We start from the raw sequence: 112554 nt of genomic DNA, 5'->3' as shown, positions 1-112554 counted from the left end.
TAAATGATTTGATAAAGACAAATTGATAAAAGAACACAAAACAATAGGGTTTTGATGAAAATATTTTTGGTGATGTTGTCTTTGTTACGATTCGATTTTGTAGCCAATGCCTTTCACCGTTTTAATATAAGTAATACCTAATTTTTTCCTTAAATTTTTAATATGTGTATCTATAACTCTTACATCACCATAATGTTCATAGCCCCATACCTTATTTAACAAATCACTTCTTGATAATACTTTTCCTCGATTTTGTAACAACGTATATATAATCTCAAATTCTTTAGTTGTTAGTTCAATTTGATTACCATGAACATAAGCTGCATATGCTGTAGAATTTAACATCAATTCATGGAATTGTAGTATAGTTGCAGTTTCGGCTTCCTTCGTTGTTGTCCTTCTTAATACAGCTTCTACACGTTTAATAAATACCGTATAATGGAACGGTTTCGTAATATAGTCATCAATACCCAACTCAAACCCTTTAATTTCACTCTCTTCATTATGTAAGCCTGTTAACATAATGATTGGTACATCAGACTGTCCTCGCATAATTTTACAAATACTATAACCATCTATATCTGGTAACATTACATCAAGGAGGACAAGGTCGTATGAATTTTTTTGGAAAAGAAGAATCCCCTCTGTTCCAGCGCCAACTACATCAACGGTAAAATTTTGGGCGGTTAAAAATTCACGAATAAGTTCTTGTATATCTGGGTTGTCTTCAATCACCAGTATATGCGTCATAGTAACACCTCCTAAATAACGCTTTTTACTGCAATATTCGAATTCATCATTTTTTTTGATGACTCAGGTTGTATATACATATAATAAGCCCCCGCTATAAAATAATCATAAAAATAGCAAGGGGAATTGTTTATTGGACTGAATATTTCAGGATTACAGTAGTTCTAGTATAGTATGCAATGTGAAATTTATAAAATATTATAACTGTATAATTTAAATATCTATGTTTATTAATGTTTTTATGCTATTTAGTGCAGTCTACTTTCATTATATATGCAAGTAGAGTTGTTTAGCTACTGTAAATGAATAAATAAAATAAGCCAAGATATAAAATTCTTGGCTACATGTAAATCTTGTTCATAGGTTATTTTACAGTGACAGTGGCACGTTCGTGAATACGTTCAAATAACCAATGTATATCATTGTTATACATGCGAATACAGCCAAGTGTTGTAGCTTTGCCAATCGCTTGATTATTGTTATTCCCATGAATAGCATACGTTGTGCCATATGTTCCTGCCATATTTAATCCGAGCCAACGATCACCAAGTGGATTACGTGGATCGCCACCTTTAATACGTCCTTTATAATAAGGACGGTTTTTAATTTTGTTTACCACTTGAAAAGTACCTGTAGGTGTAGGTGTTGCTGTTTTGCCAGTAGCGACAGTGAAGCTTTTTATAAGCTTTCCATTTTGATAGAAATCCATTTTATTTAATTTCGTGTCAACGATAAGTTGATCGTTAGTTGAAGCTGCCTCTGCAGACATATATGGAACAGTTAAAAAAACTAACGATAACATAATAGTTACTAGTAATTTTTTCATTGATATTCTCCTTTTACTATTTTAGTAGTATTACATACAATGAATTTGTAATACTCGTAATGCTTGGTGTACATTTTCATTTAGCGCTTCAAAAAAAGTGGTGATTTTTGTATTATGTTTGTTGTTTTTATCAATGAGCAATCTTTCATTTAGTAAAAGCTCGCCGTGTAGTCCGAAGCTCTGTACTTGAATACTCATTTCATCTTCTGTTTCAGAAATCATAGGTAAGAAATAGTGAAACGCTTTCGTTGGAATGATATAACTTTTTCCAATCATGCTTTCATGATTAGAGTTAGTCCATTTTTTCGTGACAATTTTAATATTTTTTTTAGAAACGACAAAAGATAGCGTTGTAGATTTTGTTAAACTTACGTCAAATTCATTTGTTTCACATATTTGTAAATTAAAAACGGTTTCATTTTGATGAGATTCAACATTCGTATTAATAAAATCGTGCATTTTATAAGCTTCCATTTCTTATTCACCCTTTTTTCAATTTCGAAAAGCGACTTATATTTATTCAGTTTAATGTTTAGTCATATATTAGCTAAATTTTTCAACAAATTCCGATATAATCTTACAATACGTATATGAAGCTAATATGAAGTTCATATGAGTTTGTGGTGGTTTTTTATAGAGAACAAAATAAGGTGGTTTTCGAGTGTTAAAAACTGGATGAAAAATGTATATTAATGGATTTCCTTCGCGTGATATATAGTTGTTAGCTTGTTTTTAAATGCTAATAGATATAAGTGAATAGAGAACAAAAAACTTTAGTGTGAGCCTTACAAAAATGTAATAAAAATGTAAGCTATTGTGATAGTTATTTCGACAATTTTTTTATACAATAATAGTAACAAGTTGTACGTGAATGAAAGGGGAGATGACATGGAATGGGTTCATGAATTATTTCAGCAATATGGGTATTATGTAGTACTTGTAGGCCTGCTGTTAGAATATATTGCACTTCCGTTTCCGGGAGAGCCAACATTAGCATATGCGGGGTTTTTAGCACAGAAGGGTGATCTAAGTTTACCTATTTTAATTATCCTATCCTTTATTGGGACAAGTGTAGGAATGACGATTCAATACTTTTTAGGGAATAAGCTTGGTATGCCTTTTGTTCAAAAATACGGGAAGTACGTATTTTTAACACAAAGAAAAATTGATTTAACGAGAATGTGGTTCGATAAATATGGATATTTCCTTATCTTTATTGGCTTCTTCATTCCTGGTGTACGTCATTTTACAGGATACTTTGCAGGTATCATTAACTTACCGTTTCGCCGCTTTGCAATTACAATTTATTCAGGTGCTTTATTCTGGGTATCGTTCTTCTTAATTGGCGGCTACTGGTTAGGTGGTAACTTACATGATATTTTCGGATTACTGGGAGATCATATCGGCAAAATCATTTTCGGAGCGATTGTCATTGTAGCAATTACGTTAAGCATTCGTTTCCGCAAACAACTAAAACGAGTATTTTTACAAAACGCAAGTTAATATGGAATCCATTCTATGTCAGATTTTAGGGAGGCAGTGCAAAAGCACTGCCTTTTTTATTGTATTTTCCAGTTTGCTTTTATTTTTCCATCGATACCGTCACCGGTGGCTGGTATATAATACGTTCCTATTTTTTTTCCGTATGTGATTATTAAAATCTATTATCTAAGTTATATATTTAGGAGAATATAGATTTATTTTTGACATGTATATAAGTCAAAATGACAATTATAATTGACAAATATAAGGATATTATTTACAATTTTAATTAAATAAATGAAAAAGAGGGAAGACATGAAGCTTCAAAATCGAGTGAGGGAATTTCGAGCAAAGCACCGTTTATCACAAGGGGATTTAGGGAAAGCGATTGGCTCATCACGGCAAACCATTAGTTTAATTGAGCGCGGAGATTATGCACCATCTATTGTGTTATCGCTAAAAATCGCACAAATTTTTGGAGCGCCAGTGGAGGAGATATTTATGTTGGTGGAGGGGGAAGAGGACGATGAAGATGAAGAGTAAACGAAAAAAACAATTTGATTTTGTGGGGAAAATAGCATTAAGTATGATGGGTGGCTTTTTAACATCTTATATAGCTTTAAATTTACTCTCGAATGAACCGAGAGAATTATCATCTAATACATTTATAGGTGTATGTACTATTTTTGGAATCTTAATGATGTACTACACTTGGAAGAATACACGTATGTTAGCGGAGGCACGCGATGAAGAAGAGAGCGTACAAGGCAGAAAATTAGGCATTATAAGTATATATTTACGTGTAGGTGATATAGTTACGCAGGCATGGTTTGTATATGCAGTTATTACATGTAGACGTGCACTGTTACAGGATACAAATGTGTCATTTGCAGTGTGGAATTTAGTAGCTTCTATTGTCTGTTTAACTATTGTAGTGGTTATCGGGCTCATAACAAAAAATCGTTATAATAAGCTATATCCTGAACAAGGTGTAACATATATGGAATCTATGAAAATGTGGACGAAAAACGCAGATGAAGGATTAAAGCACATTGTGCATGAGGCTGAATATAAAGCATATGAATTTACGAATACAATATTGGCATATGTATGGTGGGCTGCCGTTATATATACAGCGGCTAGTGATATCGATTTTGTATTAATTGGCTTAATCTCATTTATTTGGATATTGCATCTCGGAAAATTCATGTACGAAATGCAGAGAAAAATGATTTATTAAGGGGAGAAAAAGGTGGATATTTTAAGAAGGCCAGCTGGTTCCATGACGGCGGCGCTAGTTCTGTCCATTTTATACGGAGTAATTCGAACTGGGAAATTAGAAGTAATGTTGAATATATCGGCAGTATTTGGAATTGTATTATTAGTGTTAGCCATTCATGAGCTAGGGCACGTAGTATTTGGTTTGATAGGTGGTTTGAATTTTAAATTTATGACAGTAGGACCTATCACTGTTCAAAAAGAAAAGGGGAAATTACGCATTCGAGAAAATAAATTATGGGCGTACTTTGGTGGCGTGGTGATGTTAGCACCGTCTTCTATAGAGACACCGAACCTTTCAAAGAAATGGGCGTGGATGACTTTAGGCGGACCAATTATGAGTTTATTATTCGGTATTACTTCAGGTTACATATACATGGTGAGCTATTATCAATATCTTTTATATTTTTCCGTTTTCCACTTTGTGATTTTTGCAGTTACAATCGTGCCGATAAAAGGAACGCTTCTGAGTGATGGCATGCAATTTCTCATTTTAATTAAAGATGATAAAAAAGCTAAGCAACATTTATATACGATTCAAATATCGAGTGAGTTATTTAGTTATAAAAGACCGAAAGATTGGGATGAGAGATTAGTAGAACTTAGTGAGGAAAAATTAAAAGAGGATAAAAGTATAAGAGAGATAATGAGCGGACTTATGCTCGTCTTTTATGCCCGAGCTGATCAAAAGGGAATGGAAAGAGCGATACCGTATATAGAACAAATTGTTCAGCTATCTGTAACGAAGGAAAATAAATTTTTCGTTGGTAGTTTTCATAGTTGGTATCTTTTATATAAAGCTCTTTATCAGATGGATAGCCTTTCTCTGCAAGAAGCAAAGGAACATGCAAAGGCCATTACCAAAATGGATTTAAACGGATATTACCGTACACAAGGAATTATTAAATATTTGGAGGACGATATGGAAGCTTCCCGCATTTATATGAAGAAAGCTGATAAAGAATTGGAGAGTGCTGAGAAGAGTGGAATGGGATATTTACAAGTAGAGAGAGAATGGTTTGAGCAGCTACAGGCGAGGGTATCTTACGATGGGTGAGGTATCCTCTTTTTTATATGTCATCTTATTCGATTTCATAAAAAATGAAGTACAGGTAGAATAAAAGAGATTGGAGGAGATACATATGGAAATTTTATCGATTATTTTGATAGTCTTGCTCATTTATGCTGTTTTTAAAGTGGCGTATGTAGCATTAAAGATACTCGCGATCCTATTAATTATCTTTTTAATCGTTGAGTTCGGCAGTAAGTTACTTGGGGGATAGGCATGTTGTGCGTTTTGAGTGTCGAACCGTCGATATAATGAAAAAATCGCTGATATAAGTGGAGAAACGATCGATATATTTTAAAAATCGTTGATATATTTAATTGAATACTAAGTGGGGTATATGGGAAAGAAGTTACCGTGGAGGTAACTTCTTTTTATTTTGGTGATGGGGTATGAACAGGAAAGAACAGTAAACAAAAAAGCTGGAAGAATATCTTCCAGCTTACGAGTTACTTTCAATTTGACGACCATTTTCTTCTTCAGTGTCCTGTAATAGATTGAATACATCTGCTAGGCAGAATGCGATAAACCAAGTCCATAGACCGTGGAAGAAAGCTGAGCTTAATTGAAGTGGTAATGTATAGTTTGTCATTGAGTAGGAAATACATCCACCAACGATTCCGATCATTGTTAATAACATTGTTTTTTGAGCATTTTCTTCTGGATTGAAGAGGAAGAAAATGTATCCGCCTAAAATTGAAGCGCTTACAAGGGTTTCGATTCCATTAAAAATGATATTCTCTCCAAGCTCTGTGTTTGTCCAGAAACAGATCACGCCGCCGACGATCGCAAATAGGACAGCTAGTGTGTATCGTATATATTGATTCATATGTTCATCTCCTTATGTAATAAGATGATTTGGAAGTCAAAAAGGTAGGTATAGTATATTGAAGTGAATTTTAGTTGTACGTATCTTTTATAAAAAGATCAGTGAAGAATAACTAAGGTGATCGGTTTTTTTAAACCGTTACGTGTATGGTGTCTGAAATATACCCGACTGCTCGTTTCTTTTTGCTTATAAAAATAAGAGAAACTTCCAAGTCTATATACTCTTTTTTGTAAGTCTAGTTTTATTATAACATATTTAGTGATACAATAATAGAATTATCTGATTTTGTAATAAGTGTAAAAAATAAAAAACGCAAGGAATTGTAGTTCCTTGCGCTTTTTTATATACGTTTGAAACGGCCGACAATTTCAACTGTTTCAGTAATGTTCATAAATGCTTTATTATCCACTTGGCGGATAATACGTTTCATTTCGCCCAACTCGTAGCGAGTTACGACAGTGTAAATCATTTTTTTCTTATGGTTTGTATAGCCGCCGACAGCATCTACCATTGTTACGCCACGTATGCCGTGATGTAATAGTGAGCTTTTTATTTCCTCACCTTTTTCTGTAATTGTCATTATCGTTAATTTAATATGTTTTGTATGCACAGCATCAATTACTTTGCTGACTACAAACCGACTAATTAACGTATAAAGCGTAATATCCCATCCGAAAATAAATCCTGCTGCAACAAGTAAGATTAAGTTGAATCCAAAGATGATTGCTCCAATTGAAACATCGCGATGTTTCGCTACAATCAATCCAACAACATCAAAACCACCTGTTGAAGAAGCAAATCGGAATATGATTCCTGAGGCAGCACCGCAGATGACACCACCGAATACAGAAGACAGCAAAATATCATCTGAAACTTGGTGTACTGGGATAATGTTCATCGCTAAAGATGATACAGCCACAAAGTATGCCGTTAAAAAGGTTGTCTTCTTTCCTAAGTAAAAGTGACTTAAAATAAGAAGCGGAATGTTTAGTAAAAAGATAAGTGCTCCGATATTGTAGTGCATTAAATAACCGATAATCATCCCTACACCAGCGAACCCACCGCTAATCATATTATGCGGGATAAAAAACATATTCATAGAAATTGCATACAAAATAGAAGCTATAAAAATAACAACTAACTGTATGATGAATTCTAAATGAAATGTTTTAGCTGCTGGGAAGGATAAAAAGGCGGTGTCGGGAACGTAATCGGCGTCTCCTAGTTGACCCATAGTATGTTTCATCTCCATATTCATTTTTGATTACAAGAAGAGAATAAAGCTTTTTTCAAAAACTGGCAATAGTTTTATTATAATGCAAAAATTTTATAAATTTCTAACAAATTAAACCTATTCAAAGATACGTGTGAATATACTAAAGAAAGCGAATACATTGGTTTTCTAGCATAATTTTTTGAGAAAATATGCAAAAAAACTTTTGAGAACAAAAGGAAATAGAGAATGTTTGCTGAATATGCTAAAATGACTTTATTAAGGATGTGAAGCGATGGAATTTTTATTGCAGGATGCAATTCTATATATATCGTTTGTAACGACAGCGCTTTGTGTATTAGAAGTCTTTTTTCTTGCTAACGTTTCTCGCTTTGTGCGTCAGCAAGCATCGAGCGGTAGACAGAGAGCTTTTAAACTAGTAGATACGTGTGAAGAGGGTACAAGAAATGTACCGCTATTTTCTATTTTTTATAAATATGGAATGATTCGTTCTGTCCGCAGACAAGAATCGAGTGGAGAGAGTGACGAGGTAGGTCCGTATACACCAATGTTTCGCTAATTAATTACGAAACATTGGAGGAATGAACATGTTAAAATCATACCGAGCTAGGCTCATTAGTTTATCATTATTACTTGTTTTTGTTTTATCTGGCTGCAGTAATGCAGGCACAATTGATTCACATAGTACGGGAATTTGGAACCATTATTTCGTATATCCAATCTCATTTATGATTCAATTTGTTGCTCATCATATACCTGGAGCTAGCTTCGGGATTGCCATCATTATCATGACGCTCGTTATTCGTTCAGCAATGATTCCATTAGCTGTTTCGCAATATCGTAGCCAAGCGAAAATGAAAAAAATGCAACCTGAATTACAGAAGCTGAAACAGAAATACGGTGATGTGGGTAAAGATCTTGAAAAACAAAAGCAGTATCAAAAAGAAATGTCAGAACTAATGAAATCAGGCGGTTGGAATCCGTTAGCTGGGTGCTGGCCAATCTTTATACAAATGCCGATTTTCTCTGCTTTGTATTATGCGATTAGCCGAACTGAAGAGATTCGTACATCTTCATTTTTATGGGTGAACCTAGGACATGCAGATCCATATCATATATTACCGATTATCGCAGCGTTAACAACATTTATTCAAATGAAGGTGTTCCAATCAAATGTAACGCCTGGAGAACAAGTTCAAATGCTGAAAATACAGCAAATTATGATGCCTGCAATGATTCTATTTATGGGATTTGCGGCGCCATCAGGACTGGTGCTGTATTGGATTACAGGTAACTTATTTACAATGACACAAACAATTGTATTAAGAAAAATAATGGAACGTGAAGAATTACAATTACAAAAAGCTTAGAAAAACGCCGCTCGTGATGAGCGGTGTTTTTTTATTTAAATCGTTAAGGAAATTTTAAGAAACCAACATTACTATTGGCATTGTATACGAAAGTGTACATGCTTTAGAAATATGAAGGAGGAAATTTCCTATGAAGAAGAAAACAGTTGGGTATGTAGCAATTGCAGGTGCTTTATCATTTGGAATTATAGGAGGAGCTTGCATACCAGCGTTTGCGGCAACGAATACTCCAGCGGCCGAGCAAGTTACAAAAGGAACTGCGAAGAAGAATTTAGATGAAGCGACAAAACAAAAAGTAAAAACAATTATGGACGATACAAAGAAACAATTAGAGGAACTAGGTGTGAAACTTCCAGAGAAGGAGAAACGCAAAGACATGCTTGCGGACTTAGATGAGGCGACAAAAGAAAAAGCGAAGTCGATTCTAGAGCAAGAAAAATCCGGGAAATTAACTCGCGAACAAGCAAATGAGGAATTAACAAAGCTAGGCGTGAAATTCCCAGAGAAAGGTAAGCACAAAGATATATTCGCGAATTTAGATGAGGCGACACAAGAAAAAGCGAAGTCCATTTTTGAGCAAGAAAAGTCCGGAGCATTAACGCATGAGCAAGTGAAAGAGAAATTGAAAGAATTAGGCGTAACGCTTCCAGAGAAAGGGAAGCACGGTGACATGTTCGCGGATTTAGATGAGGCGACAAAAGAAAAAGCGGAAGCAATTTTGAAGCAAGAAAAGTCTGGAACACTAACTCGTGAGCAAGCGAAAGCGAAGTTGAAAGAACTAGGTGTGAAATTCCCAGAGAAAGGGAAGCACGGTGATATGTTCGCGAATCTAGATGAGGCGACAAAAGAAAAAGCGAAGTCTATTTTTGAGCAAGAAAAGTCCGGGAAATTAACTCGCGAGCAAGCGAAAGAAGAATTGACAAAACTAGGTGTGAATCTTCCAGAGAAAGGGAAGCATGAAGACATCTTTGCAAACTTAGATGAGGTGACAAAAGAAAAAGCGAAAGCGATTCTAGAAAAGGAAAAGAAACAATTAGCAGATTTAAATGTGGATCTTCCAAATCATAAATTTTTTATGAAAAAAGATGATAAATAATTGAACTATGTAGTATCTTTCGTGTGGGCAACCGAAAGGTACATACGACAAATGCGAGGACCGATTTCTGTAAGCAGAAATCGGTCCCTTTTAATGATTCATTGAAATTCTTTTCATTGTTAGTATGTATCCAAAGATGCAGTAGAAGATTGCAAAACCGATAAACACTTCAGTATATTGGTATTTACCTAATACGTAGAAGGAAGCAGCTGGTATAATAGCTACCGCTAAAATGCTATAACCAGGATACTTATATCGATACATGATAGCGAATATAAAAGAAAGAACCGTAGCGATGATACAAAAAATAGCAATCATTATTAGTACACCTCCTACATGGATTGTACCATTTTTAGGGAATTAGAGAAGTGTCGGAACTTCTGTTATAATATAAGAAGAGAAATGTTTCTTATGTTATATAAAAAATATATTGATTTTTTATAACAATTCAATATAATGGGAAACAACTACAAAATTCGACATCAAGAAGTGATGATGAGGATATGATCAGTTTTTTACGATTATCAGAGAGGGAGGCCTTTGGCTGTGAGCTTCCTAATACGGGAAAATCGATTACCACCTCTGAACTGCAGCAGTGAACGGATATCTAGTAATTGCATGCCGGCAAAAACCGTTATTTAGACTTGAGAAATTGGTGAAGTGTGTCACTTTACTAATTGAAACAAGGGTGGAACCACGAATACAACACTCGTCCCTTTTTTAGGGAGGAGTGTTTTTTTATTTCATTTTTGCATCACACTAGAATTGGAAGGAGGATACGCAGCATGCATCATGATGAGAAAAACAAAATTGGTTTAACAGTAGCACTTTCTATCGTAGTAGGAACTATTATTGGGTCTGGTGTGTTTATGAAACCAGGGAGCGTATTAGATTACTCAGGGAGTTCTAATATGGCTATTCTTGCTTGGGTAATTGGTGGTCTGTTGACGTTAGCAAGTGGTTTAACAGTAGCCGAAATTGGAGCGCAAATTCCGAAAAATGGTGGGTTGTATACGTATTTAGAGGAGATTTACGGAAGTTTTTGGGGGTATTTATCTGGCTGGATGCAAACAATTGTTTATGGACCAGCTATTATTGGAACGTTAGGTTTGTATTTTAGTTCTTTAATGATCAATTTTTTCTATTTAGATAAAGTCTGGAATTTACCAATCGCAATTGGAACAGTTGTGTTCCTAGGCGTTATAAATAGTTTGGGAACAAAATATGGGGGCATCGTCCAAACGGTTACGACAGTTGGGAAGATGATTCCAATTATATTAATTGTTGTGCTAGGGTTTTGGAAAGGGAATAGTGATATCTTCAACGTAGTTGTACCGATATCAGAAAATCAAAGTATCGGGATGGCAATTTTAGCAACTTTATTTGCCTATGATGGCTGGATTTTGCTTGCTTCTATTGGCGGAGAAATGAAGAACCCAACAAAGTTATTACCGAAGGCAATGACAGTTGGGATTTTAATTGTAACAGCTGCTTACGTGTTAATTAACTTAGCGTTATTAAATGTATTACCAGCAGCGAAAATTGTAGACCTTGGAGAAAATGCAACAGCGACAGCTGCGGGTATGTTACTTGGAGAATATGGCGGGAAAATTATTAGTATCGGTATTATCATTTCTATTTTCGGTTGTTTAAATGGAAAGATTTTAACGTTCCCACGTATTCCGATGTCGATGGCAGAGCGTGGACACCTTCCGTTTTCTAAGTTTATTGCAAAAGAAAATTCGAGATTTAAAACACCAGCAAATGCGATTACTGTTGAAATCATTTTAGGAATTATTTTAATGCTTATTAGTGATCCGAATAAGCTATCTGAGATTTCCGTATTCATTATTTATATTTTCTACGTAATGACGTTTATTGGTGTCTTCATTTTACGAAGACGTAACAAGGATAAAGAGCGTGCATATAGTGTACCGTTATTCCCGATTGTACCAATCGTTGCGATTTTAGGGTCATTGTTTGTACTTGGAAGTGCGATTATTAACGATCCGGTAAGTTGTTTCTTATCAATTGGAATGGTATTTACTGGACTTCCGGTGTATTGGTACTTAAATAAGAAGAAAGAAACTGGAGTTTAATGATTGAAGGGCAGGCGTATAATACGCCTGCTTTTTTCGCTGTAAAAAAATTGTACTTGCGTCCACTTTCTCTTTTGGTTACTATAATGGTAGTAACCAAAAGAGAAAGTGTGGGAGAAGACTTGAATTTTCGTGTATATATTTTAGCTATTGCGGCTTTCGTAGTCGGAACGGTTGAGCTAATTATAGGAGGAACGCTTGATTTAGTTGCCAATGATTTAGGTGTGTCGATTAGTGCAGCTGGTCAGCTTATTACAATATTTTCAGTAGTATTCGCTCTATCAGGGCCAGTTTTATTAGCATTAACAGGCAAGTTTGAAAGAAAGAAATTGTATGTTGTGGCATTATCAATTTTCTTAATTGGAAATATCATTTCGGCATTTAGTGTGAATTACGGGATGTTAATGTTCTCGAGAGTAATTTGTGCAGCGAGTGGATCGCTTATTATTGCACTATCGGTTACACTTGCTTCTAGTGTAGTAGAGCCGCATTTTCGTGCGCGTGCAATTGGAATCATTTTTATGGGTATTAGTGGATCACTCGTACTTGGAGTACCGCTCGGTCTTGTGCTCGGAAATGCATATGGATGGCGTGCACCATTTGTATTAATTTCAATATTAACGGTTATGGCGATTGCTTGTATTTCGTTGTTCTTAACGAAAGTACCAGCGACATCGGTATTATCAATAAGAGAACAAATTGCTACGTTAAAGGATAAAAAAATTGTAAGCGCACAGTTAACATCATTTTTATTTTTAACAGGTCATTTAACGCTATACGCATATTTAACACCGTTTTTAAAAGATGTGATGCATGTTGAAGCAAATTGGATTAGTGTGTTTTACTTCATTTTCGGAATTGCAGCGGTACTTGGAGGTGGCCTTGGCGGCTTGCTTGCTGATAAATGGGGATCGAAGAAAAGTATTATTTCCATCATTATCGTATTTGCATGTGCAATCTTTATGTTGCCGATGATGACATTCTCATTCCCGCTTTTCATTATTATGATGGGGCTTTGGAGTATGCTGAGCTGGGCAATTTCGCCAGCACAGCAAAACTATTTAATTGAAATTGCGCCAGAATCAGCTGGTATTCAGCAAGGTTTAAATAACTCTGCACTTCATTTAGGAATTGCACTTGGCTCAACAGTGGGCGGAGTTGTTATTGAGAAATCATCTGTTGTATATAACGCTTGGGTAGGCGGCGTTTTCATTATATTGGCACTGCTTTGTGCGGTTTTCTCTATTACGAGAGGACGCTCGAATCAGCTTACGAAAGAAGAATCTATCATTTGATAGGTTCTTTTTTGTGTAAAACATTGCAGGGGTTAGTAGAGAAATGGAGAAGGGAGTATATAGCGAGGTGATAGTATATGGAGTCTAATTTTTCAATTATTGGTTTTCTAATTTCTTTAGTCCCATTATTTCTTATTATTTTTGTATTTAGATGGATTCGTTTCATCTATCAAAATTCTGAGAAACAAGTAGAGCAAAATGAGAAGATTATTGAGCTTTTGATGGAGATAAAGGAGCAAAAAAAATCGTAAAATGAACGCTCTGTATTTACAAATCAAAACCATCCGAAAAACCAACTAAATAAAATTGAATTAGCGAAAGCGTAAAAAAGAGCTGTACCAAATGAGTATGTAAAACTCCGTTTGGTACAGCTTTTTTTGTATAAAAAATTATATTATCTATTCAAATGGTAGAATCGATTTTGGGATTTGTTAATATCTCAACTTCATCAACAATTCCTTAATTTCCTCATCCTGCATAAAGAGATCATGGTGCTTCTCTGTAATCTTCGCAAGTGCAACGTCATGATAGAAGAACTCCGTAAAGAACTTCACGAAAGGTTGTGACATTGTTTTCATCGCTTGCCATGATTCTTGCTCTACACCAGCAAATAAAATTTCACTATCGTCAACGATGAGTAGTAAATAACGCTCTAATGCGTTAGGTTCTTGAGCTGGGATTAAAAAATGCATGTTTTCTAAGTCAGTTTCCACTTTTCCAACTATGAGGGACTCGACTTGGACGCCTTGTTTTGCTTTTTGTTCTAGTAAAGGAAGATATTCTAAAAGGGTATCGTTCCATGCGGAGATGCGTATGGATTCTTTCGCATCTTCTACAAGTTGCCTACTTTGTACTTTAATAGAAGACTGCATTTTTAAACTCCAAACGCGGTCATCTGTAAATGATTTTTTAGAAATATTATTTTCAAGTTCTTTAATATTAGATTGGAATTCTGTCGTTAACTTTTCAATTGCTAGCTTGAGTGGTAATGCTGTATACAATTTTTTCTTTTCAGAAACAGAATCCATTACCATCCCTTTATCAATGAGTCGTGCTAACACTTCGTATATTTTTGCTTTTGGAACACCTGAATGTTTAACGATAGTTGTTGCATCTAATGGGTCATTGCTTGATACGACAACTTCATAAGCTTGGCTTTCATATTGTGAGAAACCGAATTTTTGTAGCATAGTTCCCTCCGAACGAATGAGATTATATGTTAAGGATAATGAACTATTTGTTTTTACACAAGTGTTGAGATAACAAGTAAGTTGATTGAAATGAGAATAAATTTCAAGTTTTTAAACTATATAGATTGAGCTTTCTGATTTATCCATTATACTTAATATAGTGATTAGTATGATTAAATTTCATCGAGAAGGGGATGCTTGAGGGAAGATGTTGAGAAGTTTACGTTTAAAAATTACAGTAGTATTTTCGGTACTTATTTCTATGATGTTCGTAATATTAGGTACAGCTATGTATCAATTACAGAAAGAAAAGGAAGTGCGTTCCTTAGACCAGTATTCTCAAAATACGATGGACCTTGTGACAGAGCAACTTACGACATTTGTTCAAAGAACTGATGAAGATATGGGGTATTATGCGAACAGTGAGATGATTCGTAATATGATTCAAGATGGGGTTACTCCAGAAGAGGAAGCGTTTTTAACGAAAGAGTTTGCAGAGTATAAAAAGAATCATCCCGGTATTTTAGATTTATATATTGGTACGAAAGATAAAAAAACATTAAGTGCCAATCTTGCTGAAGGTGGGCAAGTGCCAGAAGGATATGATCCAACGACAAGAACGTGGTATAAAGATTCAGAGGCTGATGTGAAAAGGGTTCATTGGGGACAACCTTCTTATGAAATTGCGACAGGAAAGTTAAGTGTAGGGGTTTCTAAAGCAATTACAGCTCAAGATGGATCTGTATTAGGCGTTGTTGCGATGGATGTATCGCTCGGAACAATTCAGAAATTGCTTCACAATATTCAATACAATAATGACGGAGAAATGTTTATTATAAATGATAAAAATATGGCTCTTGTTTATCCAGAAAAAGTAGGGAAAGATGTTTCTAAAGAGCCACTTATGAAGAGTTTAAATAAAGAGGTAACAAAATATGATGTCACTACATTAAAAGGTGAAGATGTAGTTGTTTATAGTCAGTCATTTGATGCGATGAAATGGAAGATAGGAATCTTTTATCCGAAACAAACGATTGATGGATTGTTAAGTAGTACGAGAAATACAGTTATTATAATGGCGTGTATTAGTTTATTAGTTGGAATAGTAGCATCATATTTATTCTCAAGAAGATTAGCAAGACCATTACAACTATTAACAAATCACGTTCAAAAAGTAGCGGAAGGTGATTTAACACTACAAATGAAGGTGACAAGTAAAGATGAGGTTGGTATGCTTACGACTCACTTTAATGATATGGTTGAGCAAATGAATGAAATGGTAAGTAAAATTAAAAATAGTGTATCGACAGTACAGAAATCGACTCACAATCTGCATTATTTAACGAATGAAACTGTAGCAGCTAGTAGAGAAGTATCAGGTGCAATGGATGATGTGAGCGGAGGCGCGTCTACTCTTGCTAATAGTGTAGATGAAGTTTCAGAACAGCTCGAGAATATGGCGCAGTCAGTGGAACAAATGAATAACTCCGTTGGTGAAATAAAAGGAGTGGCTGGCAAAGCTGAAGAGGCATCTAAGCAAGGATTAAATACGATGCGTAATTTAGTTCGTACAAGAGAACAATCATCTTCTATCGTTGTTCATACGGAAGAAGCGTCCGGTAAGTTAGAGCAAAGGGTTGGATCGATTCAAAATGTGGTAGAACTTATAAAAGGTCTTTCGGATCAAACGAATTTACTGGTTTTAAACGCTTCAATTGAAGCAGCACGTGCAGGTGAGCAAGGTAAGGGCTTTGCTGTTGTTGCTGAAGAGGTTCGGAAATTAGCTGAACAATCAAAAGAGGCAACGGGTGAGATTACAATAATGATTAGCGATGTGCAGTTAGAAGTAAAACGAGTTGTAGAAGTTGTAAGTAAATTGAAAGACATTGCGGATATACAAAATAAAGTTACGACAGAGGCGGAGACAGAATTCCGCACAATTATGTCAGTTGTAAATACTATTAGTACCTCAGTTGAAAAAATTGTAGAAGAGGTAAATAACATAGGTCACGAGCAAGAAGAAATTACAGAAGTTATGCAAACAATTGCTAGCACGAGTCAAGAGAGTGCAGCTGTTTCTGAAGAGGTAAATGCAGCAACTGAGTCACAAGTGAATCATTTAGAAAAAGTAGCTCATACGATGGAAAGTTTGACAGAGAATATGCAGGACTTAGAAAGATTGGTTGAGCAGTTTAAAGTAGAAGAGTAACGTATTAGTAAAATGATGAGAATTTCGGTAAAATAGACAATGGATATATAAGAAGCAGTAATAGGAGGAAGATTATTATGGCAATTGTTGATGTATCGATTATTCCAGTAGGAACAGGTAATCCAAGTGTTAGTGAATATGTAGCAGAAGTACAAAAGGTACTAGAGAAAAATGCTGATCGCGTGAAGTATCAATTAACACCGATGAATACAGTAATTGAAGGAGATCTTCCTGTCATTTTAGAAGTCATTCAACAAATGCATGAAGTTCCATACACGAAAGGTGCACAGCGCGTTGCGACAACAATTCGTATCGATGATCGCCGTGATAAAGTAAGTACGATGGAGAAGAAATTAAACTCTGTTCGATCAAAATTATAAGAAAAAGCAGCGATCTTCGCTGCTTTTTTCATATAGGAGGAAAATAAGATGAGTGAAAAGTTTAATGAGCAGTTTGATGGCTTGCTAGAGAAATACACGGAACTATTACTTGGAGAGAGCAACGAAGAGCGAAAAGAGCAGGTACAGAAATGGGCACTTTATTCTTATATGGCTAAGACGATGCCAGCTTTAGTGAAACATTGGAATGAGACGTATCCAGATGCAAAAGAAGAGATGGTACAGTTAATTACGAATATTAAAAAGCTGAATGATGAGAAGCGAAATGAGAAGTAAGAAGGCTTGAGATAATGTTACCTCAAGTTTTTGTTATTAATATCCTTATATAATTTACATGAAATATAAATGGTTTTGTGAGCATGTCGAATATTTTCGGCATGCTCATTTTTTCCCTAGTAAACCCGTTTTTTCTGAATGTCGAAAAATATTTTCTTTATATTTATAAACGAGAATATAGAGTTTTAAATGTTTTGATAGTATTTTATAAATTATCTAAATAATTATTTGTATCAAATAATTTTAAACAGTGATATAATTTTGAAGAGGGGTAAAAAACAGATAAATTATAGTCGTAGGGGTGAATTACATGGAACAATTAATGCGAAATTCGTTTCTTTTCTTATCTAAAAATAAAGCGCTAACAAAACTGGCTAAAAAGTACGGTTTACGCTTTGGTGCAGGTCGCTTCGTCGCAGGGGAAACGATTGAATTAGCGACAGCTGCAATTAAAGCATTAAATAAGCAAGGTCTTTGTGTAACAATCGATTATTTAGGTGAATTCGTTGATAACGAAGCGGAAGCAAATGAAATGGCTAGCGAATCGATTGAAGCGATTCGTGCAATTGGAAGAGAAGGTCTTAATTCACAGCTTTCTTTAAAAATGACTTCTATGGGATTAGATATTTCTGACGAAATCGTAATGAACAATATGCGCCGTATTTTAGAAGCTGCAAAAGAAAATGGTGTGTTTATTACAATTGATATGGAAGACTATACGCGCTGCGGAAAAACAATTGATATCTTTAAACAATTAAAATCTGAATACGATAATATTGGTACTGTTATTCAAGCTTATTTATATCGTACAGAAAAAGATATTGAAGATTTAAACGCTTATAATCCTAATTTACGTCTTGTAAAAGGGGCCTATAAAGAACCTGAAGAAGTAGCGTTCCCGGAAAAGAAAGATGTAGATGACAATTATAAAAAAATTATTAAAATGCACTTATTAAATGGAAATTACACTGCAATTGCTTCGCATGACGAAGCGATTATTGAATATACGAAAAAACTTGCGGAAGAACACAACATTCCAAGGGATCAATTTGAATTCCAAATGTTATTTGGTATTCGTACAGAGCGTCAACTTGAGCTAGTAAAAGAAGGTTACAAAATGCGCGTTTACGTGCCTTATGGAAACGACTGGTATGGCTATTTCATGCGCCGTCTAGCAGAACGTCCAGCAAACGTTGCGTTCGTATTAAAAGGTATGATCAAAAAATAACCAAGGAGAAAATACTCCTTGGTTATTTTAATTGCTGAAATGCGTAGTGCGCCATTTTCTTTGTATCAGGATATAGCTGCGTACGAGTAGAAGATAACACGACGTTAATGACGCGTTTACCGTCTTTTTCATCAACTGTTACGACTGTGTATTTTCCGAGTGCTGATAAACCGCTTTTACTTCCAATCGCATATGAATCATCATATAGTTCTTCCCGTCCATAGTTTGCGATTTTCGGAGAACGCTCTGAAGTATGTAGTGTTGTATGTATTGAATTCATATATTCTAAAACGATCGGATACTTCAAGGCTTCTTTCGTAATAATAGCAATGTCATATGGTGATACTTTATTTCCAAGTGCATCAGCACCGCTTGCGTTTTTGAAAGTCGCATGTTTTGTCCCAAGTTCCTTCGCCCTAGCGTTCATCATTTTCACAAACTCATTTTTTGATCCTGCGATATGTTCTGCAATTGACTCAGCGATTGGGTCTGCACTAATAATAAGCATAAGTTTTAATGCCTCATCACGTTTTAATTTTTCACCCGCGCGAAGCTTAATCTTCTTACTTTGACTTTCCGTTTTAATCGCATTCTCTGTAACCGTAATTTCTTCATCTTCTTTCACATTTTCTAGTAAGAGTAAGGTAGTCATCATTTTCCCTATACTAGCCGGATAAGAGCGTTCATCTTCCCGTTTTCCATACAAAATTTCACCTGTGTCTGCATCGATTGTAATCCCGTATTGCCCAGTAATGTTAGGCTGATCTGCTCTTACAACTTGTTGCCTTTGTGCATAAGAGAAGAAAATCATCCCTGTAAATAGTGTGGCAATCATTACAATCATAATTATTGTTCGTTTCATCGTCGTTCCCTCTTTTGTTTTCCATATGTACAAATAAATTGGGCAGAAAAAGCAGCCATTAATCATTATGCCACGTCCTCTGCCCAAAAATATAGCGTTATTTTTCGCCCATATTATGCTTCTTATATTGTTGGTTATTACTTTGACGCCCTTTTTCAACACCGTGATTATGCGGACCTGCATTTCCAGTTACACTTGCTGCGCTAATTCCAGCTTTTGAAGGGTTCTTCTTAAGTTTTGCCATATATATTCCTCCAGTTTCGTCAGATTATAAAAAGGAAAAGTGCATTTTGATGAAGAAAATACACATGTATAGCATAGCCAAATGAAAGAAATATATTTATTTCAGAAAATTTTATCAATAAATATATTGCGAAAATTCAAACTGTATCATATATTTATTAGTAGAGGCTCACTCATTGATTGCGACTTATGTCGAAAAATTGAATGAGCATTCATTCAAGAATAGGGGGAGAAATGGATGTTCCAAATTAAAAAGGCTGCTGTTCTAGGTTCAGGCGTAATGGGTTCAGGGATTGCGGCACACTTAGCTAATATTGGTATTCCGACATTATTGCTTGATATTGTACCACCTGCGCTTACGAAAGAAGAAGAGGCGAAGGGACTTACATTAGAACATAAAAGTGTGAGAAATCGTTTTAGTAATACGGCTGTGCAAAAACTATTAAAGCAAAAACCAGCTCCTCTGACAGTGAAAGGAAATTTAGCACTGATTGAAGCAGGTAACTTAGAAGATGATCTTGAGCGTCTAGCTGATGTAGATTGGATTATTGAAGTAGTAGTTGAAAACTTAGATATAAAGAAGAAACTATTTGAAAAAGTAGATGCTGTTCGTAAACCAGGCTCAATTGTGAGCTCAAATACATCAGGCATTTCCGTTGAAAAAATGGCAGAGGGTCGTTCAGACGACTTCCAGAAACACTTCTTAGGAACACACTTTTTTAACCCACCACGATATTTAAAACTTCTAGAGGTAATACCGACGAAAGAAACTGATCCACAAGTATTAAGCTTCATGAAACTATTTGGCGAAGACGTTCTTGGAAAAGGCGTTGTTATCGCAAAAGACACACCAAACTTTATTGGAAACCGCATCGGTACGTATGGATTGCTTGTAACGCTTCAAGAAATGATTAAGCGTGGCTATAGCATTGGAGAAGTTGACTCTGTAACAGGTCCATTAATTGGTCGTCCGAAGAGCGCAACGTTCCGTACATTAGATGTTGTTGGTTTAGATACATTTGTACACGTTGCAAATAACGTATATGAAAATGTACAAGAAGAAGAGCGTGATGTATTTAAAGTACCTGCTTTTATGCATGACATGCTTGATAAAAAGTGGCTTGGAAGCAAAACAGGTCAAGGATTCTTCTTAAAACAAGGAAAAGAAATTTTAGAATTAAATCCAGAAACGATGGAATATGGAGCGCGTAAAAAATTAAAAGCTGCATCTATCGAGTTAAGTAAGCAAGAAAAAGGATTAGCGAATAAATTGAAAGCGCTTGTATACGCGAAAGACCGCGCAGGAGAGTTGTTATGGAACATCATTACACCAACTCTTTTATACTCTGCAAAACTTCATAAAGAAATTGCTGACGATATCGTTGCAATTGACCAAGCGATGAAATGGGGCTTCGGATGGGAGCAAGGACCATTCGAAATTTGGGATGCAATCGGCGTTGAAAAGTCTGTTCAAAAGATGGAAGAAAACGGCGCAGTTGTTCCTACTTGGGTGAAAGAAATGGTAGAGAAAGGTTTCACTACTTTCTATAAACATGATAACGGCGATAGCTACTATTACGACAATGGTGAATATAAGCTAATCGAACGTAACAAAAAAGCAATTTCTCTTAAGCAGTTAAAAGAGAAAAACGGTGTGTTAAAGAAAAATAGCGGAGCGAGCTTAATTGATTTAGGCGATGGTATCCTTTGCTTAGAATTCCATTCGAAGAGCAATGCAATCGGTATGGATATTACGCAAATGATTAACTACGCTGTTGATGAAGTAGAGAAAAATTATAAAGGTCTTGTTATCGGAAACCAATCGAAGAACTTCTGCGTTGGTGCGAACCTTGCAATGATCTTAATGGAAGCACAAGATGACAACTACTTTGAAATTGAGTGGGTTGTGAAAAACTTCCAAGATGCAATGACGAAAATTAAGTACTCCTCTAAGCCAGTTGTAGCGGCGCCATATGGTATGACGCTTGGCGGCGGTACAGAAGTTTGTTTACCAGCAGCGAGCATTCAAGCTTCTAGCGAAACATATATGGGCTTAGTAGAAGTAGGTGTTGGCTTAATCCCTGGCGGAGGCGGTAACAAAGAGTTATACATTAAACACTTAAACAAAATGGCAAACGGTGTAGAATTTGACTTACAAAAAGTTGCGAATAAAGTATTCGAATCTGTAGCGATGGCGAAAGTTTCTACATCAGCACAAGAAGCTGTATCGAACAACTTCTTAGGCGATAAAGACGGTATTAGTGTGAATGGTGATCACTTACTATATGATGCGAAACAAAAAGCACTTTCTTTATATGAAGCAGGTTATAAAGCACCTATCCGCAAAAAGATACCAGTTGTTGGTGAGACAGGATATGCAGCGCTTGTACTTGGTGCAGAGGCAATGCATTTATCAGGTTACATTTCTGAACATGATCTGCACATTGCGAAGAAACTGGCATATGTCATTGCGGGCGGAAAAGTGCCGTACGGAACAGAAGTTGATGAGCAGTATTTATTAGATGTAGAACGTGAAGCATTTATTAGCTTAGTAAGTGAGATGAAATCACAAGCAAGAATGCAGCACATGCTTGTAAAAGGAAAACCATTACGTAACTAATAACGAGGGGAGATATCGTTCATGAGAGAAGCTGTCATTGTTGCGGGAGCAAGAACACCAATTGGAAAAGCAAAGAGGGGTTCATTAAAAACAGTTCGTCCTGACGATCTAGGGGCGTTAGTAGTAAAAGAAACGTTAAAGCGTGCGAATTATGAAGGACCAATCGATGATTTAATTTTCGGTTGTGCGATGCCAGAAGCAGAGCAAGGTTTAAATATGGCTCGTAATATCGGCGGGCTAGCAGGACTTTCTTACGATGTTCCAGCTATTACAATTAACCGTTACTGTTCTTCAGGTTTACAAAGTATCGCTTACGGAGCAGAGCGCATTATGCTTGGTCACTCTGAAGCTGTATTATCAGGCGGAGCGGAATCAATGAGTTTAGTTCCAATGATGGGACACGTTGTTCGTCCGAATAGTCGCCTTGTAGAAGCAGCACCAGAATATTATATGGGTATGGGGCATACAGCAGAGCAAGTTGCTGTGAAATATGGAATTTCTCGTGAAGAACAAGATGCATTTGCAGTAAGAAGTCATCAACGTGCTGCGAAAGCATTAGCTGCAGGGAACTTTGCGGATGAAACAGTATCTGTAGATGTGACGTTACGCTCGGTTGGATCAAACAACAAACTGCAAGAAGAAACAATCATTTTCGCACAAGACGAAGGTGTAAGAGCAGAGACGACGCTAGACATTTTAGGTAAATTACGTCCAGCATTTAACGTTCGCGGTTCTGTAACGGCTGGTAACTCTTCACAAATGAGTGACGGTGCAGCATCTGTACTATTAATGGATCGTGAAAAAGCAGTGAGCGATGGCATGAAGCCACTTGCAAAATTCCGTTCATTCGCAGTAGCTGGAGTACCACCAGAAGTAATGGGAATCGGCCCAATTGCTGCAATTCCGAAAGCGTTAAAATTAGCTGGTTTATTGCTATCTGATATCGGTCTATTTGAACTAAATGAAGCATTCGCTTCTCAATCTATCCAAGTTATTCGTGAACTTGGTCTAGATGAAGAAAAAGTAAACGTAAACGGCGGTGCAATCGCACTTGGACATCCACTTGGCTGTACAGGAGCAAAACTAACACTATCTCTTATTCACGAAATGAAACGTCGCAACCAACAATTCGGTATCGTAACAATGTGTATCGGCGGCGGAATGGGAGCAGCGGGAGTGTTTGAATTACTATAAAAAAAGTGGAAGCGGCTCGCTCAGAATGTGAGGGCGCTAAAGCAAAGAATGGAAGCAACAAAGGTTTATAAAAAAATGAGAGCCAGCTTCTTTCAAAATGAGAAAAGCGGCTTATGAAAATATGAAGGAGGAAATTTTTATGGAAAAAACAGTAGGAAATGCGGTTAAAGGCGGTAGCTTTTTAGTAGAGGAAATTACAATTGATCAAGTGTTTACGCCAGAAGATTTTTCATCTGAGCATAAAATGATTGCAAAAACGACAGAGGACTTTATCGTAAATGAAGTTCTTCCGGAGCTTGAATATTTAGAACAACACGAGTTTGATCGTTCTGTGCGTCTTTTAAAAGAAGCTGGTGAACTTGGTTTACTAGGCGCTGACGTACCAGAAGAGTACGGCGGAATTGGTCTTGATAAAGTAAGCTCAGCGTTAATCGCAGAGAAATTCTCGCGCGCTGGTGGTTTTGCAATCACTCACGGTGCTCACGTTGGTATCGGATCGTTACCAATCGTATTATTCGGTAACGAAGAGCAAAAGAAAAAATATTTACCACTACTTGCAACTGGTGAAAAATTAGCGGCATACGCATTAACTGAGCCAGGTTCAGGATCTGACGCATTAGGTGCAAAAACAACTGCACGTTTAAATGCAGAAGGTACGCATTACGTATTAAATGGTGAAAAACAATGGATTACAAACTCTGCATTTGCTGACGTATTTATCGTATATGCAAAAATAGACGGTGAGCACTTCTCAGCATTTATCGTAGAGAAAGACTATGCTGGTGTATCTACAAGCCCTGAAGAGAAGAAAATGGGTATTAAATGTTCTTCAACTCGTACGTTAATTTTAGAAGATGCGTTAGTACCGAAAGAAAACCTACTTGGTGAAATCGGTAAAGGCCATATTATCGCGTTCAACATTTTAAATATCGGTCGTTATAAATTAGGTGTTGGTACAGTTGGATCTGCGAAACGTGCAGTAGAAATTTCAGCACAATATGCAAATCAACGTCAACAATTCAAACAACCAATCGCTCGCTTCCCATTAATTCAAGAGAAACTTGCGAATATGGCAGCGAAAACATATGCAGCTGAAAGCTCTGTATATCGTACAGTAGGTTTATTCGAAAGTCGCATGAGCACATTATCTGAAGAAGAAGTAAAAGACGGTAAAGCAGTAGCAGCTTCTATCGCTGAATATGCAATCGAGTGCTCTTTAAATAAAGTATTCGGTTCTGAAGTGTTAGATTATACAGTAGATGAAGGTGTTCAAATTCACGGTGGTTACGGATTTATGGCAGAGTACGAGATTGAAAGAATGTACCGCGATTCTCGTATTAACCGTATTTTCGAAGGAACGAACGAAATTAACCGCCTAATCGTACCAGGTACGTTCTTACGTAAAGCGATGAAAGGTGAATTACCATTACTACAAAAAGCACAAAAATTACAAGAAGAGTTAATGATGATGATGCCAGAAGAAGTAGGCGATAAGCCATTAGCACTTCAAAAATATTTAGTAAAGAACGCGAAGAAAATCGGTTTAATGGTAGCTGGATTAGCAGCTCAAAAATACGGTAAAGCATTAGATAAAGAGCAAGAAATTCTTGTGAATATCGCTGACATCGTAAGCAATCTTTACGCAATGGAATCAGCTCTTCTTCGTACAGAAAAAGCAATTAAAACAACTGGTCTTGAAAAGAATAAACAAAAAGTGTTATACACTGAAGTATTCTGCCAAGAAGCATTCAACGAAATCGAAGCAGATGCGAAAGAAACACTTATCGCAGTTGAAAATGGCGACATGCTGCGCATGATGTTATCATCATTACGTAAATTAACTCGCCACACACCACTTAACGTAATTCCGAAGAAGCGTGAAATTGCTGCAAAAATTTTAGAAGATGAGCGTTATACAGTTTAATAGCTGTAAAGAAAAGTAGTCGTATAAACGGCTACTTTTCTTTTTTTTGTAAAAATGAAATTTTTAGTGACAAAAAACTAATACCATTAGTATAATAAAACTAATGGTATTAGTTTTCGTGAAAAGGGAGCTGGAAATATGAGAGTGATACATGAAAAAACGGTATATCAATTGTCATTTTTGCCAAGAGTGTTTCCTGTGAATTGTTACTTTGTCGAGGAAGAAGATGGTTTAACTTTAATTGATGCGGCTTTGCCATATAGCGCAAAAGGAATTTTACAGGCGGCTGAGAAAATAGGGAAACCCATTACTAAGATTGTATTAACACATGCGCATGATGATCATATTGGTGCATTAGACGCATTAAAGGAAGTACTTCCTAATGTTCCAGTCTATATTTCTAAGCGGGACGCAAAGCTGTTAGAAGGAGATACGTCGTTACAAAAGAATGAACCAAATATACCGATAAAAGGCGGTGTACCTAAAAAGGTAAAAACGGTACCTGATGTTTTATTGGAAGATGGCGACCGAGTTGGATCGCTTCTTGCGATTATGACACCGGGACATACGCCAGGATCCATGTCGCTTCTTGATGTACGAAATAAAGCTCTTATTGTCGGGGATGCCTTCCAAACAAGAGGGGGTATGGCTGTTTCGGGGCAAATGAAATTTTGGTTTCCGTTTCCTGCAATGGCAACGTGGAGCAAAGAAATATCATTACAAAGTGCAGAGAAGCTAAGCGAATATGAGCCTTCCTTACTTGCGGCAGGACATGGGAAAATGATAAAGGATCCAGGCACTGTCATAAAACTTGCTATTAAGGAAGCTAAGCGGAATATAGAAAGTAGGAAAGAAGGTTAATTTATGTCACCGAGAATCGGACTTACATTACAGAAAATTGTAGAAACAGCGGCAGAGATTGCAGATACAAATGGAATACAAGAAGTAACGTTAGCTTCATTAGCGCAAACATTAGGGGTACGTTCACCCTCGCTATATAATCATGTGAAAGGTTTACAAGATGTACGGAAAAATCTCGGTATGTACGGAATAAAACAGCTGCATAACAGACTGGAAGAAGCGGCTGAGGGTAAACGTATGGATGAAGCAGTTCATGCTTTAGGAGAAGCGTATGTAGCATTCGTACGCAAACATTCTGGATTGTATGAAGCAACTTTTTTACGAGATGAAGAAGTAAGAAAAGCAGGTGACGGAATTGTAAAGCTTTGTCTTCATGTTTTACAACAATACGGCTTAGAAGGAGAGAATGCACTTCATGCGACACGTGGATTCAGAAGTATTTGTCATGGATTTGCGTCGATTGAACAGCAAGGTGGATTTGGTTTGCCGCTAGATTTAGATACAAGTTTACATGTATTATTGGAAACGTTTATTAAAGGATTACATGTAATGAGAGATTGAATAGGAAGCAAAAAAACGTGAATTTGTTACTGATCATGCTTTTTGTATAGTAGGCTGCGGTTTGCTGGAGGCAAAATTACAAGTGGTAGTTGTGTTCTTAATTCTTTCGTTAATTATAGGTGTTGCAGCTTGAGTATGAATAAGAGGAAACCTTAGAAGCGATTCTAAGGTTTTTTTAGTGCATATAATCCTAAAAGAAATAAATACTAAATCGTGAATGAACAAAGAAAGGTAGGAGTATTTTATGCAAAACTTAACAGAGCTTGAAGTAGAAAATTTACGTCATTTAATTGGTGGACATGCGACGATTATTAACAAATTGGACCAGTATGCACAGGCTTGTACAGATCCAGAGTTGAAACAAATGCTACAAAAGGATGCGCAAGATGCACGAAATACGAAACAGCAATTAATGACTTTTTTAGGATAGGGGGAAAAGAGAAATGAATGAAAAAGATATGGTAAATGATTATTTAGCAGGGTTAAATTCAAGTTTAACAAGTTATGCAAATTATATTTCTCAGTCTGATAATGAACAGTTACATCAAACGTTAATTCAAATTCGTAATCAAGATGAATCCCGTCAACGTAATATGTATGAATATGCAAAGCAAAAAAGTTATTATAAGCCGGCAGCACCTGCTAATCCAATGATTGTGCAGCAATTGAAAAGTCAATTAAGTGCGGAATAGTGTGATGAAAAAAACGAGCGAATGGATTCGCTCGTTTTTTTGTTTGGTATATGTCAATAAATACATAATAAATATTTTTTCAGTTGTAACAAATATGACGAAAATTAAATATAACAATTCACAAAAAGGACAAAAACTTTGCTCGATATTTCACAAAGTATCCATGGTTTCTATCGTGAGAACCTCTATAATTAGGGGTGTAAAGAACGAAAGAAATAGACTACATGATCAATTAGGAGAGATTGCTATGAATAGAAACACAAGAAAAATTGCAATTATCGGTACTGGATTAGTTGGATCAAGCTGTGCGTATTCCATTGTAAACCAAGGGATTTGCGAAGAGCTATTGTTAATTGATATAAATCATGAACGTGCAGTTGGAGAAGCGATGGATTTATCACATTGCATTAACTTTACAAATACAAGAACAAAAGTATATGCAGGAAGTTATGAAGACTGCAAAGATATGGACATTGTCATTATTACAGCAGGACCAGCGCCGAAGCCTGGACAAAGTCGTTTAGACACTTTAGGAGCAAGCGCTAAGATTATGGAGGGTGTTGTTGGCGGCGTAATGGAAAGTGGATTTGATGGCATTTTCTTACTCGCATCGAACCCAGTTGACATTATTACATATCAAGTGTGGAAGCTATCTGGATTACCTAGAAATCGTGTGATTGGTACAGGTACATCACTAGATTCTTCTCGCTTAAGAACAATTTTATCTGAAATGTTACATGTAGACCCTCGTAGTATTCATGGGTATTCATTAGGAGAACATGGTGATTCTCAAATGGTTGCTTGGTCTCACGTAACTGTTGGTGGAAAACCGATTTTACAAATTTTAGAAGAGAAAAAAGACCAATTTGGTGAAATAGATTTAGATGAAATTGTTGAGAAGACTGCAAAAGCTGGATGGGAAATTTATAAGCGCAAAGGAACTACTTATTACGGAATCGGAAATTCTTTAGCTTATATTGCGCGCTCAATTTTCAATGATGATCACCGTGTTATCGCTGTTTCAGCTATTTTAGATGGTGAATATGGCGAATACGATATTTGTACAGGAGTACCAGCAATTATTACTAGAGACGGTGTAAGAGAAGTGGTAGAACTAAACTTATCAGAAGATGAAGAAAGTCGCTTTGCAAAATCAAACGATGTTTTACGCGATTATATGAAAACAATTGGTTACTAAATTATAGGAGAAGGTGAAACAAATGAAGGAATATATAATGTCTCGTGTGTTTAAAGCTTCTGCCGGAATCGCACAGGGTATTTTCGTATCCCTTGGAATTGGTTTACTGATCGAAAATATAGGAAGAATTGTTGATATCCCATTACTTATTACAATCGGAGTTGTTGCAAAATCACTTATGGCACCAGCAATTGGAGCCGGGATTGCCTTTATGCTCGGTGCAAACGGACTCGTAATTTTCTCAGCAATGGTAGCTGGAGCAATTGGAGCAGGTTCCATTTCAATTACTGAAGCTGGTCTCATCATTAAAACAGGTGAACCAATCGGTGCATTATTAACAGCGACTTTAGCAGTTTATATTGGTAAACGATTAAGTGGAAAAACTGCTTTAGATATGATGCTCGTTCCATTTGCAGCAATATTAGGTTCTGGTTTAGTCGGTATTTGGTTAGCTCAAAATATTAGCCCAGTTTTAAATACAGTTGGAGCATTCATTAAAGATAGTTCAGCTGGTAGCCCGTTTATCGCTTCTATTGTGATTGCTGTAGTTTGGGGATTGTTACTTATCTCTCCAGCTTCATCAGCTGCGTTAGCGATAGCGCTTAGCTTAGATGGTGTTGCAGGCGGTGCAGCACTTGCAGGATGTGTTGCTCAATTTATCGGATTCTCTGTTATTTCAGCGAAAGAAAATAATTTAGGTGGCATATTAGCCCAGGCACTTTGTACTCCAAAAGTGCAGTTACCGAACATTACTAAAAATCCAATGATTCTCGTCCCAACTGTCGTTGCCAGTGCAATAGTTGGCCCAGTATCGGCACTAATTTTCCAACTGGAAGCAGGAAAAGAAATTGCAGGTCTTGGATTAAGCTCTCTTATCGCACCAATTAATTTAATTTCCAGCCAAGGGTGGGAAGTTGTCCCAGCGATGGTAATCACTTATATCATCATTCCAGTAGCTGTTTCTTATATACTGTACATTGCTCTTAAAAAAGCAGGTCGTATTCATTCTGGTGATATGACTGTACCGCAATCTTAAATTGAAAATCTCCTTTTATATAGAGAAAAGCAGACTGGAAGCCACAGTCTGCTTTTTACATTTTTTGATTTTGTTTTACTGGAACACGTACGGTTTCTTTTGCTAATAACAACTGAACGCCGAAGTAAAGTACGCTTGCAAGCGTCATTCCAGAAATGGCGTCTACAAATGCATGCTGCTTCGTAAATAATGTTGATAAAATAATAAGCGTACCGAAGAAAGTAAGGATGTAATATTCCAAAGTATGCTGTTCTCTACGCTTAAAGGCAGCTAACATAATTACAAATGTCGTAAGGACATGAATGCTTGGGAAACAGTTTACTGGTTGATCAATACTATAAATATAGCGGACTAGTTCGGAAAATACGTCTGTTCCAACGACGGTTGGGCGTGGTACAGTTGTCTGCCAAAAAAAATAAATCGAAAAACAAGCAAGTTTTCCAAGAATTACACTACTTAAAGTGACATAATATTGCTTTCGATCAGCAAAACAGTAATAAATAAGTGCACCGTATAAGTATGGAAACCAAAGTAAGTAAGGAATAATAAATGCTTTCACAAATGGAATCCAATCATCTACTACAGTTGTGACATCTACTGCGTGAACAGTAGATTTATTTAATACATCGTAAAGGGGACTTACGAGTACGAGTAGAAGTATATAACTTAACGGAAGAAGAGATGAAAGTTTAAATTTCTTCATGATAATCTCCTATGTTTTAGTAATGTAAATAAATTCAATTGATTATAATATAGAAAATCCAATTGGGCTATCGATTTTACTTACATTTTCTTGAATTCACCTTACATTTTTGTCACTTGACTTAAAAGAGGGGGAGGGTGCTATATGAAGCGTTCATTTTATTTCTTAGTTTTTATATTGTTATGCCTAGTGAGTACTGGGTGTGCAAAGGATAAAGAAGGAGAGAAATTAGAATACAACGGGAGAGCACTCGTAATTGGAGTTGTTGGTGAAAAGCCGAAAGATACGTTTAGAAATATAAAGTTTGAAAAAGTGAAGTTAGAAGAACTGAAAAAGGAATCTGGAGCAGTAGATGGTTTTCTAATAATGAAAGAGCACTTTCAAGAAGCTTCGAAAGAGCAGTATAAAGATTTATTTTTATCGTTAAAGAAACCAGTGTTTTTTATTGGCTTACAAGATAAATCATATTCGACTTTTATTACAAAAAATATAGAGTATAACAGTGCACCAAAAGATGTAAATGCTATGTACGCGCAAGGTTTTGCAAATATTGGAAGTGGCGAAGGGCAACAATGGGGAGTAGGTTTATCGAATGGTGGAAATACAGAAGAAAGTATTCATAATATGTATATAGTAGTATTTCAAACCATTTCGGACTATTTAAGTCGATGATGAAGGAGCCTGTAAAAGGACTTCTTATTTTTTAAATAAAGTGAAACTTTAATCAGTGGGGGTTTTGTCCATTCCCCACTGATTATTAGCCCGCACCAATCAGGCTTTTACGGGAAGTTATCTCCCACCTAACTTCCTCGCATTTGCCGAATTTCGAGGTGGGAGTCTTACTGCCCGTTAATACGGGATAAACGTTTGTTTAAGATATATGTTCGGTATAGAAAATCATGTATTCCAAAGGTGATATAGAAAAACATGAAATTAATCAAACGTTTGTTTAAGAGGTATGTTCGGTATGGAAGAATTCATGTATTCCAAAGGGTGGGGTAGAAAAACATGAAATTAATCAAACGTTTGTTTAAGGTATATGTTCGGTATAAAAGAATCTACGTATTCCGAAGGTTGAGGTAGAAAAATATGAAATTAATCAAACGTTTGTTTAAGATATATGTTCGGCGTGGGATGAGAAAAAATTTTAAAAAAATTATATATTTATTTTTTCTTAATAAATGGCGGAAAAATAAGAAAAATTAGCAGGATTATTAAAAATTATCACGAAATAAGTAAAAGTTTAGCGAATAATCGTTTGAAATAATAAAATGTTTTCTATATGATAAAGGTAAAGGTTAGTAAAAAAGTAGGTGAATTTATGACAGTAACATTTTATTCATATCCAAAATGTGGCACATGTCAAAAAGCAAAGAAATGGTTTGAGGCAAACGATGTAGCATATGAGATGATTCATATTGTTGAAAATCCACCGTCAAAAGAAGATTTACGTAATTTACATGAGAAAAGTGAATTACCATTAAAAAAATTCTTTAATACAAGTGGAATGCGTTACCGCGAACTTGGTTTAAAAGATAAGTTAAAGGATGCAAGCGAAGACGAAATGTATGAGCTTTTAGCATCTGATGGCATGTTAATTAAACGTCCAATTGTAACAGATGGAACGAGTGTAACACTTGGTTTTAACGAAGAGCAGTTTGAAAGTGTGTGGAAAAAGTACCAATAAGGTATTTTTACATAATTAATACATTCACTGGAGGTACAGTCATGAGCATTCCAAATAATTTACGTTACTCTGAAGAACACGAATGGGTAAAAACAGAAGGTAATGCGGTTGTTATCGGTATTACTCATTTTGCGCAAGGTGAGTTAGGCGATATCGTATTCGTTGAACTTCCTGAAGTAGGTGCAACAATCCAAGCTGACGAGCCATTCGGAAGCGTAGAATCTGTTAAAACAGTTTCTGAATTATACGCACCTGTAAGTGGTAAAGTTGTAGCAGTAAACGAAGAATTAAGTGACCAACCAGAACTAGTTAACGAATCTCCATACGAGGGTGCATGGATGGTTAAAGTTGAACTTTCTGATGCAAGCCAAGTTGAGAAGTTATTAACTGCAGAAAAATATGCAGAAATGACAAACCAAGACTAATTATAGTCGAAGAAAAAGGACAGCCTTTGTGCTGTCCTTTTTTATGTTGTGTACATAATGAATTTAAAAACATATATATTAATTATTATGTAGGAGAACGTTTTTGAAAAACTTTTTTCATGGAGGCTTCATGCTGAGCGAGCCGCTTGCGCTTTTCATTGTCTAGCTCCACCTCCTAGCCCTTCATGTCTAAGAACCTTCCGTACGAGAAGACAAAAAGCGTCTTCTGTACGAAAGAACCTTAGCCAACAGGGCTAAACAGTCGGTTCCGCTTTTCGTTATTGTCCAGCTCCAGCGGCTAGAACAGTCGGTCATTTCACTCCTTCACTTGAGGCAAAGAGCGCCTCTAGTTCAGGAGTTCCAATGCCCTCTTGTTCTGAGCGAGCCGCTTCCGCTTTTCTTTTGCAAAAATAAACAGGAAACAACATGAAAATAACGAATATACTATATACTAAGTTAAAGGTTGTATAGTATATGGTGATCGGGTGATGACATATGATTTATGTGGAAAAAGTCATTATTGTAGAAGGTAAATCGGATAGAAGAAAGATTGAATCTATTATTCGTGAACCAGTGGAAATTGTTTGTACAAATGGTACAATTGGTTTGTCGAAAATGGATGAGCTCATTGATCAATTTTTTGATAAGGACGTATATGTGCTAGTGGATGCTGATGATGCAGGAGAAAAGTTAAGGAAACAATTCCGAAAAGAATTTCCGCAAGCAGAGCATATTTATATTGATCGCTCGTATCGCGAGGTGGCGACTGCACCTTCTTCACATTTAGCAAATGTATTATGGGGAGCAGACATTGACGTTTATACAGAATATTTACGGTAAGGAATGATAGAAGTGATTGATTGGACAGGTGCCGAAGCTACAGCCCTAATAGGAAATGAAGAAAAAACAGTGTTATATGTGTATACACCAATGTGTGGAACATGCCAATTGGCAAAGAAGATGTTAACGGTCGTTGAGATGACGATTGAAGATTTGAAAATTGGAATGTTAGATTTAAATTATGCCCCGCATTTAGCGAAAGAGTATGGGATAGAAAGTGTACCGTGTTTACTTATTTTTGAAAATGGGACACTGATGAAGAAAATATATGCATTTCATTCGGTTGAATATTTATATACGGAATTAAAGTAGGCGGCAAAGTTTTTGCCGCCTCGACATATTTCTTGGGAAATATGTCGACATGCGTGATAGATACAGTATTTGTCGAGCGAAAATAACAGGATTGTCCTTTAATAAGAGGGAATGGTATGTAATAGAAAGTGATATGAGGGATGTGGTTTAGGATGAAATTATATTCTTTGCTTCAATCATTTGTAAATTACGCTAATGGTCAATATCATTTAGAACCGCTTTTAAGGCAAGGAGAAAGAACTGTTAATTTTCGTTTTGGAGATGAATGCTGTTCGTTACAAATTTCAAGAGATTATATAGAACTTTTGAAAGAGGCGAGAGGAACGGAACAAATCGTTTGTTTAGAGGAAGAGGATGTACAAAAATTAGTGACTGGAAATATGAGGTTGCAAAATTTAATGAGTGATGGACGGGTACAATATTCTGGAACGTATCGAACGATGTTATTAGTTGAATCGATGTTTCATATATGTAAACCGATGTCAGTCGGTGCTTAAAATTCTGAAGTTTCTTTTTTTACGAAAATTTCTGTTGACAGAGCGTGTGGATATTGATACAATTCAATTCATAAAATATAGACAATTTCATAAATTTTAAATCAGACGAAAATTTAATCTGATTTCTCTTATTAAGAGAGGTGGAGGGACTGTGCCCTGTGAAGCCCGGCAACCGTCAACTTATGTTGAAATGGTGCCAATTCCTGCAAAGCAAATGCTTTGAGAGATGAGAGAGAGGGATAATGTTGTTATATACGCATATAAACCTTTCTGCTTCTCTAGAAGCGGAAAGGTTTTTTGTTGTTTGAATGCGGAGGACATTCAAATAATAAGAGGAGCTATAACGATGGACTACACGCATGAAAAATAAAAAAATGCGGAGTCTATCCAAAGTTTTATGAAATCTAGCTCCAGCGGCTAGAACAGTCGGTCGTTTCATCCCTTCCTATGAGGCAAAAAGCGCCTCTACGTCTGGGATTCCAACGCCCTCTTGTTCTAAGCGAGCCGCTTGCGCTTTTTATTTAAAAAAGGGGTGAACATCATGATCTTATTAGAAAATGTAAAGAAAATATATAAGGCAAAAAGCGGTGATGTCACTGCTGTAGATAACGCCAACTTAAAAGTAGATAAGGGTGAAATATTTGGTGTTATTGGATATAGTGGCGCTGGGAAAAGTTCGTTAATCAGATTGTTTAATCAGTTAGAGAAACCAACTTCTGGCCAAATTACAATTGCGAATCGTGTGATTTCAGCGATTACTGGAAATGAACTTCGTAAGGCAAGACAAGAAATCGGAATGATTTTTCAGCATTTCAACTTACTTTGGTCACGAACTGTGCGTGAAAATATCGCATTCCCACTTGAAATTGCAGGTGTCGATAAGGCGGAGAGAAGAAAACGTGTCGATGAGTTAATTCATCTTGTTGGATTAGAAGGAAGAGGAGACGCGTACCCATCTCAGCTAAGTGGTGGACAAAAGCAGCGCGTCGGGATTGCAAGAGCGTTAGCAAATAATCCACAAGTACTTTTATGTGATGAAGCAACGTCAGCTCTTGATCCGGAAACGACAGATCAAATTTTAGATTTATTGTTAGATATTAATAAGCGTCTCGGCTTAACAATTGTATTGATTACGCATGAGATGCACGTTATTCGCAAAATTTGTAATCGAGTTGCTGTAATGGAGAAAGGGAAAATCGTAGAAACGGGTCCAGTACTTGACGTATTCCGTAATCCACAGCAAGACATTACAAAACGATTTGTACAGCAGTTAACTGATTCTGAAGATACGAATGAAACGATTGAAAGTTTAATAGAAAAGTATCCAGATGGAAAAGTAATTCGTTTGCAGTTTGTCGGTGAAGCGGTAGAAAGACCGGTACTTCAAAGGTTAATGCAGCGCGGTGATATAGAAGTTAGCATTTTGCAAGGAAATATCGCGCAAACGAATAACGGATCTTACGGAAGTTTAGTCGTTCATTTAAATGGTGAAGAAACAGCGATCCAGCAAGCAATAGAAGGGATTCATCAAGATCAAGTAGAGCTGGAGGTGATTGCACATGGATAAGTTAATCGCAAATATTGATTGGAATCAAATGTTAGAAGCAACTGGTGAAACGTTATATATGACGGCAATCGCAGCGCTTGCCACATTTGTTTTAGGACTTATTTTAGGATTATTACTCTTTATGACAGCGAAAGATAATTTATGGGAAAATAAAGCGATTAATACGGTGATTGGAGCGTTCGTAAACATTTTCCGTTCTATACCGTTCATCATTTTAATTATTTTATTAATCCCATTCACAAAGATTCTTCTTGGAACAATTCTCGGAGCGAGTGCAGCGCTGCCAGCTTTAATTATTGGAGCGGCACCATTTTACGCGAGAATGGTTGAAATCGCACTTCGTGAAATTGATAAAGGTGTAATTGAAGCTTCAAAAGCAATGGGAGCAAAAACAAGCACAATCATTTTGAAAGTGTTAATTCCAGAATCGTTACCAGCTTTAGTATCTGGTATTACGGTAACGACAATTGCTTTAGTAGGCTATACAGCAATGGCAGGTGTTGTTGGTGCTGGTGGTCTTGGAACACTTGCTTACTTAGAGGGATTCCAGCGTGGAAATAACGATGTAACAATCGTTGCGACAATTTGTGTATTACTCGTTGTATTTTTAATTCAGTGGATTGGTGATAGTTTAACGACTCGAATAGATAAAAGATAATGAAAACAGGGGGATATTTCAAATGAAAAAATTATTACTTACAGCACTTATTTCAACTTCAATTTTTGGGTTAGCTGCTTGTGGCGGGAAAGATAAAGATGAAAAGAAACTTGTTGTTGGTGCTTCTAACGTACCGCACGCTGAAATTTTAGAAAAGGCAAAACCGTTACTTGAGAAAAAAGGAATTGAGTTAGAAATTAAAAAATTCCAAGACTACGTATTACCGAATAAATCGTTAGCGGATAAGGAATTAGATGCAAACTACTTCCAGCACATTCCGTATTTAGAAAAAGAGATTAAAGATAAGAAATATGATTTTGAAATAGCAGGAAAAATTCATTTAGAACCGATTGGTGTGTATTCTCAAAAATATAAGAGCTTAAAAGAACTTCCAAACGGGGCGACAATTATTATGAGTAATTCTGTTACTGATCATGGTCGTGGTTTAGCAATTTTACAAAAAGAAGGCATTTTAAAAATTAAAGACGGAGTAGAGCCAGTTAAAGCAACTCCAAAAGATATTGCGGATAATCCGAAAAACTTAAAGTTCAAAACAGATATCGAGCCTGGTTTATTGCCACAAGTGTATAACAATAAAGAAGGCGATGCGGTTCTAATTAATTCTAACTATGCAATTGATGCGAAATTAAACCCAGAAAAAGACGCGATTGCAATTGAAGGAAATGATTCTCCATACGCAAACGTAGTAGCTGTTCGTAAAGGCGATAAAGATAAAAAAGAGATTAAAGCTCTTATAGAAGTACTGCATTCTAAAGAAATTGAAGACTTTATTACTAAAGAATATAAAGGGGCAGTTGTTCCTGTAAAAGAATAATTGCGGAAAAAGGGCTGGTGTATGCCGGTCCTTTTTTTACTACATAACTATAGGGGAGAAGGGGACATCATATGAAAAAGATTCTATTGTCAGTTGTTACAGCACTGTCTGTATTTACATTAGCTGCTTGCGGGGGGAAAGATGAGAATAAGCTTGTCGTTGGCGCTTCTAATATACCGCACGCTGTTATTTTAGAAAAGGCACAGCCAATATTAGAGAAAAAGGGCATTAAGTTAGAGATAAAAAAATTCCAGGATTATGTTTTACCAAATAAGGCATTAGCTGATAAAGAAATCGATGCAAATTATTTTCAACATATCCCTTATTTAGATAAAGAGATTCAAGAAAAAGGATACAAAATTGTAAATGCAGGAAAAATTCATTTAGAGCCAATGGGCATTTATTCTAAGAAATATAAAAGCTTAAAAGAACTTCCAGATGGCGGAACAGTTATTATGAGTAATAACGTAGCGGAGCGTGGCCGTATGCTCGCATTGTTACAAAAAGGCGGCGTTATTAAATTAAAAGACGGTGTAGATGTTGTTAAAGCAACAGTAAAAGATGTTGTAGAAAATCCGAAAAATTTAAAGTTTAAAACAGATGTAGAACCTGGACTTTCACCCAAGCTGTACGAAAACAATGAAGGTGATGCTTTATTTATTAATTCAAACTACGCAATTGATGCGAAATTAAATCCAACAAAGGATGCAATTGCAATTGAAGGATCAGACTCTCCTTATGCAAATATTATCGCAGTTCGTAAAGGTGACGAGAAGAAAAAAGAAATTAAAGAGTTAGTAGACGTATTGCATTCAAAAGAAATTCAAGACTTTATCAATAAAGAATATAAAGGTGCTGTACTTCCAGTAAATGAATAGGTGCTGGGAAGGACTGGGAATAACCCAGTCCTTTTTTCTTTATATATATAAGAAGAAAGGTGTATCATAAGAGGATGTAAAGGAAATACTTATATACATTTGTGAAAAAATTGTTACATTTTCTTAGTGTTTGCGATATCATTTTATTTGATATAAGATTAGAATGAGAATAAAATGAGAATATGAACGTTTTAGTAATTTTTAAAATGTATATAGAGGATTAATGGAGGTATTGAGATGGCTGGTTCTACATTAACGGTTAAAGACTTACACGTATCAATCGATGGCAAAGAAATTTTAAAAGGTGTAAACCTTGAAGTAAAAGGTGGAGAAATCCACGCAATTATGGGACCTAACGGAACAGGTAAATCAACTTTATCTTCTGCGATTATGGGTCACCCAAAGTATGAAGTAACAGAAGGTAGCATCATCATCGACGGTGAAGATGTATTAGAAATGGAAGTAGATGAGCGTGCGCTAGCAGGTCTATTCTTAGCAATGCAATATCCAAGTGAAATTAGCGGAGTAACAAACGCGGACTTCTTACGTTCTGCAATTAATGCACGTCGTGAAGAAGGCGATGAAATTTCTCTTATGAAATTTATCCGTACTTTAGATAAAAACATGGAATTCCTAGAAATGGATCCAGAAATGGCACAACGTTACTTAAACGAAGGTTTCTCTGGTGGAGAGAAAAAACGTAACGAAATTCTTCAATTAATGATGATTGAGCCAAAAATCGCAATCTTAGATGAAATCGACTCAGGTCTTGATATCGATGCATTAAAAGTTGTATCTAAAGGTATTAACCAAATGCGCGGCGAAGAGTTCGGCTGCCTAATGATTACGCATTACCAACGTTTATTAAACTACATCACTCCAGACTTCGTTCACGTTATGATGAACGGTCGTATCGTTAAATCTGGTGGCCCTGAGCTTGCACAACGTCTAGAAGCTGAAGGTTACGACTGGATTAAAAAAGAATTAGGTATTGAAGACGAAACAGCAGAGCAAGAAGCGTAAGAGAGGAGCATAAACATGACAATCGGTACATTACCTTTCGATCAAGAAACAATCCGTCAGCGCGCAAGCGAAGTAAACGAAGCTGCTTGGTTGACTGAGTTCCGCTTACAAGCTCTTGCACAAGCAACTGAACTTCCAATGCCAACGCCTGATAAAACGAAAATTGAAAAATGGGACTTTATCGGAAAAGGCGACGCTGCTAAGCAAGAGCCTGTAAGTTCTTTAACAGAGCTTCCAGAAGCAGTGAAAAACTTAATCGATGAAAATAACAGCGTATTAGTACAACGTACTGGTACAACTGCTTTCGTTTCTTTAGCAGAAGAAGCAAAAGAAAAAGGTGTTATTTTTACAGACATCGTAACAGCTGCAACAGAGCATGCTGAATTAGTACAAAAGTACTTAATGAAAGACGGCGTGAAAGTAGACGAGCATCGTCTAACTGCACTTCATGCTGCATTAATCAACGGCGGTGCATTCGTATATGTTCCGAAAAACGTTGTTCTTGAAACTCCACTTCAAGCTGTATTCTTAGTAGACGGCGAAGAAGCTAACGTATATAACCACGTATTATTCGTAGCTGATGCGAACAGTACTGTAACATATGTAGAAAACTACGTTGCAAATGAAAATGCTAAAGGTATTGCAAATATCGTAGCAGAAGTAATCGTGGAACAAGGCGCACAAGTGAAATTCGGTGCGGTTGATCTATTAGCAAAAGACGTAACAACTTACGTTAACCGCCGCGGAATTGTTGGACGCGACGGCCGCATTGATTGGGCTCTAGGCCTTATGAATGACGGAAATACAATCTCAGAGAACGTTACGAACTTAATGGGCGACGGATCATATGCTGATACAAAAACAGTAACAATTGGTCGTGGTAACCAAACACAAAACTTTACAACTAAAGTTGTTCACTTCGGTAAACACTCTGAAGGTTGGATTTTAAAACACGGTGTACAAAAAGATAGTGCAACATCTATCTTTAACGGAATTGGTAAGATTGAACACGGTGCATCTAAATCAAATGCACAACAATCTTCTCGCGTTCTTATGTTAGATGAGAAAGCTCGCGGTGATGCAAACCCAATTCTTTTAATCGACGAAGATGATGTAATGGCAGGTCACGCAGCTTCAGTAGGCCGCGTAGATCCATACCAATTATACTACTTGATGAGCCGTGGGATTCCAAAACGCGAAGCAGAACGTTTAGTCATCCATGGATTCTTAGCACCTGTAGTAAATGAGCTTCCAATTGAAGGAGTAAAGGCACAGCTTGTTGAGGTAATTGAAAGGAAAGTTCGCTAATGAATATTCATGAAATACGCAAACAGTTTCCAATTCTTGATCAAAAAGTGAACGGCAAACAACTTGTTTATTTCGATAGTGCAGCAACTTCTCAAAAACCAATTCAAGTCATTGAAACGTTAGAACGTTATTATAAAGAATATAATTCTAACGTGCATCGCGGTGTTCATACGCTCGGTACGAAAGCTACCGACGCGTATGAAGGTGCACGTGAGAAAGTTCGCAAGTTTATTAATGCGAAATCAATGGAAGAGATTATTTTCACGCGCGGAACGACAACTGCATTAAATACAGTAGCAGCTAGCTATGGTCTTGATAATGTAAAAGAAGGCGATGAAATCGTCATCTCTTACATGGAGCACCATAGTAACATCATTCCGTGGCAACAAGTTGCGAAGAAAACTGGTGCAACTTTAAAATACCTTCCGCTTCAACTAGACGGTACAATTTCTTTAGAAGATGTTCGTCAAACAGTTACACCGAATACAAAAATCGTTTCTATCATGCACGTTTCTAACGTACTTGGAACGATTAACCCTGTAAAAGAAATCGGAGCAATCGCACATGAAAACGGTGCAATCATGATCGTTGATGGAGCACAAAGTGCACCTCATATGAAAGTGGATGTACAAGATTTAAACTGTGATTTCTACGCATTATCTGCTCATAAGATGTGCGGACCAACAGGTGTCGGCGTATTATATGGTAAGAAAGAATTGCTAAACAATATGGAACCAATTGAATTTGGTGGTGAAATGATTGATTTCGTAGACTTACAAGAGTCTACTTGGAAAGAGCTTCCGTGGAAGTTCGAAGCAGGTACACCGATTATCGGTAATGCAATCGGACTTGGTGCGGCAATTGATTTCCTAGAAGAAATCGGTCTTCATAATATTGAAAAGCATGAACATGAATTAGCGCAATACGCTTTAGAGAGACTATCAGAAGTAGATGGCGTTACAATTTATGGTCCAAAGCATCGCGCTGGTCTAGTTACATTTAATATTGAAGACGTACATCCTCACGATGTAGCAACTGTATTAGATGTAGAAGGCATTGCGGTTCGCGCAGGACATCACTGTGCACAACCGCTTATGAAGTGGCTAAAAGCTTCTTCTACAGCACGTGCGAGCTTCTATTTATATAATACAAAAGAAGAAATTGATACATTTGTTGAATCACTAATCAAGACAAAGGAGTATTTCACAAATGTCATTTAATAATTTAGATACGTTATATCGTCAAGTTATTATGGATCATTATAAAAATCCTCGTAACCATGGCGTGTTAGAAGATAGTGTTACCGTTAACTTGAACAATCCAACTTGCGGCGATCGTATTCAACTTACGATGAAAGTAGAAGAGGGTATTGTACAAGAAGCGAAGTTTGAAGGCGAAGGATGTTCAATTTCAATGTCTTCAGCTTCAATGATGACACAAGCAGTAAAAGGAAAGAAAATTGAAGAGGCCCTTAAGCTTTCTAAAATTTTCTCTGACATGATGCTAGGAAAAGAGTATGATGACAGCATTGATTTAGGAGATATTGAAGCATTACAAGGCGTATGCAAGTTCCCGGCACGTATTAAATGTGCAACATTAGCGTGGAAAGCGTTAGAAAAGGGCTTAAACGAAGATAAGTAATGTTAAAGGTTCCTAAAAACGAGGTTATATAAGGAGGGACACACCAACATGGCGAAGCAACTGCCAGATATCGGCGATTATAAATATGGTTTCAAGGATAAAGACGTTTCGATTTTCCGTGCTGGACGCGGTTTAACAAAAGAAATCGTTGAAGAGATTTCACGTATGAAAGAAGAACCACAGTGGATGTTAGACTTCCGTTTAAAATCACTGGATAAGTTCTATGAAATGCCAATGCCACAATGGGGCGGCGACTTAAACGACTTAGATTTCGATGAAATTACGTACTACGTAAAACCATCTGAGAAATCTGAGAAGTCTTGGGATGAAGTACCTGAGGAAATTAAAGCGACATTTGATAAATTAGGTATTCCTGAAGCTGAGCAAAAATATTTAGCTGGTGTATCTGCACAGTACGAATCTGAAGTTGTATACCACAACATGAAAGAAGACCTAGAAGATCTAGGAGTCGTCTTCAAAGATACAGATAGCGCATTAAAAGAGAACGAAGATATTTTCCGTGAGCATTTCGGAAAAGTAATCCCACCAACAGACAACAAATTCTCTGCATTAAACTCTGCAGTTTGGTCTGGTGGATCATTCATCTACGTTCCAAAAGGTATTAAAGTTGATACACCACTTCAAGCGTATTTCCGTATTAACTCTGAAAATATGGGACAATTCGAGCGTACGCTTATCATCGTAGACGAAGGCGCACACGTACACTACGTAGAAGGTTGTACAGCACCTGTTTACACGACTAACTCACTTCATAGTGCGGTAGTAGAAATCATCATTAAGAAAGATGCATATTGCCGTTATACAACAATCCAAAACTGGGCGAACAACGTATACAACCTAGTTACAAAACGTGCGGTTTGTGAAGAAAACGCAACGATGGAATGGATTGACGGTAACATCGGATCTAAATTAACGATGAAATACCCAGCAGTTATCTTAAAAGGCGAAGGCGCTCGTGGTTTAACATTATCTATCGCGATTGCTGGTAAAGGCCAACACCAAGATGCTGGTGCGAAAATGATTCACTTAGCACCAAACACGTCTTCAACAATCGTTTCTAAATCGATTGCGAAGCATGGTGGTAAAGTAACTTACCGTGGTATCGTACAATTCGGACCAAAAGCGAAAAACTCTCGCTCTAACATCGAGTGTGACACGTTAATCATGGATAACCAATCTACATCTGATACAATTCCTTACAACGAAATCAAAAACGATTACGTTTCACTTGAGCACGAAGCGAAAGTATCTAAAGTATCAGAAGAACAATTATTCTACCTAATGAGCCGCGGTATTTCTGAGCAAGAAGCTACAGAAATGATCGTAATGGGCTTCATCGAGCCATTCACTCGCGAACTTCCAATGGAATACGCAGTTGAAATGAACCGTCTAATCAAGTTTGAGATGGAAGGTTCTATTGGTTAATATTTAAAAGTGGAAGCGGCTCGTTCAGAATGTGAGGGGGATGGAGCTTCTGACGTAGAGGCGCTTTTTGCCTCATAGGAAGAAGTGAAGCCACCGAACATTCTATCCGCTGGAACTGGATAATATATGTATGAAGAAAGCGCCCTGCATAGCAGGGCGCTTTTTTATGTTGTATATTCGGGTTCGACTGTAAGATACCCGGGTGGGTGTTTAATGAAATATATCGGCGATTATTTCAATATATCAGCGGTTCGACAAGGAATATCGATTTGTCGACAAAGTAAGACAAAAGAAATCCCTCATATCCCCCTCAACATTTAAATACGAGAGGAGCACCTATATGGAAGTAAGACAAAGATACTGACAAATCTCCTCCCCCCACCAACTAGAATCATTTCACAAAAATTCCCCCCTCAAACTAATCAACAGACTAGAAAAAGTAATATAAAGTTTTCCATATTAAAAGGGCAATCTTTGGCTTTTTCTTATAATGCGAGTACAATGTAGAATAGCAAGAAAAGACGAATAGTATTTACAGGATTATTGCGTACGTATAGCGTAAATGGCAGTAAGGAACTGAGAGGAGGTTTTTTCTCTGAATATAAATAAAGAAACAATCATCCACCTTTATCATACAAACGATATACATAGTCATTTTGAAAATTGGCCGCAAATTTCTCGGTTTGTACAAGGGGAGAAAAGGCGAAGACAGGAAGCGGGAGAGACTGTTTTAACTGTGGATATTGGCGATCATGTGGATCGTTTTCATAGTATTTCGGAAGCGACAAATGGACTTGGGAATACAAAATTATTAAATGAGGCGTTATATGATTATGTAACGATCGGAAATAATGAAGGAATTACATTGGCGAAAGAGCATTTGAATCGTCTATATGATGATGCTGGGTTTGAGGTGCTCGTAGCGAACTTATTTGAAAAAGAGGGTGTACGTCCGGCGTGGGCGCAGCCTTATAAATTACATACAACGACAGATGGGATTACGATTGCCTTTATTGGATTAACGGTAGCTTATCCAGAGTTTTATCATATGTTAGATTGGCATATTGAAGATCCAATCATCCATTTAGAGTCTATTTTAGAAGAAGTTAAGGATACAGCTCATATTACTGTTGTGCTTTCTCATCTTGGAAAAAGTATGGATGAGTATATGGCGGAGCATTATGATATAGATGTTATTTTAGGGGCACATACGCATCATTTATTTGAGCGTGGCGTTCTTGTGGATAATACTTTGCTTTGCTGTTGTGAAAAGTGGGGACATTACGTTGGTCACGTTCAGCTTACTGTGGATAAAGAGACGAAGAGACTGTTGAAAAAAGACGGTAGAGCGATTAAGACAGAACGGTTAGGTGCTTATAGCGAGCCGTTATCCACAATTGAAATGCTAAAGGAAGAAAGTAAACAGATAATGGCCGAGCCTGTCGTTCATTTAAAAGAATCATTGCCGGTTGATTGGTTTAAGGAGACGACGTTTTCTCATATGTTGGCAAGTGCACTTAAAGAGTGGTGTAATGCGGATGTTGGGATGGTGAATGCTGGTGTACTTCTTGAGGGATTAAATGAAGGTGTTGTGACGCGCGGAGATATTCATCGGATTTGTCCACATCCAATTAATCCATGTCTGTTAAAAGTACCAGGGAAAACGTTAAGAGAAGTTATTTTGAAAGCGCGCCGTCCGAATATGGAAAATCTAGAGGTGAAAGGATTCGGATTTCGTGGAAAAGTAATGGGGAAAATGATTTACGATGGTTTGGAAGTGATTCCAGATACGATTCCAGGGAATAAAATTTTACTAGAAGATGTATTGATTAACGGCGAATCGCTGGAATTAGACCGGATATATACGGTAGGAACGATTGATATGTTTACATTCGGATACTTATACCCAGAGCTATCCACACTTTCTGACAAACAATATTATATGCCGGAATTGCTTAGAGATGTATTAACAGACATGTTGATAACTTATACATCTTCAGTCAAACTATAGGCTAGTTAACTTGTAACACTCATTTTTCTCTTGTCATAAAGATAAGAAAGAGAGGAGTGTGAACTATGGTTAATGTAGAGCCAATTATAATTGATAACTATACGTTCATTGCTGTTAGCGTAAAACTTCCAAAGACAAATTTGCTAGCTGTAATGAGCGATAAAGGATATATTATGTGCGGTGCTTTAGATGTAGGTCTTCTAAATGAGAAGTTAGGTGATCGAGGAATTATTGCTGGCCGTGCGGTTGGTGTAAGAACGATTGAACAACTTCTTGAAGCACCGCTGGAATCAGTAACGACTGGAGCCGAAGCTTTAGGTATTCCGGTAGGCACAATCGGAAAAGATGCACTATTAAAAATGAGATAAGCATATATCATCCCTCTTTCTTGCATAGAAATAATATAAGAAGGAGGGTTTTCTGATGGGCATATTTCGTTCGAAAAATTCGCGGTTTCGAAGGGGACCGATTTCCTTTCGGTATATACTGCTTATTTCATTTATTATTTTTATCGTAATGGTAGTTCAAGGTTTATGGATTGTAAATAAAAGTATTCAGCCAACGTTAATTAAGTATGGGGAAACAGAGACTCATAAAATGGCAACAGCAGTTATGACGAAAGCGGTAAAAGACCGGATTAATGAAGGGTTTGATGTAGATTCATTAATGAAAGTACAAACGGATAGGAACGGGAAAGTATCTACAATTGATTTAAATACAAAACAAGTAAATGAAATATTAACATCGACTACTGCATACATAGAAAAATATTTACAACAAGTAGAAAAAGGGGATACGAAAGCACTTGGTATTTTTGAAGAGAATGGGGTATCTATGTCAGTTCCTTTTGGACGCATAACTGATAATGCGCTTCTTGGTAATATAGGACCAGATATTCCGATTAATTTTACGCCAATTGGTCATGTGAATACGGATATTAAACAATTAGTTGAGCCGCAAGGAATTAATAATACAGCGATCAAAATTATTATGGAAGTGGAAGTGACGTTACAAGTTATGATTCCGTTACGCACGAAAGAAATTAAAGTGAAGCAAAACATTCCGATTGCGACGCGCATCGTTCAAGGTGAAGTGCCTACTTATTACGGAAGCGGGGGAGTTGTTGTACCAGATAAAAAGAAAACGGATAATTAGTCAGTAGTGTTCTATTGATTTATATTTATAAAAATAACCGTAGCAATTTGCTACGGTTATCGTTTTGTATTTGCTCGTTCTTTTCGTTCCCAAAGGCTTAAATGCATGTATGGATCGAAAGCCCATTCTGTATAGCCATTGTCTTTATACATGCCGAAATGTAAGTGGGGCGGGAATTTTCCAGCTGTACCAGGAGGACCGTAGCCGGTACTACCGACAAATCCGATTACTTTTCCTGGTTCGACAATTTGTCCGAGCTGTATTTCTTTAGAGAACCCGCCTAAATGAGCGTAATAGTGGTAATTATTATGAAGGTCACGAATACCAATGCGCCATCCACCAAGACGATTCCATCCTTTTGTTTCAATAACGCCATAGCAAGTTGATCGTACTGGTACGCCATATCCAGCAAAAATATCGGTTCCTTCATGAATCCTCCTGCCGCCAAAGCTTCTACCAGCACCGAAAGTACTACGATAGCTATGGTCACTGCGAATCGGGAGAGGGAAAGCATTACCTTCTAAATTAATGCGTCCATAATGTTTATAAATTCGGGCGTATTCTGTAATTAATTCAACTGTTTTTGCACGTCTATAATATTCCCAAAGCATAATGTTAATACGGTCTTCCGACGTTCCTTGTTTCTTTAAAATAGTTGCTGCTGTATGCAGAAGATCACGGTCGTTATTTGCATTTGCAAATCCATCTTTGTCACCATCTAAACCCATTCCGCCAAATAGAGAAATTGTATGGGGGAGAGTATCATTACTATTAACAGGTCCAGCCCATATTTCAGGTTTGAAATAAAGGGAAATGATGGCATCTGGTTTTTTCGGTATATCTTTTCTTACGCTCCGTATGTTTCTTTCGTATTGATCCATTGCGGCTAAGTAATACCACGGAATACCGGAAGATTGCTCAGTTTCTTTATATAGTGCCATGCGCTTTTCATATATGCTTTGCTGATTATCTTCACCGTAAGCGATGTTTTGGTGGAGAAGAAAGCAAATCGAAAGCAAAAGAGAAATTTTTCGAAGCATGAAATAGACTCCTTTCACAACATCACTCTTTTTAGTGTGGGATATACGGAGTATTTCATTATAGGGAACGATTGGAAAAAATCTTAGAATCTTCATTTGAGCAAATCGCTTTCATACGTTAGAATAGATATGTTACATTGAAAGAAGCGAACACGGTAAACTATTTCATATTGTGCGGAGTTGATAACCATGACAAAACAAACAGAGTATAAGCGCAAGCCCGAATGGTTGAAAATTAAGTTAAACACGAATGAAAACTATACAGGCTTAAAGAAAATGATGCGTTCTAAGAATCTTCATACAGTTTGTGAAGAGGCGAAATGTCCGAATATTCATGAATGCTGGGCTGTAAGGAAAACAGCAACATTTATGATCTTAGGTGCGGTTTGTACACGTGCTTGTCGTTTTTGTGCGGTTAAAACAGGCTTACCAACTGAGCTTGATTTACAAGAGCCAGAACGCGTAGCAGATTCTGTAGTACAAATGGGCTTAAAGCACGTTGTTATAACAGCGGTTGCACGTGATGATTTAAAGGACGGCGGAGCAGCTGTTTTTGCTGAAACAGTACGCGCTGTTCGTCGTGAAAATCCATTCACGTCTATCGAAGTATTACCATCTGATATGGGTGGGGTAGAAGAAAACTTAAAAATGTTAATGGATGCAAAACCAGATATTTTGAACCATAACATTGAAACAGTACGTCGATTATCTAACCGAGTTCGCGCTAGAGCAAAATATGACCGTTCATTAGAGTTTTTACGTCGAGCAAAAGAAATGCAGCCTGATATTCCAACTAAATCGAGCATTATGCTGGGCTTAGGTGAAACGAGAGAAGATTTAATTGAAGCAATGGATGACTTACGTGCAAACAATGTGGATATTTTAACTCTTGGACAATACCTACAACCATCTAAGAAGCATTTACCAGTTATTAAATATTACCCACCAGCAGAATTTGCAGAGCTAAAAGAAATTGCACTTAGCAAAGGATTTAGCCACTGTGAAGCTGGCCCACTTGTACGTTCTTCTTATCATGCGGACGAGCAAGTACGTTCTGCAAAAGAAAAAACAGCAGAAGCGAAATAATGAAAAAAGAGAGCTAATCATTAGCTCTCTTTTTTCTTATACTCTAAAACTTTATTTTGACATGTGGATAAAATCTTTTTTAATTCCTCTGTGGATAATTCAATTGTAAATTCAGGTACACCAGGTGTAATTAAAATTTTATCGTAAGTATAAATTGAACTGTCCACAATAATCGTTACATCTTGTGAATAACCGAAAGGAGCTACACATCCAGGAGTGCAACCAGTCTCTTCTCTTAGCTCATTAGGAGAACAGAGAGATAAGCTCTCTCCTGTTATTTCCTTCATCTCTCCTCGGTTGAGGCGAGTGCCTTCTAACGTAAAGAATACGTAATGCTCCCCGGATTTTGATTTTAAAAATAAGCTTTTACTTGGAGTGCCTTGCAAACCAAGTCTTTCACGAACGATACGATCTGTTTCATAGTCAAGTACTGGTTCGTGTTCAAATTTTTCATAAGAAGCATTTGTTTTATGTAGTAAAGAAAGTACATCTTCATACATATGGAATGATACCCCTCTCTATTGTTAATACAGTCTCTTCTCGTGGCGTCAACTGAGTGTTTTGGAAAGGGATACTACTTGGACGATGCTTCCCATAATCGTTTTATGAAACTTTGTTCATCGATTGTAATTTCGTAAACATCAGGATTCGTTAAAGTTCTCCATTCACTAAAGCCGATCGTACGATCAAAGTGCTTTAAAATGAGCGTAAGTAAGTTTCCATGTGTAACGAGTAGTGTTGTAGTATGGTTTAACTTTAAAACGTCTTGGATAAGCGATATAGCACGGTCCGTTGCTTGTTTTGTTGACTCTCCGCCTGAAAAGGCAATATCTATGTTTGTAAAAGTAGATTCTAGTTTTTGCATCCAATCATCCATCGGAACGTTGCTTAATATACGTTCAGCTAATCGTTCATCCTCTTCGATAGATAGGTTAGCTTGAATCGCATAGGGCCGAATGGAATCGATAGCTCGGACAAATGGGCTCGAAATAATATGATCTATTTGTAGCTGATTTTCTAAGAGGAATGCAGCAAGGGTGTTAGCTTGATCTTTTCCGGCAAACGTTAATTCGGCATCACGTTTTTGTTCAGTTGCGGAACAATGTCGTATTAAAATAATTTTCTTCATAATTCATCCCCATCTTTCAAGTTGACGCTATATACTTCGACAAATGTGGAAATAATTCCTTTTTATTGGAAATGGAATAGTGATCTAAGTATGTGGAAAAGTAATGTGGATAATGAAAATTTGAGGTGCAATTATGAAAAAAATGATATGCATTGTATTCAGTATTTGTTTTCTCGCGCAATTGTCCACAACATATGCACAATCAAATCAAAAATTAGACAATCCAAGCAATCGAAATAAGCCATTTGTGAGTGAGGATGTGTTTTACGAACAGTTAGATAAAAAGGTGTATAAAGAATATAAAAATGCAGCATATAGTGTTCGGAAAAAGATTTTATTTAAAGAAGTGCCCGATGAAGAATTTTCTTTCAGACAAAAAACAGCCGTGGGTTGTCGGAGTAGCGTGGTGTTTCAAGATTTTTTTATTCACCCTGATCGCCAAGTTTACCCCGCATTAACGGGCAGTAAGACTCCCACCGCAAAATTCAGTTTTAAAGAAAAGTAGTTAAATGGGAGATCAACTGCCCGTAAAAGCCCGATTGGTTCAACTAATAATCAGTGGATAAACCCCCACTGATTAAAGTTTCACTTTATTTTTTTGGTTCCTTTTCTCAAGATGAAGTAGATGAGTTTCATAAGTACATCGTTATAGATGCGGAAACAAAGAGGGAGCTGCAAGGGGGGAAAAGTTATCATCACTACGAAAATCCATATAAAAAATAACCCACCAACTGGTGGGTTATTTTTTACTCTGGCACACTTACTAATTTCTCTTTCATTTTACGAATAAGAATGAAACCACCAATCGCGAAGAGAAGAGTAATTCCTTCTGCAACAAAGATGTTAATTGTTTTTGTTTGGTAAAGTGCCGCGAAAAAGTCTACAAATGCGTGGAATAATATAGCGTAAATAAGGAAAATATATTTCTTCTGTTTTACAGCGTATAAGACAAGCATTGTGAAGGCAATTTGCAGCACGAGTGCCATAATTCTTTCTAGGCTACCGAGTAAGTATAAATAGGCAGGTTGCTCTATTAACAAGTCCTTAATATGGCTCAGCTGTGGGTATTGTTCAACCATTTGAGCGAAGCTACCATTATTAATAGATGTTGCAAAGGTAAGAGTTTGAAGCCCCGCGAATCCGCCGACTAAAATCGATTCAATACCGCCGTGTCCAATTCCGTACGCAAGACCGTCTTTATAATCTCGATATTTTTTCAGTAAGTAGTAAAAGGCAACGAAACGACCTAGTTCTTCAAAAATACCAGCAGTTAGTCCGCCATAAATTGCAAAGACAAACGGATTTTCTAAAAATGGAGCGATTGCTGGATTACCACGCATAAATAGGTGGAACGGTGTTTCGAGAATTTGGGTAAATCCAATAAAGATAAGAACACCAACGCCGACCACTTTCCAATTAATATTATATTTTTTACGGAAATAAACGAGTACAATAATTGGGACCAGAACCGAAACAACGAGTTGAAATATGATGCTGGCAATTACAGTATTTGAAACCATACTTTCACCGCTTTCTAATATATGTACATATCTATTATGCATGAAATATGGGAGAGATGAAACTTTTAACAAAAAATGAATTTACTTATTGACTCTAACGTTGCGTCATACTTTATCGTATGTACTAAGGGGGAGATACACATGACAATGAAGGTAAAAGAAGTAGCTAATTTAGTTGGAATTAGTGTGCGCACACTGCATCATTACGATGAAATTGGGTTATTAACCCCAGACGAGACGACAGAGTCTGGATATCGTCTATATTCCAATGAAAATTTAGAGACATTGCAGCAAATTTTATTTTTTAAAGAGCTAGGCTTCCCTTTAAAGAAAATTAAAGAAATTATCATGAGTCCATCATTTGACCACGAAGAAGCACTACAGCTTCATAAGAAAATGCTTCTTGAAAAGCGTGCTAGGTTAGATAAAGTGATTGCGACGATTGATAAAACAATTCAGCATACAAAAGGAGAGATTGAAATGACGAATAAAGAGAAATTTGAAGGCTTCGATTTCAGCCATAATCCGTACGAAGAAGAAGCGCGTGAACGATGGGGAGACGCAGCTGTAGATAAAGCGAATGAATACGCGAAAGGTATGTCAAAAGACAACCAAGAAGAGTTTAATACTATTTATAGAAATTTGGCGGCGCTTAGACACGGCGCACCAAATTCTAAAGAGGCACAAGAAGCAATCGGGGTATGGTACGATTACTTGCAAAACTTCGGAGAATATTCATTAGATGCTTTTAAGGGACTCGGTCAAATGTACGTCGCCGATGAGCGCTTCACGAAAAATATCGATAAGTTTGGTGAGGGGTTAGCGCAGTTTATGTGTGATGCGATGGCGGTTTATGCGGATCGTAAGAAATAGTCAAAAATAAAGAAGGTGGAGGTTTTCTCCATCTTCTTTATTTTTTAATCATATCATTCAAAGTTTGATCCCCCGTATTGTTCAAATGAGGATTTTTGCTCATTTCTCGCTTTAGCATATCAAGGCTCTGTGTATATTCTGTATCATTTAACGCGCCAGATTGAAGCCCTTGAATTTGAGAAATCAACTTTTGGTCTGTAGATACATATGCTTTATAATAGCGAGGGACGATGGACAAAGCAGCTTTATATACTTGATCCGCTACGAGTTTTGGATCCGTTGTGTTTGCACGGTATACGACAAATACTTCATCATCGGTAACGAGCGTAGCAGCGTTTGTAACGTCAGGAAGTTTGACTGTCATGCTCGTAATCATTTCGGCGACTTTCTCACGGTTAATAGCGCCTACTTGTTTATTAGATACTTCATGCTTCTGTTTAGAAGAATAACCGACTCTCGTGAGTCGTGTATTTGTGTTTTCCGTATGATACATGTCGTTTTTGTTGGAAACAAGAACACGACTTCCTTCTTCACGCTCCATTTCGGCTTTATTAGTTGATTGGCAGCCTGCAAATAAGGAAAGAGTGAGAAGAGAGAGGATAATTTGCTTTTTCACGATGTATCACCTCCTTCTCCATAGCATGCACTAATTTTCAATTTTTTGTATTTGAAATTGTTGGTTGTTATGCTTTGTGATACGATAAAAAGAAGAATGCTTAGAGAGGAAGTTCATAATGGAGCAAAAGCAAGAGATTCATACTACGGTGAGCGTTAATAATGTTCAGTACGAAGTAATTAAAAACTTTCGTGACGGTTTTAGTGAAGAAGCATTTAAAGAGCGCTATGCAGAAATTTTAAATAAATATGATTATATCGTTGGAGACTGGGGTTATGAGCAACTTAGATTGCGTGGATTCTTTGATGATAGTAATCAACGTTCGACATATGATACGAAAATTAGTACTTTATCAGAGTATTTATACGAGTACTGTAACTTCGGTTGTGCACACTTCGTATTACGAAAAGTGAAGAAATGAAAAAATCCTCTTACGATTGTAAGAGGATTTTTTCATAGCAGTTATACCAATTATGAGGAGGCTGTTTACTTTTGAAATAAACAGCACCTCGGCAAATATAATTGTTTTTTTCATATAGGCCTAATGAAACGGGATTACCTGTAAAACAATCTAGGCGTATTCCTTTGCAACCTTCCTGCCTTGCTTCGTTTTCCCAAAAGGATAATAGTACTTTGCTATATCCTTTGCCCTGCGCGAGCGGATGGATGACAAAAGAGTGGACGATAAGAAAGCGTCCGTCTGTTTCTAACCAATCAATTAGTTCGTATTCTGGAGATTGCCACTCGTTTAACACGACAGCACCAACGAGTGAATCATGCTCAAACAGGCAATACAGTTCACCTTGTTTTAAATGATAGGAAATATGGTCTCGCGTAGGATAAGAATCATCCCATTGATAAATTTGGTTCTGTAAGAGTGCTTCTTTGCATGCTATATACATTACATCTAAGTCATTCAATAAATCAATCGTACCTTTTCTCACCGTTAACATGGGAGTCCTCCTTACAAACAAATTGAAATGTAATCACCTTCAGAAAGCGTTTTGTTTGGTTTCATTTGTTGTCCATTTAGTTGGATATGCCCATTTTTAATTTTATCCACAATGAGTGCACGGCTCCAATCTGAAATATATGTGGATAACACTTTATCAATCCGGTGGGAACCGAAAACTATGTCTAATATGATCGTTATTTCGGTTATACCACTTTCTTTGTATTGTGTAATGGAAATGGTAGTACTTGTTTCAGTTTGTTCTTGCTGAGTCATATCGACAGTTTCGACGTGATCAGTAAATGATTTATAAATGTGAAGCTTTTGGTTCCACGTATGATCTTTCGGACACTTATAAATGGCAAATCGGTATATGTTTTTTCCGTTTGCGTTATGCCTGCGAATATTCGTATCAGTAAAAAGGGTAGTACGCCTGCAATTTTTACAATATTTTTCGATTGTTGCTAGTTCGTTTTCATATAAACTCCAAGAAAGTTGTACTTTCTGCATTTTCCTTCACCTCTTATATTAGTGGCAAAGGAACGTAATACAGCTATTTGGATGTCTTGTAGTATGAAGACATAAGAAAGAGACAAAAATAAAAAGAGGTTCCCCCAAGAGGAACCTCCGTAAACATCATACTACAGATGCGTTACGTTCCTTTGTAATGGGAATGGGCAGACTACTCCCTTGAAAAAGCATGGTGCTTTTTTGAGAGTAATGCTATCCAATTGCTGGTCCATTACAAAGTAATTGTTGGCATACGCAGATAACGTCCTTTCTATCCAAATAGATTTGTTCATAAGTATAACACATAAGATTGAAAATTCAAAATATGAATTGTAAAAAAACACCAGCTAACATAGCTGGTGCACCAGATAAATTATATAAGTTCAAATAAAAATGAGCGTAATTCTTCTGCATTTTCTTCAGACATCGAAAATGCATGCTCTAAGTAGCCTTGTTCATTTAAATCGTCAGGACCGATGATAGCAAATTTGTTGCTTTGCATATCAAGGACTATCGTTTTACCGTAATGACGATCGGAGTATAGAAGCGCTAAATCATGACGCTCATTTTCCCCCATAAAGCTAACGAAACGCGTTTTTGTAGCGACTGTATCGTCGTACAGAAAGAAACGTTCTTCCATACACATGGCTCCTTTATTAAATATCTAAGTTTAAGTGTGGTTTATGATCTAAATGGTGATGCGTTTTAATGAAACGTACTGTTCTTGTTTTGTAACGCATTACGATAGAATATGTTTCAGCTAAATCTCCGCCAAGGAATTTCACGCCGTCTAATAATTCACCAGCAGATACACCTGTTGCTGAGAAGATTGCATCATCACCAGATACTAAGTCATCTAACATAAGAAGTTGACGAGGATCTTCTAATCCCATTTCACGACAACGAGCTTCTTCTTCTTCGTTCATTGGAACTAAGCGAGCTTGCATTTCACCTTCAAGGCATTTTAATGCTGCTGCAGAAATAACGCCTTCTGGAGCTCCGCCTACACCTACGAATAAGTCGATACCTGTTCCAGGTAAAGCTGTAGCGATTGATGCACCAACATCTCCATCACCAAATAGTTTTACGCGTGCACCTTTTGCACGAATACGGTCAATAATATCTTGATGACGTTCACGTTCTTGGATGATAACCGTTAGGTCACGAATTTTTTTATTGTTTGCTTCTGCTACAATATCAATTGTTTTTTCAATTGGATCATCTAAGCTAATTTTACCAGCTGCTTTTGGACCAACCGCGATTTTTTCCATGTACATATCAGGAGCATGAAGAAGGTTTCCTTTATCCGCGATTGCAATAACTGCCATTGCATTTGCAAGACCTTTTGCAACGATGTTTGTGCCTTCTAATGGGTCAACGGCGATATCTACTTCTGGACCGTTACCTGTTCCTAGTTCTTCACCAATATATAACATCGGTGCTTCATCAAGTTCTCCTTCACCAATTACAACTGTACCTGCCATGTTTACTGAATCGAACATATCACGCATAGCTGTAGTTGCTGCATCATCTGCTTCGTTTTTCTTTCCGCGGCCCATCCACTGTGCGGATGCTAAGGCTGCTGCTTCTGTTACACGGACAATTTCTAGTGCGAGTTCACGTTCCAAGGTTGCATTCCTCCAATTTCAAAAATCATACAAATATAACTATAACAAATAACGAGGAAAAGGTGAATTCGAAAAATTGTCGATTTTTTCAGAAGAAAGCGTTACAATTAAAATGTAAATGCTTTAATTTCCAGGTAGGTGACATTCATGTACTTTGTAGACAGAAAAAAAATAGAACAAATGCTAGTATGTTTAGAACGAGCAACAAATACATTTCAAGAGAAAAAGACATATGAAACCGAGTTTGAATTTTACGCATTAGAGCGCATGGCGCATCTTATTATCGATTGTATATTAGATGTAGGGAATGCGATGATTGATGGATTTATTATGCGCGATCCAGGAAGTTACGAAGATATTATTGATATTTTAATGGACGAGAGAGTTATAAGTGGAGAAGAGGGAGCGCATATTAAAGAAATTATTCTTCTTCGAAAAATGCTTACGCAAGATTATATTCAAATGAATCATGATGAATTATATAAGACGATTCAAAAACATATCGCCGTGGTAGAGAAATACCCAGCGAATATTCACAGTTATTTAGAAAAGGAATTAGGACCTGTATCTGCATTTGTACCAGAATAATTGTGCTTATAAGATCCCCGGGAATTCCTTTGGGGATCTTATATTGTATAGGAGAAAGAAAAAGGAGAAGGGAGAAGGGTGAGCTATGGGGGAAGCACGTACTACGAGAGAAGAGATTGTACAATTACTGAAGATAAAAGGAGAGCATACTGTAGCAGAATTAGCCGAAGCTTTAGAAATTACAGAGATGGCGATTCGTCGACATTTAAGTAAACTAGAAAATGATGAGCTAATTTATTCAAAGATGGTAAGGCAGCAAGTTGGACGCCCAACATATTTGTATGGATTAAGTCAAAAGGGAGAAGATACATTCCCGAAAGAATATAAGCAGTTTGCTATTGAAATATTAGATGATTTAGCTCGAATGGGCGATGAAAAAATACTTCGTTACGTTTTACAAGCGAGAACGAAACGAATGGAAGAACAGTTAAAAAAGAAGATAAGTAACCAAAGTAATTTAGCCTATAAAGTACAAGAAATAGCTGCTATGCAAGAGAAAAATGGTTATATGGTTCAAATAAAGAGAGATGGGGAACGCTCTTTCATACTTGAAAAGCAAAACTGTCCGTTAAAGGAAATAGCGGAGAAATACCCGCAAGTGTGTGAAGATGAAAAAGATATGTACAAGCGGTTATTAGCAGGTGCAAATGTGAAAGCGCTAACGAACATGTGCGTGGGCGATTGTAATTGTTCGTACCAAATAAAAGAGAAAAAATGAACGTTATGGGACGCTTTAAGGTAAAGCGTTTTTTTCTTTTGAAAAAGGGGTTAATATAAGAGTGGTATGATAGATGAGAACGTTAGCATAGAAGGAGAGACAAACAGATGTATAAAGGCTATTTAATTGACTTAGACGGTACAATGTATCGCGGTGAAGAGCAAATTGAAGAAGCAAGCGACTTCGTAAAAGCGTTAGGAGAGCGCGGTATTCCATATTTATTCGTTACAAATAACTCAACTCGTAAACCAGAACAAGTTGCAGAAAAGCTTGTTCGTTTCGATATTCCAGCGAAAGCGGAGCAAGTATTCACAACGAGTATGGCTACAGCGAACTTTATTTATGAGCGTAAACAAGATGCAACTGTATATATGATTGGTGAAGAGGGCTTACACGCTGCTCTTGTGGAAAAGGGATTTGAAATTGTGGATGAAAATCCTGATTTCGTCATTGTTGGTTTAGATCGCGATATCACATATGAAAAATTAGCAAAAGCGTGCCTTGCTGTGCGTAACGGTGCAACGTTTATTTCAACAAATGGGGATATCGCAATTCCAACTGAGCGCGGATTATTACCAGGTAACGGTTCATTAACATCAGTTGTTGCAGTATCAACAGGTGTGGACCCAATCTTTATTGGTAAACCAGAATCAATCATTATGGAACAAGCGTTAAAAGTGCTTGGCATAGGAAAAGAAGAAGCTTTAATGGTTGGGGATAACTACGATACAGATATTTTAGCGGGGATAAATGCTAGTATGCATACCCTTCTTGTCCACACTGGAGTAACAACTGTGGACAAGTTAACAGAATATGAAGTACAACCGACGCAAGTTGTGCACAACTTGACGGAGTGGATTGAGAAGATGTAATGAAATGCAGGTAACCGGGAGCGGTTGCCTGTTTTTTTATGCATAATTGCATATGTACTGTAGTTGTATAAAATGTAGAATTTATATGTATTGATATAAAAGGGGAGGGAATAAGAGTGTACTGGATGTCATGCATTATGTTTGTTTTTGCATTATGTGTTTTGTTCTTTGTTCTATGGAAGATATATAAAATAAATGCAATGAAAAAAAGCGCGGGAAAACTTATTGCAACATATCCTCGGGTGAAACGGCGTTGGATTGCATCACTTGGACCGGCGTATTTCATCGGACAATGTATGTATACATATGCTCAGTACGTAAGTGGTGATATTGGTACAATTGAACAGTTTCTCGTTCAGTCAGGTAGTTATGCTGTAGTAAGTTGTTTTATGACTTTAATAGCTATCCATCTGATTAAAAGTGTACAAATATATGAAAAAGGTGTAATAGACGGATTGAGCTTTTATTCATACGAAGAATTAAAAGGCTATAAAACATCAACATGGGAAAATCCAAAGGAAAATATATTTTTATATCGCGGGCGAGAAAAAATGAATGATAATGTGAATTTACTTATTAGACAGGAAGATATGAATGAATTAGAAAGCATTCTTCAAAGATATATTCCGAAATTGATGATGAAATAAAAACTCCGGTTGTTATAACCGGAGTTTTTTATTAAAATGCACGATTCACAACGTCTTTAACTTCTTCAAGATAGTGTTTACGCACACTGTCATCCACAGAAGGAACACTCGTATAGAATGTATGCTCAAGTGTTTCAATGCCTGTAAATTCAAAAATACCAACATCCGCTGTTTTCTTCATTGCGTCAAACATACCACCTGCTGTGTATACTTCTTTCGAATTTCCCATCGTAGATAATAACAATCCTTTTTTACTGCTTAATAACTTTTCAATACCATTCTCACCGTAAGCATAAGCGAAGCCGTGGCTAAATACACGGTCAACGTATCCTTTTAAAATAGCAGGAAGTCCTGCCCACCAAACGGGGTAAATGAATGTAATGCTATCAGCCCAAGAGATATGCTCTTGCTCTTCTTTAATATCTTCTGGTGTATTTCCTTGAGAAAATGAGGTGAAATCGGAAGCACCTAATACTGGATTGAAATTTAATTCGTATAGATCACGAACGCGCACTTCATGCCCTTTTCCTTCTAATTCACTTTTTACAGTTTCTAAAATTGCATGGTTGAAGCTTTCTGTATTCGGGTGTGCATAAACGATTACATGTTTCATTGTTCTTCCTCCTATTTGTGGATATGTGAATAGTTTTTATATATTTGTGTAACTATTATGGTTACTTTCGTTGCGAGAATCAACTTTTCTGACATGAGAAATAAAATGAAACTTTAATCGGTGGGTGGGCCATCCCGCACTGATTATTTGCTCACACTAATCGGGCACTTACTACCGGTTAATATAAATGTTAGTATGTGACAAAAAAATACAAAATAGTAGGGATTTTGCATTTTTGAATAGAATATATAGATTGATAAATAGAGAGAGAAGGGGATATGAGGATGAATATTATTGAAATTGAAAGGTTAGAAAAATCGTTTGATATTGGGGATAGTAAAGTAAAAATATTAAAAGGTATTAATCTTCAAATTCAAAAAGGGGATTTTGTTTGTATTATGGGGGCAAGTGGATCGGGTAAAACGACCTTACTTCAGTTGTTAGGTGGATTAGATATTCCGTCGGTAGGTAATATTCGAGTTGACGGTACAGAGATTTCAACATTAAAAGAGAAAGAGCTCGCTTTATTTAGAAGGCATAAAATCGGTTTTATTTTTCAGCAGTTTAATTTAATTCCAGTGTTTAATGCGGAGGAAAATGTAGGGTTGCCTTTACTATTAGATAATGTTTCGCAAAAGAAGGCAACTGTGACAGCAAATCGTTTATTAGAGCTCGTTGGATTGAAAGGAAAAGAAAAGCATTTACCAGCACAGTTATCAGGTGGGCAACAGCAAAGGGTTGCGATAGCAAGAGCTTTTGCAAATGAGCCGGCTATTATATTAGCAGATGAGCCAACAGGGGCGTTAGATTCAGAAAACAGCAAAAATATTATCGCGGCACTTCGCAATGCATGTGATGAATTAGGGCAAACAGCTGTCATTGTAACGCACGATCCGTTCGTAGCGGCCCATGCTGATAAAGTCGTTTTCTTATTAGATGGTGAGGTGATTCATGAGCATACTGAAAGTAAAGGGTGGAAATTTCGAAATATCCCGCAACAAGTTACTCACATTCAAGAGATTATGAATCGTCACTTTAAAGTAGGAGGTAAAGGTGATGCGATGGGTAATTAAGTATGCGGTAAAATCGATGAAACAAAATTGGTTGCGAAATATGTTGATTGCCCTCGGTGCAGCTTTAGGTGTTATGTTAGCGACGATGTTATTACTAGGTAATCAATCAGTAGAGCAAAGTGTGAAGGAACAAGTAGTAAGTCGGTATGGAGATTATAATTTACAATTTGGCTATATAAAAAATGACATGTATTTAAATAATGAAAGTTTAAAAGGAATAGATGGCTTAGAAAATGCTGAAAAAATATCAAAAGCACTTATACCGTATCCTTTTCCACATTATAAAGAACTATCGGGAAAGCCATCTTATTGGGGTGTTGAGCAAGATTCTCCAGAAATGCATTCTTATAAAATATTAGAAGGACGATATCCGAAAGAAGGTGCTGAAGTAGCACTGACAAAAGGGTATACAGATCGTGAAAATATACGGGTAGGAGATACGATTAAACTGCCATTCCCGCAGCATGGTGAAAAGGCTGTGAAAGTTGTCGGTATTTTAAACCCACCGTTAATGGCGTCAATGGGGCATAGTGCTTATTTTCCAATCCATTGGCTTCAAAAAGAATTAAATTTACCAAATCAATTCAATCTTGTTCAAGTGAAAGTACAAGATGTAAATGTGAAAAAAGCAATTGCTTTTGATGTACATAAAAAGATTGAAAATATAAAGGTGGACCAACGTACTTATGTAGATAAGGCATTTGAACGCCTAAATGTAATGAAGCCATTAATTTTTAGTTTAGGTGGTATTGCCTTATTTGTTGTAGCCCTTTTAATAATGGGAAGTTTCTTCTTATCTGTCAGAAGTCGATTTAAGCAATGGGCATTATTACGTGCACTTGGTAGTAATCCAAATCAAATTATATTAGTCGTTTTATTAGAGGCTTTATGTATTGGGGCAATCGGATCACTAGCAGGAGTTATTCTTGGAGCAGGTACGCAAACAATCGCCGCATCATCTATTAATAAATGGGTGAATATTGAGGGGGCAGTGAAAGAATCATTCTCGATTTCAGGCGAGATTTTACTCATTACGTTTTTACTAGGGATTGTTATGTCTATCATAGGGGCTATTATACCAGCCTTTATGGTTAGAAAGATTCCACCAGTTCAAGCGCTTAGGCCAGGTCTTCCTAGTAATGAGAAAAAAGAAAAAAGGTGGAGTGCTTTTAGTGGTAGTATTTTAATCATTGGTACTGTTATTGGACTAGCGGGTAACGTATTAGAGCGATATATCGGTTTTAATCCAAGTGCGATAGGTGCGCTGTTATTTGCGGTCGGTTTGTTATTTGCGATTCCGTTATTTATTCGGATGATAGCACCAGTGATTGCAAAACCACTTCAAATGATATTACGAATTGAAACGACGATTAGTAGCCGAAATGTAATTCGTTATCGAAATAAGGCAGCTGTATCGGTTGCTATACTAGCATTTGGTTTTATGTTAGCACTTGTTGGAACGATGTATATAAACTCTATTTACGAAGGCATGAAAGATGGGTTACAAAAACATTTACCAGCTGATTTAGTAATAAGAATTCCAATAGAGTCGCAAAGTACTGAAGTATTACCATTTAGTTGGATGGAGAAGGTTAAAAAAATTGATGGTGTAGAAGAGAGCGTAGCAAATGTTACTGACTTTACAGCGAAGCTTATAAATTATGATTTTAAAAAAGCGGATCAAGAGTGGTATGAAAATGTGAGGAAAGATGATTTTGAATATGATGTGATAGAAGTTGTGGGGAATGATATTGTTGCTTATCAAAAAGTAACAAAAGCGAAAGTGATTACAGGACAAGATTTAAATAAGCCATTACAAGATGGTGAGGGAGTCGTTACGAAGAGAACTGCTAAAACATTAGGGATTCAGTTGCATGATACGATTGAAGTACAAGGAAAAGGGAAAGAAAAACAAACGATTAAAGTCGTTTCGATTATTGAGCAAGGATTAAGGGGAAGAGGATTAGACATTTTCGTAAATGAACAATGGGTTCGTGATAAGTTTCACGTGCAAGGATATGAAGCAATTCAAGTTATGACAAATTCTAATCAATCATTTGAAGAGATTAAGAAGCAAGTAAAACAAATTACAAATAATAAAGAGAACGTAGAAGTTATTAATAGCCATGATTTATTAAAAGAACAGAAGCAGTTATTATCGCAAATGATGATGTTAATTCGCTTGTTAGTTGTAATTGTTTTCATTATTTCTGGTATAGGGTTAATGAATGCGATTGTCTCAAGTTTACATGAAAGACGTGCTGAAATTAGTATGATTCGTGCGGTAGGAGCTATTCCGAAGCAAATGAGACGGATTGTTTTATTAGAGGGCACTTTACTTGGAGCGATAGCTGGTTGTATTGGGGTTTTAGGTGGAATTGTATTTAGTTATATTGTGTTATCAAGCTTAGAGTTAACGGTTATTATCATTCCGTATAATCAAGTTTTAATATTGGCACTAGCTAGCATTATACTCGGAGCAGGAGCAGCAATGATTGCTTCATTACAATTAAGAAAGTTTAAATTGAGTGATACTTTAAAGGAGTTATCAGCATAAAAGATTACTATATCCCGCTCATACAAAGTACAAAGAAGACGAATAAAATGATAACAATACCAATGCCAAAGTTAAATACAAGAGTACTATCCATATATGTAACCTCCTTGTTTGAAAGTAAAAAGCACTCTGGCTGGAGTGCTTTTTATTATCCGAATCTGTCGCAACGAACGCTGCAACGTATAGAAAGGGAATAATGGGTTTAAGAGTTATATTAATTTATGCATTAATTTTGTAAATGAGCAGGTCCTGCTCAGGTATAGAAAAAAGACACTCTTTCGAGTGTCTTTCATGATGACAAAACGTGCCAATTGCTTGGGTTTGATAAGACGTTAATTTTCCGGTTAACAGTCTTTCTTAATCAAGAAGTGTAACAACAGCGATTCAAATAAATTTTAGCATTTTTTAAAGGGGTGTGCGTATGTAACTATGCATATTACGATTAGAGGAGAATCAAGTTTGGAAAATGAATGAGTAAATACATATAGATTAGTAGAGTATTTGATAAGGAGCGAGATGAATGGATATACATAAGTTAACAGAAGAAGAAGCGAAAGAAATAAATACGTGGAAGTATGAAAATCCCTATACGTTATATAGCTTTTCGGGAGATGCTGAAGTAATAGAAGAGTTGCTAGATGGGACGTATTACGGTTGTTGCGGAGAGAATGGAGAATTCATCGGCTATTTTTGTTTTGGAGAAAATGCACAAGTGCCAGGGGGAAGAGATGCTAATTTATATAGGGGAGAAGATGTAGTAGATATTGGGCTTGGAATGAAGCCGGAGTTAACAGGAAAAGGGATGGGGGAAATATTTTTTCAAGCGGGAATAGCATTTGCTACTGAGGAATTGAATTCGAAAATGTTTCGACTGAGTGTAGCGACATTCAATAAGAGAGCGATTAGGCTGTATAAAAACATTGGATTTCAAGTAGGACCTCTTTTTTTGAGCCGTGGAAGAGAGTTCATGCTTATGGAATATGAAAGGCCGTCAGTGTGAAACTGACGGCCTAGACCCCTTATTCCGAATGCTCAGCACGGTGCGCTAAACGACTTGAAGCAGCGGCAGCGATTCCGCCAACGATATCATCAAGGAATGTATGCACCTTTCCAGTTGATTTATCATTTAAGTATTCTAAAATACCTGGTTTTAATTTATCGATATATCCAAAGTTCGTGAAGCCAATTGACCCGTACACGTTAACGATTGAAAGTGCGATGACTTCATCAATTCCATATAGTCCTTCATCGCGTTTTACGATATCTTGTAACGGCTGACTTAACATTCCTTTTTCAGCAAGGACATCAAGTTCAATGCCTGTAATAAGAGCGTTTTGTACTTCTCGTTTTGATAGTACACGCTCAACGTTATAACGACATTCTGACATCTCTAAATTTGCATGGTATTTCTTTTGAAGAAAATGAACAAGATCAGCAATATCGTCAATTGTTACACCGCGCTCTTGTAATAGTTGTAATGCTCTTTCTTGTAGTTGATTTGAGTCTTTCATGTTTATCACCTTTTTTTCTTTTTAGTATTTGTATACGTTTCATTGCTTTATCATGTGCATAGGAATGAAAGGCGAGCACAAGCTCATATATATAAAGAAAAACCATAGGTGGCGACTGCGATGATTCAGCATATTTATGAGCATTATCACATGCATGTTAAAGAATTAATCCCCCTTGGCCCCTATAAAAGCTTTTGGATTCGCAACAAAATTTATGTACTTGTTCCAATTGGAGAAATGGAGGAAGAAGTACTTGTAGAGATGAAAAAGCTCAGTGATTATATGAACCAGCAAGGGGATATAACTGTTTCGACTTTCGTTCCGACTATACACGGCTACTATGTAAGTGAGATAGAAGAAAAAAATTACTGCTTATTAAAAGGTATGCGTATGTTAGAGCGACATGCTACATCATTAGGAAGTGAGCTTTCTATATTCCATAAACGTGGCGCATTCTTTCCAGAAGAAGTTGAGCAATTAAGCCGCATTGGTGAATGGAAAGCATTATGGGAAAAAAGGCTCGACCAATTAGAAAGGTTTTGGCAATCGCAAGTGATGAACCATCCTTCAGACGTATTCGATCAATTGTTTATTGAATCCTTCCCGTATTACTTAGGAGTTGCAGAAAATGCAATTCAATATGTTGTCGATACAGAAATGGACGATACACCACAAATAACTGACGCAGCAACAATTTGCCAAGAACGATTTACACCTTTATTATGGCAGCAAACGAAGCGTTTAAAACTTCCTTTTGATTGGGTATATGATCACCCAAGTAGAGATATAGCAGAATGTATTCGCTATATGATGATAGAAAAAAAGAAAGATTGGGAGCAAACGGTAGTTCAATTCATTACAGATTATGAACGTAATTATTCGCTCTCTTCATTTGGTTGGCGCTTATTATTCGCAAGGCTTCTGTTCCCGCTTCACTACTTTGAAACGATTGAACGATATTATCAAACAGGAAACGAAGAACAAAAAGGCATATATAGAGCCCGTTTAGAAATCATTTTACATGATGTGAAGCGCACTGAGCAATTTATGAATCATTTTTACGAGTCATTTCGTTTACCTGTTGATAAGTTAGGCATTAGGAAATTAGATTGGCTGTCTTAAAATGAAAAAAGAGACCGGGTGAGGTCTCTTTTTTATATATCACAATTGTATGTAATACATTATGCCCCTACCTGTTGATCTGCACATATATTTAAAATGAATTGATGTCTTTCGATTTTTTCATTTACTTTACTCAATAATTCTTGCTGGATTTCTTTAAATAAAAATTGATAACTTGCATTCCATGTTGGTATAACGGATGAAAGGTCTAATAAATACTCTTTTTTCTTTTCTAGTTCTTGAATTGTTAAGAAAGTGTTCCCCATTCTTGGCATGTGTCGTCCCCCTATGTTTTTTTCTGTATATGTGTGAACGATTCTATAGTATTAATTATCGCACTTTTTGAGAAGGATTTCCAATTTTGTTTTATGATGTTAAAGGGGAAGTGTTATTTGAATAAAAAAAGAGACCCATTTGGGTCTCTTTCTAGGAAGCGATTCTGAACGAGCCGCTTCTGCTTTTAGATAATGTCTAGCTCCAGCGGCTAGAACAGTCGGCCATTTCGCGCCTTCCTGTGAGGCAAAAATCGCCTCTTCGTCAGGAGCTCCAATGACCTTCTGTTCTGAACGAGCCGCTTCCGCTTTTAGATATTATCTAGCTCCAGCGGCTAAAATGTTCGGTGGCTTCGCTTCTTCCGCCGAGGCAAAAAGCGCCTCTATGTCAGAAGCTCCATCCTCCTCACATTTTGGACGAGCCGCTTCCGCTTTTAATTAAAATACTTGTTCTACTTCAATAACGCCTGGTACTTCTTCAAGTAATGCGCGTTCGATACCAGCTTTTAGTGTGATTGTAGAACTTGGGCAGCTTCCGCAAGCACCCATAAGGCGTAATTTTACGATACCTTCTTCAATGTCTACTAATTCAACGTCTCCGCCATCGCGAAGTAAGAATGGACGTAATTTATCTAATACTTCTAGTACTTGTTCTTCCATATGTGGGTTTTCCATTTTTATCGACTCCTTTCATCAGTTTTATTATAATCAAGATAGAGGGGAAAATCTATTTTTTCTCTTCTTGTTTTATTGTCGAAATATTGTATCATGTGTACAACGTGTTTTTTCAGTATAGGGGTATAGAATAAATTTGTAAAATGATGTGCTTATGAAATAAGACATCTGAATATACTGTTAGAACGAGAAGTGGGGGAGAAGAAATGGTTAATGTGCAAGTGTATGGGACGAAAGTAATTTGTGCGAGCTGCGTTGGAATGCCATCTTCAACAGAAACGTTTGAGTGGTTACAAGCGGCGATTGGTCGTAAATATGAAGGACAAGAAAATAAATTTAAGTTTGAGTATATTGATTTTCAAGAAGAACAAGAAGATGAAGATAAAAAAGCATTCGCAGAGCGAGTAGTGGAGGAAGATCTATTTTATCCAGTCGTTCTTGTAAATGGTGAAATCGTTGGAGAAGGAAATCCACGTTTGAAGGATGTTTATGAAGAAATCGAGAAATATTTATAAAGCATGAAGCCTTTGCGAATTTGCGAAGGCTTTTTTTATGGAGGGATAGATGTGGAGAATGGAATAAAACATGCTTTACCAGAAGAAGTAAAGCAATTAATGGAGCAGTACATAGTAGAATTAAAAGAAATTTTTTCGGATGAAAAAATAGTTGGGGTATATATTTACGGATCAATCGCGCTAGGAGCATTTCATATAGAAACGAGCGATGTTGATTTTGTTACGGTAATAAGTGATTCCGTGAATGAAGCTGAAAAACAACAAATTATAGAACTGCATAAAAAAATTAGTAAAAGTACGTTAGGTAAAAGAATGGACGGTATGTATATTCCGCTTGCTGACTTAGGGAAATACAATCATGAAATAAATGAGTACGTGTATTGTGCAGATGGTAAGGCTGATATTGGTCATTGGGATATTAACGCGGTCACATGGTGGACGTTAAAAAATCAAGGTATTACAGTTACCGGGAAAGAAGCTGAAGATCTTTCGTTTCAAATAAGGTGGGATGATGTAGTAAATACGATGAAATACAACGTAGAACAGTACTGGAGTGAAAAAGCGAAGCAACCATATTTATTTTTCATAGAAGAGTGGGTAGAATCAGCTGTCGTTACGATGGGACGCATTTTATATACGTTAGATCATAAAACAATTGTTTCAAAAGATAGAGGATTACAATACATGTTGGAACTTTACTCTCATAAGTGGGAGCCTTTATTAAGGGAAGTAGAGCGAATGCGGCATAATCCAGAAGGAAAGCGAAAGCTCTTTAGGTGGAGACGGGCTGATATGACGAAGCGGTATTTGCTGTATGTAATTGAAGAGTGTAGGGGGAAGTGGTAGGTGAATAGTAAAAGCATCCTTCATATAAAGGATGCTTTTACTATTTTTATATAATGAAAAAGTACTTTACAAGTATTATGTAGAGGAAAGATAATAGAAAAAATATGTGTATGGGGGAAGACGATGAGTAAATATAAATTACATATAGACAAAGAACAATTATGGAGAGGTTGCATCTTAAAGTCGATTGCAGATGCAATTTTTGTAGCACATGCTCCTGATTTCTCACATGAAAGTTCATGGGATGGATTTAACTATAGTATGCAAGATAGTCAAGGCGGAAGAGGGACAATTACTTTTCATTCGAAGTACACAATCGTATGTCTTCAAGATGTGAATAGTGAGAGAATTGATGAGTGGATTGATGCGGCAAATTATTTTGAAGGGGCACCTTCGGAAGTGATAGAAATTGCTAAAGAGGAAGCACTCCAATACGTATTAGAAGAGGTAGAGGGGGAAACAGTTCCTTTCATTACGACGGCATTTTGGATTGAGGATAGCGGCGCATATTCAATTGATTCATTTGAAGAGATGGAAGAGCACGGTGGATTCTTATTAGAAATCCCATTACTTGATACGGAATCTGCAATAGAAAGATTGGAAGAAGAGTATGAACTGACAGAGGAGCAAATGGATCTTTTACAACTCGTGTATGAGAGAAAAATCAAAAATCCAAACGAGAAAATTATGTTGTCTAAAGAAGAGGTAGCGATGATTGAAACGAATGATGGCGAAGGGTTGGAAGTGAGTAAGGAGTCGTTTGAAGAAATGAATATTACTTGGGCGTTGTAGGAGGGGATATAATGTTTCCAATTGGTGAGCAGCCGAGGATTATAAAGGACTTGGAAAATGTTACTGCTAGTTTAGAAGAATTAGCGATTGAGGGGAAAACAAAAAATATAGAACGATTAGCATCTTTACAAGTTAAGAAGTTATGGGTTTTCGCAGTAAATCAAAAGCAATTTGAGCATATTCTTACGTACGCTCGTCCAAATATATTGTACGTTTACGAAATGAGGGTCGAGGATTTAAGTAGCCTTCAAAAATTATCTGATTTACAACAGTTGTATATGTGCTGGAATACAAAAGCGAAGACGTTATGGGATATTGCGTATAATAAAAAACTCAAATCCTTACTAATTGATGATTTTTCTAAGCTAGAAGATTTAACTGCTTTAAGTAAGTGTCCGCAACTCAATACCTTTTACATGGGTGGTGGGATAAATACAACGATGAAAGTACAAACTTTACAACAACTTGCTGCATTACAACATTTGAAAAAGCTTACCCTTATGAACTTAAAGGTTAAAGATGATTCGTTAGAACCTTTAATACAATTAAAAAATTTGCGAGAGTTAAGTTTATCTAATCAATTTAAAGTGGAAGAGTATGCAAAATTATCTGTAGCATTGCCATATACGGAATGTAAGTTTTTTAAACCTTACGTATATATGAACGATGCAATAGAAGGGAAAAATATAATGGTGATTGGGAGAAGAAGACCATTCCTTAATTCGAAAACGGATGCGGTGAAGATGCAAAAGTATGAAGAACAATTTAAAAAGTTACAAGAGGAATATAAAGCACTAGTAGAAAGCACAATGTGAAGTTACATTGCGTTTTCTACTAGTTTTTTCATATACATATCAACTTCATGAAAGAGAAACAGGTAAGAAGCAAAAATGTTTTTTCTTGTAATATTGGAACGACAGCTAGTACAGGAGTTATGGAATGTATAGTTGTTTTTATTAAATTTTTATATGAAGCCCACGTTTGAAACCAGTCGAAAATAGTAGAAAGGTAATTCGGAATGTCGATAGTTTCATGTGAAACATTATGTAATAACTGGTTCTGTTTCATATGTATAGGCTCTATCCTTGTTCGTAGAATGCAATCGAATATTGAGATGTTTTCTTTTACTTGTAATTGGTCCGTAATAAGTTGCGGGAGACCAATTGGATGAACACCTATATTTATATAGAAATCATCTCCAAACTGGCTTTTTTGTATATGAATGATCTTATAAAATCCGTTATCAGCTTTGGAAAATGTATGTCTTTTCTTCTTAAATCCAAGTGGTTTTAAAGCAGCGTGTAAATTTATCCCGCATTAACGGGCAGTAAGACTCTCACTTCAAAATTCGGCGAATGCGAGGGAGTTAGACGGGAGATCAACTGCCCGTAAAAGCCCGATTGGTGAAGGCTAATAATCAGTGGGGGATGAACAAAACCCCCACTGATTAAAGTTTCACTTTATAATGAAATCTTGCACCAGTGTGTACTCCTTTAGAGATAGGTTTATTCTTCATCATAATTGTATGTAGTTAAGTTTTGTAAGAAGCTTTCAAAATTAGGTGCTAATTCAATAATTTCCTCAAACTCATTATCGATAAATATAACTGGAGGATTTTCAGCTACGTTTCGATAGTCTAATGCAATCCACGTATGTCCGTCACCAGATAAAAGTACGATATTCTCAGGCATGTCCCATTCCTGAATTAAATAATGGCTCTCTAAAATACTAGACTCATTTTCATCAAAAGAAATGCCATATAATCCAGAAACATTAACGTGATCGTCTGCCCAAGAATTTGGCTCTGAAGTAGGGTGAGCATCTAATCGAAGAGTTCCTCCGTTTTGTTCTTTTAGAAGATTTATGTACGATTCTGGGAGCTTTACGTTTAGTACTTCTTCTGCTTTTTTTATTAGTTCGTCGTTAATAGGTGCTAATTTTAAATAGTCATCTTCTGCCCAAAGTGTAGTCTTCATATTTGGTCACCTCAAATAATAGTTTTATAAACTTTATTTTGTATATTATAGTTAATTAAAATACTGCGCAATAGAGGGGGAAGATATCATGATTAACCACAATAAAATTAAACAACTTTTAGCACATGTAGATCGCGCTGAGGATAATGAAATTGAGTTAGAGTGTGAATTTGAACCTATGACAATCGAATTATTTAATAGTGAAGAAATAGAAGAAGGACAACTTGGTTATAGCTTTGATGAGGAAGGGCAAAGCTTAGTCGGAAATGAAGAGGGAGATTGGAAAGAGGGATGGATTGTAATTGGGATAGATTCCTATCTCGGAGACCCGATCTTTGTAGATAGGAATGATGAGAATTGTCCGGTTTATACAGCTATGCATGGTGAGGGAGATTGGGAGCCAGAATGTATAGCTAAGCGTATAGAAGATGTTATTGAGAAAGTGAAGGGTAATGTGGGATAGTTGTGTAAGTGGAAATATGTTTGAAATAGTAGAGAGCTAATTTGTGAAGTCTCTTAAGTCGAGATTTTAGGCTAGGTCATATTACAATAGTAGTTTAATAGGAGAAGGGTGTGTCAAAATGATTTTGATACATCCTTTTTTGCGAATATACAAGATGTTTAACATAGTGTATTAAATGTCTTATATATGAGTATTCTAATATATTTAATAGTAAAATGAAATATAGAATGGATAATTGTCGGAATGTATTCGATTTTTGTTCATTTTTATGAAATATAACTATTTTTTGTTAGATTCCTTCTTTTTATAGATATACAATAAAGTTATATAGAAATAAGAGAAGGATGATGTACGTGAAGGACACTGTTTTACAGGAAGCGATAGCTCCTAAAGAGTTACATAAAGTTGTGAGAAATAATACTGCATATTACGACTTTAAGTGGGGGAAAGCAAAAGATCCCGAGAAGGGAAATAGTTGGAACTGGATAGCCTTTTTCTTCCCATTATTGTGGTTAGCTTATCGCAAGATGTATAAATTATTTATTATTATTACATTAGTAGGAGTTCCTACTTTAATTACCTCTGTTTTTATAGATATCCCGATGTGGATCGATTTTATTGTTTATTTCGGAACTATGCTATTTACTGGATGGCAAGGGAATCGTTTATATTACAAGCATACAGTTCGTGTTTTACATAAGGCAAAAGAGTTATCTGATGCACAACACAATTATTACTTCCAAACAAAGGGTGGCACTCATGTTGGGATTATGCTTGGATTAAATGCGTTATTATTTGTAGTATTTGGTGCAGCTGGTTACGGGTTATCGTATTTACCGACGGAACCGAATATAAAAGATGTAGTTCGTTTAAGTGATGAAGGGATTACATTGGAAGTTTTTACTGATGATCCAAAATGGACGTATGTAAAAAAAGAAGGACGTTTTGATATAGTAGAATTTACTGGTTATGATTATGAGGAAAAAAAGGATGTAAAGGTTAAGTTCGCTGTGTATTTAGATAAACAGAGATTTGAATGGAAAGAAATTTATTTAAACGATAAAAAGTTAAATGAAGAAGAAGCAGAAGAGTATCAATTTTATATTGAAGAAAATGCCTGGTATTAATATAAATAGATAATGATGTATCGCAAAAAGAAGAGTCTAATGAAGATTCTTCTTTTTATTTATGAGAAAGGATATGTAACAAGAAGAGAAAAACATTAGTAAACAAACGCCATACTAATTGAAATTTTGTAAAATACAATAAAAAATGAGAATTTGAGGTAGGCTTGTCAATAACGTGAGACTATGGCAGTATAAAGAAATGCTATACAAATTTTATTTATCGACATGTAAAAATTCGATTTGATTTTTACGTATAAATAATGAACGGAGGAAATGAATTTATGGCTACTTTACCAAATTGTCCAAAATGTAATTCAGAATATACGTATGAGGATGGCGCTCTTTTCGTATGTCCAGAATGTGCCCATGAGTGGGGTCAAGAAGCGGAAGCTGAAAGTAATGATGGTGCAAAAGTTGTAAAAGATGCGAACGGAAACGTTCTTCAAGATGGCGATGCTGTTACTGTAATTAAAGATTTAAAAGTAAAAGGAACTTCTTCAGTTGTAAAGATTGGTACGAAAGTAAAGAGTATCCGTCTAGTTGAGGGAGATCACGATATTGATTGTAAAATCGATGGTTTCGGAGCTATGAAGTTAAAATCACAGTTCGTTAAGAAAGCGTAAGATTAGCAAAGAAAAAAGACGCTCTGTAAGTAACTTGCAGAGCGTCTTTTTTATGATTGTACTTCAACTTCTTTCAACTGGCACCGCTTATTAAAAAACGTTTTATACCCAAGCTGTAAGAAGATAATAACAGAGAAAGCTGTACTTCCAGAAATGCCAAGTATAATCGCAATTTGATATTGGATAGCTGTAAATGGTGATACACCGGATAAAATTTGTCCTGTCATCATGCCTGGAAGACTTATAATTCCCATTCCGACCATGGAATTAATTGTTGGTAAAATAGCAGAATCGAAAGCGTCCCGTATGAGCGGAGCAGCTGCTTGTTTTGGAGTTGCGCCAAGCATAAGTGCACCTTCAATATGGTCTCTTTGTGATTTCATACTGTTTAAAAAGGTGTTTGCCCCGAGGCAAATACCTGTCATAGCATTACCGATTAGCATGCCGGCAATAGGAACGATATATTGCGGAGCATACCAAGGATCGTGTCCGATAATGACAAAGATAAATAGTAGAAGAGGGCCAATTGATCCAGCGATCATGGAGAGGGCGGCTACTCGTTTTAATTCTTTTGACATAGGAAGGTTTATTCGTTTATAAATGTTGAAAATCGCAAATGTAGTAATAGAAGTAATGAGAGCTATTGTATAAAACGGATTACTATTTTCAAATATGTATGTAAGAACATATGCGACTAGTACGAGCTGAATTGTCATACGTAATGTAGCAATTGTAATTTGTTTCTCACGCGGTATTCCTTTTAATTTCACAAGCCCGATTAAAATAAGGATGAAAATATATGCAGCTGCAAGTTGCCAAATTTGTAGTTCAATAACGCCCTTCAATTGATAGCACTTCCTTTCTAGTTGCACCGTTTGTTTTACTAATTTCAATAATATCGTCTGCGATTTCTTCTGGAAGTTGTTGCGAGTGCGTGATGAAGATAACTGTTTTTTTCTTTTCTCTTGCCAGTAGAGTGAATTGTTTCATAACGCGGCGTTCTGTGTCACCATCTAGTGCCGAAGTTGGTTCATCTAATAAATAGACGGGCGGATCCATTAGTATAATACGAGCGAAAGCAAGTCTTTGTTTTTCGCCACCTGATAAAGAAGAGGCGTTATCTTCTAATTTTTTATCTAGGCTAACAGTCGTTAATGCGCCTTGCAGGGCGTCGTCATTTGGAAATGGCTTTTCAGAAAATCGAAGTCCCATTAATAAATTATCTTTAATTGTTCCATCAAAAATAGGCGGAGTTTGTCCGAGCATGACAACTTCACGGCGTAATTGAATGGGAGGATAATCTAAAATAGATTTTCCGTTATATTCAATTGTGCCAGATGTTGGTGATTGTAAATCGTTTAGCATGCGAAGTAATGTGCTTTTACCACTACCACTTTCACCGATAATACAAGTTGTTTTTTCTTTTTGAATCTGTAAATAAGGAATGTGTAGAATATCTTTATATATGATGTCTTTTAATATAAACATAAATTGCTCCTTTCTGATTCTAGTTATATCGTATCAAAAAGAGAGAAAAATAGAAAAATAAAGTCTCTTTAGAAGGAACATCTTTTTTCTTTGTTTTAAAACTTTGCGCGTGGCAGGAAAAGGCACTGACCGATCCTATACTATACATAGCCAGTCCCTCTCGACCATTTAAAAAAATGCTTTTCTGTCGGTTTTTCATAGAATGACTGAGTAGTTACAAAAAATGAATAGAAAAAGGCTGTCTACTATGTAGGCAGCCTTTAAAGTATTAACCGTTATGATATTTGTACATCCAAAGAAGACCGGATTTTAATAATCTCGGTACACGTCCCATTAATGGTTGGTTTGCTAGTAAACCAAATCCATGTTTTTTGCCGAGAGAACCGAGAACACCTTTTAATTTAATAACAGGCAGTTCATCAGGAAGTGGTTCATTATTCCAACGTTTTAATAATATTTGGACAATTTGTTCTCCTTGACCTTCAGCAAGTTGAGCAGATGGTGCGTGTGGAAGTGCTGCACAATCTCCTACGACATAAACGTGCTCGTTATTTGGAATATTGTGATATTTCGTTAAAACAACCCGTCCGCTACCATCTTGTTCTACTGGAAGGTTTCGAACAACTTCATTTGCTTGAATACCAGCTGTCCAGACGATTGCATCACATTCAAGTGGTTCATCATGGTTGTATACAATGTTTGGTTCCACTTTTGTAATGTTAGAGTTTCGTATAATGGTAACTTTATGTTTTACAAACCATTCTTCTACGTATCTACTTAATTTCTCTGGATATGGGAATAAAATTCTATCTTTTCGATCAAATAAATAGATTTTTAAATCTGAACGGCTTTCGCGAAGTTCACTTGCCACTTCAACGCCGCTTAAACCAGCCCCAACGACAGCTACTGTTGCATTTGGTTCTAAGCTATTTAATTGTTCATATGTCTTACGTGTTTGTTCAATTGATTGTAGGCTATGTGTATATTCCTTTGCCCCAGGAACGTTATGATATTTATCTTCACAGCCAAGCCCGATAATTAAATCATCATATTGAATCGTTTCACCGCCATCGAGATGAATGGCTTTCGTTTCGAGGTCAATATTTGTTACTGTTCCGTATTGAATATTGAGACGTGGGTGCTCAGGAAACGGTATGCGAATATGCGTTTCTGAAATTGTACCCGCAACTAATGCATAATATTCAGTTTTAAAGCAATGATATGGTACTTTGTCGATTAATGTCACTTGTACATCATCTGGAAGTTGGTTGCTTGGAAGTAGCCGCTGCAGAATTCTCATTCCACCGTAGCCACCACCTAGTAGTACGAGGTGTTTCATGATGGATTACCCCTTTTCTGTTGAAATATCCCCTAATCATACAATTTTATATTAATAAAATATTTTGACTTTACACAATCAAATTATATCGAATTTGTGAACAAATAACAATGCATGAATGAATACTCTGTTGTACAATAAGAAGAAAAGTAAAGTAAGTGGTTTTCATTTTCTAGTTACTATTTACTATTTCATTATGAGTAGTATGTTATATAAAGAAGACCATCTATTATGAAGTGAAATAGTGAAGTAACTAAATAGTTTAGAATATATAACGAAAACAACAAGAAACAGCTTAGTTTTCTTCTTATAAATAAAGTGGAATGGTAACAAGTAGAGAGGGTTACTTATCCGTTTCGCAAATTAGGTATGCACATACCATATAAAGTAAATGGTAATTTGTTTAGAGATACAGGGGGGAGAGAGTTTTGATTAAACCATTAATCGAATTTTGTGTAGGTAACCTTGCAAGCGGTTCGCAAGCAGCTTTAGAAAAATTAGAAAAAGATCCTAATTTAGACGTAATGGAATATGGTTGTTTAGGATATTGTGGCATCTGTTTTGAAGGTCCATTTGCACTTGTAAATGGTGAAGTGGTACAAGGTGCAACAGTAGAAGAACTTGTAAATAATGTATATGATTATATGGATGAAAATCCAATGTTTTAAAGCGTTGCAAACAGGCAACGTTTTTCTTTTTTCATTTATCCCGCTATTTGCGGGCAGTAAGACTCCCACCTCAAAATTCAGCTGAAGCAAAGAAGTTTGGTTGAAGCCCTGTTGCCCGTCCCCAGACTGATTAAAGTTTCACTTTATTAGGAGTGTTTATTTCGAAAAAAAAAGCCCTTTTAGAAGGGCTTTTTTCTTACACGATTTGTGTAAGAACGGCTTATTGCCAAAACACTGTCAAATATGAGAAACGGGGGACATTCATATTGTGTTCTAAAAGCATGCATTTTATACTTGAAATAATAAATTATTTTTGGAGTGAATAAAAATGAGCCGATTTTCTTTTACAAAAATGCATGGTCTTGGAAATAGTTATATATATGTAAATATGTTTGAGGAACAAATTAGAGAAGAAGATTTAGCAATTGTAGCGGAAAAGGTTTCAAATATTAATACCGGTATTGGTGCAGATGGAATGATTTTAATTTGTCCTTCTGACGTGGCACCAGTAAAAATGCGCATGTTTAATAACGATGGTTCAGAAGGAAAGAGCTGTGGAAATGGTTTACGCTGCGTAGCGAAATATGCGTATGAGCATAAACTAGTAGAAGGTAAAGTTTTCACAATTGAAACGTTAGCTGGTATTGTTACGGCAGAAGTAACGGTAGAAGATGACAAAGTTACATTAGCGAAAATCGATATGGGAGCACCTCGTTTAACACGTGAAGAGATACCGATGCTTGGTGAAGGAGAAACACCATTTATTCGTGAAAACTTCTTATACAATAATCACCGTTATGCATTTACAGCTGTTTCAATGGGGAATCCACATGCGGTTATTTTTGTTGATAATGTAGAAAACGCGCCTCTTACAACGTTAGGACCGGTTCTTGAGACGCATGAAATGTTCCCAGAGCGAGTGAATGTTGAATTTATCGAGATTTTGAATGATGAAGAGATGAATTTCCGCGTTTGGGAACGAGGATCTGGTGTAACACAAGCTTGCGGGACAGGAGCATGCGCAGCTGTCGTTGCGGCAATTTTAAATGGGAAAATGGAACACGGTAAAGAAATTACGGTTCACTTAGCAGGCGGCGACTTAATGATCGCATGGACAGAAGAAGGAAATGTATTAATGAAAGGACCTGCGGAAATAATTTGCCGCGGAGTGTATGAGTACAAGATAGAAGCGTAAAGATGTATAATAGAATGAGAACAGAAAGGATGGTGTATTTCATGATTGAAGTAACAGAACAAGCAGCTTTTCAAATTAAAGATATGTTAAAAGATGCTGAAGATGGAGAGAAGTACGTGCGCCTTGCTGTACATGGCGGCGGATGTAGTGGTCTTTCTTACGGCTTAGGATTTGAAGTAGAACCAAAAGAAGACGACACAGTTCTTGAGTTTTTCGGTGTTGAATTTGTTATCGATAAAGAAAGTGCTCCGATTGTAAAGGGAGTGAAAGTTGACTATAAGCAATCTATGCTTGGCGGCGGATTCACAATCGACAATCCAAACGCGATCGCATCATGTGGATGCGGATCATCTTTCCGTACAGCGTCGAATGCTGGTAAGCCAGAAGATTGCTAAGTTTTTTCATCCCTTTATTCTAAGTGGAAATTGAATGGGTAGGTTGCATATAAAGACCTTCTTAGCGATGAAACCAAATCGTTAGGAAGGTCTTTTCTTTTGCGCTAAAAAGAAAAAGAAAAGACAAAGATAACGAATATATGCAAGAAGAAGGGGACGCAAGATTGACGATATTTTTGAATTCGTAAGGAGATATGTGATTAAACCTATAATTAGATTCGTAAGTTACCTTATAATTGATATCATAATAGAGTGCGTAATAGAAGGTGTAATAAGCGGTATAAGGAAATTACGTGATAAGATTCGTGACAAGTGGAAAAATTGGCGTTAATAGATTGTCATGACTAGGCTAGATGAGTGTCAATAACGTTTTCAATGAAAAAAACTGATTAAAGTTTTAATTTACTATCTTACAAAAGTGTAATGTTCATGTCATGTTTTTGAATTTCTTCTTTAAAGCTTAGGCTTTAAGATAACAATATAAGAAAAACATATGAGGTGAAGGAATTGAAAAGATATATTGCACTTTTTAGTATTTTAGTTGTATTCGCAAGTTTGTTAGTTGGCTGTGATTTAAACCGTATGGGTAAAGATGAGTATTACGTTCAAATTACAGTAGATGGAAAAGAATATAATGGTAAAGCTGATAATGGTCAGCCGTATAAAGATTACGAATATAAGCTAACTGGTTTTGATAAAGACGGTAAAGAGAAAGAATTAGAATTCATAGCGCAAAAAAATCTTCGTAAAGAAGCATTCCTACGCGTATACCACTCAGATAAAAAAGGTGTAACAGCTTGGGAAGAAGTGAAGAAAGACGAGCTTCCAGCGAAAGTGAAAGAAAAACTAGGTGCGAAATAAGACAGAAAAAAGGAATTGACGAACAGGGTCAATTCCTTTTTTTACTTTCAAAATCCTCTTCTGAAATGACTTTAAATCCGTGTCTTTTAAATAAAGCAGTTGTCACTCCGTAACCAGTTTGTTTATTGCCGTTAAATTCCCCTGTGTAAATAGTAGAACTACCACAAGATGGACTGCGTTCTTTTAAAATTATATATTCTGGGTTTAAATCTTTTATTTGTTCTAATGCTTTATAAGCACCACGCACGAAAGCCTCCGTGACATCTTGTCCTTCTTTCGTCATTAATTTTGCTTTTCCATCTAAAACATCATCGCCATTACCGCCGATAATTTCAGCAGAAGGGCGTGGTGTTGGTAAACCGCCTAATACTTCGGGACAAACAAGGATGGTATCTTCCCTTTGTAATAACTCTTCTATTTTTGAAACGAGATTATCGTTACCGTCATAACGACAAGCGATACCACCTAAACAAGCGCTAATTACAATCATATTTTCATCTCCAATAAAATGAAACTTTAATCAGTGGGGGTTTTGTCCATCCCCCACTGATTATTAGTTGAACCAATCGGGCTTTTACGGGCAGTTGATCTCCCACCTAACCTCCTCGCATTCGCCGAATCTGGAGGTGGGAGTCTTACTGCCCGTTAATGCGGGATAAAAAATATTAAATATCACGCCAATTTCTCTGCCTATTTCTTACCTATAAGTGAGGTGATAAAAATGGGAAGCTTATATAATTTAATGAAACCATATAGTCAATTTCGAAGTAAAGAAGAGTTTAATACATATCAAAAACAAGTTTTGAAGTGCTATCGATTTCAATTGAATAAAACGGATGCTATCATTATTCATTTTTTAGGAAAGTATGCAGTGAATGAGAAACAGAAAACAGTGGGAGTTGCTTGTCCGTTAATGGAGACGATTGCTACAAATGTTGGAAAGAGTATTCGTACGGTACGCCGCTCGATTGCAAAGTTAGAGGATATAAAACGTGTTGCGACAAAAGAAAGATATAAGCGCGGGGGATATAGTGCAAACTTATATGTATTTCTTAAATCTGCAATTGACCGCATGGATGACCGTATGAAAATGTCCGCATGTGAAAGTGATGATCGTACAGATGGCTGTAGTGGAAACGAGCAAAAAAATGAGGGGGAAACAATTCTTTCTAAAAACATTCCACAAATAAAAGAGAAAAGAAAAGTAACGTACGAGCTTGATGAAACGTATTGTCGTCACGATATACCGAAGCCTTTTATATACGCACTGGTGCCGATGACGAGTAATCCGAAGAAGATTAATATATTTTGGAGTAAGGTGGAACTTGCTTATAAAAAGAGCGGATTACTAGAGCAAGGTGCTTTATTAGAGGGGATATTAGCTGATGAAGAAGCGTATGGAAATTTAATTTGGCGGGTGAAAAGTGTTGTGAGAGCGTATAAGTACGGAGAAATTCGTAAAGATGTTGGAGCACTATTGTATAGTACGATGCGAGATTTATTTTTAGAAATTGGATTAGAGTGGGGAGCGGCATTAAGGAGAAGTAAGGGAATACCGTTATTCGATCCATTTAAAAAAGAGCCATGCGTATAATACATGACTCCAAGTAGCTAATCGAACTTTCTTACAACTGGAACACGAATTGCTACAAATAGTACAAAGACGATAACAGCGATTGCACCGCTTTTCATAACCGTTACAATTGGAATGCCTATCCCAAGTGCAAGCGATGTAAATGCGTAAGAGAGCGGAATGAATCCCATCGATGAAAGCATGAGTAAACTCATAACGCGTCCCATCATCTCTTCTTTTACTGTTGATTGAATCATTGCCATGAGTGGAACGATAGCCATCGCAATTGTAATACCGTAAAACATTCCAGCTAATAAGGCTTGCCAAAGTACGGTGCTAAAGTTGATGGCTAGGAAGAATACACCAGACAGTAGCATCATGATAATACAAAATAGACCACGTCTGCGGTTAATGTTTTTTAATCCGACAATGACAGCTCCTATCGCCATCCCGCCGCCAACAGACGCTTCTAAGTAACTAAACTGAAGTGAATCACCGTGCAGAACGTTTTTGACGAAGAGCGGGAAGCCTACTTGCATTGGGCCGATTAAAAATAAATTTAAAAAGGCGCTACATATAAGGAAAGTTGAAAGAAATGGTGATTCTTTTACATATGAAATTCCCTCTTTAATAGAAGTAAACATGCCTTTATCTGTTTCATTTTTTTCGGGTACTGTAAATTGTATTTTTTGAACGAGTATCGCAGCGATAATGAGTAGCAGGATTGTAATTGAAAAGATTGTTTCATAGTTCGTAAATTTAATGAGAATACCGCCAAGTACAGGGCCCAAGATGACCGATCCTTGGTTTGTCATTTGAGTAAGTGAATTTGCTTGTGTTAAACGGCTTTTTTCTACAAGTTCAGGCAGAATAGATCCATCTGCTGACCAGAAGAAAGCGTCAGCAAGTCCGAAGAACAAAGCGAACAAAGCAAATGTATATAGTGTTACATCACCGACGATGAACCAGGTGAGAATGGTTGCGACAAGAATAGCGCGAATAATATTAGAGTAAAACATAATATTTTTTTTCGGGAATTTATCAGCTAATGCTCCGCCGATAATCATAAAGATGAGCCTTGGAACACTAAGAGCCACGAAAACAATACCGAGTGAAGCCTCAAGGTTTAATGTTTTTGCTATGTACCATGTTTGTGAAAAAGTAAAAAAGGCTAAAGCAAAACTTGAAAAGAGAGTAGCTGCCCAAAGAAAAAGGAAGTTCGTATTTTTTAATAACGGTTTTCCGCTTCCTTCTAAAGCAGATTTATTTTGTTGTAGTTCCTCCATATTGCTTCCTTTCTATGTACCAAATTTAGACTAAAAAACCTATTAACAATCGTTTTATCCCGCTATTTGCGGGCAGTAAAACTTCCACCTCAAAATTGGGCTAGGGCAAAGAAGTTAGGCGGGAGTCGGGCTGCCCGTAAACGCCCGATTGGTGAAGGCTAATACTCAGTGGGGGATGAACAAAACCCCCACTGAGTATAGTTTCACTTTATACAGTTTCTAATATTTCTATACTGCACTTTCTCATTGTAGACAATAATAATGAATTTGCACAGTGGCTATTTAACGACAAAAAAGAAGATACCAAAGGGTATCTTCTTTTTTGTCATTCACGCTAAAGCAATATAAATATCCACTTGTACGTTATTTGGATCTACTGCATTTTCGTCATAAAGCTCAAAGTCTGTTGTAAAAGCACGTTTGTTTTCTTTCGACCATTGCCAAATATATTCCCAAGTTTCACAAATGACTTCAGACACAGGACCTTTTCTCGTTGTAAATACCGCATACGTTGCGGCAGGTATTGTTAAGGCTGTCATATTTTCAGGAACGTCTTCTAATGAAGAAACAGGCATGCCAATAGTAAATTGATATGTACCAGTTTCATCTGATTCGTAGTTTGAGTAGAAAGCGAATGTTTCTTTTGTTTGTTGATTTGGGATGTGATGCATGATTTGTTCTTGGAAGTATTGGTTCCAAAGTTGTGGGATTTTTCCTTCAGTAGATGCCTCTTTTTCATTTGTCGTCGTAATAGAAACGCCGATTGCTTGGAAAGCTTCTTTCTTAATGATAATAGGTTCTTTCATTATAAAATTTCCCTCCATTGAATGAAACGTATGTTCTGTTTTATTGTAACATATTTTAGGAGTATGTGGTATTTTTTTCTAAAGTACATAGCTGTGAAGAAAGAGAGGTAATTTGGATTAGGGATCTTTATAACAAAAGAACTCCTTTCATGTAAAAGGAGCTCTTTTCATTTCTATATTAAAACATACTTGAGCTATGCATTGGTTGAAGTTTTGCGTTTGGATCGAAGTAAGCTTTTGCATTGTTTACTGCTGTCGGTGCTTCACCAAAGCCGCAAGCAATGAGTTTTACTTTTCCTTCATATGTACAAATGTCACCAGCAGCGTAAATGCCAGGAATATTTGTTTCCATTTTTGAGTTCACGAGGATGCTGTTTTTTTGAATATCTAAGCCCCAATTTTTAATTGGACCAAGTGAAGAAACGAAGCCGTAGTTTACGATTACGTCATCAACATCGATGATAATTTTTTCTTCTGTTTTTACGTGCTGAAGAACAACTTGTTCAATAGTATCATCACCGATAAGTTCAACTGGAACGTAAGGTGTGCTTACTTCTGCACGGGAATTCATTAAGCTTTCTACGCTATGTTCATGTGCACGGAATTTATCGCGGCGATGAGCAATTGTAACTTTGTCCGCAAGTGGTTCTAACATCATTGTCCAATCTACTGCTGAGTCACCACCGCCGAATACAACGACGCGTTTTCCAGCAAATTTATTCATATCATCAACGAAATAATGTAAGTTTTTCTTTTCATATTTTGCTGTGCCTTCTAATTCTAAGCGGCGTGGTTGGAAAGCACCATTACCAGCAGTAATAATGACAGATTTAGAGTAGTGAGTTTGTTTATTTGTAACAAGCTTAAATATACCGTCAGCTTGTTTTTCAAGCGTATCAACAGCTTCTTCTAAGCAAACGGTTGGATCGAACTTTTTCATTTGTTCTTTTAAGTTATCAACTAACTCTTGTGCGCGCACTTTTGGGAATCCAGCTACATCATAAATATATTTTTCGGGATATAGTGCGGATAATTGCCCGCCAAGTTGAGGTAAGCTTTCAATAATTTTTACACTTGCTTGTCTCATTCCGCCATAAAATGCGGTGAATAGTCCTGTTGGGCCACCACCAATAATCGTTATGTCGTAAACTTTTTGATTTTCTGTCATTTTCATTCCCCCTATAGATGATGGAATTTTAATATTGATTTCATATATTGTTCATATGTACATGAAAATCCTGCAAATGATGACACTTTCAAATAAATGATAGCATATTTCAGTTAATAATACTTCTGAAAACGACTGAATAATAAGTAAGTTTGCGCATAGATGTTTTAGAATTGTATAAAATATAGCGAAAGGAAAATACATGAAAAAAAGGCTGAAAAACCCTTGAAAACGCTATGTTATTTTAAAATATTGATAATTCTCTAGGTGCTTGAATTATGGAATGAAACCGACTAATATAGGGAAGTATTATGTTAAATTTCTATGACAAATTTCGTACGATTTTTTGACTGCGTTTTGTTATGATATAGAATGTGATAAATTCCACATTCTTGACAAATAGAGTTTTTAGTACTTGGTATTATTTTTTATTACTATTATATAAAGAAAAGGGTTGTGATTTAGTGAAGACTCCAAAAATCGTAGTTTTAGGTGCAGGTTATGGCGGGATGATTACGACTGTTCGTCTGCAAAAAACATTATCTGTAAGTGAAGCTGAAATTACGTTAGTAAACAACAACAGCTATCACTACCAAGCAACTTGGTTACATGAGAGTGCAGCTGGTACATTACAAGATGATAAAATCTGTCTAGATATTCAAGACGTTATCGATACAAATAAAGTGAACTTTGTACAAGATACAGTAGTAGAGATTAAAGCTGCTGAAAAACGTATTATCTTAAAAGATGGTGAATTAGAGTATGATTACTTAGTAATCGGTCTTGGTTTCGAATCAGAAACGTTCGGAATTAAAGGATTAAAAGAGCATGCATTCTCAATCACTAACATTAATGCAACTCGTCAAATTCGTGAGCATATGGAAGAAAAATTCGCTCAATATGCGACTGAAAAACGTGATGAGTTAGTAACAATCGTTGTTGGTGGCGCTGGATTTACTGGTATCGAGTACGTAGGTGAGCTTGCAAACCGTATTCCTGAACTTTGCAAAGAGTATGATGTTCCACGTGAAAAAGCACGTATCATCTGTGTAGAAGCTGCTCCAACAGCACTTCCTGGTTTCGATCCAGCATTAGTAGAGTACGCTGTAAAACAACTTGAGAAAAAAGGTGTAGAATTCCGCATCGGTACAGCAATTAAGGAAGCAACTGAAGAAGGTATTATCGTTGCCAACGGTGATGATGCTGAACTTCTTAAATCTGAAACTGTAGTTTGGGCTGCAGGTGTTCGTGGTAATGGTATTGTGGAAGAGTCTGGATTTGAAGCAATGCGCGGACGTATTAAAGTGGATGAGTACATGCACGCTCCGGGTCATGAAGATGTATTCATGGTTGGTGATGCAGCGTTAATCATCAACGAAGAAATTAACCGTCCATACCCACCAACAGCACAGATTGCAATTCAAGAAGGTTATAATATTGCACACAATTTAACTGTGTTAGTTCGTGGCAAAGGTGAAATGAAAAAGTTCGCATTTGATAATAAAGGATCTGTATGTTCATTAGGTCATGACGATGCAATGGGCGTTGTTATGGGTAAAAAGTTAACAGGTTGGAAAGCTTCATTCATGAAGAAAGTAATCGACAACCGTTACTTATTCTTACTAGGCGGACCTTTATTAGTTCTTAAAAAAGGTAAATTGAAGTTCTTTTAATATATAGTAGAAAAAGCAGAAACGGCTATGAGCTGTTTCTGCTTTTTTCGTATTGAAAATATAGTATAATATATAAAAAAGAAAGAATATTCTGTTCGTTTTGATGGAGGAGGTTATATCATGGGGAAGCGAGGGAAAGTGTGGTTAGCTGTCAGTGGCTTAGTAGCTACAGAAGATGGGAGATGGCTATTCGTTAAGAAAAAATACGGTGGATTGAAAGGGCAATGGTCTTTACCTGCTGGTTTTGTTAATGAAGGCGAGACTGTTGATGAAGCTGTGAAACGTGAAATTTTGGAAGAGACAGGCATTGTTGCTCATGTAAAGGGGATTATTGGTATTCGCTCAGGTGTTATTCATAATGAAATTAGTGATAATATGATTATTTTTCTTCTAGAGCCAGAGGGAGAAGACGTTATCGTACAGGAGAAAGAATTGTCGGAAGTAGCTTTTTTACATCCGGAAAATATTGCAGATGATCAAAATACTTCTGTACTCATCAAATATTTATTAGAAGGAAGAGCAGAGTCGCATTTTGAAATGGACAAAACATTAAATCCAGGAGAGCAATTTGGTTATACGGCTTATCATGTGTTTACGGCGTATGCGAAGGAGAGGGAGAAGAAGTGAGTATACCGGTACTACTTATTTCAATGATGTTGTTCTTTATTTTATTTTTTGGAATTGGATTTTTACTCAACATGATTTTGCGAGCTACGTGGGTAATGGTTATTGTATATCCGATTATTTGTATGCTTATTATTAATAAAGCGAGTGTATGGGACTATTTTTCAAAGCCAAAAGAAACATTTTCTTCATTTGGGACAAGTTTATCGCATTTAGGACACGCAGATGTGTTTATTCTATCTACTGGATTAGTAGGTGCTGCTTTAGCAGGAATCATAATTAAAAAACTTCGAAAAAGTGGATATCAAATGTTTTAATCTCCAATCAATTTGGAGATTATTTTTTTGCATATTCCTTCATCGTATAGGGAATGATTAACGATGAAGGAGTGTGGAATATAAAAATGTTAAAACGATATTGTATTCGCATTATGATGACTTGTTTACTTGCATTCGCATTATGCGTAACATGGCAGGCTTTCACAGGAGTTTCTTTATTAGAGATTATAAAATCATATGAAGGAACAAGTGTAAAAGAAGTACATGCAGCAGAAATTGAGAAAAAAGTTGCTCCGAGTAAAGAAGTGATAAATGCTTTAGAGCAGGCAAATGACTGGTCTAAATATCGTGTTATAGAAATGACTGCAACTGGTTATACATCAGGTATAGAGTCGACTGGAAAGAGGCCGGGGCATCCAGAGTATGGCATTACATATTCAGGTGTTAAAGCAAAAAGGGATTTATATTCCACAATCGCTGCCGATTTACGCGTATTCCCGCTTGGGACAATTCTATTCGTGCCAGGTTACGGATATGGTGTTGTAGCTGATAAGGGCGGTGCTATAAAAGGAAATCGTCTCGATTTATATTATGATACGGTGAAAGATGTTTATAGCCAATGGGGTAAGAAAAAAGTAAATGTGTATATAGTGAAAATAGGAAATGGCAAGTTTTCGGAAGAAGAGTTAACGATGTTAAATCAAGACGAAACGATGCAAGTGTTTCGTGGACAATATTTAAAACAAAGATAGTCTAGTGGCAATAACGCTAGACTTTTTTCTTGTCTTATTTCACCATAGAAGATATTGGAGATAGCATCTTTATCCTGCTATTTGCGGCCGGTAAAACCCCCACCTCAAAATTCAGCTGGAGCAAAGAAGGTAGGTGGGAGCCCTGCTACCCGTAAACGCCCGATTGGTGCGGGCTGATTATAGTTTTACTTTATATGAAATAACAGAATTTAGAATTGTCGCATTTTATCGAAAATAAAGTTATAATGGACGTAGATAAATTTAGGGGGTCTGAACATGTTTCAAGTACAAAAAGAATTAGTAAGTCATGAAGCGGTAATTGTTGCCTTATTTGAAGAAGATAAAACGAGTAGCTTTGTACAAGAACTGGATAAAGCGTTTGAAGGACAATTACAAGTTTTATTAGAAGAAAAAGAACTTTCAACTAAGAAGAAAGCAATTTCAAAAGTACATAGCTTAGGAAAAACAAATGTTAAACGTTATTATTTTGTTGGTTTAGGTAAGAAAGAGTCATATACAACGGAAACGTTACGTGCTGCTCTTGGTAAGGCGTTTAAAGCGTTACAAGCAGCAAAAGTACAAGATGCAGCAATCTTACTTGATTCTTTCGTGACAGATAAATTAGATGCGATTGATGTAGCTCATATTGCGGCAGAAGTACAAGGTCTTGGTACATATGAATTACAAACGTATAAATCAGATAAAAAGGATCGTGTAGAATTAGAGAAGTTTACGGCTATTACAGCAGAAGATACACAAGAAATTGAAGCAGCATTAACGGTAGGATACGTACATGGACGTGCAACGAATTCAGCTCGTACGCTTGTAAATATGCCGCCAAACGTATTAACAGCGACAAAGCTTGCTGAGTATGCAGTTGAATTAGCAGAAAAATACGATATGGATTATAAGGTTCTTGAGAAAGAAGAGATGGAAGAGCTTGGTATGGGTGCATTACTTGCAGTAAACCAAGGATCTACTGAACCGCCAAAAATGATCGCTCTTATTTATAAAGGAAAAGAAGAGTGGAAAGATGTAATTGGATTTGTTGGAAAAGGGATTACATATGATACAGGCGGTTATTCTTTAAAACCACGTGAAGGCATGGTTGGTATGAAAGGTGATATGGGCGGAGCTGCTGCTGTTCTTGGCGCGATGGAGATCATCGGTGAACTTCGCCCAGAGCAAAATGTAATTGCTGTTATTCCATCAACTGACAACGTTGTAAGTGGTACAGCATTTAAGCCAGATGATGTTATTACATCTATGAGCGGAAAAACAATTGAAGTATTAAATACAGATGCAGAAGGTCGCCTAGCGTTAGCTGACGGTATTACGTATGCGAAGAAACTTGGCGCAAATTACTTAGTTGATGTTGCAACATTAACAGGTGGTGTAATTGTTGCACTTGGAAATCATACAACAGGCGCGATGACAAATAATGAAGAATTGTTTGAACAAGTGTTAGAGGCTTCTATGGAAACGGATGAGCCAATTTGGCAATTGCCGATTTTTGAACGTGATAAAGAACGTGTCAAAAACAGTAAATTTGCTGATTTAAATAACTCACCAGGCCGTGAAGGACATGCGGTTATGGCTGGGACATTCCTTGGTGAATTTGCAGAAGAAACACCATGGGTACACTTAGATATCGCTGGAACATCTGAAACATCAGGAGCACATGATTTAGGACCATCTGGAGCAACAGGTGCAATGGTGCGTACACTTGCAACACTTGTTGAGCGTTTCGGAGAAGAATAATTTTTGAAGAAAAGGCTGTCTCAAATTTTTGGGATAGCCTTTTCTTATTGATATGGTATGACTATTGTAAGTTTTTGTCGGTAAGTCGATATATTTGGAGTTACGGTTAATATAATTTCATTTACTATTTTACAGTTCCAAAAAGTGCTACATAGTGAAAGATTCGTCCTATAAAGAAATCGTATATAACGTCCCACCTAAAGCGAATGAAGTACGCCCTGTTTCCTCAGAGACAACTAATATAAGTGCATCAATTTTCTCGGATAAGCCAATTGCAGCCCTATGACGTGTTCCTAGCTCAGGATTGATTTCCATGCTTTTTGTTAATGGAAGAATATTAGCTGCTGAGACAATATGATTATTTTTAATGAGAACGGCTCCGTCATGAAGAGGGTTCCCTGGATAAAAAATCGATTCAAGTAGTGGCGCGGTTAAGTGTGCGTTTAATGTCGTTCCAGTTTGAATGAAAGAATCAAGAGCATCACTTCGTTCCACAATAATAAGAGCACCGTGTTTTCGAGCGCTTAAATGTTGGACAGCTGTAGTGATGAAATGTGAACTTTCCGTATAAGGTGATAAATATGCTTGAATATAATATGTAGCTGCTAACGTCTGTACATTTGTTAACATATGATGAATATCTTCCATTTTACATAAAATACATTCATCTTCTTTATCGATTGCATGCTTCATGTTTGATAATTCTTTTTCAGCAATTTCAATCATCTGCTTTGTTTTTATTTTGAGCTCTTCTGACAAGCCCCATTCTTGCATAATCCTCATTCCCTTTGGTGGAGTATTTAACCATAGTGTATACAAATATTTATAGTAAAATCCTGCTAGATTTTAAAAAATATTGAGATTCAGGTTGTTTTTTTCATATAATGAAGGTACGACAGGCGAGAGGAGATGGAAGTATGAATTGGAAACAAGAATTTAGTCGCTGGCTTTCATATGCAGAATTAGACGCAGAATTAAAAGAACAGCTAGAAAACATGAAGCAAGATGAGAAGAAAATCGAGGATAGCTTTTATAAAAATCTAGAGTTCGGAACAGGTGGTATGCGTGGTGAACTTGGTGCTGGTACGAACCGTTTAAATGTATATACAGTTCGTAAAGCAACAAAAGGATTAGCTATGTTTATTGAAAAATTAGGTGAAGAAGCGAAAAAACGCGGTGTTGTTGTCGCGTATGATTCTCGTCATAAATCACCTGAATTCGCAATGGAAGTAGCTGCTACTCTTGGTGCACACGGTATTACAACATATGTATTTGAAAGCTTACGTCCAACACCAGTGCTTTCTTTCGCAGTTCGTCATTTACATACAGCAAGTGGAATCGTTCTTACGGCAAGCCATAATCCGCCCGAATATAACGGTTATAAAGTATATGGTGAAGATGGTGGCCAGTTGCCTCCAAAGGAAGCTGATGAGTTAATTAGCTACGTAAATGCAGTAGAGAATGAATTAACAGTTGAAGTTGCTGATGTTGAGCAATTAAAAGCTGACGGTTTATTACATATAATTGGACAAGAAGTAGATGATGCGTATGCAGCAGAATTGAACAATGTCATTATTAATAAAGAGATGGTGAAAGAAGTAGGAAAAGATTTGAAAATCGTCTTTACACCATTGCATGGAACATCAAATATTTCGGTACGCCGTGGTTTAGAAGAAGTTGGATTTACAGATGTAACTGTTGTAAAAGAGCAAGAGTTACCAGATCCAAACTTCTCTACAGTAAAATCACCAAACCCAGAAGAGCATGCAGCGTTTGCGTATGCAATTCGCGACGGTGAAAAAGTAGGCGCAGACGTGTTAATCGCAACAGATCCTGATGCAGACCGTCTAGGTGTAGCAGTTCGCAATCACGATGGTGAGTTCCAAGTATTAACTGGTAACCAAACAGGTGCGTTAATGCTTGATTACTTATTATCACAAAAGAAGGAAAACGGAACGCTTCCAGAAAACGGTGTTGTTTTAAAAACAATCGTAACGTCTGAAATTGGCCGTACAATCGCAAAAGCATACGGTTTAGATACAGTTGATACGTTAACTGGATTTAAATTTATCGGCGAAAAAATTAAACAGTATGAAGAAAGCGGACAATATGAATTCCAATTCGGTTATGAGGAAAGCTACGGTTATTTAATCCGTCCATTCTGCCGTGATAAAGATGCGGTGCAATCCGTCCTATTTGCATGTGAAGTAGCTGCATACTACAAATCACAAGGTAAAACGTTATACGATGGTCTGCTAGAAGTATTTAAGAAGTATGGGTTCTTCCGTGAGGACCTTGTATCGTTAACGTTAAAAGGAAAAGATGGTGCCGAACAGATTCAAAAGATGATGGCAACATTCCGTGAGAATCCTCCGAAAGAAGTAGCTGGTTTAACAGTCGCTGCAGTTGAGGATTATAAAGAAAGCATCATTACAACGTTACAAGATGGAAATAAGGAAGAGATTCACTTACCGAAATCAAATGTGTTAAAATATCAATTAGAAGATGGTTCTTGGCTCTGTTTACGTCCATCTGGAACAGAGCCGAAAATTAAATTCTACTTTGGTGTACAAGATGATTCCTTACAAAATAGTGAACAAAAGTTACTTACTATTAAAGAAGATATTATGAATCGTTTATAATAGAATAGAATACTACTGATAGGAAAAGGGGAGAACAGCCTCCTCTTTTCTTGTAGTTTTGTTTGATGTAGAGGATTATTACGAGCGAGTGTTATAAATTTGCACTTTACTAAGAGAATTAGAATGAAAAGCGAGGGTATTTGTCATGAAAAAAGTGAGAAAAGCAATTATTCCGGCAGCGGGATTAGGAACACGCTTTTTACCAGCAACGAAAGCAATGCCAAAAGAAATGCTTCCAATTGTAGATAAACCAACAATTCAATACATCGTAGAAGAAGCAGTAAAATCAGGCATCGAAGATATTATTATCGTTACTGGTAAAGGAAAGCGCTCTATCGAAGATCATTTTGATAACGCATTTGAATTAGAGCAAAACTTATTAGAGAAGAAAAAGTATGAGTTACTTGAAAAAGTACAAGCTTCTTCTAAAATGGTAGATATCCATTACATTCGTCAAAAAGAACCAAAAGGATTAGGACATGCTGTTTGGTGCGCACGTAAATTCATTGGTGATGAGCCGTTTGCAGTATTATTAGGCGATGATATCGTTCAAGCTGAAAAACCATGTTTACGTCAATTAATGGACGAGTATGACAAAACACTTTCTTCTGTTATTGGTGTACAAACTGTTCCTGAAGCAGAAACACATCGCTACGGAATTATTGATCCGTTAGAGCAAGAGGGACGTCGTTATCAAGTTCGTCAATTCGTTGAAAAACCAACGCAAGGTACTGCGCCTTCAAACTTAGCGATTATGGGACGTTACATTTTAACTCCTGAAATCTTTATGTTCTTGGAACAGCAACAAGCTGGAGCGGGCGGCGAAATTCAGTTAACGGATGCAATTCAAAGCTTAAATGAAATTCAACGTGTATTTGCTTACGACTTCGAAGGAAAGCGTTATGACGTTGGTGAAAAATTAGGATTTGTTCAAACAACAATTGAAATGGCATTGCAACACCCAGAATTACGTGATGATATGCTAGTAATGATGAAGAAAATTTTAGACGAGCAAATGAAGCAAGAGTCTTAATATAATAAACAAGGAGCTGTTCCTATAGGAACAGCTCCTTGTTTATTATGAAATCGTCGAATGAGAATGCTGATAAGCGGAACGACGTACAGCATAGTATATGCGAGGTGCGATAATAGCGCCGATAATTGTAAACGCAATATCCTTTACTGCGAACCACATCATAATCATCCAGGCAGCTTTATAACTCATATTACCACCCATGAAAATATTGACTGCCCCGTACATATAAGTAGTACCGATAATATACGTTAAAATGATTCCGACGAAAGAAGCAATTGCAAAGGTGCTGAATGTTGGTCGTTCTTTTTGTTCTACTAGTTTTCCTGATACGTAAGCAACGATAATAAATGCGATAATAAAACCACCAGTAGGATCTAAAAGTGCTCCAAATCCAGCTTTGAAGTTAGCGAAGATTGGCGCACCTGCTACTCCAACAAGCATGTAAACAGTCATTGATAATGCCCCAAGTCTACTCCCAAGAAGAAGACCTCCTAAAATTGCGAAAAATGGTTGCATAGATAATGGAATGCCCGCTATTTGTAAGAATGGTGCCCACGATACAATATTTGCACCAATAGCCATAAGAGCGACGAACATGGCAGCTAATGCTAAATCTAAAACATGAAGCTTCTTCATAATGTTAACCTCCAGTTGTGTTTAGGTTAACATTATCGTAGCGAAAATATTTACTTGTTGTCAATCAAAATATTTTGATAAGAAGGCTTTAAATAGTCTCTAAGCAATGTGTATGGAATACGAAACTGCGGAATTCCGCTTGAATAAGGAGCAATTTCATATAAAGAGAAATAAATTACAAGATTATCCGGTTCTAAAAAGTAGTGAAACTTTTTAGTGCTCGTTACTTTTTCGACTGCATCAGGAAAATAAATGCTTTCATTTTGTTTAATTTGTCTTACAATCTCTGTGCGAATTATTTCTTTATATTTATCCTCTTGTTGAAATAAATCGTCTAAGTGTAATAATTTTTTTTCGTTTAAATCAAATGTATTTGCCTTCCACGTATACAGTCCGTGCGCTCCGCCTGTATATTGATAGTAATTCACATATAGGCTGAGGAAAGGTGGTTTGTTTAAAGCTACTTTATAGTCAACATTTGCAACGTATGGATGAAAAGGTGTGCTAGATCCTTCTGTTTCCTCATAATATTTCTTCGCTTCTTTTTCTAATTTACTTTTAAATTTAGTAGTAGAGTTTTTGTAATAGGAATTCAGCTTATTTTGAAATTTTGAATCAGAAAAGTTGTGAAAGGAAGGCCTATTAATTTGATATTCTATATAAGGTTTCTTACCTTTTTGCGTTACAGTCTTAACATTGATTGTCAGGTTGGATGCTTTGGCTGCTATTGCACAATTTGGTACAATAGTCAGCAAGGAGAACATAAGCAATAGTATACAAAATTTCTGTTTCATTTAGGTGAAACCTCCTTATATAAGTGTTATAGGTAGTTTGAAATTAAACAGGTAAAATTATACATTTGATCTAAAGTGAGAGAGGTTGAAAACGATATGTCAAAAACTTTAATGGATTCGCTTGGAATTGAGTTGTTAGAAATGACAGAGGATAAAGTAGTTGCTACAATGCCTGTTGATGAACGCACGCATCAGCCGTTTGGATTTTTACATGGCGGTGCATCTGTTGCATTAGCAGAAACTGTGGCAAGTGTTGGTTCATACAATTTAATTGATCAAGAAAAATGTATTTGTTTCGGATTAGAAATTAATGCAAATCATATTCGCTCAAAGCAAGATGGAATTGTAACAGCAATTGGAACACCGATACATAGAGGACAATCGACAATGGTTTGGGATATTCGCATCATTGATGAAAATGATGATTTACTATGCATATCAAGATGTACAGTAGCAATTAAAGAAAAACGTGAAAAATAGAAAAGAGGCGGCTCTTATGAGCTGCCTCTTTTTTATAATTAGAACTGGATTTTTTTCTCTAAGAAACCTTTTAGTTCGCTAATTGGCATACGAACTTGTTCCATTGTGTCACGGTCACGTACTGTAACAGCTTTGTCTTCAACAGAGTCGAAGTCGTATGTGATACAGAATGGAGTACCGATTTCGTCTTGACGACGGTAACGTTTACCGATAGAACCAGTTTCATCAAAGTCTACCATGAAGTCTTTAGCTAGTTCTGCGAATACTTCAGTAGCACCTTCAGATAGCTTTTTAGATAATGGTAAGATAGCTGCTTTATATGGTGCTAAAGCAGGGTGGAAACGAAGAACTGTACGAGAATCGTTTTCTAATTGCTCTTCTTCATATGCATCACATAAGAATGCTAATGTTACACGGTCTGCACCTAGAGATGGCTCGATGCAGTAAGGCACGTAACGCTCATTCGTTTGTGGATCGATATAGTTAAAGTCTTCGTTAGAGTGTTCCATATGACGTTTTAAATCGAAGTCTGTACGAGATGCAACGCCCCATAGTTCGCCCCAACCGAATGGGAATCTGAATTCAATATCAGTTGTTGCGTTACTGTAGTGAGATAATTCGTCTTCACCGTGGTCACGAAGACGCATGCTTTCTTCAGTCATACCAAGTGAAAGTAACCAGTTTTTACAAGTTTCACGCCAGAATGCGAACCACTCTAAATCTTCACCAGGCTTACAGAAGAATTCAAGTTCCATTTGTTCGAATTCACGTGTACGGAATGTGAAGTTACCAGGTGTGATTTCGTTACGGAAACTTTTACCGATTTGGCCGATACCAAATGGAAGTTTTTTACGCATAGAGCGTTGTACGTTTTTAAAGTTTACGAAAATACCTTGTGCTGTTTCAGGACGAAGGAAGATTTCGTTTGTGCTAGACTCTGTAACACCTTGGAATGTTTTGAACATTAAGTTGAACTGACGGATTTCCGTGAATTCTTGGCTACCGCAATCTGGGCATTTTACTTCATGTTCTTTCATTAAGTCAGCCATTTGGTCGAAAGTAAGACCGTCAACGACCATTTCGATACCTTTTACGTCTAATGCATCTTCAATTAATTTGTCAGCACGGTGACGAGCTTTACATTTTTTACAGTCGATCATTGGATCATTAAAGTTACCAACGTGACCAGAAGCGATCCAAGTTTTTGGGTTCATTAAAATAGCAGCATCTAAACCAACGTTGTGTGGAGATTCTTGAATGAATTTTTTCCACCAAGCTTTTTTGACGTTGTTTTTTAATTCGATTCCAAGTGGACCGTAATCCCATGTGTTTGCAAGACCACCGTAAATTTCAGAACCAGGGAAAACGAAACCGCGATGTTTCGCTAAGTTTACAACTTGTTCCATTGAATACATAATAAAATCCTCCTTTTGAAAGTTAACGTATTTGCGATGACGTGATGGGTACTTTGGAAACGAGCAATATATGCTTTAAAAAACATAAAAAAAACGCTCATCCCAAGGCTTAATCGCCTAGGGACGAGCGTTTGCCCGCGGTTCCACCCTAGTTGATACACAAAATGTGCATCCACTTTATCACGTATTGCTCGAGACTGCCGTTTCCTCGCAGCTTCAGGCTTTCACTATCCCTGAATCGCTTTTTATGCAAGTACTTATAAGTCCGTCATCGCTACTTATATTAATAATAATGAACATATTTTAACACGTTCTTTTTTAAATCTCAATAGAGGAACGTGCCCATCTAGGATAGAGTCTCGCCTATTTTTTCGTTATTTATTCCGTAATTTTGCTTAATATGCTTAATTGCTTCGCGTTTACTAAGCGAGGCAAGTTCGTTATTTTGAACGTATTCCCATACTACATCTGGTTTTGTTTTTGCATATTCGCGAAGGACCCAGCCGATTGCTTTTTGAATGAAAAATTCTTTTGAGGAATGTAGTTGTCCGATAATCCAGAAAAGGAGTTCTTCATCCATTTTTTGTTTATATTTTAGCTGGAATAAAATAGCGGCACGTTGTAACCATATGTTTTCTGATGCAATCCATTTTGGAATATATGCAGAAATTAATTCTGGATGTTTTAAAAAGATAGCACCTAAAAATGTAGGGACGATGCTATCAACAGAATCCCACCAAGATTTTGTGACAATAAGTTCTTCTAAAAATGGGATGTGAGTTTCATTTATGTGTTTTTTATATTTTTGCATGATATCGAGTGCGGCAGCTTGAAATTCACGTTCTGGTAGGTCCCAAAGTTCACGCACGATAATTTGGAAGTCCTTTTTATCTGGGAGAGTATGTATTTGAATTACGTCTTTCAATAACTGTCTTCTCTCAGGAGTTTGAATACCGAGAAACGGGAAGTGATTTTTCATATAACGTGCCATCGGTTCTGCTTTTTCGGGATTTTGATGAGCTGTAAAATGCTCTTGTAATGCCTTTACAAATGGATGCATAGGTATGTACTCCTCTCTCATTATCTTTCTCTTCTTATTATACAAAGAGTTTGGTTAAATTTTAAAACATAACTTGCACTGTAATGAAATATGTTGAGAAGAGAGAGGAGAGGATAAGATGGAAGATCAAGGCGTACTAGCAGGTTTCTTTGCTCTTAGTTTTGCGTTTATGCTTGTTATAATAATTTGGGCAATTATTTCGTATTTGTTAACGGCTTTTGCACTTTATACGATGGCGAAAAATGATGGTGCAACTGATGGTGTTCTTGCTTTTATTCCGTTTATAAATAGTAAGATATGGGGTGATTTAGCGAAAGATAAATTACCAGATTTCTTGAAAGAAGAAGCAGGGTGGAAAGTATTTGGCATATATGTTGGATGCTTCATCTTTAATTTCGTACCAATTCTATATATATTAGCAACAGCTGTATCACTTGTACTGTCTATTTATCTTATCTATGCTATTTTGGATAGATACGGAACGAATTCCATACTATTTACGATCATTCATACAATCACATTTTCGGTTTTCTTGCCGATTCATTTGTTCATTATTCGGAATGAGCCGGTGAGGTATAACGAGTAGGCGTATCAAAGTTGTCGAGCGGTCGATATATTTGGTTCTATAATAATTCGGATATGCTGAAAAAAGAACGAAAGCGCCCTGCTGAGCAGGGCGCTTTTTTCTACTACATAAGATAGCGTAAGTAAATGTAAATATGAGAAATGATTAATGAAACGATCATAATTGGGAAGCCGACTTTAAGGAATTCCATGTAGCTGAATTTATGTCCTTCACGACTTGCGATTCCGGCTACGATTACGTTAGCAGAAGCCCCGATTAATGTTCCGTTTCCACCTAAGCAAGCACCTAATGCTAATGCCCACCATAGTACGTCGATTTGTGCGTCAGAAGGTGATAAACCTAGCCCAACTGCCATATCGTTAATAAGTGGAATCATTGTTGCAACGAATGGAATGTTATCGATTGTTGCAGAGGCGATACCAGATACCCATAGAACAAGGATAGATGCCTGAGAAATATCTCCGCCTGTTATTCCAATTACTTTTTGAGCTAACATTTTGATAAGCCCGATATCAATAAGTCCTCCAACGAGTACGAATAGTCCCGCGAAGAAGAAGATTGTTACCCACTCTACACTTGCGAATACCTCTTCAATTTCATGCTCTTTCACACCGATTAGCATAAGTACAGTAGCGCCAGTTAAGGCGATGATAGCTGCATCAATATGGAAAATGGAATGAGTCATGAAACCTAAAATAGTAAGGCCAAGTACTGTTAAAGATTTCTTCATTAATACTGGGTCTTTAATGTATTGTTTTTCATCTAAGCTCATTAATTTTTTAATTTGTACAGGATCAGCAATTAATTGCTTACGGTACATGAAGTAAAGAATTGTTGCCGTAACAGCAATAATGATGATCACGATAGGTGCTAAGTTGAATAAGAAAGCATTGAAATCTAAATGCTTATTTGCAGAACCAATCATAATATTTGGCGGATCACCAATTAATGTTGCTGTTCCTCCGATATTTGAAAAAATAATTTCAGAAAGTAAATATGGAACAGGATTTACTTGCAAGATGCGCGTAATAGATAAAGTAACTGGAACAACAAGAAGTACTGTTGTAACGTTATCTAAAAATGCGGAACCGAGCGCGGTAAGTAAGGAAAGTGAAATTAAAATTTTAATTGGATTTCCTTGTGCTCCTTTTGCGGCTTTAATGGCAACGTATTGGAAGACACCTGACTTACTTGTAATGTTTACGAGTATCATCATACCGATGAGTAATGTAATTGTTCCCCATTCAATATGTTTCGTAAAGGCATTGTGTAAGTCAACGACCCCTGCAATTACCATGAATGCTGCACCAAGAAGTGCGATGACAGCACGGTTAATTTTTTCAGAAATAATAATGGCATATGTAATTAAAAAGACTGCGATAGCGAAATAATACTGCCAGTTTGCGAGTTCTTGCGTTGTTTCGTGCAAAACTCTCATCTCCTTTCATTCACTTTTCTTAGTGTGTCAAAAAATTAACTAGATGAAACACACATAACGTCATTATAAAGTAGAAAAATGGCGGATGTAAATGAAAGGGTTTATTTTGTCATATTTTCTGCATAGGTCATTTTTTCTTATTTTTAAAAATATTTGTGGGCATCTGACATATATATAAGATACATCCAATCTGAATATTTAAAATCGAATCAGCATTCGAGCTTGTTCGTGTAGGAGTGTCAAATAGAAAGGAATGACAAATATGATAAGGAAGGGATCGTATGGATGAACAACGATTTTTGTTTTTAGACTTTGAGTTTACGATGCCCCAGCATAGAAAAAAGCCAAAAGGTTTTTTCCCAGAAATTATTGAGGTCGGACTCGTTTCAGTTGTTGGTTGTAAGGTGGAAGATACGTATTCATCGCATATTAGACCGAAAACATTTCCGTCTTTAACGGATCGATGTAAAAAATTTTTAGGAATTAAACAGGAAGTAGTGGACAAAGGAATTTCTTTTCATGAACTTGTTGAGAAACTTGCAGAATATGAAAAGAGTGGTAAACCGACAATTGTAACGTGGGGAAATATGGATATGAAAGTCTTAAAGCATAACTGTGAAATGGCGGGAGTAGAATTTCCATTCTTTGGACAGTGTCGTGATTTATCGCTTGAGTATAAGAAGTTTTTTGGAGAGAGAAATCAAACAGGGCTGTGGAAAGCAATTGAGGCGTATGGAAAAGCAGGAACAGGAAAGCATCATTGTGCGCTTGATGATGCGATGACGACATATAATATTTTTAAGTTAGTAGAAAAAGATAAAGAGTATTTAGTCAAACCAGCACCTCCGACATTAGGGGAACTTGTTGATTTTTCGAAAGTGTTAAAGAAAGTGAGTACACAGTAACGACCAAATTGCAAAATATGTAATTTGGTCGTTTTGTTTTTTAAAGTTTGTAATCTTGCTTCAATTGCTGAAGTGTTTCTAGACTACGCCCCGCAAAAGGTGAATCATCTTCAGAAAATGAATTCATTTGAGTTTCTAATGCTAATTTTAGTGACTCTGTATAATCCGGAATTTCCCCTTCATATTTCTTCACCATTTGCTCTGGAATGTTCGTCTGTTCACGAAAAGCTAAAGCACGTCTTTCATGGAAGAATGGTACGTCAGCTTGTTTTACATTATGTAAATCACCTTGCACCGGATGTTTTAAAACAGCTAATACTTTTACGACGTAACTGCCAGGACGGCTATTTGTAATTTCGCCGATGTATTTTCCAGTTTTATAAATACCAGTAACGATTTCACCAATTTCAAATGTTTCTCTCATATTTTTCACCTCAAGTTTATAGTAAGGAAAGTGCGCGAAGGAGTCAAAGAAATCATTCGCTTTCGGAACGCCCCCTTGAGAATATGACAGGCTTCAATTATAATTTAAGATGATAAAACAGAAAATTCTGATGTTTATTCTTACTATAAATTCCCCGATAAGGAGTGTTTCATATGATGCCTTTATATTTTCCTGAAGATAAAACGGAGTATATTATTCCAGGTATTGTTTGCGTTCTATTTATCATCGGTGCGGTCGCTACGTGGCGTATGTTTATTCGTGTATCAAAACGAGAAGCAGAGCGATTACAGAAAGTAGAAGAAAAGCTTTTAGCTGAAAAGAAACGGTAATTCATTTTTGTATGTTTCCCTCTATGCTCGGACAATCTAAGGGCAGAAAGCATTTTGGAGGGAATTGAATGAAAAGACGGCTTTTTTTCAGTTGTTGTTTATTATTTCTAATGGCGGGTTGTGACCAAGGGAAGCCGAAAGAAATTGATGTGAAATTACATAATACTTCAGGTGATGAAGTTGGGACTGCAAAAGTAGCTCAGCAAACAAGTGGAGTGAAAATTACGATTAAAGCGGAAGGCTTTACACCAGGACCACACGGTATACATGTACACGAAATCGGAGAATGTAAAGCGCCTAGTTTCGAATCATCTGGGAATCATTTTAATCCAGATAATAAAAAACATGGGCTCTTGAATCCGAAAGGTGCGGAAAATGGTGATTTACCGAATGTAGTGGCGGATGGTTCTGGAAAGATTAAAGCAGAAATCGATGCTCCGCATATAACGCTTGAAGAAGGAAAAACGACGATTCATAGAAAAGATGGAGCGTCTATTATTATTACAGAAAACGCTGATGATGGTATGACGCAACCAACTGGTAAATCTGGTGGCCGAATTGCTTGCGGTGTTATCGTAAAAAAAGCGTCGGATCTGAAGAAAAAATAGAAGCTACCGTGAATGATAGCTTTTGTTGTAAAACCGCATGATAGTAAGTGGAATTATATCGATTTACCGAAAAAAGGAGGCTATCCCAATATCATTTTGGGATAGCCTCCTTTTTTGTTATGAGAATGTATGGTGTAGTCTGTTTAAAATTTCTTCTAAAACAGATCTAGGACAGCCAATGTTAATTCGGATATGGGCTTCCCCGCCCATTCCGTATTTCTCACCGGGCTCAATGATGATTTTACCTTTCTCTTCAAGCAATGCTGTTCGTTCATCTTGAGAAAGATCCAAGTGGGAACAATCAATCCACAGTAAAAAACTACCTTCTGGTTTAATTACAGAAAGAGTTGGTATGTGATTTTGAATATACTCACAAGCAAATTGAGCGTTATCTTCAACATACAATCGAATTTCATTTAGCCAATCATTACATTCTGTATAGGCACTTTGCATTGCTGTATAAGCAAATGTATTTAATCCGTGGAATCCTTGTCTATATTGGATAGACATAAAGGCATTACGGAGATTTTCATTCGGAATAATAATGATCGATGCTTGTAATCCAGCGATATTAAATGTTTTGCTCGGAGCCATACAAGTAATAGTGCGTGCTGCTAATTCTTCAGATAAAGAAGCAAACGGTGTATGAGTATGGCCTCTATAAATAATATCGGCGTGAATTTCATCCGCGACAACGGTTACATTATATTGCGTACATAACGTACCGAGTTTTGTTAGCTCCTCTTTCGTCCAAACGCGCCCGATAGGATTGTGAGGGCTGCAAAGAAGCATTAGTTTTACACCTTGTTTAAATTGAGTTTCTAGATGCTCGAAGTCTATCTTATATATGCCATTTTGTTTAAATAAGGGACTCTCACATAATTGTCTATTATTTGTTTTGACCATTTCAAAAAATGGTGGATAAATAGGAGGTTGTACTAGTACGGCTTCTCCTTCTTTCGTTATAGCTTGTATGCTCGTACTAAGAGCTGGAACGATACCTGCGCTAAATACAATCCATTCTTTTTGTATTTCCCAATTGTATTGGCTTTTCGTCCAATTACAAATGATATCCCCAATATTTTCAGGAGGAAGTGTATAGCCGAAAATAGGATGTTCTGTGCGTTTTTGTAATGCAGTTTGAATTGGTTTTGGTACTTCAAAATCCATATCGGCAATCCAAGCGTGGATGAGCTCTTCATTTTTATATGTATCCCATTTTGTACTATGCGTTCCGCGACGATTTACCGTTTTATGAAATAGTTGCATATGTTTGCTCCTTTCTTCTGTCAAACTGTTAAGTTATGAAAATTCTCACTCTTCTTATAGAATAGCTGATGTGATACGATAAAGAAAAGCATTAAAAAGTGAAAAGGCGGGAAGCAGATGGGTGCATATGACAAAATGATTGAGGTTGTGAAAAATTGGGATCCGTTTCAAATGGGACCGGAGTTTTATGAAACAGAAGCGAGCGATGTTGTAAACGTCGTAAGTGTGTTTGATGATCCGAAATACATCGCAAAGAAGATTCAACATATATACTTTATGTCTTTTGAAGAAGTACCTGCACTTGAAAAATGCGAAAAATTAGCAGTAGAGTTACTCGTACTAAAAGAAGGCGGAAGTTGTTCGTTATAGGCTGTCGGAATTTACGACAGCCTTTTTGTTTGTTTTCATTTGTGCTGATTGATTAAAGCTTCACTTTATCCCGTTTTAACGGGCAGTAAGACTCCCGCCTCAAAATTCGGTTGAAGCAAAGAGGTTAGGCGAGAAATCAAACTGCCCGTAAAAACCCCCACGGATTAAAGCTTCACTTTATTGCGTCGCAAACGTAATAATTTCTTCATAAACATGATCGGGCTTTTCTTCAGGTAGTAAGTGCCCTGTATTTTCGTAAGAAATGAAAGTTGAATTTGGCAGGTCTTTATGGAGACGGTGTCCTACATGTACAGGGACGACGCGATCTTTTTCACCCCAAATGAGTAATACTGGGGTTTCGATTTTTTGTAATTCAGTTGAAGATAAGTCACCTTCACGGTCTCTTATCATTCGAGTTAAAGCAGGGAATATACGATCATCATAAAAAGGAGCAGCATAGCCTTCCATCATTTCATTGTCAATTAATGAATGGTCATGAACGACATTCATTAAGTTATGGACGATGCCCCTTCGAATAATCCAGTTCTTCACGTATAAGTGGAAGAACGGTAAATAAGAGGAGTACAGTAAAGGTAAGTTTGCGCGTGCTAAATAACTAGAGCTACATAGTAAAATCGTCTTTGAAATTAATTCAGGGCGTAGTCGGTTTACAAAGAGTGAAATTTGTCCGCCCATAGAATGGCCAACTAATACAATATTCGCGAGAGATAAATGTTCGATTAAATCGATAATAATAGCTGCTAAATTGTGATAAGAATATTTAAAGAGATGAGATTTATCACTTTTTCCGAATGGTGGTAAATCAAGGGCAATTACTGTACCTTCCTTTGTTAGTAAAGGAATGAGTCGTCGATAGCTAAATGAGGAAGAGAGGAAGCCGTGAACGAGTACGAAAGTAGGTCGTTCTTTTTTAGTATTATGTTCATACAATTCGTAATGAATAGTAGTCCCGCGAGTGGAAAAAGTGAAGTAAGGGCATTTGCATTCATGGTTCATTTTTTGTCACTCCATTGATTTTTGTTCATATCATCTCCCGGCAAGAAACAAAATATGTTAACAAAAAAAGGCAAGATGACATCGTCATCTTGCCTTTCGCTTATTTATCCCGCATTAACGGGCAGTAGACTCCCACCTCAAAATTCGGCGAATGCGAGGAAGTTAGGTGGGAGATAACTGCCCGTAAAAGCCCGATTGGTGAAGGCTAATAATCAGTGGGGATGGACAAAACCCCCACTGATTAAAGTTTCACTTTATAATTACCCACGCACAATATTAGGTGGTGTTTTTCCTTGTAATCCTGCTACTAAATTTTCAGCAGCTGTCATTGCCATTTGCTGCCGAGTTTTTAATGTTGCAGATCCGATGTGCGGTAAAGTTACAACGTTTTGTAATGATAAGAGCGGATTCTCTTTTTGAATCGGCTCTTGTGTAAATGTGTCGATGCCGGCTGCAAATATTTTCTTTTCTGTTAACGCATGAATTAATGCAGTTTCATCTACTGTTTTCCCGCGAGAAGCATTAATGAAAATTGCTGTTTCTTTCATTAGTGAAAATTCCTTTTCACCGATAAGATGATACGTTTCATCTGTTAATGGAGTAAGAAGAATAATAAAATCAGATTGTTTGATTAAAGTTTGTAAATCACAATATGTAGCATCAAATTTTTGCTCAGCTTCTTCTTTACGGCGACGGTTATAGTAAAGGACATTCATATCAAAGCCGAATTTCGCTCGTTTTGCGACAGCTTCTCCAATTCGTCCCATTCCGATAATACCAATCGTACTATGATGTACATCTAGTCCGAAGTGTTCTTTTCCAATTTCAGCGTTCCATTCACCATTTTTTACATAGGAATTGAGTTCGCAAACACGGCGACCAGCAGATAACATAAGAGCGAAAACGAGATCGGCTACTGTATCATCTAACACATATGGAGTATTCGTTCCGATAACATTTTGTTTCTCCATCGCTTTTAAATCAAAGTTATCATGGCCAACAGAAATGTTACTTACTACTTTTAAATTAGGAGCAACCTGCAATAATTCTTCATTTATAGTAGATCCGAAATTTAATAACCCATCTTTATCTTTTATTTTTTCTAATAGAACATCACGAGGTACTTTCTCGTTTTGATCCCATTTTTCAAAATCACAGTGTTCTGATAAATAGTTTTCTACAAATGTTGGAACTGGTTCGGCAATATATACTTTTGGTTTCACGGTTCCATCCCCTTTCACTTTATCCTGCGTTTTTTCACTTTACCCCGATTTAACGTAACGGACAGTAAGCCTCCCGCCTCAAAAAGCAGCTTAAGCAAAGAGGTTAGGTGGGAAAGCAACGGTCCGTAAAAGCTCGATTGGTTCAAATAATAATCAGCGGGGTGAGTCTTTCCACTGATTAAAGTTTCACTTTATTTTGACATAATTCACTAAAAAAATCTTCTTTTCAAATTGGAAAGAGTATTTGTATAATTTAGACAGAAACTAAAAGGAAGGATGATTTATATGGTGACAGAGAAAGAATTGGAATTATTAGCTTGTCTTGAAAAGAATAGTCGTTTATCTGTAGATACATTAGCGAAGTTGTTAAATATAGAAGTAGAAGAAGTGAAAAAAATGGTTGCGAAATTAGAAAGTGAAAAGATTATCGTGGACTATGTAACACATATCGATTGGACAAAAGTGAAAGAACATACTGGTTTAACGGCGATGATTGATGTGAAAGTTACACCGAAGCGTGGTGTCGGTTTTGATGCAGTAGCTGAACAAATTTATCGCTATTCAGAAGTGAAATCCGTTTATTTAATGTCTGGGACATATGACCTTTCTATTACATTAGAAGGAAAGACGATGGGAGAAGTAGCGATGTTTGTTTCTGAGAAATTAGCAACAATTGAATCTGTCGTTTCAACGACAACTCATTTTATTTTGAAGAAGTATAAACATGAGGGGATTATTTATGAAAAGACAGATGATGATAAGAGAATTGTGGTGACACCGTGAAGCAATTTGACCTATCTAGAGTAGCAGAATCTTTACAACCGTCCGGTATACGAAAGTTTTTTGATTTAGCGGCAAGTATGAAAGGTGTTATTTCACTTGGAGTGGGAGAGCCGGACTTTGTTACACCTTGGAATGTAAGGCAAGCATGTATTCGTTCTTTAGAACAAGGATATACGTCATATACAGCAAATGCAGGATTATTGGAGCTCCGTCAAGAAATAGCAAAGTATCTAAAAAAACAATTTGCAGTATCTTATGATCCGAATGATGAAATCATTGTTACAGTTGGAGCGAGTCAAGCGCTAGATGTAGCGATGCGTGCTATTGTAAACCCTGATGATGAAATACTTATTATTGAACCAAGTTTCGTTTCGTATGCACCGCTTGTTACGTTAGCGGGCGGGGTCCCAGTTCCAGTGGCGACTTCATTAAAAGATGAATTTAAAGTACAGCCAGATCAAATTGAAGCAGCTATTACAACGAAAACAAAGGCAATATTACTTTGTTCTCCCAATAACCCAACAGGCGCAATGTTAAATAAATCCCAATTAGAAAAGCTAGCTGTTATTGTTGAGAAGTATAATTTAATCGTGTTATCGGATGAAATTTATGCAGAGCTCGTATACGACGAAGCATATACGAGTTTCGCGAGTATTAAAAATATGCGTGACCATACGATTTTAATTTCAGGATTTTCAAAAGGGTTTGCCATGACGGGATGGCGTCTTGGGATGATTGCAGCCCCTGTTCAATTTTCAGAATTAATGCTCAAAATCCACCAGTATTCAATGATGTGTGCACCGACGATGTCTCAATTTGCAGCACTTGAAGCATTACGCGGGGGAAATGATGAAGTAATTCGAATGAGAGATAGCTATAAAAAACGTCGTAACTTTATGACGACATCTTTCAATGAAATGGGCTTAACATGTCATGTGCCAGGCGGGGCATTTTATGTCTTCCCTTCTATAGCTTCAACTGGACTATCTTCAGCAGAATTTGCAGAACAATTATTATTAGAAGAAAAAGTGGCTGTTGTTCCTGGAAATGTGTTTGGCGGGAGTGGTGAAGGATTTATTCGTTGTTCGTATGCAACATCGCTTGAGCAACTTATGGAAGCAATGAAGAGAATGGAACGGTTCATAGAGAATAAAAAAAGGACAAAACACAATACGTTTTGTCCATAAAAGGGGGGGAATACTAGAAAGCCATGTGTTAGTATTCTATCCTAATATTGGAGAATTATACGTATTACAGGAAATTTTTTCGTGAATTTTGAATGAGTTCTATCAAAGTGGTATAATTTACTAATATAAGGTGGGAGTATCCTCGGTGTTTTACTTAGGATACTTACCACTAATCGGATATTTAACAATAAATACATCTGCTTTGCTATTTACAATTGTAGAGAAAATGGTAAACGTATGGGAGTGTTTCACATGTCAGAACAATATACAACGGGAGTGGTTGTAACAGGGAAAGTAACTGGAATTCAAGATTACGGTGCATTTGTAGCTTTGGATGCAGAAACACAAGGACTTGTGCATATATCTGAAATCACAAATGGGTATGTAAAAGACATTCATGACTTTTTAAAGGTCGGAGATACAGTAGAAGTAAAAGTACTTTCAATTGATGAAGAACACAGAAAAATGAGTTTATCGTTAAAAGCGGCGAAAAGAAAGCAAGGACGAATTCTTATACCGAATCCATCAGAGAACGGATTTAATACACTGCGAGAAAAGCTAGCAGAATGGATTGAAGAGTCGGAGGTAATAAAGTAAAAGAGGAACGCATATGAGCGTTCCTCTTTTACTGTGACTTATGATATATATATTTGCAAATATGATTGCATGCAATCATATTCGTATGTCGGAGGCGAAAAAGACATACTGACTATTGAATTTCATGTGTTTCTGGGTGAGTACCAAGATTCTCGGATGGTTTAAATAGTAAGCCGAGATTGATAAGCCCAGAAATACCAACGATGCCGTAAATAATACGTGCAAGAGCTGAGTTCTGTCCCCCGAAAATAGCCGCTACTAAGTCAAACTGGAAGAACCCGATCAGTCCCCAGTTAACAGCGCCGATTACAGTGAAGACTAATGCGATACGTTGCAAGGTACTCATGAAAAGCCCCCCCTTAATGTGAAGCGTGAGCAAGCAAGGAGTTAATAAGAAAATTTAACTCCTTTATAGAATGGTATAGTTTTGTTGTTTTTATACATGAAAAATGTACGAAAAACGATGTATATACATCTATACCGAAAAATTCGAATTTTTATGCAAAAAATGAACTTTTTCTAAAAAATAAATAATGGTTACGTTTACAATTGTTGAATCGCTTGATTTACAACTTTAGTTTCGCTAAAGTGAATACAGAAATACATATACATAATTGGAGGGAAAAAGATGAGTACACATGTAACGTTCGACTATTCTAAAGCGTTATCCTTCATCGGTGAAAATGAACTAACTTATTTACGTGATGCAGTAAAAGTAACACATCATGCAATCCACGAAAAAACTGGAGCTGGGAACGATTTCCTTGGGTGGGTAGAGCTTCCGCTTCAATATGACAAAGAAGAATTCGCTCGCATTCAAAAATGCGCAGAAAAAATTAAAAATGACTCTGACATTTTACTTGTTGTAGGTATTGGTGGTTCTTACCTAGGAGCACGCGCAGCAATTGAAATGTTAAACCATTCTTTCTATAACACGCTTTCTAAAGAACAACGTAAAACTCCACAAGTGCTATTTGTTGGACAAAACATTAGCTCCACTTACATGAAAGATTTAATGGACGTACTAGAAGGTAAAGACTTTTCTATTAACGTTATTTCCAAATCAGGTACAACAACAGAGCCTGCAATCGCATTCCGTATTTTCCGTAAATTATTAGAAGAAAAGTATGGAAAAGAAGAAGCACGCAAACGTATTTATGCGACTACAGATAAAGCGCGCGGTGCTTTAAAAACATTATCTGATAATGAAGGCTACGAAACGTTCGTTATTCCAGATGATGTTGGCGGTCGTTTCTCTGTATTAACACCAGTAGGTTTATTGCCAATCGCTGTAAGTGGCCTAAACATTGAAGAGATGATGAAAGGTGCAGCTGCTGGCCATAATGATTTCGCGAAATCAGAACTTGAAGAAAACCCAGCTTACCAATACGCAGTAGTTCGTAATGCTTTATATAATAAAGGGAAAACAATTGAAATGCTTGTTAACTATGAGCCAGCACTTCACTACTTCTCTGAGTGGTGGAAACAGTTATTTGGTGAAAGTGAAGGAAAAGATCAAAAAGGTATTTTCCCATCTTCAGCAAACTTCTCAACTGACTTACACTCATTAGGTCAATACATTCAAGAAGGTCGTCGTGACCTATTCGAAACAGTTCTTAAAGTAGGTAAATCTACACACGAACTAAAAATCGAATTAGACGACAACGATTTAGATGGATTAAACTACCTTGCTGGTGAAACGATAGACTTCGTAAACACAAAAGCATACGAAGGTACATTACTTGCACATAGCGATGGCGGAGTACCAAACTTAATCGTAAACATCCCTGAATTAAATGAGTACACATTCGGTTACCTTGTATACTTCTTCGAAAAAGCATGTGCGATGAGCGGCTACCTATTAGGCGTAAATCCATTTGACCAACCAGGAGTAGAAGCATACAAGAAAAACATGTTTGCTTTACTTGGTAAACCAGGATTTGAAGAATTAAAAGCAGAATTAGAAGAGCGTTTAAAATAATGAAAAGCGATCGGGTCTCCGGTCGCTTTTTATTATTTTATTGAAAGGTACATCGGTATATTCAAACTAGAATGGGTATGCTAAAGGAAAAGTCTAGGAGGGATGGGCTTGATTCCGATTCAATCAAAATTAGAAGGATGTACATATGCGTTATATAAGTTAGAAGAGGTTATGAAACCACTTGGATATAGTATTGGCGGTAATTGGGATTATGATAAAGGATGCTTTGATTATAAAATCGACGAAGAAGAAGGGTATCAATTTTTACGCGTACCATTTACAGCGGTGGATGGGGAACTAGATGTGCCTGGTGTAATAGTCCGTCTTGAAACACCGTATATTCTTTCGCACGTATATCAAGACGAACTAGATGATAATGTTAATGCTTTAACAGCTGGAACGAGTGGATTGGATCAATTTGCGGAGCCGCAAGATCCAGATGGAGATGTGAAAAGAAAGTATGTCAATATTGGTAAAGTATTGGTACAAGAACTAGAAAATCATTTTTTTAATGGTGAATAACGATGAGTAGGTCGCTTTCGATGAGAATGAAAGAATGAACTGGATTGATCATATATTGTTCGTCGCGCTTTACACCTAGTAAGAGAATGTTTTGCTTTAAAAGAGTATAGCTACAATTTGCAAAGGATTGTCCGGTGCAGGACGGGGGAATCTCCATCAGTTGTAATTTGTTATCAGAGATTTCATCGTAAAGTGAGAATAGTACACCTGAAATGGAAGGGAATAAAAGAGAAGCGGTAAATACATAGCTCGTTAATTTATTTCCTTCTATAATTTCTGATACGCCAGCTCTCGTTGCATTTTGGATTTGTTCAGAAGTAAGAAGTTCAGCGATGCAGTGAATGTTTGGATTAAGTCCTTTTGCAGTTAAAATATTTAAAATGGACTGTGTATCTGCTAAGCTTTCGTTCTTCTCTTTATCCGCTGTTATTAATATAGTGTGAGCTGTTGTAATGTTAGCTTTTAATAAAGTTTGATCGTGATGCGGACAACCTTTTATAAATTCTAAATGATGAAATGGCTTTGGAAGTAAAGAAAGTGTTTCATCAATTAAAACGATATCAAGGTTCGGTTGTAATATGTGCATTTGTTTTACAACATGTTTTGCACGCTCATTCCAGCCAACGATAATCATATGACCATTAGAGGTAGCAGCTGCTTCACCCTTAATTCTCATATATTGTTTATTAATCATGTCGGTAGCGAATAGAACCATATAATAAGAACAAAATCCCGTTCCTAATAAAATAATACATATACCAATAAGTTTTCCTATCGTTGTATGGGGGGCGAAATCGCCGTATCCAACGGTGAAAATGGTAACGATTGACCACCAAACCCCGTCGAACCATGTGGTGAAGTGAGATGGCTCTAATATATGTATAAGAAAGCCGGAGAAGGTAGTAAGTACAATAATAAAACAAATTAAACGAAAAATAATGGAATCACGAAATGTATCTACTAAATTCGGACGGGATTTCAAGTTCCTATTCCTCCTTACTTTTCAGGACTACATTCATTGTTACCATTATAGAAAAAAGAAAAACTCTCTAATTAAAAAGAGAGTTCATTTCATAATTAATACATACTTTCAACTTCAGTTTGTTGAACACTTTCAAGATGCTGAAGAGCATAATAAACATCAGCAGTATGTCTTTTTTGATCGATAGACAATTTTAAATGTAAATAGTGCGAACCATTTTCCAATGTTTTGAGCTTCATGTTCTTAACTTTTATATCCATTTCTTTTATTTCTTCAATTACGGTCGGGATATTGTCCATATTTCGTACAACGAGTTTCACTGCGATATCACGTTGGCGAAATGATCTAGGACCGACGTATTTCATCGCTAATGGTATAAGTTCTACACTAATCATAAGGAAACACATTCCGAAAATAGCCTCGATATAGAAACCAGCTCCAACGGCAATGCCGATGCCAGAAGCACCCCAAATCATAGCGGCGGTCGTTAACCCCGCAATACTATCGTTTCCTCTGCGTAAAATTACACCGGCACCTAAAAAACCAATTCCTGATACAATTTGAGCGGCAAGTCGAAGTGGATCCATATTCATATGATCGGTATGTGGTAAGTTGTAAGCTGCTTTAATAGAAACAATAGTTAGGAGGCAACTAATAATAGAAATAACTAAACATGTTTTTAAGCCGAGTGGTTTACGTTTTAATTCGCGCTCTAAACCGATAGCGAATCCTAAAATAGCCGAGAGACCTAGTTTTATTAATAAGTCGGTGTAGTCCATGTATATTCCTCCTTGTATGATATGGTATATGAATAAAACGTTTATCCCACTATTTGCGGGCAGTCAGCCCCGCCTCAAAATTCGCCGAATGCGAGAAAGTTAGGTGGGAGACGACTGCCCGTAAATGCCCGATTATTAGCCTTCACTTTATATAGAAAGAAACGTTTTTTGACAGAGTGACTTTCTATAGAATATATGTAGGAATTACTTAGAAATGAAAGAGATGTTTCGTTTAAGTATATGATATTAAAAAAGAAATGTAGTTGGTTTCAAAAAAGTTTTCAAAAGGTGTTGCATTTCATTTTTTCACATGATATATTAATAAACGTCGCTGATGCAGAAACGCAGAAAACGACAAAAAAGAAATTGAAAAACATAGTTGACATCGAAAAATGAAGATGTTAATATGATGAAGTCGCTTCTGAAGTGGCAGATAAGTTCTTTGAAAACTGAACGA

Annotated in this window: 128 protein-coding genes, 2 pseudogenes, 1 riboswitch and 1 other annotated feature (1 of these 132 only partly in view); of the genes and pseudogenes, 84 read left to right on the top strand and 46 right to left on the bottom strand. The window is 36.7% G+C overall.

What is annotated here, in order from left to right; genetic code table 11:
* The 4 genes from B5P40_RS09745 to B5P40_RS09730 all read right to left on the bottom strand — a co-directional run.
* Positions 1-107: the start of a sensor histidine kinase gene (locus tag B5P40_RS09745; protein WP_002191117.1), read on the bottom strand. It extends 1321 nt beyond the left edge of the window; the window shows 107 of its 1428 coding nt (coding positions 1-107); it begins with the start codon at positions 105-107; its stop codon lies beyond the left edge, outside the window.
* The gene (locus B5P40_RS09740; RefSeq protein WP_002191116.1) at positions 85-750 is read right to left on the bottom strand and encodes a response regulator transcription factor; all 666 of its coding nucleotides are present in this window, start codon (positions 748-750) and stop codon (positions 85-87) included. The genes B5P40_RS09745 and B5P40_RS09740 overlap by 23 nt, the downstream gene beginning before the upstream one ends.
* Positions 751-1114: 364 nt before the next feature.
* Complete coding sequence (locus tag B5P40_RS09735; RefSeq protein WP_113709202.1) at positions 1115-1576, bottom strand: L,D-transpeptidase; 462 nt, start codon at positions 1574-1576, stop codon at positions 1115-1117.
* Between the two features lie 30 nt (positions 1577-1606).
* Positions 1607-2050 carry a DUF3978 family protein gene (locus tag B5P40_RS09730; RefSeq protein WP_033728196.1) on the bottom strand — a complete coding sequence of 148 codons (444 nt, stop codon included), beginning with the start codon at positions 2048-2050 and terminating at the stop codon, positions 1607-1609.
* A 414-nt stretch (positions 2051-2464) separates the two neighbouring features.
* Here B5P40_RS09730 and B5P40_RS09725 point away from each other — a divergent pair, with 414 nt between their 5' ends.
* From B5P40_RS09725 to B5P40_RS09705, 5 genes are all read left to right on the top strand, one after another.
* Positions 2465-3079: a DedA family protein gene (locus B5P40_RS09725; RefSeq protein WP_002143668.1), complete on the top strand. Its 615-nt coding sequence runs from the start codon at positions 2465-2467 to the stop codon at positions 3077-3079.
* A gap of 276 nt (positions 3080-3355) precedes the next feature.
* Entirely contained in the window at positions 3356-3601 is a 246-nt protein-coding gene (locus B5P40_RS09720; protein ID WP_002067963.1) for a helix-turn-helix transcriptional regulator, read from the top strand.
* Positions 3591-4298, top strand: coding sequence for a DUF3169 family protein (locus tag B5P40_RS09715; protein ID WP_113709217.1), 708 nt, complete (start codon positions 3591-3593; stop codon positions 4296-4298). Before B5P40_RS09720 ends, B5P40_RS09715 begins: the two co-directional genes overlap by 11 nt.
* A gap of 42 nt (positions 4299-4340) precedes the next feature.
* On the top strand, positions 4341-5393 hold the full coding sequence (locus B5P40_RS09710) for a site-2 protease family protein (protein WP_002191111.1): 1053 nt from the start codon (positions 4341-4343) through the stop codon (positions 5391-5393).
* 85 nt (positions 5394-5478) lie between these two features.
* Positions 5479-5619, top strand: a complete 141-nt coding sequence (locus B5P40_RS09705; protein ID WP_000404757.1) for a DUF3985 family protein — start codon at positions 5479-5481, stop codon at positions 5617-5619.
* Between the two features lie 225 nt (positions 5620-5844).
* On the opposite strand, the gene B5P40_RS09700 is transcribed toward B5P40_RS09705, so the two are convergent.
* Both B5P40_RS09700 and B5P40_RS09695 read right to left on the bottom strand, forming a co-directional pair.
* A complete protein-coding gene (locus B5P40_RS09700) occupies positions 5845-6231 on the bottom strand; it encodes a DUF3938 domain-containing protein (protein WP_002034640.1) in 387 nt (128 codons plus the stop codon).
* Positions 6232-6571: 340 nt separating this feature from the next.
* Positions 6572-7465 carry a YitT family protein gene (locus tag B5P40_RS09695; RefSeq protein ID WP_000530031.1) on the bottom strand — a complete coding sequence of 298 codons (894 nt, stop codon included), beginning with the start codon at positions 7463-7465 and terminating at the stop codon, positions 6572-6574.
* A 274-nt stretch (positions 7466-7739) separates the two neighbouring features.
* Here B5P40_RS09695 and B5P40_RS09690 point away from each other — a divergent pair, with 274 nt between their 5' ends.
* The 3 genes from B5P40_RS09690 (at position 7740) to B5P40_RS09680 (ending at position 9931) form a co-directional block, all read left to right on the top strand.
* Positions 7740-8024 carry a hypothetical protein gene (locus B5P40_RS09690; protein ID WP_002015967.1) on the top strand — a complete coding sequence of 95 codons (285 nt, stop codon included), beginning with the start codon at positions 7740-7742 and terminating at the stop codon, positions 8022-8024.
* A 28-nt stretch (positions 8025-8052) separates the two neighbouring features.
* Positions 8053-8835 carry a membrane protein insertase YidC gene (gene yidC, locus B5P40_RS09685; RefSeq protein WP_002191109.1) on the top strand — a complete coding sequence of 261 codons (783 nt, stop codon included), beginning with the start codon at positions 8053-8055 and terminating at the stop codon, positions 8833-8835.
* Between the two features lie 130 nt (positions 8836-8965).
* Entirely contained in the window at positions 8966-9931 is a 966-nt protein-coding gene (locus B5P40_RS09680; RefSeq protein ID WP_113709201.1) for a hypothetical protein, read from the top strand.
* 90 nt (positions 9932-10021) lie between these two features.
* Here the strand turns inward: B5P40_RS09680 and B5P40_RS09675 are convergent, their stop codons facing one another.
* Positions 10022-10249: a hypothetical protein gene (locus B5P40_RS09675; protein WP_002015964.1), complete on the bottom strand. Its 228-nt coding sequence runs from the start codon at positions 10247-10249 to the stop codon at positions 10022-10024.
* Positions 10250-10414: 165 nt separating this feature from the next.
* Positions 10415-10651 (top strand) — a binding site (T-box leader).
* Between the two features lie 65 nt (positions 10652-10716).
* Here B5P40_RS09675 and B5P40_RS09670 point away from each other — a divergent pair.
* The 3 genes from B5P40_RS09670 (at position 10717) to B5P40_RS32745 (ending at position 13576) form a co-directional block, all read left to right on the top strand.
* Positions 10717-12030, top strand: a complete 1314-nt coding sequence (locus tag B5P40_RS09670; protein WP_002143658.1) for an APC family permease — start codon at positions 10717-10719, stop codon at positions 12028-12030.
* A complete protein-coding gene (locus B5P40_RS09665; protein ID WP_113709200.1) occupies positions 12030-13325 on the top strand; it encodes an MFS transporter in 1296 nt (431 codons plus the stop codon). Before B5P40_RS09670 ends, B5P40_RS09665 begins: the two co-directional genes overlap by 1 nt.
* Before the next feature lie 77 nt (positions 13326-13402).
* Complete coding sequence (locus B5P40_RS32745; protein WP_002034605.1) at positions 13403-13576, top strand: hypothetical protein; 174 nt, start codon at positions 13403-13405, stop codon at positions 13574-13576.
* Positions 13577-13756: 180 nt separating this feature from the next.
* Here the strand turns inward: B5P40_RS32745 and B5P40_RS09655 are convergent, their stop codons facing one another.
* Positions 13757-14515: a TrmB family transcriptional regulator gene (locus B5P40_RS09655; protein ID WP_002143655.1), complete on the bottom strand. Its 759-nt coding sequence runs from the start codon at positions 14513-14515 to the stop codon at positions 13757-13759.
* Between the two features lie 208 nt (positions 14516-14723).
* Here B5P40_RS09655 and B5P40_RS09650 point away from each other — a divergent pair, with 208 nt between their 5' ends.
* The 4 genes from B5P40_RS09650 to B5P40_RS09635 all read left to right on the top strand — a co-directional run bounded on the left by B5P40_RS09650 (position 14724) and on the right by B5P40_RS09635 (position 18626).
* Positions 14724-16724: a methyl-accepting chemotaxis protein gene (locus B5P40_RS09650; protein WP_113709199.1), complete on the top strand. Its 2001-nt coding sequence runs from the start codon at positions 14724-14726 to the stop codon at positions 16722-16724.
* Positions 16725-16801: 77 nt separating this feature from the next.
* A complete protein-coding gene (locus B5P40_RS09645) occupies positions 16802-17104 on the top strand; it encodes an MTH1187 family thiamine-binding protein (RefSeq protein WP_001018862.1) in 303 nt (100 codons plus the stop codon).
* Between the two features lie 48 nt (positions 17105-17152).
* Positions 17153-17398: a YusU family protein gene (locus tag B5P40_RS09640; protein ID WP_001290599.1), complete on the top strand. Its 246-nt coding sequence runs from the start codon at positions 17153-17155 to the stop codon at positions 17396-17398.
* 310 nt (positions 17399-17708) lie between these two features.
* Complete coding sequence (locus tag B5P40_RS09635) at positions 17709-18626, top strand: proline dehydrogenase family protein (RefSeq protein WP_002015957.1); 918 nt, start codon at positions 17709-17711, stop codon at positions 18624-18626.
* A gap of 22 nt (positions 18627-18648) precedes the next feature.
* Here B5P40_RS09635 and B5P40_RS09630 read toward each other — a convergent pair whose 3' ends face one another.
* Both B5P40_RS09630 and B5P40_RS09625 read right to left on the bottom strand, forming a co-directional pair.
* Complete coding sequence (locus B5P40_RS09630) at positions 18649-19488, bottom strand: D-alanyl-D-alanine carboxypeptidase family protein (protein WP_002143652.1); 840 nt, start codon at positions 19486-19488, stop codon at positions 18649-18651.
* Positions 19489-19585: 97 nt separating this feature from the next.
* Positions 19586-19732, bottom strand: a complete 147-nt coding sequence (locus B5P40_RS09625) for a YuzL family protein (RefSeq protein ID WP_002034611.1) — start codon at positions 19730-19732, stop codon at positions 19586-19588.
* Between the two features lie 237 nt (positions 19733-19969).
* Here B5P40_RS09625 and B5P40_RS09620 point away from each other — a divergent pair, with 237 nt between their 5' ends.
* From B5P40_RS09620 to B5P40_RS09580, 9 genes are all read left to right on the top strand, one after another.
* Positions 19970-22351, top strand: a complete 2382-nt coding sequence (locus B5P40_RS09620; protein ID WP_002191102.1) for a 3-hydroxyacyl-CoA dehydrogenase/enoyl-CoA hydratase family protein — start codon at positions 19970-19972, stop codon at positions 22349-22351.
* A gap of 21 nt (positions 22352-22372) precedes the next feature.
* On the top strand, positions 22373-23545 hold the full coding sequence (locus tag B5P40_RS09615) for an acetyl-CoA C-acetyltransferase (protein WP_113709198.1): 1173 nt from the start codon (positions 22373-22375) through the stop codon (positions 23543-23545).
* A gap of 139 nt (positions 23546-23684) precedes the next feature.
* The gene (locus B5P40_RS09610) at positions 23685-25469 is read left to right on the top strand and encodes an acyl-CoA dehydrogenase family protein (protein WP_181462941.1); all 1785 of its coding nucleotides are present in this window, start codon (positions 23685-23687) and stop codon (positions 25467-25469) included.
* 138 nt (positions 25470-25607) lie between these two features.
* Positions 25608-26330 carry an MBL fold metallo-hydrolase gene (locus tag B5P40_RS09605; protein ID WP_002192352.1) on the top strand — a complete coding sequence of 241 codons (723 nt, stop codon included), beginning with the start codon at positions 25608-25610 and terminating at the stop codon, positions 26328-26330.
* A 3-nt stretch (positions 26331-26333) separates the two neighbouring features.
* Complete coding sequence (locus tag B5P40_RS09600; protein WP_002192353.1) at positions 26334-26891, top strand: TetR/AcrR family transcriptional regulator; 558 nt, start codon at positions 26334-26336, stop codon at positions 26889-26891.
* Between the two features lie 244 nt (positions 26892-27135).
* A complete protein-coding gene (locus B5P40_RS09595; protein WP_002112687.1) occupies positions 27136-27321 on the top strand; it encodes a hypothetical protein in 186 nt (61 codons plus the stop codon).
* A gap of 13 nt (positions 27322-27334) precedes the next feature.
* Positions 27335-27583 (top strand): spore coat protein, encoded by a 249-nt coding sequence (locus B5P40_RS09590; protein ID WP_002034620.1) that lies wholly within the window; start codon positions 27335-27337, stop codon positions 27581-27583.
* 247 nt (positions 27584-27830) lie between these two features.
* Positions 27831-28781: an L-lactate dehydrogenase gene (locus B5P40_RS09585; RefSeq protein ID WP_002034621.1), complete on the top strand. Its 951-nt coding sequence runs from the start codon at positions 27831-27833 to the stop codon at positions 28779-28781.
* A 22-nt stretch (positions 28782-28803) separates the two neighbouring features.
* On the top strand, positions 28804-29817 hold the full coding sequence (locus B5P40_RS09580; RefSeq protein WP_002089394.1) for a PTS sugar transporter subunit IIC: 1014 nt from the start codon (positions 28804-28806) through the stop codon (positions 29815-29817).
* Between the two features lie 55 nt (positions 29818-29872).
* On the opposite strand, the gene B5P40_RS09575 is transcribed toward B5P40_RS09580, so the two are convergent.
* Entirely contained in the window at positions 29873-30520 is a 648-nt protein-coding gene (locus B5P40_RS09575) for a phosphatase PAP2 family protein (RefSeq protein ID WP_002192356.1), read from the bottom strand.
* Between the two features lie 144 nt (positions 30521-30664).
* Here B5P40_RS09575 and B5P40_RS09570 point away from each other — a divergent pair, with 144 nt between their 5' ends.
* The 18 genes from B5P40_RS09570 to yunB all read left to right on the top strand — a co-directional run bounded on the left by B5P40_RS09570 (position 30665) and on the right by yunB (position 46803).
* Positions 30665-31192 (top strand): hypothetical protein, encoded by a 528-nt coding sequence (locus B5P40_RS09570; RefSeq protein ID WP_002191092.1) that lies wholly within the window; start codon positions 30665-30667, stop codon positions 31190-31192.
* A gap of 649 nt (positions 31193-31841) precedes the next feature.
* Positions 31842-32207: an arsenate reductase family protein gene (locus B5P40_RS09565; RefSeq protein WP_002129756.1), complete on the top strand. Its 366-nt coding sequence runs from the start codon at positions 31842-31844 to the stop codon at positions 32205-32207.
* 41 nt (positions 32208-32248) lie between these two features.
* Positions 32249-32632 carry a glycine cleavage system protein GcvH gene (gcvH, locus tag B5P40_RS09560; RefSeq protein WP_000026895.1) on the top strand — a complete coding sequence of 128 codons (384 nt, stop codon included), beginning with the start codon at positions 32249-32251 and terminating at the stop codon, positions 32630-32632.
* Between the two features lie 495 nt (positions 32633-33127).
* Positions 33128-33472: a toprim domain-containing protein gene (locus B5P40_RS09555; RefSeq protein ID WP_000640865.1), complete on the top strand. Its 345-nt coding sequence runs from the start codon at positions 33128-33130 to the stop codon at positions 33470-33472.
* A gap of 3 nt (positions 33473-33475) precedes the next feature.
* A complete protein-coding gene (locus B5P40_RS09550) occupies positions 33476-33784 on the top strand; it encodes a thioredoxin family protein (protein ID WP_002015940.1) in 309 nt (102 codons plus the stop codon).
* Positions 33785-33936: 152 nt separating this feature from the next.
* Complete coding sequence (locus B5P40_RS09545) at positions 33937-34281, top strand: hypothetical protein (RefSeq protein ID WP_002192357.1); 345 nt, start codon at positions 33937-33939, stop codon at positions 34279-34281.
* Positions 34282-34406: 125 nt separating this feature from the next.
* A riboswitch (SAM riboswitch) is annotated at positions 34407-34514 on the top strand.
* Positions 34515-34822: 308 nt separating this feature from the next.
* Positions 34823-35848, top strand: coding sequence for a methionine ABC transporter ATP-binding protein (locus B5P40_RS09540; protein ID WP_002015938.1), 1026 nt, complete (start codon positions 34823-34825; stop codon positions 35846-35848).
* On the top strand, positions 35841-36506 hold the full coding sequence (locus B5P40_RS09535) for a methionine ABC transporter permease (protein ID WP_002129754.1): 666 nt from the start codon (positions 35841-35843) through the stop codon (positions 36504-36506). The genes B5P40_RS09540 and B5P40_RS09535 overlap by 8 nt, the downstream gene beginning before the upstream one ends.
* Before the next feature lie 22 nt (positions 36507-36528).
* On the top strand, positions 36529-37341 hold the full coding sequence (gene metQ, locus B5P40_RS09530; protein ID WP_002015935.1) for a methionine ABC transporter substrate-binding lipoprotein MetQ: 813 nt from the start codon (positions 36529-36531) through the stop codon (positions 37339-37341).
* Positions 37342-37412: 71 nt separating this feature from the next.
* Complete coding sequence (gene metQ, locus B5P40_RS09525) at positions 37413-38219, top strand: methionine ABC transporter substrate-binding lipoprotein MetQ (RefSeq protein WP_002034573.1); 807 nt, start codon at positions 37413-37415, stop codon at positions 38217-38219.
* Positions 38220-38456: 237 nt separating this feature from the next.
* Positions 38457-39242 (top strand): Fe-S cluster assembly ATPase SufC, encoded by a 786-nt coding sequence (sufC, locus tag B5P40_RS09520; protein ID WP_002034576.1) that lies wholly within the window; start codon positions 38457-38459, stop codon positions 39240-39242.
* A gap of 15 nt (positions 39243-39257) precedes the next feature.
* Positions 39258-40550, top strand: a complete 1293-nt coding sequence (gene sufD, locus B5P40_RS09515) for a Fe-S cluster assembly protein SufD (RefSeq protein ID WP_105589777.1) — start codon at positions 39258-39260, stop codon at positions 40548-40550.
* Positions 40550-41770, top strand: coding sequence for a cysteine desulfurase SufS (gene sufS, locus B5P40_RS09510; protein WP_002015930.1), 1221 nt, complete (start codon positions 40550-40552; stop codon positions 41768-41770). The genes sufD and sufS overlap by 1 nt, the downstream gene beginning before the upstream one ends.
* A complete protein-coding gene (sufU, locus tag B5P40_RS09505) occupies positions 41760-42191 on the top strand; it encodes a Fe-S cluster assembly sulfur transfer protein SufU (protein WP_002089369.1) in 432 nt (143 codons plus the stop codon). Before sufS ends, sufU begins: the two co-directional genes overlap by 11 nt.
* 48 nt (positions 42192-42239) lie before the next feature.
* Complete coding sequence (gene sufB / locus B5P40_RS09500) at positions 42240-43637, top strand: Fe-S cluster assembly protein SufB (RefSeq protein ID WP_002015928.1); 1398 nt, start codon at positions 42240-42242, stop codon at positions 43635-43637.
* A 595-nt stretch (positions 43638-44232) separates the two neighbouring features.
* Entirely contained in the window at positions 44233-45648 is a 1416-nt protein-coding gene (locus B5P40_RS09495; RefSeq protein WP_206764595.1) for a bifunctional metallophosphatase/5'-nucleotidase, read from the top strand.
* A 65-nt stretch (positions 45649-45713) separates the two neighbouring features.
* Positions 45714-46016 carry a YunC family protein gene (locus B5P40_RS09490; protein ID WP_002015926.1) on the top strand — a complete coding sequence of 101 codons (303 nt, stop codon included), beginning with the start codon at positions 45714-45716 and terminating at the stop codon, positions 46014-46016.
* Positions 46017-46071: 55 nt separating this feature from the next.
* Entirely contained in the window at positions 46072-46803 is a 732-nt protein-coding gene (gene yunB / locus B5P40_RS09485; protein WP_002129745.1) for a sporulation protein YunB, read from the top strand.
* A 56-nt stretch (positions 46804-46859) separates the two neighbouring features.
* On the opposite strand, the gene B5P40_RS09480 is transcribed toward yunB, so the two are convergent.
* Positions 46860-47843, bottom strand: coding sequence for a M23 family metallopeptidase (locus tag B5P40_RS09480; protein WP_002034579.1), 984 nt, complete (start codon positions 47841-47843; stop codon positions 46860-46862).
* 189 nt (positions 47844-48032) lie between these two features.
* Between B5P40_RS09480 and lipA the strand changes: the two genes are divergently transcribed.
* Positions 48033-48929 (top strand): lipoyl synthase, encoded by an 897-nt coding sequence (lipA, locus tag B5P40_RS09475; RefSeq protein ID WP_002034580.1) that lies wholly within the window; start codon positions 48033-48035, stop codon positions 48927-48929.
* A 20-nt stretch (positions 48930-48949) separates the two neighbouring features.
* On the opposite strand, the gene B5P40_RS09470 is transcribed toward lipA, so the two are convergent.
* The gene (locus B5P40_RS09470) at positions 48950-49429 is read right to left on the bottom strand and encodes a YbaK/EbsC family protein (RefSeq protein WP_002034581.1); all 480 of its coding nucleotides are present in this window, start codon (positions 49427-49429) and stop codon (positions 48950-48952) included.
* A gap of 74 nt (positions 49430-49503) precedes the next feature.
* A complete protein-coding gene (locus tag B5P40_RS09465; RefSeq protein WP_113709196.1) occupies positions 49504-50058 on the bottom strand; it encodes a histidine phosphatase family protein in 555 nt (184 codons plus the stop codon).
* A gap of 133 nt (positions 50059-50191) precedes the next feature.
* Between B5P40_RS09465 and B5P40_RS09460 the strand changes: the two are divergent.
* Positions 50192-50503: pseudogene (locus tag B5P40_RS09460) on the top strand (hypothetical protein); the annotation flags it as partial.
* Between the two features lie 301 nt (positions 50504-50804).
* Here the strand turns inward: B5P40_RS09460 and B5P40_RS09455 are convergent.
* Positions 50805-51620 (bottom strand): YhfC family intramembrane metalloprotease, encoded by an 816-nt coding sequence (locus tag B5P40_RS09455; RefSeq protein WP_002191084.1) that lies wholly within the window; start codon positions 51618-51620, stop codon positions 50805-50807.
* Between the two features lie 99 nt (positions 51621-51719).
* Between B5P40_RS09455 and B5P40_RS09450 the strand changes: the two genes are divergently transcribed.
* On the top strand, positions 51720-52451 hold the full coding sequence (locus B5P40_RS09450) for a MerR family transcriptional regulator (RefSeq protein WP_002191083.1): 732 nt from the start codon (positions 51720-51722) through the stop codon (positions 52449-52451).
* 37 nt (positions 52452-52488) lie between these two features.
* Here B5P40_RS09450 and B5P40_RS09445 read toward each other — a convergent pair whose 3' ends face one another.
* Entirely contained in the window at positions 52489-53067 is a 579-nt protein-coding gene (locus B5P40_RS09445) for a YhcN/YlaJ family sporulation lipoprotein (RefSeq protein WP_002191082.1), read from the bottom strand.
* A gap of 118 nt (positions 53068-53185) precedes the next feature.
* Here B5P40_RS09445 and B5P40_RS09440 point away from each other — a divergent pair, with 118 nt between their 5' ends.
* Positions 53186-53488: a YutD family protein gene (locus B5P40_RS09440; RefSeq protein WP_000435944.1), complete on the top strand. Its 303-nt coding sequence runs from the start codon at positions 53186-53188 to the stop codon at positions 53486-53488.
* 10 nt (positions 53489-53498) lie between these two features.
* Here the strand turns inward: B5P40_RS09440 and B5P40_RS09435 are convergent, their stop codons facing one another.
* From B5P40_RS09435 to glpX, 4 genes are all read right to left on the bottom strand, one after another.
* Complete coding sequence (locus B5P40_RS09435; RefSeq protein WP_002191081.1) at positions 53499-54020, bottom strand: GNAT family N-acetyltransferase; 522 nt, start codon at positions 54018-54020, stop codon at positions 53499-53501.
* 11 nt (positions 54021-54031) lie between these two features.
* The gene (locus tag B5P40_RS09430) at positions 54032-54529 is read right to left on the bottom strand and encodes a hypothetical protein (protein ID WP_002192361.1); all 498 of its coding nucleotides are present in this window, start codon (positions 54527-54529) and stop codon (positions 54032-54034) included.
* Between the two features lie 373 nt (positions 54530-54902).
* Positions 54903-55169 (bottom strand): DUF3055 domain-containing protein, encoded by a 267-nt coding sequence (locus tag B5P40_RS09425; RefSeq protein WP_002167444.1) that lies wholly within the window; start codon positions 55167-55169, stop codon positions 54903-54905.
* A 16-nt stretch (positions 55170-55185) separates the two neighbouring features.
* Entirely contained in the window at positions 55186-56157 is a 972-nt protein-coding gene (gene glpX / locus B5P40_RS09420) for a class II fructose-bisphosphatase (RefSeq protein ID WP_002191079.1), read from the bottom strand.
* Between the two features lie 147 nt (positions 56158-56304).
* Between glpX and B5P40_RS09415 the strand changes: the two genes are divergently transcribed.
* The 4 genes from B5P40_RS09415 to B5P40_RS09400 all read left to right on the top strand — a co-directional run bounded on the left by B5P40_RS09415 (position 56305) and on the right by B5P40_RS09400 (position 58982).
* Positions 56305-56745 carry a DUF86 domain-containing protein gene (locus tag B5P40_RS09415; protein WP_002015910.1) on the top strand — a complete coding sequence of 147 codons (441 nt, stop codon included), beginning with the start codon at positions 56305-56307 and terminating at the stop codon, positions 56743-56745.
* 85 nt (positions 56746-56830) lie between these two features.
* A complete protein-coding gene (locus tag B5P40_RS09410; RefSeq protein WP_002191077.1) occupies positions 56831-57463 on the top strand; it encodes a helix-turn-helix transcriptional regulator in 633 nt (210 codons plus the stop codon).
* Positions 57464-57570: 107 nt separating this feature from the next.
* Positions 57571-58335 carry a TIGR01457 family HAD-type hydrolase gene (locus tag B5P40_RS09405; RefSeq protein ID WP_002129729.1) on the top strand — a complete coding sequence of 255 codons (765 nt, stop codon included), beginning with the start codon at positions 57571-57573 and terminating at the stop codon, positions 58333-58335.
* A gap of 116 nt (positions 58336-58451) precedes the next feature.
* Positions 58452-58982 carry an iron ABC transporter substrate-binding protein gene (locus B5P40_RS09400; RefSeq protein WP_113709195.1) on the top strand — a complete coding sequence of 177 codons (531 nt, stop codon included), beginning with the start codon at positions 58452-58454 and terminating at the stop codon, positions 58980-58982.
* A gap of 31 nt (positions 58983-59013) precedes the next feature.
* On the opposite strand, the gene B5P40_RS09395 is transcribed toward B5P40_RS09400, so the two are convergent.
* A complete protein-coding gene (locus tag B5P40_RS09395) occupies positions 59014-59595 on the bottom strand; it encodes an NAD(P)H-dependent oxidoreductase (protein WP_002191075.1) in 582 nt (193 codons plus the stop codon).
* A 284-nt stretch (positions 59596-59879) separates the two neighbouring features.
* Between B5P40_RS09395 and B5P40_RS09390 the strand changes: the two genes are divergently transcribed.
* The 3 genes from B5P40_RS09390 to B5P40_RS09380 all read left to right on the top strand — a co-directional run bounded on the left by B5P40_RS09390 (position 59880) and on the right by B5P40_RS09380 (position 64225).
* A complete protein-coding gene (locus tag B5P40_RS09390; protein WP_002191073.1) occupies positions 59880-60668 on the top strand; it encodes an ABC transporter ATP-binding protein in 789 nt (262 codons plus the stop codon).
* Complete coding sequence (locus B5P40_RS09385) at positions 60652-63225, top strand: FtsX-like permease family protein (protein ID WP_002191072.1); 2574 nt, start codon at positions 60652-60654, stop codon at positions 63223-63225. Before B5P40_RS09390 ends, B5P40_RS09385 begins: the two co-directional genes overlap by 17 nt.
* A 520-nt stretch (positions 63226-63745) precedes the next feature.
* Complete coding sequence (locus B5P40_RS09380) at positions 63746-64225, top strand: GNAT family N-acetyltransferase (protein ID WP_002015903.1); 480 nt, start codon at positions 63746-63748, stop codon at positions 64223-64225.
* Between the two features lie 19 nt (positions 64226-64244).
* Here the strand turns inward: B5P40_RS09380 and B5P40_RS09375 are convergent, their stop codons facing one another.
* Positions 64245-64736, bottom strand: a complete 492-nt coding sequence (locus B5P40_RS09375; RefSeq protein WP_002015902.1) for a phosphatidylglycerophosphatase A family protein — start codon at positions 64734-64736, stop codon at positions 64245-64247.
* Between the two features lie 120 nt (positions 64737-64856).
* On the opposite strand from B5P40_RS09375, the gene yutH reads away from it, so the two are divergent.
* Positions 64857-65858 carry a spore coat putative kinase YutH gene (gene yutH / locus B5P40_RS09370; RefSeq protein WP_002089339.1) on the top strand — a complete coding sequence of 334 codons (1002 nt, stop codon included), beginning with the start codon at positions 64857-64859 and terminating at the stop codon, positions 65856-65858.
* A gap of 59 nt (positions 65859-65917) precedes the next feature.
* Here the strand turns inward: yutH and B5P40_RS09365 are convergent, their stop codons facing one another.
* Both B5P40_RS09365 and B5P40_RS09360 read right to left on the bottom strand, forming a co-directional pair.
* The gene (locus B5P40_RS09365; protein ID WP_001137788.1) at positions 65918-66133 is read right to left on the bottom strand and encodes a hypothetical protein; all 216 of its coding nucleotides are present in this window, start codon (positions 66131-66133) and stop codon (positions 65918-65920) included.
* A gap of 435 nt (positions 66134-66568) precedes the next feature.
* Positions 66569-66805, bottom strand: a complete 237-nt coding sequence (locus B5P40_RS09360) for a NifU family protein (RefSeq protein ID WP_000431158.1) — start codon at positions 66803-66805, stop codon at positions 66569-66571.
* A gap of 206 nt (positions 66806-67011) precedes the next feature.
* Here B5P40_RS09360 and B5P40_RS09355 point away from each other — a divergent pair, with 206 nt between their 5' ends.
* The 4 genes from B5P40_RS09355 (at position 67012) to B5P40_RS09340 (ending at position 69773) form a co-directional block, all read left to right on the top strand.
* Entirely contained in the window at positions 67012-67320 is a 309-nt protein-coding gene (locus B5P40_RS09355) for a YuzD family protein (protein ID WP_000248586.1), read from the top strand.
* Positions 67321-67371: 51 nt separating this feature from the next.
* A complete protein-coding gene (locus B5P40_RS09350) occupies positions 67372-68166 on the top strand; it encodes a nucleotidyltransferase domain-containing protein (protein WP_113709194.1) in 795 nt (264 codons plus the stop codon).
* A 123-nt stretch (positions 68167-68289) separates the two neighbouring features.
* On the top strand, positions 68290-68958 hold the full coding sequence (locus B5P40_RS09345) for a hypothetical protein (protein ID WP_113709193.1): 669 nt from the start codon (positions 68290-68292) through the stop codon (positions 68956-68958).
* A gap of 11 nt (positions 68959-68969) precedes the next feature.
* A complete protein-coding gene (locus tag B5P40_RS09340) occupies positions 68970-69773 on the top strand; it encodes a leucine-rich repeat domain-containing protein (RefSeq protein WP_113709192.1) in 804 nt (267 codons plus the stop codon).
* On the opposite strand, the pseudogene B5P40_RS09335 reads toward B5P40_RS09340, so the two are convergent.
* Together B5P40_RS09335 and B5P40_RS09330 are read right to left on the bottom strand one after the other, a co-directional pair.
* Positions 69756-70269 (bottom strand): annotated as a pseudogene (locus B5P40_RS09335) (DUF4304 domain-containing protein); the annotation flags it as partial. The gene B5P40_RS09340 and the pseudogene B5P40_RS09335 overlap by 18 nt on opposite strands.
* 194 nt (positions 70270-70463) lie before the next feature.
* Complete coding sequence (locus B5P40_RS09330) at positions 70464-70934, bottom strand: SMI1/KNR4 family protein (RefSeq protein WP_113709191.1); 471 nt, start codon at positions 70932-70934, stop codon at positions 70464-70466.
* Positions 70935-71022: 88 nt separating this feature from the next.
* On the opposite strand from B5P40_RS09330, the gene B5P40_RS09325 reads away from it, so the two are divergent.
* From B5P40_RS09325 to phnA, 3 genes are all read left to right on the top strand, one after another.
* Positions 71023-71397, top strand: a complete 375-nt coding sequence (locus tag B5P40_RS09325; RefSeq protein ID WP_113709190.1) for a hypothetical protein — start codon at positions 71023-71025, stop codon at positions 71395-71397.
* Positions 71398-71750: 353 nt separating this feature from the next.
* Complete coding sequence (locus B5P40_RS09320) at positions 71751-72524, top strand: DUF2628 domain-containing protein (protein ID WP_113709216.1); 774 nt, start codon at positions 71751-71753, stop codon at positions 72522-72524.
* Positions 72525-72805: 281 nt separating this feature from the next.
* The gene (gene phnA, locus B5P40_RS09315) at positions 72806-73147 is read left to right on the top strand and encodes an alkylphosphonate utilization operon protein PhnA (protein WP_002089332.1); all 342 of its coding nucleotides are present in this window, start codon (positions 72806-72808) and stop codon (positions 73145-73147) included.
* Positions 73148-73197: 50 nt separating this feature from the next.
* Here phnA and B5P40_RS09310 read toward each other — a convergent pair whose 3' ends face one another.
* From B5P40_RS09310 to B5P40_RS09300, 3 genes are all read right to left on the bottom strand, one after another.
* The gene (locus tag B5P40_RS09310; RefSeq protein ID WP_002191065.1) at positions 73198-73992 is read right to left on the bottom strand and encodes an ABC transporter permease; all 795 of its coding nucleotides are present in this window, start codon (positions 73990-73992) and stop codon (positions 73198-73200) included.
* Positions 73976-74635, bottom strand: coding sequence for an ABC transporter ATP-binding protein (locus B5P40_RS09305; RefSeq protein WP_002191064.1), 660 nt, complete (start codon positions 74633-74635; stop codon positions 73976-73978). Before B5P40_RS09305 ends, B5P40_RS09310 begins: the two co-directional genes overlap by 17 nt.
* A 268-nt stretch (positions 74636-74903) precedes the next feature.
* Positions 74904-75974 (bottom strand): NAD(P)/FAD-dependent oxidoreductase, encoded by a 1071-nt coding sequence (locus B5P40_RS09300; protein ID WP_002192372.1) that lies wholly within the window; start codon positions 75972-75974, stop codon positions 74904-74906.
* Positions 75975-76402: 428 nt separating this feature from the next.
* Between B5P40_RS09300 and B5P40_RS09295 the strand changes: the two genes are divergently transcribed.
* The 4 genes from B5P40_RS09295 (at position 76403) to B5P40_RS09280 (ending at position 79093) form a co-directional block, all read left to right on the top strand.
* Positions 76403-76642 (top strand): YuzB family protein, encoded by a 240-nt coding sequence (locus B5P40_RS09295; RefSeq protein WP_002015892.1) that lies wholly within the window; start codon positions 76403-76405, stop codon positions 76640-76642.
* Between the two features lie 328 nt (positions 76643-76970).
* The gene (gene dapF / locus B5P40_RS09290) at positions 76971-77837 is read left to right on the top strand and encodes a diaminopimelate epimerase (RefSeq protein WP_113709189.1); all 867 of its coding nucleotides are present in this window, start codon (positions 76971-76973) and stop codon (positions 77835-77837) included.
* 41 nt (positions 77838-77878) lie between these two features.
* On the top strand, positions 77879-78232 hold the full coding sequence (locus B5P40_RS09285; RefSeq protein ID WP_002034566.1) for a HesB/IscA family protein: 354 nt from the start codon (positions 77879-77881) through the stop codon (positions 78230-78232).
* 507 nt (positions 78233-78739) lie between these two features.
* Positions 78740-79093: a YxeA family protein gene (locus tag B5P40_RS09280; protein WP_002191062.1), complete on the top strand. Its 354-nt coding sequence runs from the start codon at positions 78740-78742 to the stop codon at positions 79091-79093.
* Positions 79094-79121: 28 nt separating this feature from the next.
* On the opposite strand, the gene B5P40_RS09275 is transcribed toward B5P40_RS09280, so the two are convergent.
* Positions 79122-79583 (bottom strand): 2-thiouracil desulfurase family protein, encoded by a 462-nt coding sequence (locus tag B5P40_RS09275; protein ID WP_002192374.1) that lies wholly within the window; start codon positions 79581-79583, stop codon positions 79122-79124.
* Between the two features lie 231 nt (positions 79584-79814).
* Between B5P40_RS09275 and B5P40_RS09270 the strand changes: the two genes are divergently transcribed.
* Positions 79815-80687 (top strand): helix-turn-helix domain-containing protein, encoded by an 873-nt coding sequence (locus B5P40_RS09270; protein ID WP_113709188.1) that lies wholly within the window; start codon positions 79815-79817, stop codon positions 80685-80687.
* 17 nt (positions 80688-80704) lie between these two features.
* On the opposite strand, the gene B5P40_RS09265 is transcribed toward B5P40_RS09270, so the two are convergent.
* From B5P40_RS09265 to B5P40_RS09255, 3 genes are all read right to left on the bottom strand, one after another.
* Positions 80705-81952, bottom strand: a complete 1248-nt coding sequence (locus B5P40_RS09265; protein WP_002034542.1) for an MFS transporter — start codon at positions 81950-81952, stop codon at positions 80705-80707.
* Between the two features lie 329 nt (positions 81953-82281).
* Positions 82282-82758: a GyrI-like domain-containing protein gene (locus B5P40_RS09260; RefSeq protein ID WP_002191058.1), complete on the bottom strand. Its 477-nt coding sequence runs from the start codon at positions 82756-82758 to the stop codon at positions 82282-82284.
* Positions 82759-82936: 178 nt separating this feature from the next.
* On the bottom strand, positions 82937-83926 hold the full coding sequence (locus B5P40_RS09255) for an NAD(P)/FAD-dependent oxidoreductase (RefSeq protein WP_002191057.1): 990 nt from the start codon (positions 83924-83926) through the stop codon (positions 82937-82939).
* A gap of 464 nt (positions 83927-84390) precedes the next feature.
* On the opposite strand from B5P40_RS09255, the gene B5P40_RS09250 reads away from it, so the two are divergent.
* The 5 genes from B5P40_RS09250 (at position 84391) to pepA (ending at position 89014) form a co-directional block, all read left to right on the top strand.
* Complete coding sequence (locus B5P40_RS09250) at positions 84391-85599, top strand: NAD(P)/FAD-dependent oxidoreductase (RefSeq protein ID WP_002067919.1); 1209 nt, start codon at positions 84391-84393, stop codon at positions 85597-85599.
* Between the two features lie 120 nt (positions 85600-85719).
* Entirely contained in the window at positions 85720-86226 is a 507-nt protein-coding gene (locus B5P40_RS09245; RefSeq protein WP_002015875.1) for an NUDIX hydrolase, read from the top strand.
* Complete coding sequence (locus B5P40_RS09240) at positions 86223-86540, top strand: YuiB family protein (RefSeq protein ID WP_113709187.1); 318 nt, start codon at positions 86223-86225, stop codon at positions 86538-86540. The genes B5P40_RS09245 and B5P40_RS09240 overlap by 4 nt, the downstream gene beginning before the upstream one ends.
* An 86-nt stretch (positions 86541-86626) precedes the next feature.
* Complete coding sequence (locus tag B5P40_RS09235) at positions 86627-87253, top strand: 3D domain-containing protein (protein ID WP_002089307.1); 627 nt, start codon at positions 86627-86629, stop codon at positions 87251-87253.
* Positions 87254-87529: 276 nt separating this feature from the next.
* On the top strand, positions 87530-89014 hold the full coding sequence (gene pepA, locus B5P40_RS09230) for a cytosol aminopeptidase (protein ID WP_002015872.1): 1485 nt from the start codon (positions 87530-87532) through the stop codon (positions 89012-89014).
* 168 nt (positions 89015-89182) lie between these two features.
* Here pepA and cdaS read toward each other — a convergent pair whose 3' ends face one another.
* Positions 89183-89788, bottom strand: coding sequence for a sporulation-specific diadenylate cyclase CdaS (gene cdaS, locus B5P40_RS09225; RefSeq protein ID WP_002067925.1), 606 nt, complete (start codon positions 89786-89788; stop codon positions 89183-89185).
* Between the two features lie 143 nt (positions 89789-89931).
* On the opposite strand from cdaS, the gene B5P40_RS09220 reads away from it, so the two are divergent.
* Positions 89932-91656 carry a phospho-sugar mutase gene (locus tag B5P40_RS09220; protein WP_113709186.1) on the top strand — a complete coding sequence of 575 codons (1725 nt, stop codon included), beginning with the start codon at positions 89932-89934 and terminating at the stop codon, positions 91654-91656.
* Positions 91657-91801: 145 nt separating this feature from the next.
* Complete coding sequence (galU, locus tag B5P40_RS09215; RefSeq protein ID WP_002191055.1) at positions 91802-92689, top strand: UTP--glucose-1-phosphate uridylyltransferase GalU; 888 nt, start codon at positions 91802-91804, stop codon at positions 92687-92689.
* 45 nt (positions 92690-92734) lie between these two features.
* On the opposite strand, the gene B5P40_RS09210 is transcribed toward galU, so the two are convergent.
* On the bottom strand, positions 92735-93328 hold the full coding sequence (locus B5P40_RS09210) for a biotin transporter BioY (RefSeq protein ID WP_002191054.1): 594 nt from the start codon (positions 93326-93328) through the stop codon (positions 92735-92737).
* 50 nt (positions 93329-93378) lie between these two features.
* On the bottom strand, positions 93379-94122 hold the full coding sequence (locus B5P40_RS09205; protein WP_002129698.1) for a DUF3298 and DUF4163 domain-containing protein: 744 nt from the start codon (positions 94120-94122) through the stop codon (positions 93379-93381).
* Between the two features lie 96 nt (positions 94123-94218).
* On the opposite strand from B5P40_RS09205, the gene B5P40_RS09200 reads away from it, so the two are divergent.
* Positions 94219-94602, top strand: coding sequence for a hotdog fold thioesterase (locus tag B5P40_RS09200; RefSeq protein ID WP_002145111.1), 384 nt, complete (start codon positions 94219-94221; stop codon positions 94600-94602).
* A gap of 38 nt (positions 94603-94640) precedes the next feature.
* On the opposite strand, the gene B5P40_RS09195 is transcribed toward B5P40_RS09200, so the two are convergent.
* The gene (locus tag B5P40_RS09195; protein WP_002034552.1) at positions 94641-96017 is read right to left on the bottom strand and encodes a glycine--tRNA ligase; all 1377 of its coding nucleotides are present in this window, start codon (positions 96015-96017) and stop codon (positions 94641-94643) included.
* Positions 96018-96363: 346 nt separating this feature from the next.
* Positions 96364-97077: a DNA alkylation repair protein gene (locus B5P40_RS09190; protein ID WP_002034554.1), complete on the bottom strand. Its 714-nt coding sequence runs from the start codon at positions 97075-97077 to the stop codon at positions 96364-96366.
* A gap of 118 nt (positions 97078-97195) precedes the next feature.
* Between B5P40_RS09190 and B5P40_RS09185 the strand changes: the two genes are divergently transcribed.
* Positions 97196-97663 (top strand): hypothetical protein, encoded by a 468-nt coding sequence (locus tag B5P40_RS09185; protein ID WP_002034556.1) that lies wholly within the window; start codon positions 97196-97198, stop codon positions 97661-97663.
* A gap of 103 nt (positions 97664-97766) precedes the next feature.
* Here the strand turns inward: B5P40_RS09185 and B5P40_RS09180 are convergent, their stop codons facing one another.
* The gene (locus tag B5P40_RS09180; protein WP_002145115.1) at positions 97767-99092 is read right to left on the bottom strand and encodes an ArsB/NhaD family transporter; all 1326 of its coding nucleotides are present in this window, start codon (positions 99090-99092) and stop codon (positions 97767-97769) included.
* Positions 99093-99382: 290 nt separating this feature from the next.
* Between B5P40_RS09180 and kapD the strand changes: the two genes are divergently transcribed.
* Positions 99383-100006: a 3'-5' exonuclease KapD gene (gene kapD / locus B5P40_RS09175; RefSeq protein WP_002034559.1), complete on the top strand. Its 624-nt coding sequence runs from the start codon at positions 99383-99385 to the stop codon at positions 100004-100006.
* A gap of 40 nt (positions 100007-100046) precedes the next feature.
* Here the strand turns inward: kapD and kapB are convergent, their stop codons facing one another.
* Positions 100047-100430 (bottom strand): kinase-associated lipoprotein KapB, encoded by a 384-nt coding sequence (gene kapB / locus B5P40_RS09170; protein ID WP_001209324.1) that lies wholly within the window; start codon positions 100428-100430, stop codon positions 100047-100049.
* A gap of 173 nt (positions 100431-100603) precedes the next feature.
* Between kapB and B5P40_RS32740 the strand changes: the two genes are divergently transcribed.
* The gene (locus B5P40_RS32740) at positions 100604-100780 is read left to right on the top strand and encodes a hypothetical protein (RefSeq protein ID WP_000982764.1); all 177 of its coding nucleotides are present in this window, start codon (positions 100604-100606) and stop codon (positions 100778-100780) included.
* A gap of 68 nt (positions 100781-100848) precedes the next feature.
* Positions 100849-101388: a superoxide dismutase family protein gene (locus B5P40_RS09165; protein ID WP_113709185.1), complete on the top strand. Its 540-nt coding sequence runs from the start codon at positions 100849-100851 to the stop codon at positions 101386-101388.
* Between the two features lie 117 nt (positions 101389-101505).
* Here the strand turns inward: B5P40_RS09165 and B5P40_RS09160 are convergent, their stop codons facing one another.
* Positions 101506-102657 carry a MalY/PatB family protein gene (locus tag B5P40_RS09160; RefSeq protein WP_113709184.1) on the bottom strand — a complete coding sequence of 384 codons (1152 nt, stop codon included), beginning with the start codon at positions 102655-102657 and terminating at the stop codon, positions 101506-101508.
* A 117-nt stretch (positions 102658-102774) separates the two neighbouring features.
* On the opposite strand from B5P40_RS09160, the gene B5P40_RS09155 reads away from it, so the two are divergent.
* Positions 102775-103026, top strand: coding sequence for a YugE family protein (locus B5P40_RS09155; RefSeq protein WP_002015854.1), 252 nt, complete (start codon positions 102775-102777; stop codon positions 103024-103026).
* Between the two features lie 177 nt (positions 103027-103203).
* Here the strand turns inward: B5P40_RS09155 and B5P40_RS09150 are convergent, their stop codons facing one another.
* Both B5P40_RS09150 and B5P40_RS09145 read right to left on the bottom strand, forming a co-directional pair.
* Positions 103204-104043, bottom strand: a complete 840-nt coding sequence (locus B5P40_RS09150) for an alpha/beta fold hydrolase (RefSeq protein WP_002089283.1) — start codon at positions 104041-104043, stop codon at positions 103204-103206.
* A 260-nt stretch (positions 104044-104303) separates the two neighbouring features.
* Positions 104304-105284 (bottom strand): 2-hydroxyacid dehydrogenase, encoded by a 981-nt coding sequence (locus B5P40_RS09145; RefSeq protein ID WP_002034537.1) that lies wholly within the window; start codon positions 105282-105284, stop codon positions 104304-104306.
* A 267-nt stretch (positions 105285-105551) separates the two neighbouring features.
* Between B5P40_RS09145 and B5P40_RS09140 the strand changes: the two genes are divergently transcribed.
* The 3 genes from B5P40_RS09140 (at position 105552) to yugI (ending at position 107833) form a co-directional block, all read left to right on the top strand.
* Positions 105552-106049 carry an Lrp/AsnC family transcriptional regulator gene (locus B5P40_RS09140; protein WP_002129688.1) on the top strand — a complete coding sequence of 166 codons (498 nt, stop codon included), beginning with the start codon at positions 105552-105554 and terminating at the stop codon, positions 106047-106049.
* Positions 106046-107236: an aminotransferase gene (locus tag B5P40_RS09135; protein ID WP_113709183.1), complete on the top strand. Its 1191-nt coding sequence runs from the start codon at positions 106046-106048 to the stop codon at positions 107234-107236. Before B5P40_RS09140 ends, B5P40_RS09135 begins: the two co-directional genes overlap by 4 nt.
* Before the next feature lie 252 nt (positions 107237-107488).
* Positions 107489-107833, top strand: coding sequence for a S1 domain-containing post-transcriptional regulator GSP13 (yugI, locus tag B5P40_RS09130; RefSeq protein ID WP_002015848.1), 345 nt, complete (start codon positions 107489-107491; stop codon positions 107831-107833).
* Positions 107834-107945: 112 nt separating this feature from the next.
* Here yugI and B5P40_RS09125 read toward each other — a convergent pair whose 3' ends face one another.
* The gene (locus B5P40_RS09125) at positions 107946-108179 is read right to left on the bottom strand and encodes a DUF378 domain-containing protein (protein WP_002034535.1); all 234 of its coding nucleotides are present in this window, start codon (positions 108177-108179) and stop codon (positions 107946-107948) included.
* Between the two features lie 282 nt (positions 108180-108461).
* Here B5P40_RS09125 and B5P40_RS09115 point away from each other — a divergent pair, with 282 nt between their 5' ends.
* Positions 108462-109814 carry a glucose-6-phosphate isomerase gene (locus B5P40_RS09115; protein ID WP_002015845.1) on the top strand — a complete coding sequence of 451 codons (1353 nt, stop codon included), beginning with the start codon at positions 108462-108464 and terminating at the stop codon, positions 109812-109814.
* Between the two features lie 108 nt (positions 109815-109922).
* The gene (locus B5P40_RS09110; protein WP_002131278.1) at positions 109923-110336 is read left to right on the top strand and encodes a YugN-like family protein; all 414 of its coding nucleotides are present in this window, start codon (positions 109923-109925) and stop codon (positions 110334-110336) included.
* On the opposite strand, the gene B5P40_RS09105 is transcribed toward B5P40_RS09110, so the two are convergent.
* Together B5P40_RS09105 and B5P40_RS09100 are read right to left on the bottom strand one after the other, a co-directional pair.
* The gene (locus B5P40_RS09105) at positions 110323-111318 is read right to left on the bottom strand and encodes a potassium channel family protein (RefSeq protein WP_113709182.1); all 996 of its coding nucleotides are present in this window, start codon (positions 111316-111318) and stop codon (positions 110323-110325) included. The genes B5P40_RS09110 and B5P40_RS09105 overlap by 14 nt on opposite strands.
* 95 nt (positions 111319-111413) lie before the next feature.
* Positions 111414-112097: an MgtC/SapB family protein gene (locus B5P40_RS09100; protein WP_002034530.1), complete on the bottom strand. Its 684-nt coding sequence runs from the start codon at positions 112095-112097 to the stop codon at positions 111414-111416.
* Positions 112098-112554 lie beyond the last annotated feature (457 nt).

Origin of the sequence: Bacillus sp. SRB_8 (assembly GCF_003264205.1) — a bacterium.
In the GTDB taxonomy this organism is placed as follows: Bacteria; Bacillota; Bacilli; order Bacillales; family Bacillaceae_G; genus Bacillus_A; species Bacillus_A mycoides.
This window is presented reverse-complemented; position numbering and strand designations above follow the sequence as displayed.

What these genes read in the sequence shown, in the direction of transcription:
- B5P40_RS09740 (WP_002191116.1), bottom strand. Translation starts at nt 750, where the DNA reads ATGACGCATATACTGGTGATTGAAGACAACCCAGATATACAAGAACTT.
- B5P40_RS09735 (WP_113709202.1), bottom strand. Translation starts at nt 1,576, where the DNA reads ATGAAAAAATTACTAGTAACTATTATGTTATCGTTAGTTTTTTTAACT.
- B5P40_RS09730 (WP_033728196.1), bottom strand. Translation starts at nt 2,050, where the DNA reads ATGGAAGCTTATAAAATGCACGATTTTATTAATACGAATGTTGAATCT.
- B5P40_RS09725 (WP_002143668.1), top strand. Translation starts at nt 2,465, where the DNA reads ATGGAATGGGTTCATGAATTATTTCAGCAATATGGGTATTATGTAGTA.
- B5P40_RS09720 (WP_002067963.1), top strand. Translation starts at nt 3,356, where the DNA reads ATGAAAAAGAGGGAAGACATGAAGCTTCAAAATCGAGTGAGGGAATTT.
- B5P40_RS09715 (WP_113709217.1), top strand. Translation starts at nt 3,591, where the DNA reads ATGAAGAGTAAACGAAAAAAACAATTTGATTTTGTGGGGAAAATAGCA.
- B5P40_RS09710 (WP_002191111.1), top strand. Translation starts at nt 4,341, where the DNA reads ATGACGGCGGCGCTAGTTCTGTCCATTTTATACGGAGTAATTCGAACT.
- B5P40_RS09705 (WP_000404757.1), top strand. Translation starts at nt 5,479, where the DNA reads ATGGAAATTTTATCGATTATTTTGATAGTCTTGCTCATTTATGCTGTT.
- B5P40_RS09700 (WP_002034640.1), bottom strand. Translation starts at nt 6,231, where the DNA reads ATGAATCAATATATACGATACACACTAGCTGTCCTATTTGCGATCGTC.
- B5P40_RS09695 (WP_000530031.1), bottom strand. Translation starts at nt 7,465, where the DNA reads ATGGGTCAACTAGGAGACGCCGATTACGTTCCCGACACCGCCTTTTTA.
- B5P40_RS09690 (WP_002015967.1), top strand. Translation starts at nt 7,740, where the DNA reads ATGGAATTTTTATTGCAGGATGCAATTCTATATATATCGTTTGTAACG.
- yidC (WP_002191109.1), top strand. Translation starts at nt 8,053, where the DNA reads ATGTTAAAATCATACCGAGCTAGGCTCATTAGTTTATCATTATTACTT.
- B5P40_RS09680 (WP_113709201.1), top strand. Translation starts at nt 8,966, where the DNA reads ATGAAGAAGAAAACAGTTGGGTATGTAGCAATTGCAGGTGCTTTATCA.
- B5P40_RS09675 (WP_002015964.1), bottom strand. Translation starts at nt 10,249, where the DNA reads ATGATTGCTATTTTTTGTATCATCGCTACGGTTCTTTCTTTTATATTC.
- B5P40_RS09670 (WP_002143658.1), top strand. Translation starts at nt 10,717, where the DNA reads ATGCATCATGATGAGAAAAACAAAATTGGTTTAACAGTAGCACTTTCT.
- B5P40_RS09665 (WP_113709200.1), top strand. Translation starts at nt 12,030, where the DNA reads ATGATTGAAGGGCAGGCGTATAATACGCCTGCTTTTTTCGCTGTAAAA.
- B5P40_RS32745 (WP_002034605.1), top strand. Translation starts at nt 13,403, where the DNA reads ATGGAGTCTAATTTTTCAATTATTGGTTTTCTAATTTCTTTAGTCCCA.
- B5P40_RS09655 (WP_002143655.1), bottom strand. Translation starts at nt 14,515, where the DNA reads ATGCTACAAAAATTCGGTTTCTCACAATATGAAAGCCAAGCTTATGAA.
- B5P40_RS09650 (WP_113709199.1), top strand. Translation starts at nt 14,724, where the DNA reads ATGTTGAGAAGTTTACGTTTAAAAATTACAGTAGTATTTTCGGTACTT.
- B5P40_RS09645 (WP_001018862.1), top strand. Translation starts at nt 16,802, where the DNA reads ATGGCAATTGTTGATGTATCGATTATTCCAGTAGGAACAGGTAATCCA.
- B5P40_RS09640 (WP_001290599.1), top strand. Translation starts at nt 17,153, where the DNA reads ATGAGTGAAAAGTTTAATGAGCAGTTTGATGGCTTGCTAGAGAAATAC.
- B5P40_RS09635 (WP_002015957.1), top strand. Translation starts at nt 17,709, where the DNA reads ATGGAACAATTAATGCGAAATTCGTTTCTTTTCTTATCTAAAAATAAA.
- B5P40_RS09630 (WP_002143652.1), bottom strand. Translation starts at nt 19,488, where the DNA reads ATGAAACGAACAATAATTATGATTGTAATGATTGCCACACTATTTACA.
- B5P40_RS09625 (WP_002034611.1), bottom strand. Translation starts at nt 19,732, where the DNA reads ATGGCAAAACTTAAGAAGAACCCTTCAAAAGCTGGAATTAGCGCAGCA.
- B5P40_RS09620 (WP_002191102.1), top strand. Translation starts at nt 19,970, where the DNA reads ATGTTCCAAATTAAAAAGGCTGCTGTTCTAGGTTCAGGCGTAATGGGT.
- B5P40_RS09615 (WP_113709198.1), top strand. Translation starts at nt 22,373, where the DNA reads ATGAGAGAAGCTGTCATTGTTGCGGGAGCAAGAACACCAATTGGAAAA.
- B5P40_RS09610 (WP_181462941.1), top strand. Translation starts at nt 23,685, where the DNA reads ATGGAAAAAACAGTAGGAAATGCGGTTAAAGGCGGTAGCTTTTTAGTA.
- B5P40_RS09605 (WP_002192352.1), top strand. Translation starts at nt 25,608, where the DNA reads ATGAGAGTGATACATGAAAAAACGGTATATCAATTGTCATTTTTGCCA.
- B5P40_RS09600 (WP_002192353.1), top strand. Translation starts at nt 26,334, where the DNA reads ATGTCACCGAGAATCGGACTTACATTACAGAAAATTGTAGAAACAGCG.
- B5P40_RS09595 (WP_002112687.1), top strand. Translation starts at nt 27,136, where the DNA reads ATGCAAAACTTAACAGAGCTTGAAGTAGAAAATTTACGTCATTTAATT.
- B5P40_RS09590 (WP_002034620.1), top strand. Translation starts at nt 27,335, where the DNA reads ATGAATGAAAAAGATATGGTAAATGATTATTTAGCAGGGTTAAATTCA.
- B5P40_RS09585 (WP_002034621.1), top strand. Translation starts at nt 27,831, where the DNA reads ATGAATAGAAACACAAGAAAAATTGCAATTATCGGTACTGGATTAGTT.
- B5P40_RS09580 (WP_002089394.1), top strand. Translation starts at nt 28,804, where the DNA reads ATGAAGGAATATATAATGTCTCGTGTGTTTAAAGCTTCTGCCGGAATC.
- B5P40_RS09575 (WP_002192356.1), bottom strand. Translation starts at nt 30,520, where the DNA reads ATGAAGAAATTTAAACTTTCATCTCTTCTTCCGTTAAGTTATATACTT.
- B5P40_RS09570 (WP_002191092.1), top strand. Translation starts at nt 30,665, where the DNA reads ATGAAGCGTTCATTTTATTTCTTAGTTTTTATATTGTTATGCCTAGTG.
- B5P40_RS09565 (WP_002129756.1), top strand. Translation starts at nt 31,842, where the DNA reads ATGACAGTAACATTTTATTCATATCCAAAATGTGGCACATGTCAAAAA.
- gcvH (WP_000026895.1), top strand. Translation starts at nt 32,249, where the DNA reads ATGAGCATTCCAAATAATTTACGTTACTCTGAAGAACACGAATGGGTA.
- B5P40_RS09555 (WP_000640865.1), top strand. Translation starts at nt 33,128, where the DNA reads ATGATTTATGTGGAAAAAGTCATTATTGTAGAAGGTAAATCGGATAGA.
- B5P40_RS09550 (WP_002015940.1), top strand. Translation starts at nt 33,476, where the DNA reads ATGATAGAAGTGATTGATTGGACAGGTGCCGAAGCTACAGCCCTAATA.
- B5P40_RS09545 (WP_002192357.1), top strand. Translation starts at nt 33,937, where the DNA reads ATGAAATTATATTCTTTGCTTCAATCATTTGTAAATTACGCTAATGGT.
- B5P40_RS09540 (WP_002015938.1), top strand. Translation starts at nt 34,823, where the DNA reads ATGATCTTATTAGAAAATGTAAAGAAAATATATAAGGCAAAAAGCGGT.
- B5P40_RS09535 (WP_002129754.1), top strand. Translation starts at nt 35,841, where the DNA reads ATGGATAAGTTAATCGCAAATATTGATTGGAATCAAATGTTAGAAGCA.
- metQ (WP_002015935.1), top strand. Translation starts at nt 36,529, where the DNA reads ATGAAAAAATTATTACTTACAGCACTTATTTCAACTTCAATTTTTGGG.
- metQ (WP_002034573.1), top strand. Translation starts at nt 37,413, where the DNA reads ATGAAAAAGATTCTATTGTCAGTTGTTACAGCACTGTCTGTATTTACA.
- sufC (WP_002034576.1), top strand. Translation starts at nt 38,457, where the DNA reads ATGGCTGGTTCTACATTAACGGTTAAAGACTTACACGTATCAATCGAT.
- sufD (WP_105589777.1), top strand. Translation starts at nt 39,258, where the DNA reads ATGACAATCGGTACATTACCTTTCGATCAAGAAACAATCCGTCAGCGC.
- sufS (WP_002015930.1), top strand. Translation starts at nt 40,550, where the DNA reads ATGAATATTCATGAAATACGCAAACAGTTTCCAATTCTTGATCAAAAA.
- sufU (WP_002089369.1), top strand. Translation starts at nt 41,760, where the DNA reads ATGTCATTTAATAATTTAGATACGTTATATCGTCAAGTTATTATGGAT.
- sufB (WP_002015928.1), top strand. Translation starts at nt 42,240, where the DNA reads ATGGCGAAGCAACTGCCAGATATCGGCGATTATAAATATGGTTTCAAG.
- B5P40_RS09490 (WP_002015926.1), top strand. Translation starts at nt 45,714, where the DNA reads ATGGTTAATGTAGAGCCAATTATAATTGATAACTATACGTTCATTGCT.
- yunB (WP_002129745.1), top strand. Translation starts at nt 46,072, where the DNA reads ATGGGCATATTTCGTTCGAAAAATTCGCGGTTTCGAAGGGGACCGATT.
- B5P40_RS09480 (WP_002034579.1), bottom strand. Translation starts at nt 47,843, where the DNA reads ATGCTTCGAAAAATTTCTCTTTTGCTTTCGATTTGCTTTCTTCTCCAC.
- lipA (WP_002034580.1), top strand. Translation starts at nt 48,033, where the DNA reads ATGACAAAACAAACAGAGTATAAGCGCAAGCCCGAATGGTTGAAAATT.
- B5P40_RS09470 (WP_002034581.1), bottom strand. Translation starts at nt 49,429, where the DNA reads ATGTATGAAGATGTACTTTCTTTACTACATAAAACAAATGCTTCTTAT.
- B5P40_RS09465 (WP_113709196.1), bottom strand. Translation starts at nt 50,058, where the DNA reads ATGAAGAAAATTATTTTAATACGACATTGTTCCGCAACTGAACAAAAA.
- B5P40_RS09455 (WP_002191084.1), bottom strand. Translation starts at nt 51,620, where the DNA reads ATGCATAATAGATATGTACATATATTAGAAAGCGGTGAAAGTATGGTT.
- B5P40_RS09450 (WP_002191083.1), top strand. Translation starts at nt 51,720, where the DNA reads ATGACAATGAAGGTAAAAGAAGTAGCTAATTTAGTTGGAATTAGTGTG.
- B5P40_RS09440 (WP_000435944.1), top strand. Translation starts at nt 53,186, where the DNA reads ATGGAGCAAAAGCAAGAGATTCATACTACGGTGAGCGTTAATAATGTT.
- B5P40_RS09435 (WP_002191081.1), bottom strand. Translation starts at nt 54,020, where the DNA reads ATGTTAACGGTGAGAAAAGGTACGATTGATTTATTGAATGACTTAGAT.
- B5P40_RS09430 (WP_002192361.1), bottom strand. Translation starts at nt 54,529, where the DNA reads ATGCAGAAAGTACAACTTTCTTGGAGTTTATATGAAAACGAACTAGCA.
- B5P40_RS09425 (WP_002167444.1), bottom strand. Translation starts at nt 55,169, where the DNA reads ATGGAAGAACGTTTCTTTCTGTACGACGATACAGTCGCTACAAAAACG.
- B5P40_RS09415 (WP_002015910.1), top strand. Translation starts at nt 56,305, where the DNA reads ATGTACTTTGTAGACAGAAAAAAAATAGAACAAATGCTAGTATGTTTA.
- B5P40_RS09410 (WP_002191077.1), top strand. Translation starts at nt 56,831, where the DNA reads ATGGGGGAAGCACGTACTACGAGAGAAGAGATTGTACAATTACTGAAG.
- B5P40_RS09405 (WP_002129729.1), top strand. Translation starts at nt 57,571, where the DNA reads ATGTATAAAGGCTATTTAATTGACTTAGACGGTACAATGTATCGCGGT.
- B5P40_RS09395 (WP_002191075.1), bottom strand. Translation starts at nt 59,595, where the DNA reads ATGAAACATGTAATCGTTTATGCACACCCGAATACAGAAAGCTTCAAC.
- B5P40_RS09390 (WP_002191073.1), top strand. Translation starts at nt 59,880, where the DNA reads ATGAATATTATTGAAATTGAAAGGTTAGAAAAATCGTTTGATATTGGG.
- B5P40_RS09385 (WP_002191072.1), top strand. Translation starts at nt 60,652, where the DNA reads ATGCGATGGGTAATTAAGTATGCGGTAAAATCGATGAAACAAAATTGG.
- B5P40_RS09380 (WP_002015903.1), top strand. Translation starts at nt 63,746, where the DNA reads ATGGATATACATAAGTTAACAGAAGAAGAAGCGAAAGAAATAAATACG.
- B5P40_RS09375 (WP_002015902.1), bottom strand. Translation starts at nt 64,736, where the DNA reads ATGAAAGACTCAAATCAACTACAAGAAAGAGCATTACAACTATTACAA.
- yutH (WP_002089339.1), top strand. Translation starts at nt 64,857, where the DNA reads ATGATTCAGCATATTTATGAGCATTATCACATGCATGTTAAAGAATTA.
- B5P40_RS09365 (WP_001137788.1), bottom strand. Translation starts at nt 66,133, where the DNA reads ATGCCAAGAATGGGGAACACTTTCTTAACAATTCAAGAACTAGAAAAG.
- B5P40_RS09360 (WP_000431158.1), bottom strand. Translation starts at nt 66,805, where the DNA reads ATGGAAAACCCACATATGGAAGAACAAGTACTAGAAGTATTAGATAAA.
- B5P40_RS09355 (WP_000248586.1), top strand. Translation starts at nt 67,012, where the DNA reads ATGGTTAATGTGCAAGTGTATGGGACGAAAGTAATTTGTGCGAGCTGC.
- B5P40_RS09345 (WP_113709193.1), top strand. Translation starts at nt 68,290, where the DNA reads ATGAGTAAATATAAATTACATATAGACAAAGAACAATTATGGAGAGGT.
- B5P40_RS09340 (WP_113709192.1), top strand. Translation starts at nt 68,970, where the DNA reads ATGTTTCCAATTGGTGAGCAGCCGAGGATTATAAAGGACTTGGAAAAT.
- B5P40_RS09330 (WP_113709191.1), bottom strand. Translation starts at nt 70,934, where the DNA reads ATGAAGACTACACTTTGGGCAGAAGATGACTATTTAAAATTAGCACCT.
- B5P40_RS09325 (WP_113709190.1), top strand. Translation starts at nt 71,023, where the DNA reads ATGATTAACCACAATAAAATTAAACAACTTTTAGCACATGTAGATCGC.
- phnA (WP_002089332.1), top strand. Translation starts at nt 72,806, where the DNA reads ATGGCTACTTTACCAAATTGTCCAAAATGTAATTCAGAATATACGTAT.
- B5P40_RS09305 (WP_002191064.1), bottom strand. Translation starts at nt 74,635, where the DNA reads ATGTTTATATTAAAAGACATCATATATAAAGATATTCTACACATTCCT.
- B5P40_RS09300 (WP_002192372.1), bottom strand. Translation starts at nt 75,974, where the DNA reads ATGAAACACCTCGTACTACTAGGTGGTGGCTACGGTGGAATGAGAATT.
- dapF (WP_113709189.1), top strand. Translation starts at nt 76,971, where the DNA reads ATGAGCCGATTTTCTTTTACAAAAATGCATGGTCTTGGAAATAGTTAT.
- B5P40_RS09285 (WP_002034566.1), top strand. Translation starts at nt 77,879, where the DNA reads ATGATTGAAGTAACAGAACAAGCAGCTTTTCAAATTAAAGATATGTTA.
- B5P40_RS09275 (WP_002192374.1), bottom strand. Translation starts at nt 79,583, where the DNA reads ATGATTGTAATTAGCGCTTGTTTAGGTGGTATCGCTTGTCGTTATGAC.
- B5P40_RS09270 (WP_113709188.1), top strand. Translation starts at nt 79,815, where the DNA reads ATGGGAAGCTTATATAATTTAATGAAACCATATAGTCAATTTCGAAGT.
- B5P40_RS09265 (WP_002034542.1), bottom strand. Translation starts at nt 81,952, where the DNA reads ATGGAGGAACTACAACAAAATAAATCTGCTTTAGAAGGAAGCGGAAAA.
- B5P40_RS09260 (WP_002191058.1), bottom strand. Translation starts at nt 82,758, where the DNA reads ATGAAAGAACCTATTATCATTAAGAAAGAAGCTTTCCAAGCAATCGGC.
- B5P40_RS09255 (WP_002191057.1), bottom strand. Translation starts at nt 83,926, where the DNA reads ATGACAGAAAATCAAAAAGTTTACGACATAACGATTATTGGTGGTGGC.
- B5P40_RS09245 (WP_002015875.1), top strand. Translation starts at nt 85,720, where the DNA reads ATGGGGAAGCGAGGGAAAGTGTGGTTAGCTGTCAGTGGCTTAGTAGCT.
- B5P40_RS09235 (WP_002089307.1), top strand. Translation starts at nt 86,627, where the DNA reads ATGTTAAAACGATATTGTATTCGCATTATGATGACTTGTTTACTTGCA.
- pepA (WP_002015872.1), top strand. Translation starts at nt 87,530, where the DNA reads ATGTTTCAAGTACAAAAAGAATTAGTAAGTCATGAAGCGGTAATTGTT.
- cdaS (WP_002067925.1), bottom strand. Translation starts at nt 89,788, where the DNA reads ATGCAAGAATGGGGCTTGTCAGAAGAGCTCAAAATAAAAACAAAGCAG.
- B5P40_RS09220 (WP_113709186.1), top strand. Translation starts at nt 89,932, where the DNA reads ATGAATTGGAAACAAGAATTTAGTCGCTGGCTTTCATATGCAGAATTA.
- galU (WP_002191055.1), top strand. Translation starts at nt 91,802, where the DNA reads ATGAAAAAAGTGAGAAAAGCAATTATTCCGGCAGCGGGATTAGGAACA.
- B5P40_RS09210 (WP_002191054.1), bottom strand. Translation starts at nt 93,328, where the DNA reads ATGAAGAAGCTTCATGTTTTAGATTTAGCATTAGCTGCCATGTTCGTC.
- B5P40_RS09205 (WP_002129698.1), bottom strand. Translation starts at nt 94,122, where the DNA reads ATGAAACAGAAATTTTGTATACTATTGCTTATGTTCTCCTTGCTGACT.
- B5P40_RS09200 (WP_002145111.1), top strand. Translation starts at nt 94,219, where the DNA reads ATGTCAAAAACTTTAATGGATTCGCTTGGAATTGAGTTGTTAGAAATG.
- B5P40_RS09195 (WP_002034552.1), bottom strand. Translation starts at nt 96,017, where the DNA reads ATGTATTCAATGGAACAAGTTGTAAACTTAGCGAAACATCGCGGTTTC.
- B5P40_RS09190 (WP_002034554.1), bottom strand. Translation starts at nt 97,077, where the DNA reads ATGCATCCATTTGTAAAGGCATTACAAGAGCATTTTACAGCTCATCAA.
- B5P40_RS09185 (WP_002034556.1), top strand. Translation starts at nt 97,196, where the DNA reads ATGGAAGATCAAGGCGTACTAGCAGGTTTCTTTGCTCTTAGTTTTGCG.
- kapD (WP_002034559.1), top strand. Translation starts at nt 99,383, where the DNA reads ATGGATGAACAACGATTTTTGTTTTTAGACTTTGAGTTTACGATGCCC.
- kapB (WP_001209324.1), bottom strand. Translation starts at nt 100,430, where the DNA reads ATGAGAGAAACATTTGAAATTGGTGAAATCGTTACTGGTATTTATAAA.
- B5P40_RS32740 (WP_000982764.1), top strand. Translation starts at nt 100,604, where the DNA reads ATGATGCCTTTATATTTTCCTGAAGATAAAACGGAGTATATTATTCCA.
- B5P40_RS09165 (WP_113709185.1), top strand. Translation starts at nt 100,849, where the DNA reads ATGAAAAGACGGCTTTTTTTCAGTTGTTGTTTATTATTTCTAATGGCG.
- B5P40_RS09160 (WP_113709184.1), bottom strand. Translation starts at nt 102,657, where the DNA reads ATGCAACTATTTCATAAAACGGTAAATCGTCGCGGAACGCATAGTACA.
- B5P40_RS09155 (WP_002015854.1), top strand. Translation starts at nt 102,775, where the DNA reads ATGGGTGCATATGACAAAATGATTGAGGTTGTGAAAAATTGGGATCCG.
- B5P40_RS09150 (WP_002089283.1), bottom strand. Translation starts at nt 104,043, where the DNA reads ATGAACCATGAATGCAAATGCCCTTACTTCACTTTTTCCACTCGCGGG.
- B5P40_RS09140 (WP_002129688.1), top strand. Translation starts at nt 105,552, where the DNA reads ATGGTGACAGAGAAAGAATTGGAATTATTAGCTTGTCTTGAAAAGAAT.
- yugI (WP_002015848.1), top strand. Translation starts at nt 107,489, where the DNA reads ATGTCAGAACAATATACAACGGGAGTGGTTGTAACAGGGAAAGTAACT.
- B5P40_RS09125 (WP_002034535.1), bottom strand. Translation starts at nt 108,179, where the DNA reads ATGAGTACCTTGCAACGTATCGCATTAGTCTTCACTGTAATCGGCGCT.
- B5P40_RS09115 (WP_002015845.1), top strand. Translation starts at nt 108,462, where the DNA reads ATGAGTACACATGTAACGTTCGACTATTCTAAAGCGTTATCCTTCATC.
- B5P40_RS09100 (WP_002034530.1), bottom strand. Translation starts at nt 112,097, where the DNA reads ATGGACTACACCGACTTATTAATAAAACTAGGTCTCTCGGCTATTTTA.